Raw genomic sequence first — 110,587 nt, forward strand, 5'->3', positions numbered from 1 at the left:
TGGCGCGTGAGGTGGGCACCGAGGGCAACCTGGGTGGTCAGGCGACCGTCCGGGGGGTGTCGGGCACGTGGAAGGACCTCACCGACAACGTCAACTCGATGGCCGACAACCTGACCAACCAGGTACGCAGCATCGCCCAGGTCACCACCGCGGTGGCCAGGGGCGACCTGACCAGGAAGATCGACGTCGACGCCCGCGGCGAGATCCTGGAGCTGAAGACCACCATCAACACGATGGTCGACCAGTTGTCCTCGTTCGCCGCCGAGGTCACCCGCGTGGCCCGCGAGGTGGGCCGGGAGGGCAGGCTCGGCGGGCAGGCCGAGGTCGAGGGCGTGTCGGGCACCTGGAAGCGGCTGACGGAGAACGTCAACGAGCTGGCCGCCAACCTGACCCGCCAGGTCCGCGCGATCGCCGAGGTCACCAGCGCGGTCACCTCCGGCGACCTGACCCGGTCGATCACGGTCGACGCCGAGGGCGAGCTGGCCGACCTGAAGGACAACATCAACTCGATGGTCAAGTCGCTGCGCGAGACGACCAGCGCCAACGAGGAGAAGGACTGGCTCAAGTCCAACCTGGCGCGCATGTCGGGGCTGATGCAGGGACACCGCGACCTGGCGGCCGTGGCCGAGCTGGTGATGAACGAGCTGGCCCCGCTGGTCGGCGCCCAGTACGGCGCGTTCTTCTCGGCCGAGGAGAACGAGCTCCAGCTCATCAGCGCCTACGGCTACCCGGCCGACCCCGGCAGGCCCACGAGGTTCCGGCTCGGCGAGGCGCTGGTCGGCCAGGCCGCCCGCAGCCGCAGGACGATCACCATGGCCGACGTCCCGCCCGGATACATCACGATCTCCTCCGGACTCGGCCGGACCGACCCCAGTTCGGTGATCGTGCTGCCGATCGTGGTCGAGGAGCAGGTGCTCGGCGTGATCGAGCTGGCCTCGGTGCAGGCGTTCACGCCGGTCCACCGGGTCTTCCTCGACCAGCTCATGGAGACGATCGGCGTCAACCTCAACACGATCGTGGCCAACGCCCGCACCGACGAGCTGCTCAAGGAGTCGCAGCGGCTGGCCGTCGAGCTGCAGGCCCGGTCGGAGGAGCTCCAGCAGCAGCAGGAGGAGCTCCAGCGCTCCAACGCCGAGCTGGAGGAGAAGGCCACGCTGCTGGCCCGCCAGAACCAGGACATCGAGACCAAGAACCTGGAGATCGAGCAGGCCCGGCAGGAGCTGGAGGACCGCGCCCACCAGCTCACGCTGGCCTCGACGTACAAGAGCGAGTTCCTGGCGAACATGAGCCACGAGCTGCGCACCCCGCTCAACTCGCTGCTCATCCTGGCCCAGCTGCTGGCCCAGAACCACACGCGCAACCTGACCCCCAAGCAGGTCGAGTACGCCGGGATCATCCACTCCGCGGGCTCGGACCTGCTCCAGCTGATCAACGACATCCTCGACCTGTCCAAGGTCGAGGCGGGCAAGATGGACGTCAATCCCGAATGGGTGCCGCTGCGGCAGCTGCTCGACTACGTCGAGGCCACGTTCCGGCCGATGACCTCGCAGAAGAACCTCGGCTTCCGGATCACCACGGCGCCGGGCGTGCCCGCCGACCTGCTCACCGACGACTCGCGGCTGCGCCAGGTGCTGCGCAACCTGCTGTCGAACGCGGTCAAGTTCACCGAGACCGGAGGCGTCGACCTGCGCATCGAACCGGCCGCGCACGGCGAGCTGCCCGCCACGGTACGCCCCCATGCCCCCGCCATCGCGCTGCGCGTCATGGACACCGGCGTCGGCATCCCCGAACAGCAGCTCGAAGCCATCTTCGGCGCGTTCCAGCAGGCCGACGGCACCACCAGCCGCAAGTACGGCGGCACCGGCCTCGGCCTGTCCATCAGCCGGGAGATCGCCTACCTGCTCGGCGGCGCGATCACCGTCCAGAGCACGCCCGGCCGGGGCAGCGTCTTCACCCTCTACCTGCCGGTCGCCCAGCCCGGCGCCGAGGGGCACGCGACGGGCGGCGCGCCCGCCGGGACCGTCGCCCCGCCGGTGGCCGGTCAGCCGCGGCGGCTGCTGGTGATCGAGGGACGCCCGCACGGGCTGTTGTCGCTGGTGGCCGAGAGCGTGGTGAACGGCCTGGCCGGGTCGCCCGACCCGCTCGGCGGGACCGTCCAGGTGGTCGAGGCGGCGGGCGCGGAGGAGGCGGCTAGCCTGCTGGCCGCCGAGCCGTGCCACTGCGTCGTGCTCGACCTCGACCTGCCCGACCTGGCCGCCTACAGCCTGCTGGAGGCCATGGACGGCGATCCTGGGCTGCACGGCGTGCCGGTGCTGGCGTACAACAACTGGCGCTCCAGCCCGTTGCAGGAGGCGCGGATCGGCGACCGGCCGCTGGAGCTGCTGTCCAGCCTCGACGAGCTGCGCGAGCGCATCGCCCTGCACCTGACCGCCGACCAGCCCGGCGACGTGCTGCCGCTGGCCAGGTCCAGGTCGGTGGGGGCGGCGTCGGGCCGGGAGATCGACGACACGCTGTCCGGGCGCACGGTCCTGGTGGTGGACGACGACGCGCGCAACCTGTTCGCCCTGACCAGCATGCTGGAGATCCACGGCATCGACGTGCTGCACGCCGACAACGGCCGTAAGGGCATCGACACGCTCGTCGCCCACCCGGAGACGGACCTGATCCTGATGGACGTGATGATGCCCGAGATGGATGGCTACACGGCGATCGAGACGATCCGCGGGATGCCCGGCTACGCCGACCTGCCGATCATCGCGGTCACGGCCAAGGCCATGCCGGGCGATCAGGAGAAGTCGCTGGCGGCGGGGGCCAGCGACTACGTGACCAAACCGGTCGACCCCGACCAACTGATCGAACGCATCCAGCACTGGATGGATCCGGCCTGACCCGGTGAGGAGTCGCGCCATGGGGAGTTCAGCCGAGGAGACGGGCCTGGCCAGGCTGGCCGCGACCGTCGAACGCCTGCGCGCCGAGCTGCACGAGGTCCGCCGCGCGGCCGACGACCGCGCGCTGGTCGAGCTGGCGAAGGGCATCCTGGTCGAGCGCCTGCGCTGCGCCCCGGCGCAGGCCGCCGACCAGCTCGCCACGCTCGCGGCCCGGACCGGGCGGTCGCCGGCCGAGCTGGCGGCCGACGTCGTCAACCGGGCCGCCGGCGACCCCATCGCCGACGTCTCGCTGACCGGCGCCGACGAGCTCGACGGCGCTCCGGAGCCGCCCGCCGGGCAGGCGGGGGCGGCCGTGCGGCTGCGGACGGCCGAGAGCGCCGCGCTGGGCGCCACGGACGCGCAGGCGGCGGCCCACGCCGTGCTGGAGACGGCCCTGCTGCCGATCGGCGCGACGGCGGTCGCGGTGTGGGCGGCCGGGCCGGACAGCTCGCTCACGCTGGCCGGGCAGGCCGGTTTCAGCGCCGAGGAGGCCGGGCTCTGGCGGCAGGTCCCGCCGGGGCTGATCACGCCCGCCACCAGCACGCTGGTCGAGCGCCGCACGCTGTGGCACACCACGCCGGGGCCGGCGTCGATCGGCCGCCACCAGCTCACCGGCGGCCGCGTCACCGCCGTGGCCCGGCTGGGCGGGCGGGTGCTCGGCGTCCTGGAGATCTGCTGGCCGGACGATCCTCCGCAGGCCACGCCCAGGATGGAACGCCAGATCGAGGCGCTGGCCGACCTGTGCGCCCTCACCCTCAACTCCCCCGGCCCGACGGTGCGCGCCGGGGCCGAGCTGGCCGAGCTGGCCGCCCTGGCCGACTCCCTGTCCGACCCGGCGCTCGTCCTCCTGCCGCAGCTCGACCCGCAGGGCCACGTCGCCGACTTCCGCGTCCATCACGCCAACGAGCCGTCGGCGGTGCGGGCGGGCGGGTTGCTGCTGGAGGCGTACCCGTTCGCGGCCGGGGAGCTGCTGGCCAGGATCGAGCACGTGCACGCCACCGGCGAGCCGTTCCGCGCCGCCGACGTGCCCTTCACCGCGACCTCCACGGCCGAGGTGAGCATCACCCGCCACGGCGCGAGCGTGCTGCTCGTCCGGCGCGACCACGACCAGGCGCGCCTGCTGGAGCACGCCCAGCGCCTGGGCCGCATCGGCGGCTTCGAGGAGAACGCCCTCACCGGCGAGATCATGTGGAACGCCCAGATGTTCTCCCTGTACGGCCTGCCGCCGGACGCCCGGCCGGTCCCGCTGGAACGCCTGCGCGATCACGTGCACCGCGACGACGAGGTGGCCGTGGGCCTCTTCCTGCGCACGGTGCTGCATCACCGGCGCCCGGCCGCGACGGCGTTCCGGCTCGAACGCCCCGACGGGGTGGCCCGGCATCTGCGCGTGGTGGCCGAGCCGGTGTTCGCCCCGGACGGCCGGCTGACGGCGCTGCGGGGGGCCTACCAGGACGTCTCGCCGCAACACTGGACGGAGGTCGCGCTGGCCGTGACCCGCGACAGGCTGGCCCGCACCGAACGCCAGTCCGCCGCCCGCAACCGGCTGGCCCTGCAGCTCCAGCACGCCATCATGCCGCCCTCGCACGGCCGCATGGACTCCTTCGGGCTGCGCATCGCGGTGCGCTACCGTCCGGCGCAGAAGGAGGACCTGGTCGGCGGCGACTGGTACGACGCGGTCGTCCTGCCGTCCGGGTGCATCCTGCTGTCGGTGGGCGACGTGGCAGGGCACGGCGTCGAGGCCGCCACGGGGATGGTGGTGCTGCGCAACGCCCTGCGCGGCCTGGCCACCACCGGCGCGGGCCCGGCCCGGCTGCTGAGCTGGCTCAACCTGGTCGCCCGCCACCTCGCCGATCGCATGACCGCGACCGCGATCTGCGGCCTGTACGACCCCGCCACCCGCGTCCTGCGCTGGGGCCGGGCCGGGCACCTGCCGCCGATCCTGCTGCGCGGTTCGCGGGGCACCGAGCTGCCGATGGTCAAGGGCCCGCTGCTGGGCGCGTTCGCCGACGCCGCCTACGAGGAGGGGCGGCTCCAGCTGGAGGCCGACGACACGCTGCTGCTCTACACCGACGGCCTGATCGAGCGCCGCGACCACAACCTGCGCCACGCCCAGGACCGGCTGCTGGCCGTCGCCTCGCGTACGGCCTCGACCCTCGACCACCGGCTCGACGACCTGCTCACCCACTGCAACTCCGACACCGACGACGACACCTGCCTGATCGGCGTGCACGTGCACTGAGCGGGGCTCTGAACGGGGCCTGGCGCCAGGGTCGGGGGCCGGGTCAGGGGTGCGGGCTCAGGCGGCAGGTCAGGCGGTGGGTGGGAGGAGGCCGAGGCGGTCGAAGGCCGCGGCCACGCTCGGGGTCAGCGCCGCCGGGTCGTCGCCGGCGACCGCGCGGCCGGCGGTGTAGCAGGCCAGCGCGAGCTGCGGGGCCAGGGCCGCCGTCTCGGCGGAGGCGCCGTGCTCGCGCAGGATCTCGGCCATCGTCTCGGCGAAGCGGCGCTGCTTGCGCGCCGTACGGTCGCCGAGCTCGGGGTGGTCGGCGATCAGCCGTTCGCGCAGGACGTGGCGGCCGGGATCGAGGGTGGCCCTGGCGCACAGGGCGAGGGTCAGCTCGCGCACCTGGGCGAGCGCCTCGGGCAGGCCGGGCGGGCCGTCGCCGCGCAGGTCGCGGTGGTGGGCGGCCAGGTCGTCGAGCCAGTCCTGCTCCCCCGCGAAGACGACCTCCTGCTTGTCGCCGAAGTAGCGGAAGAACGTGGTGCGGCCCACCTCGGCGCGCTCGGCGATGTCGGCGACCGTCACCTCGTCGTAGCCGCGCTCGGCGAAGAGCCGGTAGGCGGCCTCGATGATCTCGTCACGGGCTCGCTGTCGCTTGCGGGCGCGCAGGGAGGGCTGGGTCACGCGCCCAGTCTAGCGCTTCTGGACTCCGTCCCTTATGGTACCGAGTACCAATTGGAACCAGATGCTGTAGGAGTTGTCATGCGAGCCGTGCAGATCACCGAGTTCGGCGGTCCCGAGGTCGTGCGCGTCCGTGAGGTGGAGGAGCCGCGGCCCGGCCCGGGCCAGGTCGTCGTGGACGTCTCGCGCTGCGGCGTGAACTTCGCCGACACGCTGATGCGCGAGAACGCCTACCTGGCCGCGACCACGCTGCCGGTGATCCCGGGCGGCGAGGTCGTCGGCAGGACCGCCGACGGCCGCCGCCTGGCCGCCCTGGTGCAGCGGGGCGGGTACGCCGAGAGGGCGGCGATCCCGGAGGCGAGCGCCTTCACGGTGCCCGAGGACCTCGACGACGTCGCGGCGGTGGCCCTGCTGGCCCAGGGGCTGACCGCGTGGTGGCTGGTCCGTCACACCGGTCGCGTCCAGGCCGGGGAGAGCGTGGTCGTGCACGCGGCGGCGGGCGGCGTCGGCTCGCTGGCGGTGCAGCTCGCCAAGGCGGCGGGGGCCGGCCGGGTGATCGCCACGGCGAGCACGCCCGCCAAGCGGGAGCTGGCCCTGTCGCTGGGCGCGGACGCCGCCGTCGATCCGGCCGCCGACGACCTCACCGCGGAGCTGCGCGCGGCCAACGGCGGCGAGCCCGTGGACGTGGTCCTGGAGATGACCGGCGGCCGGGTCACCGACCAGAGCCTGGCGGCGCTGGCGCCGTTCGGCCGGCTCGCCTTCTACGGGATGGCGGGCGGCGTCGAGCCTCAGCCGGTCTCGCCGCGCGCCCTCCAGCCCCGCTCGGCGACCGTCAGCGGCTTCTGGCTGCTCAACGCCTTCGACCGGTTCGACGTCCTGGCCGGGGCGTACGCGGAGCTGGCGGCGCGGGTGACCGCGGGCGAGCTGCGGGTGGTCTCCGGCGGGGACCGTCCGATGTCGGAGGTGCGGCAGGTGCACGCGGAGCTGCGGGAGCGGCGTACGACCGGCAAGCTCGTCCTGGACCCGCGCCGGTAGGGCCTATTAGGCGGTCAGGCGGCGGCCGAGCCGCTGCATCGGGCGTTCGAGGAAGCGGTAGGTCAGCCGGCTGCCCGGCAGCACGACGGCCAGGAAGAGCACGCTGACGCCGATCTGGAGGGGGAGCGGCGACCAGCGCATCTCCCCCGCCACCTCCATCAGCACGATGAGCACCGGCAGGTGCACCAGGTAGAGGGAGTAGCTCATCAGCCCGAGCCAGGTGAGCACGGCGGGCACCCGGCGGCCCCGCCAGGCCAGACCGGCCGCGAACGTGGGCCCCGCCAGGGCGACGGTCGTGCCCCACACGTCCGGCTGCACCCACCACCATCCGGCGCTGAGCGCCCAGAAGGGGGCGACCGTCACCAGCGACCCGGCCAGGGCCACCGGCCACAGGGAGCCCTGGCCGCCCTCCCAGCGGCGGATCGCCGTGCCGGTGAACATGACCGCGAGGATCGCCGCCCCGAACCAGGGGACGCGGCTGCTCAGCAGGAGCAGGACCAGGGCCATGACGCCGAGCGCGCACGCCGCCGTGTTGCGCAGCCGTCCGGAGAGGAGACAGGCCAGCCCGGCGGCGAACACCGCGAACGACACCCACGCCAGCCAGCCGCCGGTCAGCGGCGCCGCGCTCAGTGCCAGGCCGGCCACGACCGCGGTCACGCCGAAGGCGACGGCGACCAGGCCGCGCCGGTCGCGTACGCCGGTCACGAACAGGGCGGTGACCATCAGGTAGAAGACCATCTCGTAGGAGAGCGTCCACATCGTGTTCATGACCCCGGCGACGCCGACGACGTCCAGCAGCATCGTGGCGTGCGCCGCGGCCGAGGAGGCGTCCCTGGGCACTTCCGCGCGTACCGGGATCCACCAGGACAGGGCCAGGACCACGGCGATGACGGCGAGGTAGAGCGGGTAGAGGCGGAAGGCGCGGCCGATCCAGAAGGCGCGCACGTCGCCGTGCCGTTCCAGTGACGACGGGATGATGTAGCCGCTGACCAGGAAGAACACCAGGACGCCGTACACGCCCAGGTTGAAGAAGGTCGGGCGCAGCCAGGGCATCGCCCAGGTCGTCAGGTGTTCGCCGACGACGGCGAGCGCGCCGATGCCGCGCAGGGCGTCCAGCCAGGCGAGCCTGGACGCCCCCGAACGAACGACCTGGGGGGTGCCAAACGGAACAGTCGTCACGCACCCCAACGTATCGGCCTGACGGGCAGGACCTGGGCACCTCACCCTCATTCGGGCGGGGCGGCGGCTCAGAAGGGCGGCCGCCGGATCAGGGCCCGCGGGCCAGGTGGGCGGTGGGTCAGGGGCGGCGGGCGGCCCAGGCGGTCCGGGTGCCGCGTACGACGAGGTCGCGGCGCCCGAGGGACTCCGGGGAGTCGGCGGAGAGCAGCCGGTCGAGGGCCGCGAGGTCGGCGGCGGCCAGCTCCCCGTCGAGCCGCGACCGGTAACCGCCCAGCACGGCCTGCGCGTAGCGGACGGCGTTCGGCGGCGCCGGACTCACCTCGATCGGGAAGTCACGCCGCGCGGCCACCTCGAACCCGGCCTCCTCCAGGAACGGCCCCCAGTCGGGGTACGGGTCCGGGCCCGTGGCCGCCACCGCCGCCCGGCAGCGCGCCTCCAGCGCCGCCCCGGCCTCGTCGGGCAGGAAGCGCGGCATGCCGTCCATCTCGACGACCGCCAGCGTCCCGCCGGGGTCCAGCGCGGCGTGGATCTCGCCGAGCAGCCGCGCCGGGTCCTTGACGTGGTGCAGCGACGCGGCCGCCCACACCAGGTCGGCCCCGCCGATCGGGGGCAGGGCCTCGTCCAGGTCGGCCCGGACGAGGCGCACCCGCTCCCCCAGCCCCTGGCCGAGCGCCGCCGAGCGCAGCCGGTCGAGCATCACCGGCGACTGGTCGACCGCGACGATCTCGGCGTCGGGGAACCGGCGGGCGAGGGCCAGCGTGCCGGTGCCGGTTCCGGCGCCCAGGTCGGCGACCGTCCGCGGGGTCCGTACGGCCTGTTCGGCGATCCAGGCGGTCAGCTCGTCCAGGTACGTCCCGAGCACGTCGGCGTCCAGGTCGAGCAGGTCCGCCAGCCGGGACTCGTCACCGTGGTGAGGAGAGCCGTGGTGAGGAGAGCCGTGGTGAGGAGAGCCGTGGTGAGGAGAGCCGTGGTGATGGTGTCCGTGGTGGGAGTGTCCTTGCATGCCTTCACCGTAAGGCTCTCCTGCGCGTGAGACATACACTCTTGCTCATGACGCAAGAAGTCGACCTGGACGCCGTGGTCCGCCGGCGCATCCGCGGCCTGCGGCTGGCCCGCGGCTGGTCCCTCGACGCCCTGGCCGCGCGGTGCCGGCTGAGCCCGTCCAACCTGAGCCGCATCGAGACCGGCCACCGCCGGATCGCCCTCGACCAGCTCGTCCCCATCGCGCGGGCCCTCGGCACGACGCTCGACCAGCTCGTCGAGTCCACCGAGGACGAGGACGTGGTGATCCGGCCGCTCCCCTGCGACCATCCGGGGATGACCGTGTGGCTGCTGTCCCGGGAGCGTTCGCTGCACGGTGTCACGGTCGCCAAGATGCGCATCACCCCCGACCGTCCGCTCGACCTCCAGGTGCATCCTGGGCGCGAGTGGTTCACCGTCCTGTCCGGGACGGCCCGCCTGCTGCTGGGCGAGCGGACCGTCCTGGTGCCGGCGGGCGACGCGGCCGAGTTCTCGACCATGACCCCGCACGCCATCGGCGCCCACGAGGGGCCGGTGGAGCTCCTCACCATCTTCGACCATGACGGCGAGCGCTCCCACCTGCACGCGGGCCAGGCGTAGCCGCAGCTCAGGCGCAGGTGTACCCGGACGGGAGCGCGGTGTCGCCGTCCGGGCGGGTCGCCTGGAAGCCGAAGCCGGTGGTGGCGGCTCCGGGGGCCGTGCGTAAGGGGTACGTCGGCAAGCGCCCCCGCACGTGGCTCTTCCCTGACGCAGGAGGGGCGGCGTGCGCTGGCCGGGCACCTGGACGCGCTTTAGGCAATCGCCGAGACCGCCCGCCGCACCGCGGCCGCCCCCGGGGGGCCGGGATGACCCGGGCCGCCGGGTCAGCCGCCGCCGGTGCCGGCCGGGCCCATGCGGCCGCCGGGCCATGAGGTCTCCGGATGGGCCTGGCGCCAGGTCAGGAGTTGCCGGTCCAGCCGCTCCCGGTCGGTGAGGCGCGACCTGGCGGGGCGCACGCCCGTACGTTCGAGCAGCCCGTGCGCGGCCTCCGCCAGCCGCAGCCGGGCCGGCGCGAACCGGCGTCGCAGCAGGTCGGCGGTCACCGCCGCGGTCAGCACCGAGGCCGGCCACAGCGCGGCCCTGCCCAGGCCGCCCCCGCTTCCCGTGATCTGCCCGTTCCCCTTGCGAAGGTCGATGCCCGTGCTCTGGTCGCCGTCGCCATGCCGCATTCGTCAGCCTCCGGGTTCGTCTCGGGACCGTGGGCGTGCCGGAAGATTCTGCACTTATGGCGCTACCCGGTCCTGCGTCCGTCATGCCGCCGACTTGCGAACCGCGACGGTACACGTTTGAGTGACCGCCGACGGGAAAGCTGGAGGAAGGCCCGCCACCCCACCCGACCCCGTACACGAGACGATCATGACCCTTCAGTTCGAGTTGCAGTGCCCCATCAGCACTGACCTTGCCCTCATCAGGGATCTGATCCGCGCGCACGGCCGCCACTGCGGACTGTCCGGCGACCGGCTCGAGGACCTGGTGGTGGCGGTCAACGAGGCCGTCACCAACGTGCTGGACCACGGCGGCAGCACGGGCATGGTGACCTCCCGCGCCGGCGCCGACGGCGTGATCGTCGAGGTCCTCGACCTCGCCGGCCGGCTCACCCACGAGCACCTGGCCGCGGCCCGCCTCGACCCGACCGCCTCCCACGGGTACGGCCTGTGGGTCATCCAGCAGCTCTGCGACGAGGTCGTCCTGGAGCAGACCGCGCTCGGCTCGCTGCTGACCCTGGACCTGCGCAGCCACCCCCGTCCCGCTCTCCTGGACGCGCGCCGCGTCATGTCCGCCTGACGCTTCTCCCGCCGCCCGGAAAGAATTCCCCGGGACGTTGTCCGGTTCCGTCGGTCCCGTTCGTCACCATGGTGAAACACCGTCCGACCGAGGAGCGCGAGATGAAGTACATGATGTTCGTCTGCACCGACACCGAGCCCGACACCGACCAGGAGAGCCTGCCCGACGTCGAGGCGTGGGTGGCCGAGAACGACGCCCGCGGGCGGCGGGTGCGCGGCGCGGTGCTGGCGCCGGAGTCGGCCGCGACCACCGTGCGCGTGCGGCGCGGCGAGCTGGTCCTGTCCGACGGGCCGTTCGCCGAGACCAAAGAGGTGATCGTGGGCTTCGACCTGCTCGAATGCGCCGACCTGGACGAGGCCGTCGAGGTCGCCCGCACCCACCCGATGGCCAGGCACGGACGGCTGGAGCTGCGGCCGTTCGCCGATTTCGAGCAGTGAGGCGACACCTGGAGGAGGCGGCGGCGGAGGCGTACCCGCGGATCGTCGCCGCCCTGATCCGGGTCACCGGCGACTGGACGCTGGCCGAGGACTGCGCGCAGGAGGCGCTGGCGCTGGCCGTGCGGCGGTGGCCGCAGGAAGGGGTGCCGTCCAACCCGGGCGGCTGGCTCATGACGGTGGCGCGCAACCGCGCCGTCGACGCGCTGCGCCGCGTCTCGGTGGAGCGCCGCAAGCTGGCCGAGCTGGCGGCGCTCGCCCTGACCGTCCAGGACGGGCCCGGCGACGGGCGGGAGGAGGAGGTCGTGGACGACCGGCTGCGGCTCGTCTTCACGTGCTGCCATCCGGCGCTGGCGCTGGAGTCGCGGGTGGCGCTGACCCTGCGGACGATCTGCGGGGTGCCGGCCGCCGACCTCGCCCGCGCCTTCCTGGTCACCGAGTCGGCGATGACCCGGCGGCTGACCAGGGCCAAGCGGAAGATCGCCGAGGCGGGCATCCCGTACCGGGTGCCGCGGGGGCCGGCGCTGGCCGAGCGGCTGCCGGGGGTGCTGGCCGTGCTCTACGTGCTGTTCACACAGGGGTACGACGCCGGCGGCGAGCCCGCGTTCGCCGAGGAGGCGATCCGGCTGGCGCGGCTGCTCCGGCGGCTCATGCCGGAGCAGGAGGAGGTGACGGCGCTGCTGGCGCTGTTCCTCCTGCAGCACTCCCGCCGGGACGCCCGCCGCGACGCCACCGGCGACCTGGTCCCCCTCGACCGGCAGGACCGCTCCCGCTGGGACCGGGCCGCGATCGGCGAAGGGCTCGCCCTGCTGGCCGCGATCGAGGGCGACGGCCCGTACGGGCTCCAGGCCCGCATCGCCGCCTGCCACGCCACGGCGTCCTCGCTGCCCGGCACGGACTGGTCGCGGATCGCCCGCTGCTACGACGAGCTGGCCCGGCTCCACCCCACACCGGTGGTGGAGCTGAACCGAGCGGTCGCGCACGGGTACGCCCACGGGCCGCGGGCCGGGCTCGCGCTGCTGGAGCGCTCCCGCGCCGAGCTCGACGGCCATCCGCTGGCCCTGGCCGCCGAGGCCGACCTCGTCGCCCGTGACGGCGACCGGGCCCGCGCGGCGGCCCTGTTCCGCCAGGCCGCCGCCGTCGCCCACAGCGCCCCGGAACGCCGCGCCCTCCTCACCCGCGCCACCGAAACCGCCGCCGACGACGCCTAGGCCGCCACTCGGGCACCCCGCTGGAGACCGTGAACCGGACTGGGGCGCGGCGCGGGGGCCCGCGCGAAATCAGCCGGCAGGGTGGCGGGGGCCGGGTTCGGCGCCGCGGGACGTGAGCCAGGATGCCAACTCGTCGGCTCCGGCGCGGCGGGCGGCGTCCAGCGGGGTGAGATCGTCGTAGCCCACCCAGGTGAGGTCGCCGCCGCGCTCCAGGAGGAACGCGGCGGCCTCCGGCTGCCCGCCGTGGCAGGCCGCCCACAACCCCTGCGTCACCTCCGCGCGTGACGGCGTCCCGGCCGCGAACGCCGCCGCGACCCGGTCCATGAGCCCGAGGGCGGCGGCCTCCCACAGTTCGGCGGACGCGCCGCGCTCGACGAGGCGGCGGGCGGCGTGCCATTGGGCGAACGCGCACGCGTCCGACAGCGCCGTGCCGCCGCCGATCACCGCGCCGGTGGCCTCGACGTCGGCTCCGGCGTCCAGCAGGGCGTCGAGCACGGGGACGTCGTCGCAGCTCGCGGCCCACATCAGCGGCGTCTCGGCGTGCGGGCCGGCGAAGCGGGCGTCCACCTCGGCCCCGGCCGCCACCATCTCGTGTACGAGCGCCGGACCGCTCGGCACATGACCGGGCCAGTCGGTGAGGACGTGCAGCAGGGTGCGGGACACCCCGCCCGCCTCGCCCAGCCGTACGCGAGCCAGCTCGGGATGCCCGGCCAGCAGACGCCGTACGCCGTCGAGGTCGCCGAGCCGCACGGCCTGCGCCGCGCGCACCGCCAGCGGGTCCGCCGCGTCGAGGTAGTCCATCGGCTCATTGTCGCGGGACCCGGTCGGTGCCGCCAGGAACTCCCGGCGGGTCGCCGGAGTGGTTCGGCCGCCGCCGCCGATAAATCCGCCGGAAATAAAGGGACAGAACGCGGCGGGGCCCGTCCCATTCGCACTTGCACTTCTGCGGCCCGCCCGGAGTTGACGCCATAGGGCCCGGCCGGACCACCGCTGCCGCGGCGCCGGAAAACCGTGTGCCGCCGCCGGGAAGCGACGGCGACGCGCACCCGGGACCCGCGCGCACACATTGAAGCACACCTTTGAATTCATCTTCGATAAGATGTGCGCCGCCGCGGCGTCCGCCTTCCCGCCCCTCCCCCGTCCGCGTGCGCACGCCCGGTGGCCCGCCGCGTACCCTGCCCGTCCGCCCGTGCCGCGACCAGGAACGTGACATGGTCATTCCCAGGTGAGAAACGCAAGGCGGCCTCCGTGACAACCCGGGCACACGCGGTGCGGGCCGCGTTTGAAATGCCTTTGACAGTCGGTGCGCCCGGCGAGTTCTCCTCGTTCACCGGCGCCGGGCCGAGGTAAGTTGCCCGCACGCTACTGAAGAGCGCTACAGTACGCAACAACCGTATCGAACATGGAGTGCCACCATGGCTAAGCAGATTCAAGAGATTCTCATCGACGATGTAGACGGTGGGGAGGCTCATGAGACCGTCGTCTTTGCACTCGATGGCAGCAGCTACGAGATTGACCTTCATGAGGAGAAGGCGGACTCGCTGCGGAAAGCACTGGCGCCCTTCATCGTGAAGGCGCGTCCTGTTCGCGTGGATCGCGGTGGGCGCGGGCGCCGGGCGGCCGTCGGCGGCAGCCGCGCGTTGAGCCGGGAGAAGTCTTCGGAGATCCGGCAGTGGGCCAAGTCCAATGGTCTGCCGGTCAGCGAGCGCGGCCGGATCGCGGCCTCCGTGGTCGAGAAGTACGAGGCGGCCCACTAGGAGTGTCGTGAGGCGCGCGCGGGCCGGCGGAGCAGTCCGGCGAGCCTGAGCGCCGCCATGACGGCCACCGCGAGGTGCGCCGAGACCAGGGCGATCTGGTAGATCCGCTGCCCGGCCGTGAGCTCGGCGGCGTACCCGCCGTCGTAGAACCCCGACACGAAGGCCAGCACCCCCGCGACCGCCAGCAGCACGGCGGACGGGACCGCGACGCCACGGCGGCTCCGGGTCGCCCCCACAGCCAGCACGACCTGCGCGACCATCATCGGGATCGGCGCGGACAACCGCGCCTGGGGGCCGAGGGCGTCCAGGAACGTCGGGTTCAGCCCGGCGGCGACCGCCATGAGGGCGCCGATCACGTCCATGGCGAGCAGTACGCCGACCCCGCCGAGCAGCGCCGAGTTGAGCGCCCGGCCGGCGGGGACCGCGGTGGTGGATGACGACATGTCCGTCTCCTGTCAGAGTCGTCCGAGATCGGGTGATGTCTTCGATACTCGGCGAACGCCCTTGGCGACGACATGGGAACGACTTGGCGCCGACCTGGACCACCGCGGCCGTCCCGCGGCAAGTCCCCCTGTGGCCGCGGATGACCCACGCCACCCGCGGCCACCGGCGGATCACTGGACGGTGATCTTGTCCACTTCGACGGTGATGCCCTTCACCTGCGGGGTCGAGGTGGCGGTCGTGATCCTGCCGACCCCCGCGCTGACCCCCTTGACCTTCATCGAGTACGTCAGGCTGCCGCCGGGCGCCCCCGGCGTGCTGCTGACGACCAGGTCCTGGGTGGGCGGCCCGGAGATCTGGGCGCCCGCGGTGCCCTCGGCGTTCTCGGCGCCGACCGTCAGGCCGTAGACGGCGGGCGGCGCGCCGGGCAGGTTGCCCGGGTCATAGGCGTAGCTGATGTCCTCCACGCCGTTGAGGCCGATCCACTGCTGGAACACCTTCAGGTCGGTGGTGCCGTAGAGGTTCAGCCGCCACTCCACCACCAGCCAGTCGTTGACCCCGTCGGTGAGGATCGTGGCCAGGACGCCCGGCGCGGCGGTGCCGTCGAGGTCGGTCCAGTAGGGGGCGAGCACGCCGTTGGGCCGAGCCGGGTCGGGCAGCGTCTGCGGCGTCGGTGAGACGTCGCCCCCGGTGGCCCCGCCCGCGACGCTGTAGCCGTCGGAGGTCACGCCGAGCCTGGTGTAGGCGCGTCCGGCGAACTGGAAGGCGGGCACGGTGAAGTTGAGCGCCTGCTCGTCGCCGATCGGGGTGGGCGTGACGCCGAAGGCGTCCAGCGGGATGTAGCCGGCCGGTCCGGCGCCGGGCGCGATCGCCGGGCGGGCGGGCTGGGTGGCGGCCAGCGTCGCCTTGGTGGTGGCGATCTGGGTGCCGACATTGGTCGCGCCCGTGACGCTGTTCAGGCGCAGGCGGGCGTCGAGGGTGCTGAGCGCGGTGACCTCGGCGTCCTCGAAGGTGGTGTTGCGCACGGTGACCGTGCAGGTGGACTCGCCGGTGTTCCTGGCGATCGTGTCCGGGGCGCAGGTCTGGTCGACCGGCACCGAGCCCTGCTTGCGGTAGAAGGCCACCGGCAGGTGCAGCGCGCGGGAGCCGCCGGCCTGCTTCAGGTCGACCTGGCCGAAGTACTGGCCCTCGGGCAGTTCCGGCGCGGTGATGACGATGCTCAGCTTGACGCTCTTGCCGGCCGCGACGGTGAACGCCGGCGGCAGCACGGTGACACTGGCCCCGTTCACGGTCGTGCCGGAGGCGGTGAAGGTGAGCGACGAGCCGGTGGTGTTGGTGACGGTGCGCCTGGCGGTGATGACGCCGGGCATGGTGGGCGCGTTCACCGAGGGCAGGTTGAGGTCGATCCGGTTGAGCGGGTCGGTGGCCGAGGCGACGAAGCCGGCGGCGTCCTGGTCCAGGGTCAGTCCGGGGTCACCGGCCTTGGTCAGGTCGATGCGCCCGCCGCCCATGTCGAACGGGTCGGCCTGGGTGGTCCTGTCCTGCTTGGTGACCGCGGTCTTGGCCGTGGTCTCCAGGGCCGACTTGACCTGGCCGGGCGTCCAGGTGGGGTGCAGGGCGAAGACCAGCGCGGCCGAGCCCGTCACGTGCGGCGCCGACATCGAGGTGCCGGAGATGACCTGGTAGAGGTTGCCGGGCGGGCCTTCCAGCGGCGACTCGGGGGTCGGCGTCATGCCCGCCAGGATGTGCTGGCCGGGTGCGGTGACGTCCGGCTTGAGGAAGTCGCCGCCGGGGCCGCGCGAGGAGAAGTGCGCCATCGCGTCGCCCTGCCAGGTGGACTTGGCGCCCTGCGTGAAGGAGGCGGTGGCGCCGGGGTGGGCGGCGAGGAAGGCCAGCAGGGTGTCGGCCTCGGGCTTGTCGACGTGCACGGACGGCAGCCAGTGGGCGTCGGTGAAGACGTCGAACGGGACGGTGTTGTAGAGGATCATCCCGGCCGCGCCGCCCTGCCGGACGTTGAAGCTCTTCAGCACGCGGTTGGGGGTGCGCTCACAGGCGACGATCTTCCCGGTGAAGATCCCGGGAGGCGCCGGGACGTCGCACGCGGCGCGCGAGTACGGCGGCGCCGAGGCCAGGACGACGGGCAGCGGCGAGGCCAGGCCCGCGGTGATGGAGGCGCCCTTGATCGTCGCCGTGGCGCCGCCGCCGGACAGCGTGACCGTGGACTGGTAGGTCCGGGACTGCGAGGAGGCGGCCACGGTGGTCACCCAGGGGCCGCGGTGGTCGGTGGTGCCGGCGCCGGGCCCGGAGTTGCCGGCCGAGGCCGAGACCAGCACGCCGGCGGCGTAGGCGTCGAGGAAGGCCAGCTCGACCGGGTCGCTGTAGGGGTCGCTGCCGCCGGAGACGGAGAAGTTGATCACGCGTACGCCGTCCAGGACGGCCCGCGCCACGGCCTGCGCCGAGTCGGACGGGAAGCAGCCCTGCGCGCCGCACACCTTGTAGACCGAGACCTCGGCGGCCGGGGCGATCCCGTGGATGGGGCCGCGGCTGATGCCCAGCGGATTGGCGTCGGCGACCGGGCCGCCGGCGGAGGTGCTGGCGGTGTGGGTGCCGTGGCCGTTGGAGTCGCGGGCGCTGTCGCCGTAGACCTCGCCGCCGTAGACGGCGTTGTAGGTCTCCATGAACGGCTGCCCGCCGATCAGCTTGTTGTTGCAGGCGAACGGGTCGCTGGCCGGGGTCAGCGGGTTGTCGCCGAAGTTGCACACGCGGGGCGTGCCGTCCTTGGTGGGCCCGGGGGCGGGCAGGCCGGGAGCGGCGGCGAAGGAGGGGTGCTCGGGCCAGGCGCCGGTGTCGAGCACGCCGACGATCACGCCCTTGCCCGAGGAGGAGCTGCCGCCGAGCTTGCCGTAGATCGTGTCGGCGCCGATGAACGCGGGGCTGGAGTCGGTCAGCAGCTGCTGCGGCTTGTCCTCCTGGACGGCGACCGCGCCGGGCAGCCGCAGCACGTCGGCCACCTTGTCACCCGGGACGCGCAGCGCGATGCCGCCGTAGACGGTCCGGACGCGCTGGCCGACGACGGCTCCGGGGACCTTCTTGGCCAGCTCGCCCAGGAAGGCGTTCTCGACGTCCTGGATGTGGGTGCCGTACTTCTTGGCCTCGGCGCTTCTGGTGTCGAGGGACTTGCCGGTGACGGCGGGGCTGGTGGCCGGGAGCCCGGTCAGCCCGCCCTGGTAGGCGGCCAGGGAGTCGTAGTCCAGTTTGACCATGATGTTGACGGGTGCCGGCGAGGTGACCTTCAGCAGCGCCGCGTCGCTCTTGGCGAGCTTGCCTGTGGGGGACTTGGCGCCCTCGACCACCTCGGCGCCGGTGAGCGGCACGGACCGCCATTTCGCGGGCGGGGTCGGCGTGGCCTTCGCCACGGCCGGGCTCAGGGCCATCACGACACCGAGCCCGACGGCTACCGATGTCAACCGGCGTAAACGGGATGAGAACGAACGGGACAACACAAGACCTCCTGGCCGCTGAGCTGCACGAACCCGCCAGACTGGCCGACGACGTCATGTCACCCCCACGCGCGCATGCCGGAGAGATCAATGACCCTCCCCGGTGGGTGACGAGCTGGACGCCTCCCCTCCCCGACGGCGGGGCGGCTTGGCATCCGAACCGGAGTGTAGACAGCGATCAACGGACCGAGAACCCCGCCGCTTTGTCACAATCCGGCCATCTGCCTCAGCGGCACCGCCGCCCGCATCCGGCCGTCGCAAAGCTCATATTCCTCCCACCACTTCGCCAGAATCCAGCAACGGTGACCTTCACCCCCAATACGGATATCTACAGTTGTCCTATGGGCGATCAACGGGACACGGCGCCGACGTCAGCGCGGGGCGGAGCGAGGTAGTCCGTGGGGGGCCACGCCGACGAGGGGACCCTGCCGTACATCTCGGCGCTGGACGAGGAGCTCGCCCAGGCCGCCCGTGACACCGGCGCGCACATCGGCGCGCTGTACCTGCTGACGGGCTCCCCGCAGGTCCTGGTGATGGAGGCGGAGATCGGGCTGCCCACGCAGCTCGTCAAGCCGTGGACCACCGTCAGGCTGGACGCCGGGGCGCCCGTGGCCGCGGCCGTGCGGCAGGGGCGGCTGGTCTGGGTGCCGACCGCGCAGGAGCTGGCCGGCCGCTTCCCGGGCACGGCCCTGGCCTTCCCGTACGTCTTCGCCTCGGCCTCCGCGCCTTTGCACAGCGACTCGCGCATGTGGGGCTCGTGGATCCTGCTCTGGCCGGAGGGGCGGCCGTCCGAGCTGAGCGGGCCGGAGCTGGAGGTGATCGAGGCCACGAGCGAACGCATGACCGCCGTCCTGGAGCAGGCCGCCGACAGCGGGTACCCGGTGTGTCCGGGAGGCGAGCCGCGCGTGCTGACCCCGGTGCCGCCGCCGATGCCCGACCCGTACGAGGCCGTGGCCGCGGCCGGCTACCTGGAGCGGCTGCGTGACGGCTCCGTCGCGCTCGACCTGGACGGCGTCGTCACCTTCGCCAGCCCCGCCGCCGCCGACCTGCTCGGCACCACCGTCTCCGAGCTGCTGGGCACGCCGCTGTGGGAGACGGCGACGTGGCTGAAGGACCCGGCGTTCCAGGACCGCTGCCGCGCGGCGGTGGTGGGCCAGCAGGTCGCCTCCTGCACGGCGCGCCGGCCGGACGGGCACGAGCTGGAGTTCGTCCTGCACCCGGACCCGACCGGCCTGAGCCTGCGCATCACGCCCTCGGAGGCCGACCTGCCCGCGCGGCGGCCCTCGCGCGCCAGGGCGCCGGGCGAGTCCGGGCTGCCGAGGACCGACGTCTTCTACAACTTCCTGCACATGGCCTCGGCGATGACCCGGGCCCTGAACGTCCGGGAGGTCGTCGATCTCATCGCCGACCACGTCATGCCGGTGTTCAAGGCGCGGGCGATGACGATCATGAGGGCGGAGAGCGGCCGGATGAGGATCGTCGGCTCGCACGGCTACGTCCCGGAGATCCTGGACCGGTTCGACGGTCAGACGCTGGCCGCGCCCAGCCCTGCCGAGCAGGTCGTCCGCACGGGCGAGCCGGCCTTCTTCGCCGACCGGGCCGAGCTGCGCCGGGCCTTTCCCGACACCGCCCAGGACGACGGCATGTCCGCCTGGGCCTTCCTGCCGCTGACCGTCGCCGACGACACCTTCGGCGTCTGCCTGCTGGCCTTCGACCATCCGCGGCCGTTCACCGACGAGCAGCGCGCGACGCTGACCACGCTGGCCGGGCTGATGGGCCAGGCCCTGGACCGCGCGCTCCTCTACGACACCAAGGACCGGCTGGCCCACAGCCTGCAGACCTCGCTGCTGCCCGGCAGCCTGCCCGACATGCCGGGCCTGGAGGTGGCCGCCCGGTACGTGCCCGCCACCCGCGGCGTCGGCATCGGGGGCGACTTCTACGACCTGATCCGCCTCAACGAGACCACCGCCGCCGCCGTCATCGGGGACGTCCAGGGACACAACATGACGGCCGCCGCGCTCATGGGCCAGGTGCGCACCGCCATCCACGCCCACGCCGCCGTCGGCGCCAGCCCCGGCGACGTCCTCCAGCACACCAACCGGCTGCTCATGGACCTGGACACCGACCTGTTCACGAGCTGCCTGCTCATCTACTTCGACCTGCGTCTGCGCACGCTGCGCGCGGCCAACGCCGGGCATCCCCTGCCGCTGCTGCGCCCACCCAACATGCCGGCCGAGATCATCGACATCCCCGCGGGCCTGCTGCTCGGCATCGACGCCGACGCCGACTACGCCACGGTGGAGGTGCCGTTCCCGCCGGGCGCCGTCCTGGCCCTCTACACCGACGGGCTGGTCGAGGCGCCGGGCGTGGACCTGGACGAGGCCATCGGGGGGCTGGCGGCGTACCTGACCAGCGCCCCGCGCGAGCAGCTCCAGCAGGTCGCCGGGACCCTGCTCGACCACGCCCCGCACACCGACGACATCGCGCTGCTCCTCCTGCGGCACCGCGAGAACGCGGGCTGACGGCCCGTCAGTGCGAGACGAACGTCCGGTGGTCGGCCAGAGCGAGCATCCGGACGAAGTCGAGCACCTTCAGCAGCCCGCGCCCCGCGAGCCGGACCGGGACGGGACGGCGCGAGCCATAGGCGGCCGACCACAGGGCGGGTACGTGTCGTTCCATGCCGACCAGGATGTCCCCGCGCGCACCGATCCATCCAACACATCGTCTCGCTGGCTGCCATCGCTAATGTAGATGGATGGAACTGCGCCAGCTCCGTCACTTCGTCGCCGTCACCACGCACGGCAGCTTCACCGCCGCCGCCAGGGCCGAGCTGATCGTCCAGTCGGCGCTCAGCACGTCCGTCCGCAAGCTCGAACGCGAGCTCGGCGCCGACCTGTTCGAGCGCACCGGGCGGCGGCCGGTCCTCACCCCGGCCGGTCACGCCTTCCTGCCGGCCGCGCGGGCGCTGCTGGCCGACGCCGCGGCGGCCACCGACGCCGTGTCCGCCGTGTCCGGGCTGACCACCGGCCGGGTGGCGATCGGCACCATCCAGACGCTCACCAGCGTCGACCTGCCCGCCGAGCTGGCCGCCTTCCACCGCCTGTGGCCCGGCATCCAGATCTCGGTCCGCGACGCCCCGGTGGCCGGGCTGCTCGACGCCCTGCTCGCCCGCGAGCTCGACCTCGCCTATCTGGCGCTCGACGGCGCCGACCTGCCTGCGGGCCTGGCCGTGTTCTCCTCCTGGGAGGAGGAGCTGGTGCTGATGACCTCGCCCGGCCACCGGCTGGCCGGGGCCGAGCGGGCGCTGCTGTCGGAGCTGACGGAGGAGCCGTTCGTCGACTTCAAGGCCGGCACCGGGCTGGAGACCGCGGTGCGCCGGCTGGCCGCCGGGTGCGGGCTGCACCGGCAGATCACCTGCGAGGTCACCCAGATCCGGATGCTGGTCGACCTGGTGCGCGCCGGGATCGGCGTGGCGATCGTCCCGCGGCGGGTGGCCGAAGGGGAGGGGCTGCCCACCGTGCGGATCCGCCAGCCCGATCCGGCCAGGACGGTCGTGCTGGCCGGCCGCGCCCCCGTCCCCGCCAACCCGGCCGCCGGAGCCCTGCTGTCGCACCTCACCAGGTGACGAAATAACCGGTTGAACGGGTGGAGCCTTCGTGATGGCATGACCCGCTGTGTCAGCGATCCAGGACCTCGTACGTCCCGACGTCTATCCGCTCTCCTCGAAGTACGACCCGGAATGGGTGCTCGGGCTGGACATGGGCCCCCATCCGCTGTGGCTGCTGGAGGACCTCGCCCGCGACCTCGACCTGAGACCCGGCATGCGGGTGCTCGACCTGGGCTCGGGCCTGGGCGCCACCTCGGTCTTCCTGGCCCGCGAGTTCGGGGTGGAGGTCGTGGCCGCCGACCTGTGGGTCGCGCCCGAGCGGGCGGCGGCCGTCTTCGCCGAGGCGGGCGTGGCCGGCCGCGTCCGGGCCGTACGGGCGGAGGCGCACGCGCTGCCGTTCGAGAAGGAGTCCTTCGACGCGATCGTCAGCGTGGACGCCTTCGAGTACTTCGGCACCGCCGACTCCTACCTGCCCTACCTCGTCCGGTTCGTGAAGCCCGGCGGGCAGCTCGGCGTCGCCACGCCCGGCATGACCCGCGAGGTCCGCGACCTCGGGCACATCCCCGCCCACGTCAAGGCCCTGGTCGGCTGGGAGGCGATCGCCTGGCACACCGCCGAGTGGTGGCGCTTCCAGTGGGAGATCACCGAGCTGGTCACGGTGATGTCCGCGCGCCTGCAGGACGGCGGCTGGCACGACTGGCTGCTGTGGGCGCGCGCCCGGCGGGAGACGGCGACGATCGCCATGCTGGAGGCCGATCAGGGCGAGTATCTGTCCTTCGCTATGATCACCGCGCGCCGGAATGCGTCCGCGTCGTGACCGCGCGCCCGCGCCCGGGACGGCCTGGATCCTGGCGTATGGGCGGGAGAGTCTCGGCCATGGCCGCGCTCCCCCGCTCTGGCGTTGACTTGTCCTCGCGCGTCCGGGAGGTCGGGCGCGGGACGAGTAGGGGGAAACACTGATGTCGGTTCTGCGCACCGTCGTGCTCATCGTGGCGACCATGGCGATGGGGCTCGCGGCGGGCGTCTTCGGGCTCTACACGCACACCATCATGCGTGGCCTCGGCGCGACGGACGACCGCACGTTCGTCGGGGCGTTCCAGGCCATCGACCGGGCGATCCTCAATCCCTGGTTCATGCTCAGCTTCATCGGCGCGCTGTTCTTCACGGGCCTGGCGGCGGCGCTGCACCTCGGCCAGGGCGTGCGCGCGGTGCTGCCGTGGATCATCGTCGCGCTGGTGCTCTACCTGATCGCCTTCGTGCTCACGGTGGCCGTGAACGTGCCGCTCAACGACGCCATCAAGGCGGCCGGCGACCCGGACCGGATCGCCGACCTGGCCGCCGTGCGCCGCGCGTTCGACGAGGCCAAGTGGTCGGCCTACAACCTGGTCCGCACGATCACCAGCACCGGGGCGTTCGCCTCGCTGTGCTGGGCGCTGGTCAAGAGCGGCCGGGTGGGCTGACCCCCGCGTCGCGCTCGACCAGCGCGACCCGGTCGGCCAGCGGCGCGGCGGGGATCTCGACGAGGTCGAACCCGAGGTCGCGGTAGGTCCGCTCGTGCAGGCGCTCGAAGTCGAGCGAGTCCGCGTAGCTGATCCGCCTGGCGGAGGTGGCGCGGACGAACCCCTGGTTGCGGACGAAGAACACCTTCCCGTCGTACGTGCCCCGCGCCACCACCCGCTCGACCTCGCGGGCGAGCAGCGGCGACGTGGGGAACCCCAGGTAGCGGCTCAGCGCCAGCGTGCAGACCGGCGAGCGGTCGAAGAAGACGGCCGCCTCGCCCGCGGGCACGGATTCCTGGCGTCGCCGCTGGAGCGTGACGACCTCGTCGACGAAGGCGGGCTCGCGCCAGGGCTCCTCGCGGCCGAGCGCTTCGCCGAGGGCGATGACGTCCGTCGCCGCCTCCTCGACGACGGTGTGCCCGTTGACCTCCAGCAGGCGCAGGACGGCCGTCTTCCCGGCGCCCGGGGCGCCGGTGAGAACGTGTCGTGGCACGACTTCTCTCCGATCTCGTGGGGGTTGATGTCAACCTAGGGGCGTTGATACGCGGCCGATACACGGCCGAGCGCCCGGTGATACCCGGCCAAGGCCGGGCGGACGGATAAGGGCTCCAAAGTGGCCGAGGCGTCGCGAAGGGCGGCGCGTCCCCACCTCGAAGGAGCCCTTGATGCGTGTGCTGGTGTGCGGTCTGCTCGGTCTGGCGGTGCTGACCGGCTGCGGAGGGGCTCCGGCGGGAGAGGCGGCCCCGGCGCCCGGCGGGGGCGGCGGCGGGGCGGACAAGGTCCGTGAGCGGGAGACCGTCCTCGCCACCTGCATGAAGCAGAAGGGGTTCGCGTACACGCCCTCGGTCAGCCGGCCGAAGGCGCCCGACGCCGAACCCGCCGATTACGACGCGATCAAGGCCGAGCGTAGCAGGAACGGTTTCGGCGTCTTCTCCGCCATCGTCTATCCCAAGCCCCGCGAGACGCGGGCGCCGGACCCCAACCAGGCGACGATCGACGGGCTCTCCGGCGCCCGCCGGGACGCCTACCTCAAGACCATGAACGAGTGCCGCGTCGACGCCCTGCGGCAGGTGAACGGCCTGAAGGTCACCTCGCTCGCCGACTACCAGGACCAGATGAGCACCGAGATCGAGAACATCGACAAGATGCTCGACGGCGATCAGAAGCTGGTGGAGCTGGCCGGGCCGTTCGCCGAGTGCCTGAAGTCGAAGGGCGAGCGGGTGGCCTCCGCCCGGCCGCTGGCGCTGAGCGCGCGCGGGATGATGCTGTGGGCCGAGCAGGCCGACCGGCTCGGAAAGGCGGGCAAGGTCACGGCCGCAGTGGCCCGGCCTTACCTGGCCAAGGAGATCAGGTCGGCGCTGGTCGACCTGGAGTGCGGCAAGGACTTCTACGCGGCCTTCGTCCCCCTGCAACGGCGGCTCACCAACGAGGCCCGGGTGAAGTACGGGTTCCAAGAGCGGTGATGCGCACTCCTCGCGGCAAGCTGCTGCTCGTGCTGAGCGGAGTCCTGGTGGTCGCCGGGACCGGCTGGGGGGTGGGCACCCTGCTGCGCTCCCCGGCCGATGAGGCGGCGGCGCGCAGACCGCCCGTGCCGTCGCTGGTCACCGTCGAGGTCGAGCGGCGGGAACTGGTCGCCACCGTCGTCGTCAGCGGCACGCTGGAGTACGGCTCTCCCCGTCCGGTGACGCTGGCCGGGGTGGTGGGCGGGAGCGAGACCGTCCAGCGCGCCACCCGAGCCCCGCGGCGGGGGACGCTCGTGGAGGGCACGGTGCTGATGGAGGTGAACGGCCGGCCGGTGTTCGTCTTCGCCGGGCGGGTGCCGATGCACCGCGGCCTCGTCCCCGGCGCCGAGGGGGACGACGTCCGGCAGTTGCAGAAGGCGCTGCGCCGGCTCGGTCACCGCGTGCCCGTGACCGGCGTGTTCGACGCGGCGACCGTCGCCGCCGTGTCGCGCCTCTACGCCGGGCGCGGCTACGAGGCCCAGCAGCCCACCCTGGAACTGCGGCAGCGGCGCGACGAGCTGACGCGGGCCGTACGGACCGCGCGGGAAGTGCTCGTGACCGAGACCAAGGCCCTCGACCAGGGCAGGGACGTGCTCCCGCTGAAGCTGCGGGTGACCGGCGCCCGCCGCGACCTGCGGGAGGCGGAACAGGCGCTGAAGAGCGCGCGGGCGCAGGAGCACACCGCCGAGGACGAGGCCAGGGTGGAGGCCGCCGAGAGCGCCGTGCGGGCGGCCGAGGAGAAGCTGCTGGCGGCGCAGCAGGAGCTGGCCCAGGCCAGGGAGACGCCCACGGCGGCGCCCACGGCGACGCCGACGACAACCGCCATCGGAACACCCCCGGCCCCGGCCGACACCCGTCTGCTCGAACTCCGGGTCGCCAACGCCCGCGCGGACCTGGCCGCCGCCCGGTCGGCGCTGGACCGCGTACAGGAGGAGGCCGGCGCGGCGCGCGCGAAGCGGCTGACCGACCTGGAGAAGGCCGTACGGTCGGCGCGAGAGGCCCTGGCCACCGCCGAGCAGGCGCTCAGGCAGGCCAGGCAGCTCTCCCCCGCCGAGCTGAAGGTCGCCAACGCGCGCAGCGACCTGGCGGCGGCCCAAGCGCTGCTGGCCGAGTTCTCCCGGACCTACGGCACCACCGTGCCGCCGGGAGAGGTCGTCTTCCTGCCCAGGCTGCCCGCCCGCCTGCACAAGCCGTCCGTCAAGGCGGGCGAGCCGGTGGACCAGGCGGTCGCCACGGTCACCGACTCCGCCTTCGTGGTGTCCGGCTCGGTGGACGCGGCCGAGGCCGAGCGGGTGAAGGCGGGTCTGGAGGCGAGCATCGAGACCGAGTCCGGGGCGACCGTCCCGGGCACGGTGACGACCGTCGCGGGGCGCGATACGAAGGGGGCCGTGCCGGTGACGGTCACGCCCGACTCGATGAAGGGGCTGCGCAAGCTGGCCGGCGGGCCCGTCACGGTCCGCGTCACCATCGGCGCCACCGGCCGGAAGGTGCTCGTGGTCCCCGTCGCGGCGGTCGTCACGGCGGCGGACGGCAGGGCCAGGGTGCAGGTGGAGACCGCGCCCGGCCGGACCAAGGAGGTCGAGGTGCGCACCGGCCTGTCCGCCGACGGCGCGGTGGAGGTGACCGGCGACCTCGGGCCGGGCGAGCGGGTGGTGGTCAACAGTGGCTGAGCCGGTCATCCTGCTCCAGGAGCTGACCAAGGAGTTCCCCGCCGATCCGCCCGTCCGGGCGCTGGCCGCCGTCGACCTGCGGGTCGAGCGGTCGGACTACGTGGCCGTCGTCGGCCCGTCCGGGTCGGGGAAGTCGACCCTGCTCAACACCCTGGGCCTGCTCGACCGGCCGACCCGCGGCAGCTACCGGCTCGACGGCATCGAGACCACCACGCTCAAGGACGGCGCGCGCACCGCCGTCCGGGGCAGCCGGATCGGTTTCGTCTTCCAGTCCTTCCACCTGCTGCCGCACCGCAGCGTCCTGGAGAACGTCATGCTGGCCGAGGTCTACGGCAGGACCCCCCGCACCGGACGGCGGGAGCGCGCGACGCGGGCCCTGGAGCGGGTGGGCCTGTCGCACCGGGTGGGCTTCCTGCCCGGCCGGCTGTCCGGCGGCGAACGGCAGCGCGCCGCCATCGCCCGCGCCCTGCTGGGCGAACCGTCGCTGCTGCTGTGCGACGAGCCCACCGGCAACCTCGACAGCAGGAACACCGGCGCCGTGCTCGACCTGTTCGACGACCTGCGCGCCCAAGGGATGACCATCGTCGTCATCACCCACGAGACCGAGGTGAGCGACCGGGCCGGACGCCGGGTGCGCATCACCGACGGCGTCCTCACGGAGGAGTAGACGTGCACCCGCGCGACCTGCTGAACGAGGCACTGGCGGGCCTGCTGGCCCGCCCGGTGCGCTCGGCCCTGACCACGCTGGGCACCGTGCTCGGCATCACCACGCTCGTGGTCACCCTGGGCGTCGCCGCGACGGCCGGCAACCAGATCGTCGGCCGCTTCGACGAGCTGACCGCCACCTCCGTCACCGTCGAGGTCCCGGCGCACACGTTCCCGCTGGTCGAGTGGGCCGACGTGAGCCGGGTGACCCGGCTGCGCGGGGTGGTCGCCGCCGCCGCGCTGGCCGAGTCGGACCTGGGCGCCAACCTCGTCGTCCGCTCCAACGACGTCGTGGACCCGGCCCGCGTCACCGACCAGACGCTGACCGTGCTCTCCAGCAGTCCCGGCCTGCCCGCGGCGGTCAGGGGACGGATGGTCGAGGGCCGCTACTTCGACGCCGGGCACGTCGCCCGCGGCGACCGGGTCGTCGTGCTGGGCCAGCAGGCGGCCCGGCTGCTGGGCATCACCGGGCTGGCCCGGGCCCCGGCGGTCTTCATCGGCACCCGGGCGTACACGGTGATCGGGGTGCTCGGGGATCTGCGGCGGGAGAAGAGCCTGGCGAGCGCGGTCATCCTGCCGCCGACGGCCGGCCGGCCCTACGGCCTGGGCACCGTGACCCGCGTCCTGGTCGACACCGCCCTCGGGGCCGCCGACCTGATCGCGCGGCAGGCGCCGGCCGCGCTCAGCCCCGGCAACGAGGCGCTCCTCCAGGTCCTCTCGCCGCCCAGCCCCACCAGGGCCCGCGACGCGGTGCAGAGCGACGTCAACGCGCTCTTCCTGATCCTCGGGCTGGTCTCCCTGGTCGTCGGCGCGGTCGGCATCGCCAACGTCACGCTGGTGACCGTGATGGAACGCGTCGCCGAGATCGGGCTGCGCCGGGCGCTGGGCGCGGCGCGCCGCCACATCGCCGGTCAGTTCCTGGTGGAGTCCACCCTGACGGGGCTGATCGGCGGGGTGCTGGGCGCTTCCGTGGGGATTTTGGTGATCGTCGGGGTCTGCGCCGTCAAGCAGTGGACGCCCGTCCTCGACGTACGGCTGGCCTTCATGGCCCCCGCGGCCGGGGCCGTCGTCGGGCTGCTCGCGGGCCTCTATCCGGCGCTGCGCGCCGCCCGCATGGAACCAGTCAATGCACTTCGCTAGGTATGGTGCGATTTCATGACATCCCTGCTGCTCGTCGAGGACGACACCGTGATCCGCACGTCGCTGGGCATGGCCCTGGAACGTTACGGCTATCAGGTGACCACGGCCGCCGACGGGCTCGACGGGCTGGAGGCCGCCCGCACCGGCGACCACGACCTGCTGCTGCTGGACGTGATGCTGCCCGGCCTGGACGGCATCAGCGTATGCCGCAGCATCAGGGAGACCAGCCAGGTGCCGATCCTGATGATGTCGGCCCGCGGCGACGGGCTGGACATCGTCGCCGGGCTGGAGGGCGGCGCCGACGACTACGTGGTCAAACCGGTCGACCTGCCGGTGCTGGTGGCCCGGATCCGGTCGCTGCTGCGCCGGGCCACCTTCGCCCGTACGCCGGCCGCCGAGGCGGGGGCGGGCCAGGCCGTGCTGGAGTTCGGCGAGCTGAGCGTCGACACCGGCGCGCTGGAGGTGCGGCGGTCCGGCCGGCGCGTCGAGCTGTCGCCGACCGAGCTGCGGCTGCTGCTGGAGTTCGCCGCCCATCCCGGCATCGTCCTGGAACGGGCGACGCTGCTGCGCAACGTGTGGGACTACGGATGGGACGGCGACAGCCGCGTGGTCGACCTGTGCGTGCAGCGGCTGCGCAGGAAGATCGGCACCGAGCGCATCGAGACCGTGCGCGGGTTCGGCTACAAGCTGGCCGTCACGTGAACCCGGCCTCGCTGCGCTGGAAGATCGCCGCTCTCGTCACGCTCGCCGCGACCGTCGTCGCCGCCGTGGTCGGGCTGCTGGTGCACCGGGCGACCTGGCAGCAGGCGCTCGACATGGGCCAGGCGCGGGCCGAGGTGGCCCTGGACGAGACGCTGGCCTCCGGGAGCGCCGAGGACGTGGTGCCCGTCGACGAGCTCCCCGACGAGCTGGCCGGCCTGCTGCGGCCCGGCCGCCGGGTGGTCTGGTACGGGCTCGACCACCGGGACGAGCCGTGGGTGTGGGCGGTCCAGCCGTACGGCGGCGACGGCGCCGAGGTGGTGAGCGTGCAGATCTCGATGGGCTCCGACGAGCGCGGCCTCCAGGCGCTCGACCGGAACATGGCCAAGGCCGGGCTGCTCGCCCTGGCCGGGGTGGTGCCGGTGTCGATGCTGGCGGCCGAGCTCCCCAACCGGCGGCTGCGGCGGGTCGCGCGCACCGCCCGCCGGATCGCCGGGGGCGACCTCGCGGCCCGTACGGGCGCGCGCGGCCGGGACGAGATCGCCCGCATCTCCGCCGCCGTGGACTCCATGGCGGCGAGCCTCCAGCACCGGCTGCTGGCCGAGCAGCGCTTCACCGCCGACGTCGCGCACGACCTGCGCACCCCGCTGATGGGCCTGGTCGCCGTGGTCGAGCTGCTGGACGAGGGCGAGGTCACCGACCTGGTACGCGACCGGGTGCGGGTGCTGCGGACGCTGGTGGAGGACCTGCTGGAGGTGTCCCGGCTGGACGCGGGCGCCGAGGTCGCCGAGCGGGTCCGGGTTCCCCTCGCCGCGCTGGCCGGGGAGTCGGCGGCCCGGGTGGGGGTCGAGGCGCGGGTGCTGGCCGACGGTGAGCCGGTGGCCGGGACCGACCCGCGGCGCCTGGACCGGATCCTCGCCAACCTCGTGCTCAACGCCCACCGGCACGGCGCGGCGCCGGTGGAGATCACGGTCGGCGACCGCGTGATCGAGGTGCGCGACCGGGGGCCCGGGTTCCCACCGGAGCTGCTGGCCGACGGGCCGCGCCGGTTCCGTACGGGGGCCGCCGAGCGGGGCCGCGGTCACGGCCTGGGGCTGACGATCGCGCTGGGCCAGGCGCGGGTCATCGGCGCCGAGCTGACCCTGGCCAACGCCCCGGACGGCGGCGCGGTCGCCGTCGTCCGCCTTCCGGCGGATTGACGCCGGACACGGCTCATCGACGCCGGGCCGATGCGCGGACCATCGACGCCAGGCCGAGACGCGGATCACTGACGCCGGGCCGATGCGCGGATCTTTGATGCCGGGCTGATACACGGCCGAGCGCGGGTGGATGCGCGGCCACGGCCGGACGGACACGCGCGCCGCGCACGCTGTCCGGTATGCGACGTTCCTTGATGTTTCTGCTGCTGGCGGGCGTGCTGTCGGGCTGTTCCGGCACCCCCTCGGTCACCGGGGACGCGTCCCTGCCGTGGCCGTCCGAGGGGCAGGCGGCGGTCGAGGTGGAGGACGTGGGCAGCCTCGGCGTCACCGGCGACCCGCGGCCGGTGCCGATCGCCAGCGTGACGAAGGTGATGACCGCGTACGTGATCCTGCGCCGCCACCCGCTCCGGCCCGGCGACGACGGCCCCCTGATCACCGTGGACCGCACGGCGGCCGAGGAGTCGTTCTCCCGGCTGGAGTCCACCGTGCCGCTCACGCAGGGCCGGACCGTGCCGCTGCGGCGGCTGCTGGAGCTGATGATGGTGCCCTCGGGCAACAACGTGGCCCGGCTGCTGGCCCGCTGGGACTCCGGCTCCCAGGAGCGCTTCGTGGCCCGGATGAACGCCGCGGCACGGCGTCTGGGCATGACGGGCAGCACGTACACGGGGGCCAGCGGCAACGAGGACACCACCGTCAGCACCGCCGCCGACCAGCTCAGGCTGGCCAGGGAGGCGATGCGCGACCCGGTGCTGCGGGCGGTGGTGGCGCAGACCGACACCTCCGTCCCGGGTGACGCCAGGCGGCTGCACAACACCAACACGCTGCTGAACAGGCACGGCGTCATCGGCATCAAGACCGGCTCGGGCACGGCCGCGGGCGGCAACCTGATGTGGGCCTCCCGCGTACGGGGTCACCTGGTGCTGGGCGTGATCCTCGGCCAGGCCGCGCACACCGACCCGGCCTCCGCCAAGGCCGCGGCGCTGGAGGCGGGCGGCCGGATGAGCGCGGCGGTCGAGCGGTGGCTGCTCGACCGGCCCGCGACCGGCGGGCAGGCTCAGGTCACGGACGGTCCAGGCTCGACAGGCCGTTGACGGCGACCTCGATCCCGCGCCGCCCGGCGGCCAGGACGTCGTCGTCGGAGCCGCCCTGCTGCTGGGCGACCAGCCCGGCCACGGCCAGCGCCCCCATGAAGCCGCCGACCGCCGCCCCCGCCTCCACCGGGTCCAGCTCCGGGCAGACCTCGCACAACGCCCAGGCCAGCCGGGGCTGGGTCTCCATCATGAGCGTCAGCCCGCGGGCGCGCAGCGCGGGCTCGGTCACCATCAGCCGCGCCCGCAGCGGCGACAGCGCGAAGTCGAGCTCGTCGTCGGCGGCCAGGCTGCGCACCAGGGCCTCGAACATCCGGCTCAGCAGCTCCCCCAGCGGCTCCCCCGGCCGCCGGCCGGCGATCACCTCCAGCATGGCCCGCTCGCGATCCTCGGCCTGGAGGAAGAGCACGTCCTCCTTGCTCGCGAAGTACGCGAAGAAGGTGCGGGGCGCCACGTCGGCGGCGGCGGCGATGTCGGCGACGGTGGTCTGCTCGTACCCCCGCTCGGCGAACAGCCGGACGGCGGCCTCCAGCAGCGCGCGGCGGGTGCGGGCCTTCTTGCGTTCGCGATGACCTTCCACGGCGCCACCCTACTGCATGCCCTGCTTTTATGCATAGGTTGCAATTTCGCAGCCTCTGCGCTTTTCTGGGGACATGGACATCCTTCAGAGCCTGCCGCTCGAACGCGAGGACCCGTTCGAGCCGCCCGCCGAACTGCCCCGGCTGCACGGCCCGCTGCACCCGATGATCTACGCCGACGGCCGCCCCGGCTGGCTGGTCACCGGCCACGCCGAGGCCCGCGCGGTGCTCGACGACCCGCGCTTCAGCAACACCTCCCAGGGCGCCGCGCCGCCGATCAAGGAGCTGGCGCCGCCCGAGGGCCTGGCCGACCTGGTGATCCCGCCGGGCTTCTTCATCGCCATGGACGACCCCGAGCACGCCCGCTACCGCAAGCTGCTCACGGGCCGGTTCAGCATGCGCAGGATGCGGCTGCTGGAGCCCAGGATCCAGGAGATCATCGACGGCCGGCTCGACGAGATGGACCGCGCGGGAGCGCCGGCGGACCTGGTGAGCGCGTTCGCGCTGCCGATCCCGTCGCTGGTGATCTGCGAGCTGCTCGGCGTCCCGTACGGGGAGCGCTCGCGCTTCCAGGACACCACCGCGCGGGCGGTGAACCTGGACAACACCGCCGAGGAGCGTGGCGCGGCGGGCGCCGAGCTGATGGGCTACCTGTCGGAACTGGTCTCCCGCAAGCGGGCCGAGCCCGGCCAGGATCTGCTCAGCGAGCTGGTCTCCGGCGGCGAGCTGAACCACGAGGAGCTGACCGGGGTGGCCACCCTGCTGCTGACCGCCGGTCACGAGACCACCGCGAACATGCTGGGCCTGGGCACGTTCCTGCTCCTGTGCCGTCCCGAACAGGCCGAGCTGGTGCGCACCGACCCCGGCGTCGCGGCGACCGCCGTCGAGGAGCTGATGCGCTACCTCGGCATCGTGCACATCGGCCCGATCCGGGTCGCCAGGGCCGACGTGCCGCTCGCCGGGCGGACGATCAGGGCCGGGGAGACCGTGACCCTCTCCCTCCCGGCCGTCAACCGCGACCCGGCCCGCTTCCCCGACCCCCACCGCTTCGACGTCACCCGCGAGGCCGGGCAGCAGCTCGGCTTCGGCCACGGCATCCATCAGTGCCTGGGCCAGCAGCTCGCCCGGCTGGAGATGCGGCTGGCCTACCCGGCGCTGCTGCGCCGCTTCCCCGGTCTGCGGCTGGCCGTGCCCGCCGGGGAGGTGCCGATGCGGCCGCGCGCCACCATCTACGGTGTGGCCGCCCTGCCGGTCACCTGGTGAACCCGCCGCCGCGTTTGAGCCGCCGCCGTCCCGCGCAGAGAGCATGACGACGAGACGATCACGGGAGGCGCGCGCATGGCCGGTCAGGACGGCGGGATCAGGTTGTGTCAGGTGGTGCTCGACTGCACCGACGCCAGGGCGCTGGCGGAGTTCTACCGGTCCCTGCTGGACCTGGTCTACCGGCCCGGCGACGAGCCGCCCGAGGCGGGGGCCGACGACGAGCGCGGCCGCGACTGGCTCGTGCTGAGAACCGCGGACGGCGCCCCACGACTCGCCTTCCAGCAGGTCGAGACGTTCCCGGAGGCGACCTGGCCGGACCCGCGGGTGCCCCAGCAGCTCCACCTGGACCTGACCGTGTCGTCCGTCGAGAACCTGCTGGAGCAGCACGAACGCGTCCTGCGCCTGGGCGGCCGACTGCTGCTGGACCGGATCGACGACGACGAGGAGCCCCTGCGGGTCTACGCCGACCCCGCCGGCCATCCGTTCTGCGTGTTCGTCTCCGCGCGGGGATGACCGTCCGGCGGGAGCGGTCAGGGCACGGGTGAGAAGACCAGCGTGGCGTTGTGGCCGCCGAAGCCGAACGAGTTCGACATCACCGGCCCCCTCGCGATCGGGCGGGGCACGGGTGAGGCGTCGATGTCGCAGCGCGGGTCGAGCCGCTCCAGGTTGGCGGTCGGCGGCGCGGTGCACTCGGCGATCGCCAGCACGCACGCCACCGCCTCGATCGCCCCGGACGCGCCGAGGGCGTGGCCGGTCACCCCCTTGGTCGCGCTCACCGGCACGGCGGCGGGCCCGAAGACGCGGCCGATCGCCTGCGCCTCGGCCAGGTCGTTCAGCTCGGTCCCGGTGCCGTGGGCGTTGACGTGCACGATGTCCTCGGGCGCGAGACCGGCGTCGGCGAGCGCGGCGTCCATGCACCTGCGGGCGCCCTCGCCGCCGGGCGCGGGGGCCGTCAGGTCGTGGGCGTCGCTGGTGCGGCCGTAGCCGGACACCTCGGCATGGACGCGGGCCCCGCGGCGCACGGCCTCGTCGAGGCGTTCCAGCACGACGAAGGCGGCCCCCTCGGCCAGCACGAACCCGTCGCGGTCGGCCTCGAACGGGCGGCAGGCGGCCTCGGGGTCGTCGTTGCGGCCGGACAGGGCGCGGCACCGGCTGAAGCCGTGCAGCATGCCCGGGGTGACGTTGGCGTCCCCCGCGCCGGCCACGACCAGGTCGGCCGAGCCGTCGCGGATCAGCCGGACGCCCTCGCCGATCGCGTGCGCCCCGGAGGCACAGGCGGTGACCACGGACATGCTCGGCCCGCGGATCTCGTACCGCATGCCGATGGCGGCGGCGCCGGCGTTGGGCATGATCTTCGGGATGAAGATCGGCGACAGGCGCAACGCCCCGGCGCCCGGCGTGTCGAGCAGCGCCGACTCGTACGTCTCGGTGCCGCAGAAGGAGCTGCCCGCCACCACCGCCCGCCGCTCGGGCGGGACCCTCGGATGGCCGGCGTCGGCCAGCGCGTCGCCCGCCGCGCACACCGCCAGCAGCGACGCCCGGTCCAGCCGCCGCGCCTGCCGGTCCGTCAGGTACGCCGACACGTCCAGGTCCGGGACCTGGCAGGCGAAGCGCACCGCCAGCGTGGACACGTCGAACGACGTGATGGTCCGTGCCGTCGAACGTCCGGCCAACAGCGCGTTCCACAGCTCCTTGGGGCCGGCTCCGGCGGGCGTGCGCAGGCCGAGCCCGGTCACCGCGACCCGGGGTCGCATCAGCCGCCCACCGCCGTCAGGTGGCGGCGGATGACGGCGGCCATGTCGGCGACGGTCCTTACCCGCTGGAGGGTCTCGTCGGCGAAGGTGCCCCATTCGTCCTCGACGGCGGCGTACAGCTCGGCGAAGTCCAGGCTGTCGGCGTCCAGCTCCTCGCGCAGGTCGGTGTGCGGGTTGATCTGGGCCGTGCTGACGCCCAGGACCCGGGCGCAGTGGCCGCGGAGCACGTCTGTTATCTGGTCGTCGGTCATGGTGCCGTCCGTTCTCTCGGCGGATGGGTGGCGTGTCCGAGTGTGCTGCAGGAGGGCGGGCGGGTCCGGGTATGACACCTCAAATGTCGATCAAGCCGGGCCGAGGGCGTCCCTGACCCGCGACTCGGTCAGCGCGGCGAGGGCAGCCCGGTCCTCGCGCGGGCGTCCGGTGAGCTCGGGGCGTACGGGGGGCAGGAACGTCACCTCGGCCACCAGGTGCCGGGTCGCGACCACCCGCAGCAGCGAGGCCGGCAGGGAGTCCTCCCCGATCCAGGCGGCGCGGGTGGAGGGCGCGCCGCCTTCGCGGTAGCGCAGCGCCACCGGCCGCACGGTCGCGCCCGCCTCGACGGCGGCCTGGAACAGGGCCGGGTGGAAGGCCCCCATGGCCCGTCCGCACCAGGTGGTGCCCTCGGGGTAGGCGAGCACGGCGTCCCCGTCGCGCAGGGCGCCGGCGACGGCCGTGATCGCGGCGGGCAGCGCGGCCGGCCGGTCCTTGTCGATGAACAGGGTGCGATGGGCCGCGGCCAGCGACCGGACGAGCGGCCAGCGCCCGATCTCCCGCTTGGCGAGCTGGCGGGCCGGGGTGACGGCCGCCATGATCAGCGGGTCGGCCCACGAGATGTGGTTGCTCACCAGCAGGGTGCCGTGCCCGGCCAGGACGGGGACGCCGTCCGGCACCCGCACCGTGATGCCGAGGGCGCGCACGATCAGCCTCATGGCCCCCCGCGCCAGGCGCCCGCGCAGGGGTCCGGGGCGACGGCGGAGCATCGGCGACAGCGTCAGGGCCGCCGCCAGGGCCAGCGCGCAGCCCAGCAGACGGGCGGCCCGGCGGACCGGCCCGGCGGCGGTGACCGGCGGCCGGACGCAGGTCTCCGGCGTGCACGGCGACACCCCCGGCCGGGACGGCGGCCGTCCGTGGCGGTGGTCCTGGGCGCGGACGGTCATCACGGTGTGCCCGCCGGCGGTCCCACGGGCTCGGCCCCCTCCGGGCCGCCCGCGGCAGTGCCCGAACCCATGCCCGAACCCATGCCCGAACCCATGCCCGAACCCATGCCCGAACCCATGCCCGAACCCATGCCCGTGCCCGCGCCGACGGGGACGCGCGGCGGGTCCCCCGCCGTGCCGTCGCCGGTCCTCCGCCTGCCGAGCAGGAGCCGGGGAGCCCACCAGTTGGCGGGCCCGGCCAGGCGCATCACGGCGGGCACGAGCAGCGTGCGGATCAGCGTGCAGTCGACCAGGACGGCCACCGCGATCCCCACCCCGATCATCTTCAGCACGGCCAGCCCGGACGTCGCCACGGCGGCCATGACGACGGCGAAGATGACGGCGGCCGAGGTGAACAGCCGCCCGGTGTGCTGGAGCCCGGTGGCGACCGCGGTGACGGTGTCGCCGCGGTCGCGGTACTCCTCGGTGATGCGGGACAGCAGGAAGATCTCGTAGTCCATGGACAGGCCGAACGCGACGCAGAAGATCAGCGTGGGCATGAGGGCGTCGATGCTGCCGGTGGCGGTGAAGTCGCCGACCAGCCCGCGCAGGTGGCCGTTCTGGAAGACGTGGACCAGGGCGCCGAAGGTGGCGGTGAGGCTGAGCACGTTCATCACCAGGGCCTTGACGGCCAGCACGACGCTGCGGGTCAGCAGCGTCACCATCGCCAGGGTGGTCAGCGCGATCAGCGTCAGGGCCAGGGGCAGCGTGCCGGCGATGCTCTGCCTGACGTCGTCCAGCTCGGCGCCCGGCCCGGCGAAGAGCGCCTGGCCGGGGGCCGGGATCGCGCGCAGGCGCCGGACGAGCTCGCTGTTGGCCACCGAATACGGCTCGTGCGCGGTGGTGACGAGCAGCCAGCTGCCCGCCTCGCCGGTGAACCGGCGGTTCGTCCCGGGGACGACGGCGGCCCCGCTGTAGGAGCCGCCGGCCGTGTCCACGCGCAGCACGCCGTCGGTGGCGGCCAGGCGCCTGGCGTAGCCGTCCATCGGGCCGGTGGCGCCCTGGCCGGTCGGGCGCAGGTCAGGCAGCAGGATCATGGTGCCGCCGACGACCTGCTGGCCGCCGAAGTCCGCGCGCAGCGCCTGGGCCGCCAGCGCGGCGGGCGCCTGCGGCGGCAGGATGCGGTCGTCCAGGGTGCCGAAGCTGGCGCCCAGGAACGGCGCGCCCATGGCCAGCAGCAGCGCGGTGGTGGGCACGGCCACCGCCAGCGGGCGGCGCATGACGGCGACCGCCAGGCGGTACCAGGGCCCTTGCTCCACCGGCGGCGCGGACCGCCGGGCGGCGTTCCACGGGCCGGGCACGGGAAGCCGGTTGACCCGGTCGCCAAGCAGGGTCAGCACGGCCGGGAGCACCACGAGGCTGGCCACCGCCGCCATCAGGCTGATCGTCATCCCGCCCACGGCCAGCGAGCGCAGGATGGTGAACGGGAACAGCAGCAGCGCGGACATGGACAGCGCCACGGTCGCCGCCGAGCAGGCCATGGCCCGGCCGGTGGTGCGCATGGTGACGGCGATGGCCTGCGGGGCCTCCTGGCCCTGGGCGAGCTGCTCGCGGAAGCGGGTGACGATGAACAGGCTGAAGTCGACGGCCAGGGCGAAGCCCAGCGCGCTGGAGATGCTCAGCGCGAACACCGAGATCTCCATGACCTCGCTCATCAGCCGCAGCACGGCCATCGTGGCGACCACCGCCAGCGCGCCGATCAGCACCGGCAGCAGGGCGGCGACCAGGCTGCCGAACACCAGGCACAGGATGGCCAGGGTCAGCGGCGCGGCGATCAGCTCGGCGGTGCGCAGGTCGGCCTCGCTGCGGTCCTGGGCCTCGACGCGTACCTGGGCCTCGCCCGTGGCGGTCAGCGACAGGGGGCCGTAGCGGCCGTTCAGCGATTCCATGATCCGGCGGGCGGCGGCGTTGCGGGCGGCGTTGTCGCCGCTCAGGTTCGCCAGGACGACCGCCGCGCGCCCGTCGCCGCTGCGCAGCCTGGACGCGTGGCCGCGCCAGTACGAGGTGACCCGCCACACCCCCGGGTCGGCCGAGATCCGTTCGGTCAGGCGCGTCCCGGCGGCGTCGATCTCGGGGTCGTCGACCGGCCGCGCGGCGCGGGCGATCACCACCAGGTCGGCGTTGCCCACGCGGAAGGCGTCCTGCAGGATGTCGTCCGCCCGCACGGACTGTGACCCGAGCGGCACGATGTCGCCCAGCACGAGCCGATCGTGCACGTCCAGGCCGGCCAAGAGCGACACGGCGAACGTCACGGCCGCGCCCCAGAGCACGACCCGTCGCGGCCACCTCCGCCCATGGCCGGACGGCGGCGAATTGCCCCACATCGGTAGTTCCTTACGTCGAGTATCGGTCGGTCGGGGCCGGTGCGCACGCGCTCCTCCGCGGCGCGGGCCCTGGATGGTCAGTCGAGGCCGGTGCGCACGCGTTCCTCGGCGGCGCGGGCCAGGGCGGCCCGTCCGCGCTGCCCGCGGTCGGGCGCAGCGGGCCGCAGGGGCGCGGTGAGCCGGACCTCGGCCCGCAGCCGCCGCGTCCCGGCCACCCGGACGACGGACCCGATCACCGAGTCCTCGCCCACCCAGCTCCCGCGGCTCGACGGGCTCTCGTCCTCGTAGTAGCGCAGGACGGCCGGGCACACCGCCGCCCCGGCGTCGATCGCCGCCTGGAAGACCGCGGGCCGGAACGTGCCGACCTCGCGCCCGCAGGACGTGGTGCCCTCGGGGAAGGCGGTCACCGCCTCCCCGGCCAGCAGGGCGTCGCGGATCAGGCCCACCGCGGCGGGCAGCGTGGACAGGCGTTCCCGGTCGATGAACAGCGCCCCGCAGGCCGCGCCGAGCGTCCCGATGAGCGGCCACCGGCGCACCTCGCGCTTGGCCAGCAGGCGGCAGGGCAGCGCGGCCAGCATGACCACCGGGTCGAGCAGCGAGACGTGGTTGGCCACGACGAGCACCCCGGCCGCCGCCCGCACGGATTCCACCGGACCGGCGACCTCGACCCGGACGCCGAGCGCGCGCAACAGCAGCCTGGCCAGCGCCTGGACCGTCCTGGCCCGCCACGGCCGCGGCGCGGCGCCCATGACGAGGAAGGCCGGCACGGCGGTCAGCAGGACCAGCAGCGCGGCGCACAGCCGGGCCGCGCGGCGGGCCCGCCCGGCGGCGACGGCCTCCTCGGGCAAGCACGCGCGCACCGAGCACGGCGCCCGCACCAGCCACGGGTTGATCTCCACACGCCGGCCCACGCCGGCGAAGTGCCGCCACGTCGCGGACGCCCGCACAGACGTGACGGACGTCCCGGCGGACGGCCCGGTGGTAGGCAGGGCAGATGGTGTGACGAGTGGTACGGCGGGCGGCGTGGCGGGCGGAGTCGGACAGGACACGCGGGACTCCCAGACGGTGATCGGCGGGCGGCCCGAGCGGCGCTAACGGCAGCGCAGGACGACGGCGGGCGGCAGGTTGCGCCGGATCGGCCCCGGAATATGGACCGTTCCCAACATCTCGCGCACCTGGCGCGGAAGGGCCCGGCACGGCGGCGTGGGCCAGGCGGCGAGCATGGTGAGCTTGGTGAGCGCGTCGAGCCGGGCGTCGAGCGCCGGGCGGGGCCGCGCGGCGGGCCGCGGATCGAGCTGCGCGGCGGGCAGCGGCGTTCGGAGGTCCCGGTGCCGGGACGGGCGTGTATGCGGCGGATGTGAGCTTTCCGGGATTTCCTGCGACTGCACGATCATGAGCGTCCCGACTTCGGAGCGGGCTCGGCACCGGTGGGCCTGACGGCGGGGTGACAAGCGGATGATGATCCTGTTAGTGCAGGTTAAGCGCTATGCGGCCGAGAGCGGCGAATTTGCGGCACGTGTCGCCCGACCTTGCCCGACCTTGGCCGAATGCTCGACAACCCGTCCGAGCCCATAGCCTGGCGAGGTGATCTACGCGAAGACGCCCCTCACCCCCGAGATCCGCGCGGCCGCCTCCCGGGCCTGGGGCGCCGAGGGAGAGGGCGAGCGGCTGTACGGCGGGGAGGAGTCGGCCGCCTACCGCCTCGGCGGCCACGTCCTGCGGGTCGGCCCGGCCGGGCGCGGGGTGGCCGAGTCGGAGTGGTGCCACGCCGTCGCCCGGCACGCCGCCGTCACGCTGCCCGAGGCGGTGGCCCCGCTGGCGACCGACGGCGGGGCGACCGTGGTCGTCGTCGACGGGCGGCCGATCTCCTGCTGGCCCTATGTCGAGGGCTCCTGGCCGGACTCCGACGTCCCGGCGCAGCGCGAGGCCGGCGCGCGGCTGCTGGCCCGGCTCCACCGCGCCCTGGCCGGTCTGCGTCCCGGCCCGCGTCCCGTGCCCGCCTTCCAGGAGTCCGGCCTGTACGGCGACCCGCACCCGGACGCCGCCGACCTGGCCGACCCCGTCCTGGACCGCTGGCTGGCCGGCTTCCACGCCGGTCATCCCGTGCGCCACCCGCTGCACGGCGACTACTACACCGGCAACACGCTGGCCACCGACGACGGCCGGATCGTCGCGGTCCTCGACTGGGACGAGACCTTCGTCGGCGCCCCCGAACTGGAACTGGCCGCCGCCGCGCTGGAGTGGGGCGACGACCTGATCGGGCCGAGCAAGGAGTTCGTGGCCGCCTACCACGAGGAGGGCGGCACGGCGGCCCCGCTCGACGAGGAGTCGCTCGCCCAGCTCGTCCGGCACAAGCTGCGCAGGGAGTACGCCTACTTCCGCAAGGCCGCCGCGTCGGGTGTGCGGCACGACGAGGAGGACCTCGAATACCACCGGGCCCGGGTCGAGCTGTTCCACCGGCTGCGGCCCTGACGCCGGCGTCCCGGGAGCAGGACCGGCCCGCCCCCGGAGCGTCGGGTCAGAAGTAGCGCAGCCACACGTACACCCAGGCCAGGGCCGTGCTGCCCAGGGTGACGACGATGCCGTACCGGGTGAACTGCCAGAACGAGATCGGGTTGCCCGTGCGGGCGGCGATCCCGAGGGCCACCACGTTGGCGCTGGCGGCGACCGCGGTGCCGTTGCCGCCGAAGTCGGCGCCGAAGGCGAAGGCCCACCACAGCGCCTGCCCGGTGGACGCGTCCGGTGCGGCGGCGGCCAGTTCCTCTACCACCGGCGCCATCGTCGCCACGTACGGGATGTTGTCGAAGAACGCCCCCAGCACGCTGGAGCCGAACAGCAGCGAGGTGGCCGCGGCGAAGTAGTTGTCGCCGAACAGGTCGATGGTGGCCCGTCCGATGGTCTCCATGGTCCCGGTGTGCACCAGGCCCGCGACCATGACGAACAGCCCGGCGAAGAACACCAGCGTGGGCCATTCGACCTCGCGCAGCACGTCCCCGAGCTCGACCCGGCACACCAGCAGCATGACCCCCGCGCCGACCAGGGCGATGATCGAGGGCGCCAGGTGCAGGACGGAGTGCAGCGCGAACGCCGTCACCACCCCGGCCAGCACCGTCAGCGACCGCGCCAGCAGCGCGGGGTCGGTGATGGCCCGCCGCTCCTGCAACGCCATCACCTTGGCCACGTGGTCGGCGTTGTAGTGGAACGAGCGGCGGAACAGCGGGTAGGTGAGCAGCACGAACACCCCGAAGATCACCACGACCGCCGGGGCCATGTGCACGAGGAAGTCGTTGAACGTCAGCCCCGCCCGGCTGCCGATGATGATGTTCGGCGGGTCGCCGATCAGCGTCGCGGCCCCGCCGATGTTGGAGGCCAGCACCTCGGCGATCAGGTACGGCGCCGCCGGGATGCGCAGCCGCCCGCACACCATCACCGTCACCGGCGCGACCAGCATGATCGTCGTGACGTTGTCCAGGAAGGGCGAGGCCACGGCGGTGATGGCCATCAGCATGACCATCAGCCGGTACGGCCGTCCCCGTGAACGTTTGGCCGCCCAGATCGCCAGGTAGTCGAACAGCCCGGTCTGTTTGATCACGCCCACGATGATCATCATGCCGAGCAGCAGGAAGATGACGTTCCAGTCGATGCCCGCGTGCCCTGAGGAGAACACCTCCTCCCCCGGTGTCAGCCCGAGCACGGTCATCAGCCCGGCCGCCACGAGGACGACCTTGACCTTGTCGGCCTTCTCGGTGGCGATGAAGAAGAACGCCACCACGAAAATGGCCATGGCCAGGATCGCGCTCATCCGGATCAGTCCGGAAGGCTCGTGATGGCCAGGCTGGTCAGCAGGCGTTCCAGTGTGATCGCCCCGCTGAGGGTGCCGTCGGCGCCGAGCATGGCGACGAGCGGACTGCGGGTGCGGGCCATCAGCGCCGCCACCTCCAGCAGCGTCGCCTCCGGCGGCACGGTGACGGGCCGCGCGGGCGGCTTGGGCAGGCAGTCACCGACCGTCAGGTGGGCGAGCTCCTGCCAGAACACCTCGGCGTCGCTCTCGTCGAGGGTGCGGACCAGGGCCGGGTCCTCCTGGTAGGTGCCGGGGATGGCCAGCCGCAGCACCTGCGTGCCCGGCAGCACGGTCGCGGGCCTGCCGTGCTCGTCCACCACGATGAGCCCGGGGAGCCGGTTGACGACCATCAGGCGCACCGCGCGGACCACGGAGTCGCGGGCGGTCACGGTCGGCAGGGTGACGGCGATATCGTGTGCTCGCATGGCACCGTCCACGGTGGTCGGAGTGGTCTGGGAACGGCGTGCCGCGCCGGTTCCGGGCGCGGCCGCATGGCGGATCTTGATGGGGTACCTCCAGCGGGGGCGAACGTCAGAAGGGCGGCCAGGGGGCTCAGACGCCCTGCCCCGGCCACGGGACGGCGGCCGGCCCCCGGCGCGGCCCGCCCGTCAGATGGCCCCGGGGGACGGACCGCGACCCGCGGGCGGGCAGGAGGAGAAGCGGTCCTGCCGCCGCGGCCCAGAGAAGGTCCGTGCCACGCATCGCCCACCTCCTTACGGTCCGTCCCTGTTTTCCGGGGAGACCCATGTCATCACCGGGCGGGGGGCCGCGCCCATCGGGTCCGGCCCCCATATCGGGTGGGGGCGGAGCCGTATCCGGGCGAGGTAAGTGGACAGGGCGGGCGGAATACGCCCAGGCTGGAGGCATGAGAGACGCCGTCGCCACCGCGCCGGAGCCGCCAGGCCGCACCCCGGCCCAGGCGTTGTTCCGCCGCCTGTTCGTCATCAACGCGCTGGTCTTCGCCGCGGGCACGTTCGTGCTGGCGCTGTCTCCGGCGACGGTCTCCTCACCGGTGCTCCTGACCGAGGTCCCGGTGCTGCTGATCGGCCTGGCGCTGATCCTGGCGGCGAACGCGTTCCTGGTGCGGGCCAGCCTCGCCCCGCTGACCTCGCTGACCGCCCTGATGCGGCGCGTGGACCTGCTGCACACCCACGACCGGCTGCCCGCCGGCAACCGGGACCTCAGGAGCGTCACCGACACCTTCAACCAGATGCTCGACCGCCTGGAGGAGGAGCGCAGCGTGGCCAGCGCCCAGGCCCTGGCCGCCCAGGAGGCCGAACGCGGCCGCATCGCCCGCGAGCTGCACGACGAGATCGGCCAGAGCCTGACCGTCGCGCTGCTGGCCCTCAAGCGGGTGCGCGACCGGGCGCCCGCGGAGCTGGCCGAGGAGCTGGGACACGCCCAGGAGGCGATCAGGACCAGCCTGGACGAGGTGCGCCAGGTCGCCCATCGGCTGCGTCCCGGCGTCCTGGAGGACCTGGGGCTGATCAGCGCCCTCACCGCGCTGGCCACCGACCTGTCGCAGACCGGCACGGTCGAGGTCGGCCGCCGGCTGGCCCCGGGGCTGCCGCCGCTGACCTCCGAGGTCGAGCTCGTCCTCTACCGCATCGCCCAGGAGAGCCTGACCAACGTCGCCCGCCACGCCGAGGCCACCCGGGCGACGCTCACGCTGACGCCCGACGGCGGCGACCTGGTCCTGCGCGTCGCCGACAACGGCCGGGGCGGCATCGGCGAGCCGGGCGCCGGCATCCGCGGCATGCACGAGCGCGCCCTGCTCATCGGGGCCCGCCTGAGCGTGCACTCGCCGCCCGGTGGCGGCACCGAGATCGTCCTCACCGTCCCCGGCGCGGCCAAGGAGAACGCCCGATGACCCGCATCCTGCTCGCCGACGACCACGCGCTCGTCCGCCAGGGCGTCCGTCTCATCCTCGACGCGGAGCCCGACCTGACCGTGGTCGCCGAGGCCGCCGACGGGGCCGAGGCGGTCGAGGCCGTCCGCACCCACGACATCGACCTGGTCATCCTGGACATCGCCATGCCGCGCATGACCGGGTTGCAGGCCGCGCGCGAGATCGCCCGCCGCCGGCCGGGCGTGCGCATGCTGATGTTGTCCATGTACGACAACGAGCAGTACTTCTTCGCCGCGCTGAAGGCCGGGGCCTGCGGCTACGTGCTGAAGTCGGTGGCCGACCGCGATCTCATCGAGGCGTGCCGGGCGGCGATGCGCGGCGAGCCGTTCCTCTACCCCGGGGCGGTCACCGCGCTGATCCGCGACTACCTCCACCGCCACCGGCACGGCGACCCGCTGCCCGACAGCCTGCTGACGGCCCGCGAGGAGGAGATCGTCAAGCTCATCGCCGAGGGCCACTCCACCAAGGCCATCGCCGACACCCTGGTCATCAGCCCCAAGACCGTCGACCGCCACCGCAGCAACATCCTGGCCAAGCTCGGCCTCAACGACCGCCTCGACCTGACCCGCTACGCCATCCGCGCCGGCCTGATCGAACCCTGACCTCGGCGGACGGCCTCGCCGCCGGGTCCCGTGGGCCCCGCGGCCCGTCCGGATGGAGCCCGCGGGCGCAGTTCCATGAGACGATCGAGATCATGATGGGTCCGTTGGGCGCGAGCAGTCACGTCCTCCACGCCTCGCTTTCGTCCTGCCATGCCCCGGCACGGGCCGCCGCCGGTCCCGTCGCCGTGCCGGTCGCGTGCTGAGCATGGCCGACGACACCGTCGCGTCCTGGGACGCGCTCACCGGTCAGGAGGCCCGCGGCCTCGTCGCCCGCATCGAGGGGCTGCGCCCGCGGCGCGGTCCCGGCGACGGGGGCGAGGTGCCGTCGGCCGACGTCGACGTCGTCGAAGGGCTCGTTCCGGCGGCGGCCGGCGTGGCGGCGGCCTGGCTGCGCGAGCGGCCGTCCCCGGCCCTGCGGCGTACCCGGCTGCGGGTCCTGGCCTCCTACCTGCGGTGGCTGCGGGCGCAGGATCTCGCCGGCGACGTGCTGGGCAGCGGGTCGCAGGTCGACGCCTACTGCCTGGCCGCCCTCACCACCGGGCTGGCGCCGTCCGGCCGGCCGCTGGCCAAGGCGACGGTGGTCCGCAGGCGGGCCGTCCTGGCCTCGTTCTACGCCTTCGCCGGGCGCCACGGGCGGGCTCTGCCCGCGCCGGCCGCCCATCCGCCCACCCCGGCCGAGCGGCGGCTGCTGCGCGGCGGGATCGCCACGCTGGCCGAGGAAGGGCGCTTAGCCGAGGCCGTGGCGGTCGGGCTGCTGGAGTCCACCGGCGCGTCCGTCGACGCGCTGGCCCGGCTGACCGCGTGCGACGTGCACCTGGTGGGCGGCGGCGACCCCGTGTTGATCACCCTGCACGACGGCCGGGGCGACATCGTCGCCTTCCCGCTCGCGCCCTACCTGCGCCGCCCGCTGCGCCGCCTGTGCGGCGACCGGCCCGCCGACCATCCGCTGCTCAGCGGCGACGCGGGCCGGCGTGTCGACCTGGCGTGGACGCGGGCCGCGCTCATCGACGCCGCGCTCGCCGCCGGTCTGCCCCGGTGGCGGGCCGAGGGCCTGCACCCGCACCTGATGCGCGCCTTGACCGTGACCGAACTCGGCGGGTCCCCGGCGGACGTCCGGGCGCGCTGAGCCCCTGACTCTCGGCGGCCGGGGCGAGCCCCCTGCCGCCGCGGGGCGGGCCGGTTCAGACGGCGCCGGTGAGCCGGCGGCGGAACACCCAGTACGTCCACGCCTGGTAGCCCAGCACCAGCGGCGTGAAGATGGCCGCGACCCAGGTCATCACCGTCAGCGTGTACGGGCTGGAGGCCGCGTTGGTCACGGTGAGGCTGTTGGCCGGGTCCAGGGCGGGCATGACGTTCGGGAACAGGCCGCTGAAGATCGCGCAGACCAGCGCGACCACGGCGACCGCGCTGGCGGTGAAGGCCCACCCGTCACGGCCGCGCACGGTCGCGGCCACCGCGCCGATCAGGCCGAGCGCGACCAGCGCCACGGCGGCCCACCGGACCGGCCCGGCGCCGTCGTTCGAGAGCAGCAGGAACGCCATCACCGCCAGGAACGCCGCCGGGGAGATGCTCTTGGCCATCCGGGCGGCGGCCAGGCGCAGGTCGCCGGTGGTGCGCAGGGCCAGGAAGACCGCGCCGTGCAGGGTGAACAGCAGCAGCGTGGCCAGCCCGCCGAGCAGCGCGAACGGGTTGAGCAGGGTCAGCAGCGTGCCGGTGTACTCGTGCTCGGCGTTCAGCGGGACACCGCGCACGATGTTGGCGAACGCGACCCCCCAAAGGAAGGCGGGGACGAGGGACCCCCAGAACAGCGCCCGGTCCCAGCCGCGCGTGCTGTCGCTCTTGCTGCGGTACTCCAGGGCCACGCCGCGGGCGATGAGCGCCAGCAGGATGAGGAACAGCGGCAGGTAGAAGCCGCTGAACAGGGTGGCGTACCACTCGGGGAAGGCGGCGAACGTCGCGCCGCCGGCCACCAGCAGCCACACCTCGTTGCCGTCCCAGACCGGGCCGATCGTCTTGAGCACGGCTCGCCGGTCGGCCTCCTCGCGGCTCAGGACGGGCATCAGGACGCCGACGCCGAAGTCGAAGCCCTCCAGCAGGAAGTAGCCGGTCCACAGCACGGCGATCAGTACGAACCAGACGTTTTCCATGATTTCCTCAGTAGCTCAGCGCGGGGACGGCGGTCTCGGGCTCGTCCTGCTCGTTCGGCCCGATCCGGATGAACTTGACCAGCAGCCGGATCTCGATGATCGCGAGCACGGCGTAGGCCAGGGTGAAGCCGACCAGCGTGATGGCCACCGAGGGCACGTCCGCCGTGGGCGAGACGGCGTAGGCGGTGCGCATCAGCCCGAAGACGGTCCACGGCTGGCGGCCCATCTCGGTGAAGATCCAGCCCATGCTGTTGGCCAGGAACGGCAGGCCGATGCCGGCGACGGCCAGCCGGTAGGCCCAGCGGCCCGCGGGCAGCCGGCCGCGCCTGGTCAGCCAGAGCCCGGCCAGGGCGAGCAGCGCCGACAGCATGCCGAATCCGATCATGAGCCGGAAGGACCAGTAGGCCAGGCCGACGACCGGCCGGTAGTCGCCGGGGCCGTACAGGGCCTCGTAGCGGGCCTGGATGTCGTTGATGCCCTCGACCTCGCCGTCCAGGGTGTTGGTGGACAGCAGGCTCAGGCCGTACGGGATCTGGAGGTTGACGTGGTTGCGGCCGTTCTCGACGTCGCCGATGGCGAACAGGGAGAAGCCGGCGGAGGTCTCGTCCTCCCACAGGGCCTCGGCGGCGGCCATCTTCATCGGCTGCTGCTCGGTCATGATCTGGGCCTGCCAGTGGCCGGAGAACGACACCCCGACCGCCGAGACCAGGCTGACGGCCAGCGCCAGCCGGGCCGAGGTGCGGAAGAGGGAGACGTCCCGCTTGCGCAGCAGGAACCAGGCGCTGACGCCCAGCACGAACGCGGCCGCCGTCAGGAACGCCCCGAACAGGACGTGCGGGAAGGTGACCAGCGTGGTCGAGTTGGTCAGGACGGCCCAGATGTCGGTCAGCTCGGCGCGGCCGTTGTTGATCCGGTAGCCGACGGGGTGCTGCATCCAGGAGTTGGCCGCCAGGATGAAGTAGGCCGAGATGTTGGTGCCGATGGCGGCCAGCCAGATCGTGGCCAGGTGCAGCCGGGGCGACAGCCGGTCCCATCCGAAGATCCACAGGCCGAGGAACGTGGACTCCAGGAAGAAGGCCATCAGCCCCTCCATGGCCAGGGGCGCCCCGAACACGTCGCCGACGAACCGGGAATAGTCACTCCAGTTCATCCCGAACTGGAACTCCTGCACGATGCCCGTCACGACGCCCATGGCGAAGTTGATCAGGAACAGCCGGCCCCAGAACCGGGTCAGCCGCAGGTACTCCGGCTTCTTCGTCCGGTGCCACGCCGTCTGCAACCCGGCCACGATGATCGACAGGCCGATCGTGAGCGGCACGAAGAGGAAGTGGTAGACGGTCGTGATGCCGAACTGCCACCGGGAGAGATCCAGGACATCCATGCAGGCCAGGCTCCTCTTCCCGGCCGTCGCGCCGTAGGGCCGTGCGTCCCTGGGACGAGGGACGTTGGTCCCATGGAGGGGCGAAGGACCCTGTCCGGGGTACGGGGTGCCTGGACGGCTTCACCACGCATGGGGACGCAGAGGCAGGAGGAGACAGTGACACGGACCGGCGACTTCGGCCACCGCATCCAGTACCACCGGCAACGGCTCGGGCTCACCGTCGAGCAGGTGGCGGAACGGGCGGACATGTCCGCCGGCTACCTCCGGTACATGGAGGAGCACGTGGACATCCCGGACAGGGGCACCCTGAACCGCCTGGCCGACGCGCTGGGGACCACCGGCGAGGACCTGCTGGGCGGCGGGCGCGACCGGCCGCCGGGCGTGGGGCCGGCGATGGCCGAACCCGTCCTGGAGGTGCTCGAACGCGACGAATGCCTGAGCCTGATCGCGCCCGGCGGCATCGGCCGGATCGCGTTCAACGGCTCGCACGGGCCGACGGTGCTGCCCGTCAACTACCGCGTGCACGACGGCGCCATCGTCTTCCGCACCGCCTCGGGCGGCCCCATGGACCAGGACCTGCGGACCGGGCTGGAGGGCGTCGAGGTCATGGTGGGCTTCGAGGTGGACCGCATCGACGAGGCCCGGCGGCAGGGCTGGAGCGTGCTCGTCCAGGGGCCCGCGCACCACGTGACGCCGGACGAGCAGGCCGGCGACGACATCACCCCGTGGGCGGGCGGCGACCGGTCGCTGCACATCCGGATCGTCCCCCACCACGTCACCGGCCGCCGCATCCACGCGATGTAGGGTCAGCGCGACCGGACGGGCACCCGTCGCCGGTAGACGACGTAGGGCCGCCACAGGTACGCCACCGGCGCCGACCACACGTGCACCAGCCGGGTGAACGGCCAGATCGCGGCCAGCAGCCAGGCCGACAGCGCGTGCAGCTGGAACAGCAGCGGCACGTCGGCCATCAGGCGGGGGTCGGGACGGAAGGTCAGGACGCCCCGGAACCAGACCGCGATCGTGGCTCGGTAGTCGTAGCCGCCGCCGAGCAGGTTGCTGCCGGCGGTCGCGGCCATGCCTAGCACGATCACCGCGGTCAGCACGGTGAACAGCACCTTGTCGGCGCGGGTGGTGGTACGCCGCACCCGCGGGCTGGAGAGACGGCGGGCCAGCAGCAGCCCCAGGCCCGCGACGACCATGACCCCGGCCACGGTCCCGGCGCTCACCGACACCAGGTGGTAGAGGTGCTCGTCCACGCCCGCCGCCTCGGTCCAGCTCTTGGGGACGAGCAGGCCGAGCACGTGACCGCCGATGGCCGCGAAGGCGCCGAGGTGGAACAGCGGCGAGCCGAGCCGCAGCAGCCTGCTCTCCAGCACCTGCGTGGTATGCGTGGTCCAGCCGAACTGGTCCATCCGCCAGCGCCAGACGTGCCCGGCGACGAAGATCGTCAAAGCGACATAGGGGACGATCGCCCACAGCACGACGCTCACGGCCGTACCTCGCTCTCGTTCAGCGGCGGGCCGTACGGGGCCAGGCCGACCTCCTCGGCGGGCGGGCCGGCCAGGGCGAGGTCGGCCACCGCGGCCCGTTCGGCCGCCGACATGCCGGGCAGCACCGCGCACAGGGCGTCCAGCACGAGCGCGTACGGCGAGCCGGACTCGTGCAGGGCGGTGCGGATGAGCTCCAGCCCCTTGCGGTGCTGGCGCAGCGGCGCCTCCCCCGCGTCCGGCCCGGCCAGGGCGGCGAACTCGCACACCACCGGCAGGAAGTCGGGCAGCTCGCCCTCGGGCGGGGTGAGCCCGGCCACCCGGTAGCGCCGCTTGAGCGTCAGCAGCGCCATGCCGCGGCGGCGGGTGTCGCCGTGCAGGTAGTAGGTGAGGTAGAGGCTGGACCTGCGGCGCAGGTCGAACGTCTCGACGTAGTGGCGGGCCAGCGGCATCGGCTGCCGGTCGCCGAACCACCACAGGAACTGCTCCAGCGCCTGGCGCGGATGCCCGTCGGGCAGCGCGGCGACGGCCCGGTGCAGCTCGGCGCGGGCGGCCAGCAGCCCGGCGTCGGGGTACTGCAGCAGCAGCGAGACCAGCCGGAGCAGCGCGGCGCGCTCCTGCGGCCGCTCGACGACGGTGTCGGGGGCGGGGAGCAGTCTCATGACGCCGGTTCCTTCCCGGTGAACAGTTTCAGGCCCAGGCGTCCGTCGCCGCGGCGGCCGGTCACGCCGGTCGGGTGGAACTCGCTCATCCCCGGGCCGCCGTCGCCGTCCAGGCTGCATCCGGCGGCCTGGGACGACAGCGCGGCGGCGTCCTCGCGGTGGGCGGCGGGCACGACGTAGCGCTCGTCGTACTTGGCGACGGCCAGCAGGCGGTACATCTCCTCCATGTCCCGCGCCGTCATCCCGGCCGACTCCAGCAGGTCCCCGGCCACGGTGCCGTCGACCGTGCGGGCCCGCATGTAGCCGCGCATCGCCGACAACTTCATCAGCACCCCGGCCACCACCTCGGTGTCCCCTGCGCCGAACAGCCCGGCCAGGTACTCCAGCGGGATGCGCAGGTCGGTGATGGCGTGGAAGACGTTGTCGGGGTCGTTGGCGTCCGCGCCGGCGCCGGTCACGGCGTCGAGCACCGGCGACAGCGGCGGGATGTACCAGACCATCGGCAGCGTGCGGTACTCCGGATGCAGCGGCAGCGCCACCCGGTAGCGCATGGCCAGCCGGTAGACCGGCGAGCGCCGCGCGGCCTCGATCCAGTCCTCGGCGATCCCGGAGGCCCGCGCGGCGGCGGCCACCTCGGGGTCGTCGGGGTCGAGGAAGACCTTGCGCTGGGCCTCCAGCAGGTCACGCGGGTCGGGTACGCGGGCCGCGGCGAGCACGGCGTCGGCGTCGTACAGGACCAGGCCGATGTAGCGCAGCCGGCCCACGCAGGTCTCGGCGCACACGGTCGGCTGCCCCGCCTCGATCCGGGGGAAGCAGAACGTGCACTTCTCGGCCTTGCCGGTCTTGTGGTTGACGTACACCTTCTTGTACGGGCACGACGAGACGCACATGCGCCAGCCGCGGCAGCGGTCCTGGTCCACCAGGACGATGCCGTCCTCCTCCCGCTTGTACATCGCGCCGGAGGGGCAGGCGGCCACGCACGCCGGGTTGAGGCAGTGCTCGCAGATGCGCGGCAGGTGGAACATGAAGGTCTGGTCGAACTCCATGCGCACCTTCTCGGCCATGGCCGCGAGGTTGGGGTCGCCGTGGGCGTGCTCGGGGGCGCCGCCGAGGTCGTCCTCCCAGTTCGCGCCCCAGGTGATGTTCAGGTCCTTGCCGGTGATGGCCGACTTGGGGCGGATGACCGGCACGTGCGGCCCGGCGGGGGCGTTCAGCAGGGTGTCGTAGTCGTAGGTGGCCGGCTCGTAGTAGTCGTCCAGGTCCGGCAGGTCGGGGTTGGAGAACAGGTTGAGCAGCCGCTTGACCCGGCCGCCGGCGCGGAGCTTGAGCCGGCCGCGCCCGTCGAGCTGCCAGCCGCCGTGCCAGCGATCCTGGTCCTCGTAGCGCTTGGGGTAGCCGACGCCGGGCTTGGTCTCGACGTTGTTGAACCAGACGTACTCGACACCGTCCCGGTTGGTCCAGGTCTGCTTGCAGGTGACCGAGCAGGTGTGGCAGCCGATGCACTTGTCCAGGTTCATCACCATGGCGACCTGTGCCATGACGCGCATCAGTAGGTCACCTCCTGGCCGCGGCGGCGGATCACCGTGATCTCGTCACGCTGGTTGCCGGTCGGCCCGTAGTAGTTGAAGGCGTAGGTGAACTGCGCGTACCCGCCGATGAGGTGGCTGGGCTTGAGCAGCAGCCGGGTGAGGGAGTTGTGCACGCCGCCGCGCCGGCCCGACCGCTCGGTGAGCGGGACGTTCACGTTGCGGTCCTTGGCGTGGTACATGTACACGGTCCCGGCCGGCATGCGGTGGGAGACGACCGCCCTGGCCACGACCACGCCGTTGCGGTTGTACGCCTCGATCCAGTCGTTGTCGGCGGCCCCGATCGAGGCGGCGTCCTCGACGCTCATCCAGATCGTGGGCCCGCCCCGCGACAGGGCCAGCATGTACGCGTTGTCCTGGTACTCCGAGTGGATCGACCACTTCGAGTGCGGCGTCAGGTACCGCACGGTGACCTCGGCGCCCTGCCCGTCGCCCTGCCTGTCGCGCTGGTCGCCGTGGTGGCGGCGCAGGTCCAGCGGCGGCCGGTAGGCGGGCAGCTGCTCGCCCAGCTCGATGATCCAGTCGTGGTCGAGGAAGAACTGCTGCCGCCCGGTCAGGGTGTGCCAGGGTTTGTCGCGTTCGACGTTGATGACGAAGGCGGAGTAGCGCCGACCGCCGGTCTCCGAGCCGGACCACTCGGGCGAGGTGATCACCGGCTGCGGCCTCGACCGCGTGTCGGCGAACGTGATGCGCTTGCCCTCGTGCTCGGCGGCCAGGTCGGCGAGCCTGGTCCCGGTGCGCTTCTCCATGGTCTCGAAGCCCTGGGTGGCCAGGCGGCCGTTGGTGGTGCCGGACAGCGTGAGGATGGCCTCGCACATCCGGTCGGCGGTGCCGAGGGAGATGTGGCCCTCGGGGGTCTCGCCGTTCTGCTCGCGCAGGTGGTCCAGCTCGGGGCCCACCTGGTAGGTGATGCCCTTGGTGGTCAGGCCCAGGCCGGCGAACAGCGGCCCGATCCCGCGCACCCGCTCGGCGACGGCGCCGTAGTCGCGCTCGATCGTGACGATCTTGGGCATCGTCTTCCCCGGCACGGGCTCGCACTCGCCGTGCTTCCAGTCGCGCACCCGGCCGCCCGGCTGGGCCAGCTCGTCCGGGGTGTCGTGGGTGAGCGGGACGGCCAGCACGTCGGTGCGCCGGCCCAGGTGGCGGGCGGCCAGCTCGGAGAAGGCGTCGGCCAGCCCGAGGAAGGCGTCGTGGTCGGAGCGGGTCTGCCACGGCGGGGCGATGGCCGGGTTGAAGGCGTGCACGAACGGGTGCATGTCGGTGCTGGACAGGTCGTGCTTCTCGTACCAGGTGGCGGCGGGCAGGACCACGTCGGAGAACAGCGCCGTGGACGTCATCCTGAAGTCGATCGTCGTCAGCAGGTCGAGCTTGCCCTCGGCGGCGTTCTCCCGCCAGGTCACCTCGGCCGGGCGCAGGCCCTCGGGCGTCTCCTCGTTGCGGGCCTCGGCGTCGGCGCCGAGCAGGTGGCGCAGGAAGTACTCGTTGCCCTTGCCGGAGGAGCCGAGCAGGTTGGCCCGCCACACGGTCAGCACCCGCGGGAAGTTGGCCGGGTCGCCCGGGTCCTCGGCGGCGAAGCGCAGCCGTCCCGCCTTCAGCTCCGCCACCACGTGCTCGGCCACCGGGACGCCGCGCTCGGCGGCCTCGTCGGCGAGTTCGAGCGGGTTGCGGTCGAACGTCGGGTGCGAGGGCAGCCAGCCCAGCCGGGCCGCCTGGGCGTTGCAGTCGGCGAACGAGCGGCCCGCGAACCTGCCCTCGCCCAGCGGGCTGGCCAGCTCGCCGGCCCCGATGCGTTCGTAACGCCACTGGTCGGTGGCCAGGTACCAGAACGCGGTGCCGGCCATGTGCCGGGTCGGGCGCTGCCAGTCGAAGCCGAAGGCCAGGTGCTGGAAGCCGGTGACCGGGCGGACCTTCTCCTGGCCCACGTAGTGCGCCCAGCCGCCGCCGTTGACGCCCTGGCAGCCGGTCAGCAGCACCAGCGTCAGGAACGAGCGGTAGATCTGGTCGGAGTGGAACCAGTGGTTGGTGCCCGCGCCCATCGCGATCATCGACCGGCCCTTGGTGCGCTCGGCGTTGCGGGCGAACTCGCGGGCGATCCTGGCGATCGTGGCGGCCGGGACCGAGGTGATCTCCTCCGCCCAGGCCGGGGTGTAGGGCCGGCCGGCGTCCTCGTAGCTCTCCGGCCAGTCGCCGGGCAGGTCGCGCTTGACGCCGTACTGGGCCATGAGCAGGTCGAACACCGTCGTCACGAGCTTGCCGGCCATCTCGGTCACCGGGACGCCGCGGCGCATGACCGTGCCGCCCTCGGTGGGCCCCTCGTCGAAGCGCGGCAGGTCCACCTCGACCGCCCGCCCGGACCGTCCGAGCAGGGTCAGCGCGGGGACGGCGCCGTCCAGGTCGAGGTTCCAGCGGCCCTCGCCCTCCTGGCCCCAGCGGTGGCCGAGCGTGCCGTTCGGCACCTGCGCCGCGCCGGTCGTCTCGTCCAGGAAGACGGTCTTGAACTCGGCGTTCTCGCTCTCCTGGCCCAGGTCGGCGGCGGTCAGGAAGCGGCGCGGCACGTACGCGTCGCCGCGCGGCTCCAGTGTCACCAGGAACGGCAGGTCGGTGTACTTGCGCACGTAGTCGGTGAAGTACGGGACCTGGCGGTCGCGGAAGAACTCGGTCAGCGTGACGTGGCCCATCGCCATGGCCAGGGCGCCGTCGGTGCCCGGGTGCGGCGCGAGCCAGTCGTCGGCGAACTTGACGTTGTCGGCGTAGTCGGGGCTGACCGCGACGACCTTGGTGCCCTGGTAGCGGGCCTCGGTCATGAAGTGGGCGTCCGGGGTGCGGGTGACCGGGATGTTGGAGCCCCACATGATCAGGTAGCGGGAGTTCCACCAGTCGGCCGCCTCGGGCACGTCGGTCTGGTCGCCCCACACCTGCGGCGAGGCGATCGGCAGGTCGGCGTACCAGTCGTAGAACGACAGCAGCGTGCCGCCGATCATCGACAGGAAGCGGGTGCCGGCCGCGAACGAGGCCATCGACATCGCCGGGATCGGCGAGAAGCCCACCACCCGGTCGGGGCCGTGGTCCTTGATGGTGTGCACGTGGGCGGCGGCCATCAGTTCGAGGACCTCCTCCCAGCTCGACCGGACGAACCCGCCCTTGCCGCGCGCCCGCTTGTAGGCCCGCGCGCGCTCCGGGTCGCCGGTCAGCTCGGCCCACGCCAGCACGGGGTCGCCCAGCCTGGCCTTGGCCTCGCGCCACATCTCCAGCAGCACGCCGCGCACGTACGGGTAGCGCACCCGCGAGGGAGAGTAGGTGTACCAGGAGAAGGAGGCGCCACGGGGACAGCCGCGCGGCTCGTACTCGGGCGACTCCGGGCCGACCGACGGGTAGTCGGTGGCCTGGTGCTCCCAGGTGATCAGGCCGTCCTTGACGAACACCTGCCAGGAGCACGAGCCCGTGCAGTTCACGCCGTGAGTCGAGCGCACCACCTTGTCGTGCGCCCACCGGTCCCGGTAGAAGCGATCCCAGGCGCCGGGGTCGATCTGGTGCAGGGTGCGGCCGTCCGCCGACACCTCCGCCCTGGTGAAGAACTTCCTGGCGGCCAGCAACGGCCCCATGCCCGGGACCGCGTCCATGTCGCTCATGTCGCTCACAACTCTTCCCCTGCCACAACGGTCATGGCCCCAGGCTGGCGGGTGGGCGCCCGGTCCCGGCAGGGACCAAAGTCCCTTCGTACGGGCCCGATGGGCCCGCCGCCGGCGCCCGGGACCTTGGTCCCTACTGCCGGGTGACGGGAGGCGGTAGCGTCGAGGACATGATTCGTGTGTTCCTTCTCGACGATCACGAGGTCGTGCGGCGCGGCGTCGCCGCCCTGCTCGACTCCGAGGACGACATCGAGGTGATCGGCGAGGCCGGGACCGCCGAGTCGGCGATCGCCCGCATCCAGGCCCTGAAGCCGGACGTCGCCGTGCTCGACGTGCGCCTGCCCGACGGCAACGGCGTCGACGTGTGCCGCGAGGTGCGCTCCAAGCTGCCGGGGCTGGCCTGCCTCATGCTGACGTCGTTCGCCGACGACGACGCCCTGTTCGACGCGGTGATGGCCGGCGCCTCGGGCTACGTGCTCAAGCAGATCCACGGCTCCGACCTGGTCGGCGCGGTGCGCACGGTGGCCTCCGGGCAGTCGCTGCTCGACCCGCAGACCACCGCCGCCATGTTGCAGCGGCTGCGCGACCAGGCGGTCCGGCAGGACCCGCTGGCGGCACTGTCGGAGCAGGAGCGGCACATCCTCGACCTGATCGGCGAGGGGCTGACCAACCGGCAGATCGGCGAGCGCATGTTCCTGGCCGAGAAGACGGTCAAGAACTACGTGTCCAACCTGCTGGCCAAACTCAACATGCAGCGCCGTACGCAGGCGGCGGCGCTGTCGGCGCGGTTGCGGGCCGACCGGCGCGACTGAACGTCCCCCGGGATGGGACTTTCGCCTCTGACATCGGGAACGGTCCTGGTGGGAGGCTGAGAAGCATGCAACTCGATTCGTCCGGGCTCCAGGTGCTCTCCCGTGAGGAGTGCCTGCGCCTGTTGTCGTCCACGCCGATCGGGCGGATCGTCTTCACCGATCGCGCCCTGCCGGCGGTGCAGCCGGTCAACTTCTGCCTCGACGGCGAGAGCGTCGTCATCCGCACCTCGATCGGGTCGAAGCTGGCCGCGGCCACCCGGCACGCCGTGGTGGCGTTCGAGGCCGACGAGTTCGACCCGTCGATGCGCACCGGCTGGTCGGTGACGGCGGTCGGGCACGCGCGGGCGGTGACCGATCCTGCCGAGATGGCCCGGTTGTCCGCGCTGCCCCTGTCCCCGTGGGCTCCGGGGAGCCGCGACCACTACATCGTGGTGGACGCCGAGGAGGTGTCCGGCCGCCGGATCGCTGAGTGACGTACCGTTCAGACGCTTTCGTGCGGGGCCCGGCCGACGGCCGGGCCCCGCTCTTTCGTGGGGTGCGGTCAGCGTGAGGCGACCGGCCCGGCCACGCGGCGGGCGGCCAGCGCGCGGACCGCGGTCACCGTCAGGGCCAGGGTGAGCACGGCGGTGGCCGCCAGCAGGCCCAGGCCGACGCCGTACGAGCCGAGCCGGCCGTACAGGAAGCCCATCACCAGCGGCGGGACGAACCCGCCGAGCCCGCCGGCGGCGCCGACCAGGCCGGTGACGGTGCCGACCTTGTCGGCCGGGGCGACCTGCGCGACCAGGGCGAAGGTGGCGCCGCTGCCCGCGCCGAGCGCGGCGGCCATGGTCAGGAACGCGATCGTGCCGACCGGCATGAGGCCGGGGCCGAGCGCCTGCACGCCCGCCGTGACGGCGGTGACGACGAACACGCCGGTCAGGACGGGCACCGGGCCGACACGGTCCGACAGCCAGCCGCCGATCGGCCGCGCCAGCACGGCCAGGACGACGAACCCGGCCATCCGGTTGGCCGCGTCGGCCTGCTCCAGCCCGTAGCCGGTCTGCAGGTAGGCGGGCAGGTAGACCGAGAAGGCGACGTAACCGCCGAAGGCGACCGCGTACAGCACGCACGCCTGCCAGGTGATCGGCAGCCTGAGCGCGGCGGCCATGCGCGCGCCGAGCGGCTGGGTGACGACGGCGCGGCCGGGCGCGTCCCGCAACGTCAGCCACGCCAGGACCGCGTACGCGGCCAGCACGACGGCGGTGATGAGGAACGGCACGGCGGGCCCGCCGGCGCGGACCAGCGGGACGGTCGTCAGCGCGCTGATCGCGGTGCCGCCCATCCCGGCGCCGAAGATCCCGACGGCCAGGCCGCGCCGGTTCGGCGGGAACCAGGCGTTGACGAACGGCACCCCGACGGCGAACACGGTGCCGCCGATGCCGAGGAAGAACCCGCCGATCAGCAGCGAGACCATCGACGTCTGCCCGAACAGGCCGATGAACAGGACGGGGACGATGGTCGCCGCCGAGACCAGCGGGAACATCACCCGCCCGCCGAACCTGTCGGTGAGCGCGCCGACCGGGATGCGGCCCAGCGACCCCACGATCACCGGGACGGCCACCAGCAGCGCCTGCTGCCCGGCCGACAGCCCGAGCAGCTCCTTGAAACGCGGACCGAGCGGGCTGAGCAGGGCCCAGGCCCAGAAGTTCACCGCGAAGCCCAGGGTCGCCAGGGTGAGCATCAACGCCGGGCTGCGGCCGGGGGTTGTGGCCGGTGCGTTCGTCATGTCTTCCTCACGTGGTTCATGCGGAGGTGGGGCGGCCGGACCTGGCCGCGGCCACCTGGCTGTGCTGTCCCATCACAGCTCAGCGGGCATGACGTGGGGTATGGACGAAGGTCCCGACCTCCCGGGACTTAGGACGCGCGACGGGCTCCGGGGGTCGTCACAGCGGGACGTGCCAGCGCAGGCGGGTGCCGCCCTCCTCCGGCGCCTCCAGCTCGGCGGCCCCGCCCAGGTCGGCTGCCCGTTCCTCGATGTTGCGCAGGCCGCTGCGACGCCCGCCGTCCCCCACGCCGACACCGTTGTCGCCGACGACGAGGGTGAGCCCGCCCTTGGCGACCTCGATGGAGACCTCGGCCCGGGTGGAGTGGGAGTGGCGCACCACGTTGGACAGCGCCTCGCGCAGGACGGCCAGCAGGTGCTCGGCCACCGGGTCGGGCACCAGCGTGTCGATCTGGCCCTCCATGCGCAGACCCGGCATGAACCCCAGGTGCGCGCCCGCCCCTTCCACCAGGTCGACGATCCGCGTGCGCAGGCTCGGCGCGGTGTCCTCGCGCGGGGCCTGGAGGGCGAAGATGGACGAGCGGATCTGCCGGATCGTCTCGTCCAGCTCGTCGATGGCGTGCTGGAGCCGTTTGCCCGCCTCCGGCCGCTCGACCAGCCGTACGGTGCTCATCAGCGTCATCGCCGTCGCGAACAGCCGCTGGATGACGACGTCGTGCAGGTCCTTGGCGATGCGGTCGCGGTCCTCCAGCAGGCCGAGCCGTTCGGCGTCGCGGCGGGTCTCGGCCAGTTCCAGCGCGATCGCGGCCTGCCCCGCGAACGACTCCAGCATCTGCTGGTCGGCCCCGCTGAACGGCAGCCGTCCGCCGCACTTGGCCAGCATGAGCACCCCGCGTACGCGCGGCGCGGCGCCGAGCGGGACCATGAGGCCCGGCCCGTAGCCCAGCCGCCGCAGCGGCGAGTCGGGGTAGGCCGCGCCCGGCAGGTCCCGCTCGGACCGGGGCTCGGCCTGCGTGAACGCCTGCCCCTCCAGCGTGGCCGAGACGTCGAACTCCATCCCCAGCAGCTCGTCGGCGCCGTCGCCCTCGGCCACGTCGACGGTCAGGGTCCGGCCCGACGGGTCGGGCAGCAGCACCTGGACCAGGTCGGCGTCGCACATCTCGCGGGCCCGCGCCGCCATGGTGGTGAGCACCTCGCGGGAGCCGGCTCCGGACAGCAGGCTGGTGGTGATCTCCGAGGACGCCTTCAGCCAGGTCTCGCGCCTGCGCGACTCCTCGTACAGCCGGGCGTTCTCCACGGCGACGCCGGCGGCGGTGGCCAGCGCGACGACGATGGCCTCGTCCTCCTCGTCGAAGTCGCCGCCGCCGCGCTTCTCGGTCAGGTAGAGGTTGCCGAAGACCTCGTCGCGGACGCGTACCGGGACGCCGAGGAAGGTGCCCATGGGCGGGTGGCCGGGCGGGAAGCCGTACGACTCGGGGTGGTCGGAGATGCGGCCCAGCCGGAGCGGGCGGGCGTCCTTGATCAGCAGGCCGAGCAGGCCGAGCCCGTGGGGCCAGTGCTCGATCCCGGCGATCTCCTCCTCGCTCAGCCCCACCGGGATGAACTGGACGAGCGTCTGCTCCTCACCGACCACGCCGAGCGCGCCGTAACTGGCGTCCACCAGCTTGGTGGCCGTCTCCACGATCCGCCGCAGCACGGTCTCCAGATCGAGGTCGCTGCCCACGGACACGACGGCCTCCAGCAGCGCGTGCACGCGGTCGCGGGTGGCGAGGACGGCGTTGAGCCTCGTCTGCAGCTCGGCCAGCAGCTCGTCGAGCCGCATCTGGGGCATCAGGCTACGCTGCTCACTTTCCGACATACCGTTCAGTGTCCCAGCACGTGCCCTCGCCGCCGGAATCAGCCCGCCGGGCCCCTCCGCCTCTACAGCAGCGGCGGGACGGTGAACAGGTCGTCCTGGTCGCAGTCGAGCTCGGCGACGACGTCGACGACGCCCTCCACCGCCCGCACCGACTCCGCCAGCGCGGCCGCCCGCGACCTGGTCGCCACCCGGCCGGCGATCGTGACCACGCCGGCGTCGATCCCGACCGAGTACGTCCCGTCCTGCGGGAGCACCGCCCTGACGTCCGCCTCCAGCTCGGCGGCCGGGCGGGTGAAGACACGCAGCACGTCGCGCTGGTGCAGGGTGCCGACGACGCGGCCGGTCACCGGGTCGATCACCGGGAGCTGCCTGACCCGGCGGGCGTGCATGATCCTGGCCGCCTCGCGCACCGGCATGCCCGGGGTGACCGTGACCGCCGGCGACGTCATCAGCTCCGCGGCGGTGACGGCCGCGGCCTTGCGGTGCTCCTGCCGCCGCGCGCGCGACTCGAAGACGGAGACGGGGTGCCGGGCGTGGCCGGTCTCCTTGAGCAGCAGATCGTCCTCCGACACCACGCCCACCGGCCGCCGGTCGGCGTCGATGACGGTGACCGCGCCCACCGCGTACCGCTTCATCGCCGCCACGATGTCGGCGAACGACGCATGCTCCAGCACCGCGATCGCCACGCGTCCCATGACGTCCTTGACCTCGATCGACATGATCGCCACCTCGCTTTCCACCTCCACGGTCCCTCCTGCGGGGGCGCGGCGGCAGCGGCGAACGTCCCGGAGGCGCAGGGGCTAAGGTCCTGGCCCGGCGGGACGGCGGCGGTCAGTACAGGAGTCAGTGCAGCGGGCCGGCGAAGACCACGATCTCGTCGATGTCGCCGGCGGCGGTGAGATGGACCATGTCGGTGCCCGACAGGACGGTGGCGCCGTCGGGCCCCTCGAAGCGCCAGCCGAACCGGGCCCACTCGTGCGGCGCGTCGACGGACGTCGTACGGACCATGCGGCAGCCACCGGCCCGGTAGCCCTGCACCACCTCGGTGATGAAGTCGGCCACCGAGCCCCGGCCGGACCCGCGGCCGAGCGGCCCCCAGAACACCACGTCGGCGGCGAGGGCCCGGCTGAGCAGCGCCGAACGGTGGTCGGGATCGTCGGAGTTGGCCGCGGCGATGAAGGCGTCGACCGCGTCGGCCGCGCCGGCGTGTGCCTGGTGGCGCTGCGGGGATGCCCCCGGTTCGCGCAGCGTCATGTCGTCCTCCAACCATCGCCGATCGCCATGAGCCAGTACATCACGATCGGACGGCCCGCGAACGGCTCACCGCATGACCGGCGCCACGCCGCCCCGGCCTACTGCTCTTCCGGCTGGTTCCCCACGAGCAGGTTGAACGCGCCGGTCAGCAGGTTGAGCGAGACCAGGCCGACGACCTCGGCGATCACCCGGTCGCTCCAGCCGAGCTCCCGCAGCCCCGCCACCTCCTCGTCGGTGATGGACGACGGCTCCACCAGCACGCGCACCGCCACCGAGATCAGCGCGGCCTCACGCGCGTCGGCCGAGGTGCCCTGGCGGGCCAGCGCGACGTCGGCCTCGCTGAGCCCCGCGGCCAGCGCGCCCTCGGTGTGCGCGGCCAGGCAGGTGCCGCAGCCGATCCACTCCTGCACGGCCAGGGAGATCTTCTCGCTGAGCGAGCGCGAGATCTTCACCCGCTTCATCGCGCGAGAGAAGTTCAGATAGCCCTGGAGCAACGCGGGCGAGTGGGCCATCGTGGACACCATGTCCCCCACCCCGCCGTGCCTGGCGACGATGTCCTCCAGGATCTGACGGGACTTCTCAGGGGCCTTCTCCGGAACAAGCGGTGCAAGACGTCTCATGACTCGGCACTATATACCCACAGGGGGTATATGAAGAATCGTTCTGGATGACGTTGAACCGTTTCCGGCGGCCCCGCGTACCTCCGAGCATGCAGAGGCTCTTGCGCGGTGAGATGTTCATGCTCGGCGGCTTCGTCGCGGCGGCCGCGGCGACGATCCTGCTGATCCTGCCCCCCTCGATCGACCCCGCGGACGCGCAACGGACCCGCACCCCCTCGGGCCCCCTCTCGGCCGCCGACATCGACCTGCTGATCAAGGTGCGGCAGGCGGGCCTGTGGGAGATGCCCGCGGGCGACTACGCCTCCACCCGCGCCCAGTCCCCGCGCGTCAGGCAGGTCGGCAAGCAGATCATGGGCGAGCACCAGAAGCTGGACCAGCTGACCCGCGACACCGCCGCCAGACTCGGCGTCGCCCTGCCCGACGAACCCAACCCCGACCAGCAGCGCTGGCTGGCCCAGCTCGCCGCCGAGAGCGGCCCCGCCTTCGACCAGGACTACGCGAACCTGCTGCGCGCCGCCCACGGCAAGGTCTTCGGCACCCTGGCCCTCGTACGCGCCGGGACCCGGAACGAGGAGATCCGCAAGTTCGCCCAGGAAGGCATCAACTTCGTCATGCGCCACATGACGTACCTGGAATCGACCGGCCTGGTCGACCATGACCAACTCCCCGAACCTCCACCCCCTTCCCCCGCCCCCACCCCCTGACCGCGCATCAGGAAGCGTCGTGCAGGTCCTTGGCGGCTGGGGCCGCACGGTCCGCAGGGCCGCCAGACGTCAGGGGCGGTTTCGTGAACCCAGCCACTCTCGGAGCGAACACATGAACCAGCGGTGGCGACGCCAGAATCGCCGTACCCCTTACCCCGGAGCGCCGGCCGGATCGACGCTCCGGCGGCACACCGACCTCAGGTCCACGGTCCACGCCTCGCGGCTGACGGTCGTCGTGGCGCTGGGCGTCGCGCTGCTGGCCGGGTGCGCGACCGGCCCCGCCCCCTTGCGGCAGGCGGAACACCATCACGGCGCCGCTCCCCCCGTCCCCGCCGTCGCGGCGAAGTTGCCGGCCGCGAGCATGGAACAGCTCACCACCCTGCTCGGCTGCCCCGCCGGCAAGCTGCAGACCGACGCCGCCGAACTGCGGCAGGCGGCCTGCGACACCCCCCAGGGCCGCCTGACGATCGTGACGTTCACCACCGACAAGGGCAAACGAGACTGGCTCGACCTCGCCCAGGCGTACGGCGGCGCCTACCTGGTGGGCGACCGCTGGGTGGTGGTGGCCGCGTCCGACCTGCTGCAACGGCTACGAGGCCGGGTGGGCGGCGAACTCGAGACGCCGCAACACCACTGACCCGGCGCCCCCGTACGGTGCGCAAGGACGCGGATGACGGCCCTGCCCGGCTCTGGCACGATGGCCGGGTGCAGGTCGCCCGTCCCGTGTTCCGCGCGCTTCGCGCCGCGGTGTTCACGGCCGTCTGCGTCCTGGCCTCGGCGGCCCTGCACACGTTGGTCGGTGGCACGGCCGTCGCGCCCGGCCCGCTCGCCCTGGCCGTCGCGGCGACCTTCGCGGCCGCCTACGCCGCCGGTTCCCGTCCCCGGGGATGGCCGCTGCTGCTGGCCATGTGCGTGGCCGCCCAGTACGGCCTCCACGAGCTCTTCGACGCCTCCGAGTCCGCCCGGTACGGCCTGCGCCACCTGCTCGACGCCTCCCTGCCGGTGTCCGCCGGACCGTCCGCCGCGTTGCCCGCCGGGATGCCCGTCGCGATGCCCGCCGGGGCCCACGGGCACGGCTCCTCGGGGATGGTGGTGATCCACCTGGCGGTGGCGGTCTCGTCGAGCTGGTGGCTGGCCCGCGGGGACGCGGCGCTGGCGGCGTTGCTGCGGTTGAGCACGGTCCGGCTGGCCCGGCTCTGGACCGTCCTGTGCGCCTGGCTGTCCGTCCTGGCTCCGCCGCCCGCCGGACCCGCCCGCGCGTGCCCGCTCTGGCCCCGCGTGGCGGGCCACCGGGCGTTGCTGCTGGCTCCGGTGCTCTCCCGGCGCGGCCCGCCCCGCGATACCCGGCACGCCCGGCCCCTCAGCCGCTGACGTTCCCGTCATGCGGCGGGTACCGCGTGCCTCCCGGCAGGTAGACGACCCAGCCGGCGCCGTCGCGGCACGTACTCCGTCCCGTCGCGCGCCGGACCGCATGCCCATCCGGCGGTCGAGCCGGATGCCGGATCTCCGGAGTTCGCAGTGACTCGTTCCCTTCGTTCCGTACGCCGTCCGTTCCGGGCGGCCTGTCGTGCCGGTGTCGCCGTCGGCGGCGCCGTGCTGCTGCTGTTGGCCGCCGCGCCCGCCGCGCTGGCCCATGACCGGCTGAAGAGCAGCTCCCCCGCCGACGGCGCCAAGGTCGCGCAGGTGGAGAGCATCGAGCTGGAGTTCACCTCGCGCATGACCCTGCCCACCCTCGTGCTCGACGGCCCGGCGGGTGAGAACCTGCCTCTCGGCAAGCCGCGCGCCCAGGGGCTCACGGTGAAGGCCGAGCCGGCCGCGCCGCTGGAGCCCGGCAAGTACCGGCTGGCCTGGCGGGTGGTCTCCTCCGACGGCCACCCGATCTCGGGCGAGCTCCGCTTCACCGTCACCGCCCCGGCCACCCCCACCGCGGAGCCGGCGGAAGCCACCCCGACCCCGTCCGAAAGCCCGTCCGAGACCGCGTCCGCGAGCCCGGCCGCGAGCTCGTCCGACGCCACCTCGCAGGCGGCCTCGTCCTCACCGGTCGCCCAGGCGGACGCCGGGACGGGCTCGGGCGGCGTGCCCGGCTGGTTGTGGGTGGCCGCGGCAGCGCTGGTGGCGGGCGGCGCCGCGACCGTCGTCGCCGGCCGCCGCAGGCGCGGCTCCGGTGACACCGGCCCCACGCCCTGACCAGCGCGGCTCCCGTGACACCGGCCCCCACGCCCTGACCGGGCTGGAGGCGCTCTAGGCGGCCAGCGCCGCCGGCAGGCGCGGCCGGAGGGCCTGGCGGCGTTCCAGACGGGCCACCGCCAGGGCCGAGGCCAGCCCCGCGAAGGTCAGCGACAACCAGGGCAGACCGGCCCAGCCCGCGTCGGCGGCGACGTCCAGCAGGGCGCCCGACAGCAGGTTCCCGGCGAGGATCCCGGCGCCTGAGGCCAGGTTGTACAGGCCGTAGTAGGTGCCGACCAGTTCCTCGCCCGCCATGTCGGCGATGGTGGCCATCTCGAACGGGAAGGCCACCAGCGTCCCCGCGCCGAGCAGCAGCGCGCACACCAGCGCGGCCGCGATCGTCGCCGCCGGGGGCAGGTGCAGTTGCGTCGCCACGACCATGGGCACGAAGGCCGCACCCATGAGGGCCAGCCCGCGGGTGATCGCCTGGCCGCGGCTCCACCGTTCGCCGCACCAGGTGGTCAGGCGTACCTGCCCGGCGATGCCGAGCAGCGCCGACACCGCGTACAGGGCGGTCACCGCCCATTGGCCGCCGCCGGCCCGCTGCACCGCCAGCGGCAGGGCGAGGTACATCTGGTACGACAACGCGTACGAGGCGATCATCGACGCCGCGAACGAGACGAACGCCCGGTCACCGAACGCCCGCCGCCAGGCCCGCAACACCGGCTGCCGCACCTGCCCGGGTTCCCGGGGCCGCGACGGCAGGTAGAACCCCTGCAGGACGGTCAGAACGGCGAAGATCCCCGCCGCCCCCAGGCACACCGCGGTGAACCCGCCCGCCAGCAGCAGCACCCCGAGCAGCGGCCCGAGCAGGATGCCGCCCTGGTAGAACACGTTGAACACGGCGAAGGCGGCCACCTTGCGCGGCCCGGCCGCGGCGGCCAGGTACGCGCGGGCGGCCGGGTTGAACAGCGCCCCCGCCAGCCCGGTGATCACCGCGGCCGCCACCAGCAGCGGCACGGACGTGGTGAGCCCGAACAGCGCGAACCCCACGGTACGCAGCGCGCACCCCGCCATGATCATGGGTTTGTGCCCGAGCCGGTCGGCCAGCGTGCCGCCGATCAGGAACATGCCCTGCTGGCTGGCGTTGCGGAGGCCGAGGATGAGCCCGATCGTCCAGGCCGCGAGCCCCGCGCCGGCCGACAGGTGCTGGGCGAGGTAGGGCATCAGCACGTAGAAGCCGATGTTGATGCCCGCCTGGTTGATCTGCAGCAGCCGGATCGGCCGGTCGAAGGAGCGGAACTGCGCCAGCGTGGCCTTCATCGTGCGCCTGCCAGCGGGTCGCTGACGGTGGTGCAGCGGGTCCAGCGGCGCACCTCGCGCTCGGAGGGGTTGGCCAGCACGTCCGGCTCGTCGGCCGGGGTCACGCCGAGCAGGTCGTGGGCGCGGCAGTAGCCGTCGTCGAAGACGGTGTTCCAGTAGCGCCAGGGCCCGTCGGGGAAGACCGCGACGACGCAGCCGCCCGGCCCGCCGCGCCCGGCCAACCAGCGGGCCACCAGGCTGACGGCTCCCGTGCTCCAGCCGCCGGAGACGTAGTGCTGGGCGGCGAGGGCGCGGCAGGCCCACACCGCCTCTGCGGCGCTCACCCAGTGGACCTCGTCGAAGGCGTCGTAGGCGACGTTGCCGGGGTGGATGCTGGAGCCCAGGCCGCGCATCAGGCGGCGGCGGTCGGGCTGCCCGAAGATGGTCGAGCCGACGGTGTCGACGCCGACCAGCCGCAGCCGGGGCAGGTGACGCCGGAGCTCGCGGGTGATGCCCGCGCTGTGCCCGCCGGTGCCGACGGAGCAGACCAGCGTGTCGATGTGCGGGAGCTGGGCCAGCAGCTCGCGGGCCAGCCCGGCGTACGCGCCCACGTTGTCGGGGTTGTTGTACTGGTCGGGGCAGTAGGAGCCGGGCAGCTCGGCCAGCACGTCCGCGACCCGGTCGCGGCGGGCCCGCTGCCAGCCGCCGACGGGATGCGGCTCGGGCACGATCTCCAGCCGTACGCCGTAGGAGAGCAGCAGCCGCTGCATGAGCGGTTCCATGCCGGGATCGGCGACCAGGACGACCGGGTGGCCGAAGGTGATCCCGGCCAGGGCCAGCCCGAGGCCGAGGGTGCCGCTGGTGGACTCGACGATCGTTGCGCCGGGGGCCAGATCGCCCCGGGCGCGGGCCTGCCGGATCATGTGCAGGGCGGGCCGGTCCTTGATGCCGCCCGGGTTGAAGCCTTCCAGCTTGGCCCAGAAGCCGCCGCCGCCGGCGACGAACGGCGCGGCGACGAACGCCAGTGGCGTGTTTCCGACGGTGACACAAATACCCGGATTTCCGATGGCGGGCAGAATGTCAGGGCGCGACAAAGTGTCGTACGACATTGGTTGATATCCCCGAGATGAACGGCGCACGCGCGGCACGGAAGACGCCGCGTCAATGGCGCGATGGAAATGGACGGCGACGAAAAGCGCGCGTCCTATATGCGCATCACGCGGAGACGTTCGGGACCCGGCGCGGGCTCCCGCGGGGCGGCCCGCGGCGCGGGTCGTACGGGCACCGCCGCGACGGCGACGGGCAGGGCGGCGAGCGAGGGGACGGCCGCCACGGCCGGCGCCGAGGCCGCGGTCGCCGAGCACTGCTGCTCGGTGCCGTGCAGATGCCCCGGGGGCAGCTCGCCGTGGAGGCACCCGGCGTCCAGCACCGGCATCCGCCCGGACAGCCGCCTGACGTGCCGGTGCGCGTCGAGGTGCGCACTCTGGAGGGTCGGCGCGGAGCCACTCTGGACCCGCTCGGACAGCTCGACGGCCGCGCACGCGCCGCCGTGCGCGAACACGACGGTGATCAGCATGGCCAGGGCCAGCACCGCGCGCGGCAGCCACCGGCCGGCCCCCGGGGCGGGCGGGCGGCGTGTGCGGGCCGACCTGGTGGTGAGCATCACCCCAGAGCATGCCCGCCGCGCGGCGCGGCTCGCCGGGAAAAGGCCAAGGTCGACGTAAAGAAATCATCGGGGCACGGAAATGGGCGCCGCGAATTGCCTTTCGCCCCCCGATCCTCCTTATCGGCATTTTCTTCGGATGACGGGCACAACGGCGAGCCGTCCCCGCCGGGCGCGACATCTCCGCGACACTGGCATTCGCCGGCGCGGCCCCGATTCCGCGCCGCCCGACCTTGGGGGTGTGTCATGGCCCTGTCCAGACGTGCGGTCATCGCCGGGGTCGGCGCGCTGGCCGCGCTCCCGCCGGCCGCCGCCGACGCCTCGGGCCCGGCCCGGGACGAACGCTTCTGGGCGGACGTGGCCGGGCAGTTCCGGGTCAGCGGCGACTTCGTCAACCTGGAGAACGGCTACTACGGGATCATGCCCGAGCCGGTCCGGCGCGCCTACCACCGCAACGTCGACGACCTCAACGCCCGCAACTCCCACCTGCTGCGCACGGCGTACAAGGCCAGGGCGGACGAGGTGCGCGACCGTATCGCCGGGCTGCTCGGCGTCGCCCGCGACGAGATCGCGCTCACCCGGGGCGGCACCGAGGCGCTGCAGAACCTCATCTCCGGCTACCGGCGGCTGCGGCCGGGCGACGCCGTGCTCTACGCCGACCTGGACTATCCCGCCGCCCAGCACACCATGAACTGGCTGGCCGGGCGGCGCGCGGCCACGGTCGCCCGGTTCGTCCTCCCCGAGCCCGCCACCCGGCAGGCGGCGCTGGACGCCTACGAGCGGGCGCTGCGCGCCAATCCCCGGGCCCGGCTGCTCCTGCTGTCGCACGTGAACAACCGCACGGGCCTGGTCCTGCCGGTGCGCGAGATCGTCGCCATGGCTCGCGAGCGCGGCGTGGACGTCGTCGTGGACGCCGCCCACTCCTGGGGGCAGCTCGACTTCACCCTGCCCGACCTTCGCGCCGACTTCGCCGCGTTCTCGCTGCACAAGTGGATGGGCGCGCCGCTCGGCACCGGGTTCCTCTACATCCGCCGGGAACGGCTGGCCGACGTCGAGCCCGTCTTCGCCGACGAGAGCTTCCCGGCCGGCGACATCCGTTCGCGGGTCCATTCGGGCACCATGGACGTCGCGGCGCCGCTCACCGTCCCCGACGCCCTCGACTTCCATCAGCGGCTCGGCGCCGCCGTCAAGCAGGCCCGGCTGCGGCACCTGCGCGACCGCTGGGTGAGCCAGGTCCGCGACCTGCCCGGCCTGGAGATCCTCACCCCGGACGAACCCGGCATGTACGGCGCGATCACCGCCTTCCGCATCACCGGCCGCACCTCCACCGCCGACAACGAGGCCATCGCCGCCACCCTGCTGGACACCTACGGCCTCTACACGGTCGCCCGGACGGGCATGGCCGGCGGCGACGCCGTCCGGGTCACCCCGGCCCTGTACACCTCGACGGCGCAGGTGGACCGGCTGGCGGCGGCGTTGAAGCGGCTGACCCCGCGACTGCGGGCCTGAGCCGCGCTTGACAGCTCACCGATATGCCCGACTAGGTTAGATATATGAACAGTTCTTCAGACGACCACGTGTTGTCCGTGGACGGGTGCGCGGTCAAGGTGGTCGACGCCGACCGCGTCGCGGCCGTGCACGAGCGCATGCCCGCCGCCGAGGACCTGACCGACACCGCCGACGTCTTCGGCCTGCTGTCCGACCCCAACCGCCTGAAGCTGCTGGTCGCCCTGCTGGACGGCGAGCTGTGCGTGTGCGACCTGGCGGCGGTGACCGGGCAGAGCGAGTCGGCGGTCTCCCACGCGTTGCGCCTGCTGCGCGCCCACCGCATCGTGGCCGCCCGCCGCTCGGGCCGGATGGCCTACTACCGCCTTGAGGACCCCCACGTACGGATGCTGCTGGACCTGGCGCTGGCCCACACCGAGCACACCGAGGCCATCCACCCCGAACGGGAGGGCGGGCACTGATGGGCACGGGTCACGGGCACGGGCACGCCGGAGCCCGCCACCGTTGGCGGCTGGCGGTCTCCTTCGTCCTGATCGGCGGATTCTTCCTGGTCGAGCTGGCCTACGGCCTGATCTCCGGGTCGCTGGCCCTGATGTCGGACGCCGGGCACATGGCCGCCGACGTCGTCACCCTCGGCGCGGCCCTGGTCGCCACCAGGATCGCCGGCCGCCCCGACACCACCGGACGGCGCAGCTACGGCTCCTACCGGGCCGAGGTGTTCGCCTCGCTGCTGGCCGTCGTGCTGATGCTCGGCGTCGCCCTGTACGTCGTGATCGAGGCCGTCGGCCGCATCGGCGCGGGCGCCGAGGTCTCCTCCGGGCCGATGCTCGTCGTCGGCGCCGTCGGCCTCGTGGTGAACCTCGTGGCCCTGCTCCTGCTGCGCTCGGGGGCCGGCGAGAGCCTCAACGTCAAGGGCGCCTACCTGGAGGTGGTGGCCGACACCGCCGGCTCGGTCGGCGTCATCGCGGCCGGCTGGCTGGTGGCCGCCACCGGGCAGGCGTTCTGGGACACCGTCGTCGCGCTGGCCATCGGCGTGTTCGTGGCCGTCCGCGCCGTCTCGCTGGGGCGCCAGGTCTTCGCCGTCCTGGGGCAGCACGTGCCGGAGGGCGTCGACGCCGCCGCCGTGGCGGCCGACCTGGCCGCCGTCGAGGGCGTACGCGACGTGCACGACCTGCACCTGTGGACGCTCACCTCCGGCATGAACGTGGCCACCGCCCACCTGGTCACCGCCGAGCCCGGCGACAACCACGCCGTCCTGGACCGGGCCCGCGACGTGCTGCGACGGCGCCACCACATCGCGCACGCCACGCTGCAGGTGGAGCCGGTCGACCATCAGGGCTGCGACGAGCTGGGCTGGTAGCGGACGGCGCGAGGCCCCTCCCGTTACAGGAAACCCCTGTCCGACATCGGACGACTCAGATTCTTCCCACAGGTTGATTTGTCGGCTTATGTATTCTCCTGGGCCGCTGAATCGGGAAAGACACCTGTTTATCTGAGTTCGAGGAGCTTGTATGCGCATCACCCTGCGCAGAGGCACCTTCCGCGTCCTCGCGACGGCCGCGGCACTGTCCCTGCCCCTGGCTCTCCTCCCGGCCGCCGCCCAGGCGGAACCCACGCCTGGGCCGGCCGAGAAGAAGCTGATCGAGTCGGTCACCGCCCCCGCGGTGAAGAAACACCTGCAGGCATTGCAGAACATCGCCAATGCCAACAACGGCAACCGCGCCGCCGGCACCAGCGGTCACCTGGCCTCGCGCGACTACGTCGTCGGCAGGCTCAAGAAGGCCGGCTACAACGTCACCCTCCAGCCCTTCGACATCGCCTACTTCGAGGAGAAGTCGACGGCGCTCATGGAGCGCGTCTCCCCCGGCCCGCGCGTCTTCACGCCGACCCCGCCCGACGGGTCCTCCGTCGGCGAGTTCGCCACCATGACGTACTCCGGGAGCGGCGAGGTCACCGCGTCCCTGCAGAACGTCGACCTCGTCCTGCCGCCCGGCCCGACGCCCAGCACCTCCAACTCCGGGTGCGAGGCCGCCGACTTCGCCGGGTTCACGCCGGGCAACATCGCGCTGCTGCAGCGCGGCACCTGCGACTTCGTGGTCAAGGCGACCAACGCCCAGGCCGCCGGGGCCGTGGCGGTGATCGTCTTCAACGAGGGCCAGCCGGGCCGTACCGCGACCCTGCGGGGGAACCTCGGCACGCCCGTCACCATCCCCGTGGTGGGCACCAGCTTCGCCGTCGGGCAGGAGCTGGCCTCGGCCGCCACCGTGGTGCACCTCAAGACCGACACGGTCAGCGAGCTGCGCACCACCTACAACGTCATCGCCGACTCCAAGTGGGGCGACCCGAACAAGGTCGTCATGTCCGGCGCCCACCTCGACTCCGTCCCGGCCGGGCCCGGCATCAACGACGACGGCTCAGGCACCGCCGCCACGCTCGCCGTCGCCGAGGCCCTGGGCAAGATCCCGACCCGCAACCGGCTGCGCTTCGCCTGGTGGACCGCGGAGGAGCTGGGCCTGCTCGGCTCGATCCACTACGTGGAGACCCTGCCCGCGGCAGAGCTGTCCAAGATCAAGCTCTTCATGGACTACGACATGCTCGGCTCCACCAACTACGCCTTCAAGATCTACGACGGCGACGACTCCGACGGCGTCGGCGCCCCCGCGGGCCCGCCCGGATCGGACGAGATCGAGAAGCTCTACGAGAAGTACTTCGACCTCCTGCACCAGGGGCACAACGGCACCGACTTCGACGGCCGCTCGGACTACGGCCCGTTCATCGAGGCCGGCATCCCCTCCGGCGGGGTCTTCACCGGCGCCGAGGGCATCAAGACGCCCGAGGAGGCCGCGATCTTCGGCGGCACCGCGGGACAGCCCTACGACCCCTGCTACCACCAGGCCTGCGACACCACCGCCAACATCAACGACAAGGCGCTCGCGCTGAACACCGGCGCGATCGCCACGGCGGCCGTCGTCTACGCCTACAGCCGCGACCTGCCCGGCCCCGACACCGCCCGCCCGGCGGCCAAGGCCCGCGCCGCGACGACCACGCTCAAGGCGACCATCGAAGGCAGGGAAACCCGCTGAACCCGTCCTTTCCGTGCGCCCGTGCCGGGCGCACGGAAAGAACCTTCACCATATAGATAGATTTGTCCAGTACGTTGATCGACGAGCATTTTGCGGAGAAACTAGAGAAACGCCATATTTTCTTTCTCGCGTCCACCCGCTGGAATGGCAGCAAGACCAGCGACACACTGCTTCATCGGACGCCAGAAAGGCGGCGCAATGGAAGTACTCGCTCAAGTCTCCGGCAACATCACCGCCATCGGCTACGGCCTCGCCGCGATCGGCCCCGGCATCGGGGTCGGCATCATCTTCGGACAGGGTGTGCAGGCCATCGCCCGCCAGCCAGAGGCGTATCCACTGATCCGCCAGAACATCCTTCTCGGTTTCGTCCTCACCGAGGCGCTGGCCCTGATCGGGCTGGTCGCGCCATTCATCTTCCAGTTCCTCAAGTAATCGCCGCCTTCGGAACGTGAATGGCGAACTCACGCTGAAGACGGGTGGCGGTGACCGTTCAGGAGTCACGCCACCCCTACGACGGAGTGACTGGCAGCAGCGTTTCCCGGTTGCCCGCGTCCTCAGGCGCCGGTGTCAGCCGGAGACGAAGGCGGCGCTGTGATCGGCCGCCCAGGTGAGGAACGTACGGGGACCACGTCCCAGCACCAGCTCGACGTCACGAGTGAGCCGGGCGTTGCCGTCCCGCGCCACCAGCCGGGAGCCGTCGACCGCGACGTCGGCGAACTCGGGATCCACCCCGGCGGCGATCAGCTGCGTGCGGTAGACCTCCAGTGGCAGGTCCACCGTCTCGACGGCCCGCCCTAGCGTCTCCCCCAGCGCCTTGGCCATGTCCCGGACGCCGAGCAGTTCGGGCCCGGTCAGCGTGAGGACGGTCCGTACGTGCGCGTCGGACGTCAGCGCCGTCACCGCCACCTCGGCCACGTCCCGCGGATCGACGACCCCCTGCCTGCCCTTGCCCGTCGTGTTCGGCACCGGCTGCCCCTGCCGGACCTGGGGAGCCCACCTCAAGGCGTTGGAGGCGAAGCTGGACGGCCGCAGTATCGTCCATTCCAGCTCACCCGCGCGCAACGCCCGCTCTCCGGCCAGATGCCAGTCCCCGACTCTGGCACCCCCATGCTCCTCTCCCGTGCCGATGGCCGAGACCTTCACCACCTTCCGCACCCCCGCAGCCTGCGCCGCCATGACCATCGCCTCGTCATGCCGAGCGAGCCACGGGCCCGGGGCACTGAGGAGGAACATGGCGTCGGCACCGCGCGCCGCTGCGGCCAACGACCCAGGATCGTCGAAATCCCCCTGGACGACTTCCACCCCCGGCAACGCCTCGACCTTCGACGGCGTCCGCGTCATCGCCCGGACACGCTCACCCTGGCCCGCCAGCAGCCGGACCACCTCACCGCCGACCGTGCCCGTGGCACCTGTGACAACAATCATGCGCCCCACCCTGTCACCCTGCCCACCAGCCCTTATAGGAATTTTCGGCACGCACGCGCATCTCGTGGCCCGGCTACCGTGTGGTCATGAGCATCGAGGTCTCGAAGACCGTGCCGGACGGTCTGCGGTCGCTCGTCAAGGCGGTGAGCGTGCTGAGGGCGGACGATCCCGCAGCGGGTGAGCGGCCGCCGCTCGTGCACCTCCCCGACCCCGACACATCCCTGATCTTCCGTACGACCTCCGCCGGGCGGAGCGACCTGCTCGTGATCGGCCCGCGCACGCGCGCCTCGTACCACGTCGGCAAGGACCTCCCGTTCTGCCTGCGGTTGCGGCTGCGTCCCGGCGCCACCCGGCCGTTGCTCGGCGTCCCGGTGAGCGAGGTCGTGGACCGGGTGGTCCCCCTCAGGGAACTGTGGGGCGCCTCCGCCGACCCGCTGGACGCCGCCCTGGCGTACGCGGGCGGTGACGACGGCCTGGCACTCAAGCACCTGGAGGCCGCACTGTCGGCCAGGACCTCGGCGGACGGGGTGAGGGTCGAACTGGTCCAGGCCGCCGTCCAAGCGCTGCGCGGTCGTGCGCGCGAGCGACGCGAACCGCTGCCCGCCATCGCCCGCCACCTCGCCGTCAGCGAACGCCACCTGCGCGCCCTTTTCGCCGACGCCGTCGGCCTGTCGCCCAAACGCTACGAACGCATCGAACGCGTCCGTCAAGCCCTCGCCCTCGCTCGTGCCGACGGCCCCCGTTGGGCCGACCTGGCCACGGCCACCGGCTACTACGACCAGTCCCACATGACGGCCGAGTTCCGCACGCTGATGGGCGTCACCCCGGCCGCCTACTTCGAAGGCCACCTGCCCGCCCTCCAACCCTGCTGACAGGCTCGCGGCGCAGACTTCGGATCGCGCCGACGCCACCACTCCATCCCGCGGTACCGGCACATCGTCGCTCCCAGCGCAAGCCGGACCACGATCCCACCATCTTCCTCGGTGACAGAAGCCGGCCCGGACACCCGGTCCAACAGTCAGATCTGCCGCTTCGAGGTCACCGACATCGGCTGCACGATCAAGGGCGGCAGCAATGGCCTCGGCAACAACCCCGTACAGTCCACCTGCGTCAATTACTTCACCGACATCCATGGCGTGATGAAGACCGTCGGCAAGGACATCCACAAGAAATGAACCTTTTGGGCCCGTCCTTTCTGTGGCGCACATGCTGCGTCCTGGTGTTGGCCGTCGCCATCTCCATGGTGGCTGGAATACGGCAGTCGCGGCCGGCCGAGCCGCCCTTTCCCGGGCAGATCGACACGGTCGAGGTGGAAGGACGCGTCCTCATCCTTCAGGCGGTCAGCCTGGCGATCCCCACGAAATGCCTCAAGACCGACGAAGCCCAAGCTGTCGAGTCCGAGACAGTCGTCCGGGTCCGGGTGATGATTCGCAATGTCTGCCCGGCATCCGAGCGCACGCTGCTGGAGAAGTGGCGGGAGGAGTTGTGGCCGCGCGCCCGCCTCGACACGGGCGTCGGGGCCGTCGACGTGGCCGTCACACTCGACCGCCCCTTGGGGCGCAGGAAGGTCCTCGACGAGGAGGGCCGCGAGATCCGGGTCTGCCCGATCACGGGCTCGCGACTGAAGACCATGCAACAGTGCCTGACGAACGTGCGGGCACCGCATCAGCGATCTGCCCGCCCGGGGTGACCGTGTGTATGCGCTCGCTGGTCGGGGTGACGTGCTCGCGTCCGTCGCCCCGGCTGAGGCGGCGGACAACTCGTGCGCGGTGGTGTGCCGCGGTGATGGACCTGCGGCACACCACCCCCATCTGACGTGCGAAGTTCTCAGCGAACCGGGAGGCCGGTGACGGCGCGGCCGATGATGAGCCGCTGGATCTCGCTCGTCCCTTCGAAAATGGTGTAGATCTTGGCGTCGCGGTGGAATCGCTCGACAGGGTGTTCCCGGGTGTAGCCGGCGCCGCCCAGGATCTGGATCGCCTGCTCGGTCACCCACACCGCCGTCTCCCCCGCCACCAGCTTCGACATCGACCCCTCGGCCTGCTCGAACGGCCTGCCGTTGCGGGCCATCCAGGCCGCCCGCCAGGTCAGCAGGCGGGCCACGTCGACGCGGGTCGCCATGTCGGCGAGCAGGAACGCGATCGCCTGGTTGTCGCCGATCCGGCGGCCGAACTGCTCGCGTTCGCGGGCGTAGTCCCTGGCGTACTCGAAGCCCGCGCGGGCGATGCCGACGGCCATCGCGGCCACCGACGGGCGGGTGGTCTCGAACGTGCGCATCGCGGTCTGGCCGCCGGCGCGCTCGCCGTTGCGGACCTTGGCCAGGCGGGCGTCCAGCTTCTCCTTGCCGCCCAGCAGGCACGATCCGGGCAGGCGCACGTCCTCCAGGATCACCTCGGCGGTGTGCGAGGCGCGGATGCCGTGCTTGCGGAACTTCTGCCCCATCGCCAGGCCGGGCGTGCCGGGCGGGACGACGAAGCTCGCCTGCCCGCGGGTGCCCAGCGACGGGTCCACCGAGGCGACGACCACGTGGACGTCGGCGATGCCGCCGTTGGTGGCCCAGGTCTTGACGCCGTTCAGCACCCAGTCGCCGTTGTCGTGGACGGCGCGGGTGCGGATGGCGCCGATGTCGGAGCCGGCGTCGGGCTCGGAGGCGCAGAAGGCCCCGAGTTTCACGTCGTTCTCCGTGCCGAACATCTGGGGCAGCCACTCCCCCATCTGCTCCGGAGTGCCGTTCGCGGACAGCGCGGCGGCGGCCAGACCGGTGCCGACGATGGACAGGCCGATACCGGCGTCCCCCCAGAAGATCTCCTCGAACGCCACCGGCAGCGCCAGGCCGCTCTGCTCGAACCATTGGGTGGCGAAGAAGTCCAGCGAGTACAGGCCGATCTTGGCGGCCTCCTGGATCACGGGCCAGGGGGTCTCCTCGCGTTCGTCCCATTCGGCGCCCGCGGGGCGGATCACGTCGCGGGCGAACGCGTGAACCCAGTCGCGCACCTCGATCACGTCGTCACTGAGCTCCGGACAGAACCCGGTCATCGCGTCCACTCCCTGGCCGTTCCATTGTTACCGTTGGTAACAACCTACCGGCGAGTAGGGCTCGGCCGGAAGGTGCGAGGGTTCGGCGACTCACGGTAATGTTCTGGTCACCGTACGCCCAAGTCGATCGAGGAAGGCCGATGGACCGCCGGCTCGCCGCACTTCTCGCCGTCCTCGCGCTGGCGGCGGGATATCTGCTGCTCAGGCCGGTCGCCGGCGTCCGGGTCATCGCCTGGTTCGACGCCGCCGTGGGGCTGTATCCGGGCTCCGACGTACGCGTCCTCGGGGTGCGGGTCGGCCGGGTCACCGCGGTCAGCCCGGCGGGCGCGAAGGTCCGGGTGGAGCTGGCCCTCGACGCCGGGCGCAGGGTCCCGGCCGACGCGCAGGCCGTCATCGTCGCGCGGTCGCTGATCGCCGACCGGTTCGTGCAGCTCACGCCGCCGTACCGGGGAGGGCCTGTGCTCCATGACGGCGGCACCCTGCGTGAGACCCGCTCCCCGGTCGAGATCGACGAGGCGTTACGCGGCTACGACCAGCTCGCCGCGGCCCTCGCCCCGCCGGGTTCTCCGCGGCCAGGCGGGGCGGGCGAGCGCGGCGCGCTGGCGCGGTTGCTGCGGGTCTCGGCGGGCACGTTCGGCGGCCAGGGCGAGACGGTGGGCGCCACCGTGCGCGGCCTGTCCGACGCGGCTTCCGTGCTGGCGGGAGACGGCGACGACCTGGCCCGTACGGTGCGCGATCTCGCCACGATCACCGGCGCGATGGCCCGCGACGACGCGCGCATCCGGGCGTTCATGAAGGACCTGGCGGGCGTGTCGGCGCAGCTCGACGGCGAGCGCGGGGAGCTGCGCGCGGTGCTGCGCGAGCTGTCCTCCACGCTCACGCAGGTCGCGGACTTCGTCGAGGACAACAGGGGTGAGATCGCCGCCAACTCCCGCGATCTCGCCCACCTCACCACCCTGCTGGTACGCCAGCGCGCCTCCATCGGCACGTTCCTCGACGCCGCGCCGCTCGCCCTGAACAACGCGAACAACGCCTACGACCCGGCGAGCGCGACGTTCCGGGCCCGGTTCAACCTCAACGGCCAGACCGACGACGTCGCGATGTGGCTCTGCTCGCTGGCCCACTCCATGGACAGCGGCTGCGAACCGCTGCTCGGCGCGCTCAACCCCTTGGCGCGGGCCCTCAACGACGCGGTGGCGATCGACACGTCGTGGCTGCTGCCCGATGTGCGTGTCGATCGCCCCGATCTGTCGCTCGGCGGGCTGGTCACGATCCCCTGACCGGCCCCGCCGGGTCAGTGTCCCGTGGGGGCCGGGCGGCGGGCGGAGGCGAGGACGGCCAGGGCCGCCACGCCCATGCCGATCGCCAGGCCGTACACGAGCGGGATGAACCCGCCGAAGGCGGCCGCGAGCTGGGGGCCGACGCTGCCGCCGACGGCGAGGGCGAAGGAGAACAGGGCGAGCGCCGTGCCGCGGGCCGGTCCGGCCTGGGCGGAGATGGCCTCGTTCATGCTGGGCAGGCCGCCGGTGATGCTGGCGACGTACACGGCCAGCAGGAGCACCAGGCCGAGCGCGCCGGCTCCGGTGAACGCGACGGCTACCAGGGCGAGCCCGCCCATGACCAGGAACGCGGTGGCCCTGGCCGTGGTGGGGATCCGGGCCAGCCACGGCATGAGCGCCGGCATCAGCACGATCGAGGGCAGTCCGGAGGCGCGCAGCGTGAGCAGGCCGGCGGGTGATGTGCCGCCGTAGATCTGCAACCCGGTGTAGACGGCGACGAACCCGGCCATCAGCATCACCGTGGCCACGTAGCGCAACGCCAGCACCCGGTCGAACAGCAGACCGGGCACCGCCCGGTAGGCCGACAGCAGCGACCCCGCCGACTCGCGCGGCAGGTCGGGCAGCATGACCGCGCGCAGGCCGAGCCCGGCGAGGGCGAATCCGGCGGCCGACAGCAGGAACAGCCCCCGCCAGCCGACCGTCTCGACCAGCACCTGCGCGGCCACCTGCAACAACACGGCCGAGGCGAGGAAGGCGCCGGTCACCGCGGCGATGGCGACCACGCGGCGCCGCGGCTCAAGCCGTTCGGCCAGGTACGCCATGCCGGCGGGCGGGAACATCGCCACCGCCACCCCCTGGACGGCCCGTAGCACGAGGGCCATCTCGGGGTTCGGGCTCAACGCCACCAGCGCGCTGGTCAAGGCCGCGAGCGGCAGGCCGGCCATCAGCAGGCGGCGGCGGCCGTACCGGTCGGACAGCGGGCCGAACACCAGGAACCCGACTCCGTAGCCGGCGCCGAACGCGGTGACCAGCCAGGTCAGGCCGCCGGGCGAGGTGTGCCAGCCGGTCGCCATGTCGTGCAGCAGGGGGATCACGATGTACAACTGCCCGCTGCACAGGACAGCGGTGAGGGTGAACGCCAACAGGGTGCGGCCGAAACGGGCGTAGTCGGTACGGACGGCCGGGGCGGCCTCCGTACGGGGAAGAGTCAGTGCCATGGCAGAGGACGGTAGCCAACCAACTAGTTGGACGTCAACTAGATAGTTGGTTTACAACCAACTAGTTGTTCGTGGCAGAATGAAGGCATGTCACCCAAGGTCTCGACCGCCGCCACCAGGGCCGCCCTGCTGGAGGCCGCCCGCGAGGAGTTCGCCGCGTACGGCGTGGCGGGGGCGCGCGTGGATCGCATCGCGGAACGCGCCGGCGTCAACAAGGAGCGCATCTACGGGCATTTCGGCAACAAGGAGAAGTTGTTCGACGCCGTCATCAACGAGGCGCTCGACGACCTGACGTCGCAGATCGCCCTGCCCGGCGCCGACCCCGTCGACTACGTGGCCCGGCTGACCGACTACTACCGGCGCCACCCCGACCTGGTGCGGCTGCTGATGTGGGAGGCGCTCAACTACCGCGGCCAGGAGCTGCTGCCCGGCCAGGAGGCCCGGGTCGAGCGGTGCGCGCGCAAGGCGGCGTCGCTGGCCGAGGGGCGCGGCGAGGAGCCGTCCAAGGCGACGGCGCGCACGCTGTTCACGCTGACCGGGCTGGCCCTGTTCCCGGCGATGATGCCACAGCTCGGGCGGATCATCCTGGGCGACGAGGCCGACGACCACGACGCCCTGCGCGACCAGCTCACCGCCTTCGTGACCGCAGCCCTCAAGTAGCCCCGACCGACCGAAGCTCCCGTGAACGAAGGGCCCCTCGCGCGCGAAGGGCCCGGCGCGGGTGAAGGACCGCCCTGGCCGGAGGGCCTCGCACAGCCCCAGGCGGCTCGTGGGTGTTTGTGGGGCGGTCAGGGGCCGGACGGGCGGGGCAGGGTGAGCATCGGAGGGCGTTCGCCGATGGCGACATGGCGGGTCAGTATGTCGTGGCCGCCCTCGCACCGGCGGAACTGCGCCAGCTCCACCCCCGGCACATGCCGCCCCTCGATCTTCCCCTGACGCCGCAGCCGCGACCACGCCGCCAGCATGATCTGGGCCGCCATCCCGCCGAGCGCCTCGGTCGACTGCGGGGCGTGCTCGCGCGAGCCCAGGTCCACCTGGGCCAGGCCGTCGAGCCCGGCCAGGTCCAGCAGGTCGATGAGCAGGCCGAGCTCCACCCCGTACCCGGTGAGGAACGGCACGCGTTCCAGGGCCGAGCGGCGGCCGGCGTACTCGCCGGCGAGCGGTTGCACGAACCCGGCCAGTTCCGGCCAGTGCAGGTTGATCAGAGGACGGGCGACCAGCTCGGTGACGCGGCCGCCGCCGGTGGGAGCACCGTTCAGCGGACGGTCGTAGCAGCCCTTGGCGTAGGCGACCGTGGGATCGGTGAGCAGCGGGCCGAGCAGCCCGGCGACGAGCGAGGCGTGGAAGTGCCTGATGTCGGCGTCGGCGAAGGCCACCACGTCGCCGGAGGTGACCGCCAGCGACTTCCACAGCGCCTCGCCCTTGCCCTCCAGCGGTGCGAGTTCGGGCAGGATGTCCCGTTGGGCGTGCACGGCGGCCCCGGCCCGGGCCGCGACGCGGGCGGTGTCGTCGGCCGAGCACGAGTCGATGACGACGATCTCGTCCACGAGGCCGTCCAGCTCGCGCCGGATGACCTCGACGATCTCCCCCACGGTCTCCCGTTCGTCACGGGCCGGGAGGACCACGCTCACCGTGGTGCTCCCCTTGGCCGCCACGAGGTCGGGCAGCGGCCAGTCCGCGGCGCACGACGTTCGGCGATGCCACCATTTCCGCACATCAGGCAGCATGTGCGACACCTCCCCCGTTACCCCCGCATGTCAGCTTATGCGAGGGTCGCGTGGCGCTCCAGGAAGGTATAGACGTCCGCCTCGTCCACGCCAGGGAACGACCCTGGCGGCAGGGCGGCCAGGATGTGCGAGTTGGCCCGCGCGGACGGCCAGGCGTACCCCTCCCAGCGTTCGGCCAGCTCGGTGGGCGGACGGCGGCAGCAGTCGCCGTTGGGGCAGCCGGACTTGGTGCGGTTGGTGGTCTCGCGGCCCCGGAACCACCGCGACTCCCGGTACGGCACCCCCAAAGTGATGGCGAAGTCCCGTTCCCGCGACGGATCGACGTGGGCGACGCAGAAATAGGTACCGGTGGGCGAGTCGGAATACTGGTAGAACACCGAGAACCGGTCGGGCGAGGCGAACACCTGCCGCCCCGACCACTGCAGGCACATCCGCTGCCCCTCGATGGCCCCCTGCTCGTCGGCGGGGAAGACGATGCCGTCGTTCTCGTACGCCTTGTAGATGGTGCCGCCGGCGTCGTTGCGCACGAAGTGGCAGACGAGACCGAGGTGATGGGTGGCCAGGTTGGTGAAACGGTGGGCGGCCATCTCGTACGAGACCGCGAACACGTCGCGCAGGTCCTCCACCGACAGCGCCCGCGCCGCCTTGGCCTCCTGGAGGTAGGGGGCGGCGGCCCGCTCGGGCACGAGCACGGCGGCGGCGAAGTAGTTGGCCTCGGTGCGCTGGCGCAGGAAGTCGGCGAAGTCCCGCGGCTTGCCGTGGCCCAGCGCGAGGTGGCCGAGCGTCTGGAGCAGGATCGTGCGCGGGGTGTGCATGCCGAGCTGCTCGTGCTTGACGTAGATGCGCCGGTTGCGCAGGTCGGTGATGGAACGCACCGAGCGCGGCAGGTCCTGGGCGGTGTGGACGGTGTAGCCGAAGTGCGTGACCAGGCCCTGGATCGTGCTCTGGGACAGGGCGCCGGTGCGGTAGCCGACGGCGTCGAGCGCCTCGGCGGCGGCCTTCTCGATGTCGGGGAAGTAGTTGCCCACCTCGCGCTGCCTGCGCCGCAGCTCGGCGTTGGCGGCCCTGGCCTCCTCGGGCGTGGCGGTGCCGCGGGCCTGCCGGGCGCGCAGCTCGCCGTAGAGGCCGAGCAGGTGTTCGAGCACGTCGTTGGGCACGCGCGCGGACACCTTGAGCCGGGGCAGGCCGAGCCCGGCGTAGATGGGGTCGCGCTGCGCCTCCTCCAGCGCTATTTCGAGCTGGGCGCGCCGGTTGGGCGGCTGGCGGCGCAGCAGCTCCTCGACGGGGACACCCAGCGCGGTCGCCAGGGACTTGAGCAGCGAGAGCTTGGGCTCGCGCTTGCCGTTCTCGAGCAGCGACAGCTGGCTGGGCGCCCTGCTGACGCGCGAGCCCAGGTCCGACAGGGTGAGGCCGCGCTGTTTGCGCAGGTGGCGCAGGCGCTGGCCGAACGCGAGCAGATCGAGCTCCTGCGTCAAAGACAGCGGTTCTTCGCCTAGCAGGGACGCCATGAAGGCATCTTAGACAGAAATTCGGCCCATTTTCTAGCCTTTGGGCACTCGGGGCATGCCGCAGCGGGACACGAGAGCCAGGTGCGGTTCCAGAGAGCGAGTGGTCTAGTCCAACAGGAAAACTTGCGTTTTCTTCTCAGTTGAATACCCACGAGTAATGCACACATCGGAAACTTTGGACGTTCTTCTTCCAGATGGAGCCTGTTGACACCGGCTCTCCGGGCAGATGATCGGGGTGAGCCCCAGGGGACGACAAAGGAGCGAACGATGAACGATCGCCTCAAGGGAGCTGCGGAGCAGCTGCAGGACAAGTGGCACAACGACCCTCGCTGGGCGGGGGTCGAGCGCACCTACAGCGCGCAGGACGTGGTGCGGTTGCGGGGCAGCGTCCAGGAGGAGCACACGCTGGCCCGGCTCGGCGCCGAGCGGCTCTGGGACCTGCTGCACACCGAGGACTACGTCAACTCCCTCGGCGCGCTGACCGGCAACCAGGCCGTCCAGCAGGTGAGGGCCGGCCTGAAGGCGATCTACCTGTCCGGCTGGCAGGTGGCCGCGGACGCCAACCTCGGCGGCCAGACGTACCCGGACCAGAGCCTCTACCCGGCCAACTCCGTGCCCGCGGTCGTGCGCCGGATCAACAACGCGCTGCTGCGCGCCGACCAGATCACCTGGTCGGAGGGCGCGCCGGACGCGCCGCACTGGCTGGCGCCGATCGTGGCCGACGCCGAGGCCGGGTTCGGCGGCGTGCTGAACGCGTTCGAGCTGATGAAGGGCATGATCGCGGCCGGTGCCGCGGGCGTGCACTGGGAGGACCAGCTCGCCTCCGAGAAGAAGTGCGGCCATCTGGGCGGCAAGGTGCTGATCCCGACCGGCCAGCACATCAAGACGCTCAACGCCGCGCGGCTGGCCGCCGACGTGTGCGGCGTCCCCTCACTGATCGTCGCGCGGACCGACGCACAGGCCGCGACGCTCCTGACCAGTGACGTGGACGCCCGCGACCAGGCCTTCACCACCGGCGAGCGCACCGCCGAGGGCTTCTACCGGGTGCGCAACGGCGTGGACGCCTGCATCGCCCGCGGCCTGGCCTACGCGCCGTACTCCGACCTGCTGTGGATGGAGACCGGCACGCCGGACCTGGACGTGGCCCGCGAGTTCGCCGAGGCGATCAAGGCCCGCTACCCGGACCAGCTGCTGGCCTACAACTGCTCGCCGTCGTTCAACTGGAAGAAGCATCTGGACGACTCCACGATCGCCAAGTTCCAACGCGAGCTGGGGCACATGGGGTACAAGTTCCAGTTCATCACGCTGGCCGGGTTCCACTCGCTGAACTACTCGATGTTCGACCTCGCCCAGGGGTACGCCGCCGACGGCATGACGGCGTACGTCGAGCTCCAGGAGGCCGAGTTCGCCGCCGAGGCCCGCGGCTACACCGCGACCAGGCACCAGCGCGAGGTCGGCACCGGCTACTTCGACCTGGTCAGCACGGCCGTCGCGCCCGACTCCTCGACGACCGCGCTCAAGGGCTCGACCGAAGAGGAGCAGTTCCACCACTGATCCCGCGATCTCGCCGGCCACCTCCAGGGCATGGGATGGTTCCCCCGGCGAAGGGCCGCGCCGGCTCCCCCAGCCCGGCGCGGCCCCTTTTCCTGCCTGCCGTGCGTTCAGCCGCCCTCCCGGGCCCAGGACGGCAGGTCCTGCCGCTCGGTGATGTCGCGGACGAGCTGGGCGTGCGCGTCCTCGGCCTGCTGCCTGGTGGACCAGTGCAGGCTCAGCACCTCCTCGCCGCCCGTCCCTGGATCGGCGCCGGGGGGCGACAGTCGTACGGTCGACTCGAACAGCAGCGGCACCGTGCCGCCGTCGGCCTGGTCGAGCACCAGGTGCAGGGTGCGGACGCGGAACGTTCCCGCGGCGGTGCCGACGCGGTCGTCGCCGATCGTCCGCCCGGCGCGGTCGGCCAGCAGCTCCTGCGCCCGTGCCGGGCTGATGGGGTTGCCCTCTATGTCGTAGTAGCTCATGTACGGCCTCGCTCTCGGGTGCGGTGGAGAGACCACACCTCCTCCGCTCACCTCGATCATGAGGCATGCGCGGTCAGGACGCTCCGGTGGCCGTCGGGGTGGCCGGGTCGGGCGACTCGCCAGGGCCGTCCTGGGGGATCGTGCTGATCGAGACCGACGGCCGCGGGCAGTGAGGGCCCCCGGCCCCGCGGCGGCGACCGGCCGCTCCGGCACAGGGACCGGCCTCCTCCCCACCCGGATCGCCCACGTGGACGGCCGGCCGGGCGCCGGTGGGCGTCATGGTGGACCGCTCGGTGGAACGGACGCTGACGTACGGCCGCACGACCACGGGATCGGGCGCCGGCGAGCCGCCGCCGAGGCTCAGGGCGTCCCCGCCCGAGGCGGCGATCACGGTGACGGCCGCGAGGGAGACCGTGGCCAGCGCCGCGAGGCCGGCGTGCGACAGGTGTGCTCCGGCCTTCGCCCTGCTCCTGCGCCTGGGCCCGGACGTCGTGACGGGGGACCCCGCCGGGTACGGCACCTCGGCCCAGCTTCCGTCCAGGACGTCGCCGACCGCCTGGCGCAGGTCCCACGGATCGCCCACGCCGCCGGACGCCAGCAGCGCCCGCAGCAGGTCGGCCGACCGGGGACGGGAGCCCGGGTCCTTGGCCAGCGCCGCTTCGACGGCCGGGCGCAGCAGGGCAGGCACGCCGTCCAGGCGCGGCGGGTCGAACAGGATGCGCCGGGCCGGCACGTCCGTCTCGCCGCCGCCGAACGGATGGTGGCCGCTCGCGGCGAAGGCCACCAGGCAGCCCCAGGCGAACACGTCCGAGGGCGGCAGCGCCGGGCCGCCGGTCAGCCGCTCGGGCGCCACCCAGCCGGGGCTGCCCATGATGTGGCCGGCCCGGGTGTGGGCGGCGTGGGTGTCCACGTCGCAGGCGATGCCGAAGTCGATGACCCGCGGCCCCCTGGACGACAGCAGCACGTTGCCGGGCTTGAGATCGCGGTGCACCAGACCGGCCTCGTGCACCGCGACGAGCGCGGCGGCCACCCCGAGCGCGACGCCGTAGGCGAGGTCGGGCGTGAGCGCTCCGGCGGCCCTGACCACCTCCGACAGCGCGGGCCCCGGGATGTACTCGGTGACCAGGTACGGGCGGTCGCCGTCGGTTCCGTCCTCGATGACGGCGGCGGTGCAGAAGGGCACCAATCTGCGGGAGAAAGCCACTTCCTTGGCGAAACGCGCCCGTAACGTGGCATCGTGGAGGTGCACCGGATGCGGCGTCTTGAGCGCGACCAGGCCCCCTCGCGGGTGTTCGGCCAGGTACACCACCCCCATCCCGCCCGCCCCCAGACGGCCGAGGAGAAGGTACCGGCCGATGACGACCGGGTCGCCCACCGTAAGCGGTCGCACGCCAGAAGGCATGTCGCTTGCACCACGCGCCATCCGGGCCTCGCCTCTCCTGTGTGGGACACGGCAAGGCACACTGTGGCGAGATCCGGGGGCCCTTTTCGCGCGTTTTGCGCAAGGGGTATCGGAGGTAAGACGTTCATGCCCGGAGGGTGAGTAAGGGCTGGGGTGGAACGTTCTGAAGTGGCTTTTTGTGGTTGGCGAGCTTTCGACCATAAGGGAGTCAGGAGGCCAGTGCGCGGGCCTCGTCGGCCTCGACCTCGCGGTTCCAGTCGTTCTTGACCGCCCGCCAGCCCTCGTCGTCCACGCCGAGGCGCCAGTAGCCGGAGATGGACAGCCGCGCCATCGGGACGCCTCGATCCAGCCGCAGGTGACGCCGGAGCTCCTTGACGAAACCGGCCTCGCCGTGCACGAACGCGTGCACGTCCTCCTCGGGGAACTCCAGCGCGCGCACCGCCTCCACCAGCGCCCGGCCGACCGGCCGCTCGCCCCGGTACAGCCAGGTGATCCGCGCGTCGGCCGCCGTGCCGAGCTTCAGCTCGTCCTCCGGGCCGTCCACCTCCAGCAGGACGTGGGCGAGAGCCCCTTCGGGCAGCGCCTCCAGGGAGGCCGCGATGGCCGGCAACGCGCTCTCGTCGCCCACCATGAGGTGCCAGCCGGCCTCGGGGTCGGGCACGTAGCCGCCGCCGGGGCCCAGCAAGAGCACGACGTCGCCGGGCACGGCCGTGGCGGCCCACGGACCGGCCAGGCCCTTGTCGCCGTGATGGACGAAGTCGAGGGTCAGCTCAAGGGCGTCGGGGTCCCACGCGCGCACGGTGTAGGTGCGCAGACGCGGCCAGAACTCGCGCGGCATCGTCTCGCGCACGTGCTTGACGCTGAAGGGCTCGGGGTACTCCACGCCCTCGTGCGGGAAGACGAGCTTCACGTAATGGTCGGTGAGCCCGCGGCAGGCGAAGTCGCGCAGGCCGTCGCCGCCGACCACGACGCGGATCATGTGCGGGGAGAGCCGCTCGGTCCGCAGGACGACGCCCCGATGGTGGTCCGTGGGCTTGTCAGCCATCACTTCAGCCCCCATGTGTTAGTTAGGTATACCTAACCTTACAGCGGGATTGACGGGCAAGGCCACCGCAAAGCCTGGACGCCTTCCTCAGCACACAACCCCAAGCTGCGACATATCAGGCCAAGCTACCCCGACACGCCCGGCCCAGTCAGGCCGCCGCCGAATCCCCCCGAGCCGCCGCCCGTGCCGCCGCGCGGGCCGCCCGGGCCGCCACGGCCTCCAGGAACGCCGACATGTGCCGGAAGGCCAGCCGCGCCTCCGGCAGGACGTCGGCCAGGATCGGGAACGCGTGCGGCATCCGCCGCCACTCCTCGTACCTGACCGGCACCCCCGCCATGCGCGCCCGCTCGGCCACCCGCCGCGCCTCGTCCCGCAGCACCTCCGTGGAGCCGGTGACGATCATCAGCGGCGGCAGCCCGGTGAAGTCGCCGTGCACCGGCGAGACGAGCGGGTCCCACGGGTCGAGCCCGCAGGTCCAGTGGCGGGCCAGCCAGCGCACCCGACCCGCCGGCAGCATGGGGTCCTGCCAGCGGTTGGCCCGGCGCGGGATGTCGGTCAGGTCCGCCCACGGCGACAGGCAGATCGCGGCGGCGGGCGTCGGCAGACCGCGGTCGCGCAGGGCCAGCAGGGTGGCCAGCGTCAGGTGACCGCCCGCAGAGTCCCCGGCGATGATGATGTCCTCGGCGGCGTGCCCGTTCCGCATCAGGCACTCGTAGGCGTCCAGCGCGTCGGCCAGGGAGTCGGCCAGCGGGTGCACCGGGCCCTGCCGGTAGTCCAGGGCGAGCACCGGCCGCCGGGCCACGGCCGACAGCCGCCAGGTGATGGGCCGGTGGGTGCGCGGCGAGCACGAGAAGTAGCCGCCGCCGTGGAAGTAGAGCAGCGCCTTGCGCTCGTCCACGCCCGGCCCCGCGCGGACCCACTCGCCGCCGCACTCCGGCCCGTCGGCCGGCGCGACGACGGCGTGCTCGGGCAGGTGCATGGGCATCAGCCGGGTCAGCTCGCCCAGGGCGGCCGCGCCGATCAGGGCCAGCGGATGACGCATCAGCACCGTGGAGGCCGGCTTCAGGGTGCCCCACATGACCGAGGTCAGGGCCCGGGCCTGCCAGCTCAAGGGGTAGTCGGGTGCTACGTCCTGGTTGATGCGCATCACGGTCCTCCACCCCTTATGTTCCCGAAACGCCCTCGGTCTACCGGCCAGTAGGGATCTCATCCCTTCTCCAGATATTCCGGATTTACGCGACGCCCCCCCGACGCACCCCGACGCCCCTCGACGCGCACGCCCGCCCGTGGCGGCGGCTCGTGCGACGTCGTCCCCGCTCCCCTGCCCTGCACCGCACGTCCCCACCGGCGCAGGCCGCCGGCGTTTATCTCGTTGCGGACCGCCGGGCCTCCGGCGGATAATTCCAGACTTCCGCCAGGCAGACCCGCGCACGGGCTCGGACACATTCGGTAAACATGTCCTCACTCTTCGGAGGTGTGCCACGATTCCCCTCTACGCCCGGCTCGTCCGGTACGGCTTCCGCAAACACGCCGTCTACGTCTGGGCCGCGCTCGCCGGCGCGTTCACCAACAGCGTGTTCGGCATCCTGCGCGCCTACGTCCTCATCGCCCTGTGGCAGGCCCGCCCCGGCCTGGCCGGCTACGACGTCACCGACGCCGTCACCTACTGCTTCGTCACCCAGGCCTTCATCGGCCCGATGATGCTGTTCGGCGGCGGCCTGCCCCTCCCCGAACGCATCCGCAGCGGCGACATCGCGCTCGACCTCGTCCGCCCCTCCTCGCTCCAGCTCTGGACGCTCGCCGAGGACCTGGGCCGGGCCGCGTACCTGTTCCTGGTGCGCGGCATCCCGCCGCTGCTGCTCGGCGCGGCCCTGTTCGGCGTCACCGCGCCCACCTCCCCCACCCGGTGGGCGGGGGTCCTGGCCGGCCTGCTCATCGGCGTGCTGATCAGCTTCGGCTGGCGCTACCTCGTCGCCCTGTCGGTCTGCTGGCTCGCCGACGACCGCGGCGTGGCCGTCCTGTCCCTGGTCCTGACCACGTTCTTCAGCGGCATGATGCTCCCCCTCCACCTGTTCCCTGGCCTGCTGGGCGAGCTGGTCAGAGCCCTGCCGTGGGCCTCCATGGTCCAGGCGCCCGCCGACCTCTACCTCGGCAAGGCTCCCGTGGGGCAGACGCTCGCCCTCCAGGCGTTCTGGGCCGCGATGCTGTTCGCGCTCGGCCTGCTGGCCACCCGTCTCGTCCGCCACAAGGTGGTGATCCAGGGTGGTTAGGACGTACTTCCTGCTGGCCTGGACCTGGACCCGCGCCGCGGCCGCCTACCGCGCCTCCTTCATCCTGATGCTCGTCTTCGGCCTGGCCACCGGCGCGATGGACGTCGCGGCCATCCTCGTCGTCTTCGCCAACACCGACGCCCTGGCCGGGTTCACCCGCGAGGAGGTCCTGTTCCTGTACGGCACGGCCAGCCTGGCCTTCACCGTCTGCGACACCTTCGTCAGCAACCTCGACCGCATCAGCCAGCACATCAAGGCCGGCACGCTCGACACGTTCCTCATCCGCCCGGTCCCGGCCTGGATCCAGATCGCCGCCGACCGTTTCGTCCCCACCAGGATCGGCCGCGTCGTCCAGGCGGTGGCCGTGCTCGCCTACGCCGTGGCCGCGCTCGGCCTCGACTGGCGGCGGGCCTGGATGATCCCCGTCATGATCGTCACCGGCATCGTCATCTTCGCCGCGCTCTGGACGCTGGCCGGCGCGCTCCAGTTCGCGCTGACCGACGCGCCGGAGGTGGCCAACTCCTTCACCTACGGCACCTACCAGCTCAACCAGTACCCCCTCAGCATCTACGCCCTCGACCTGGTCCGCGGCATCACGTACGCGCTGCCCCTGGCCTTCGTCAACTGGCAGCCCGGCCTCTACGTCCTGGGCCGGGACGACCCGTTCGGCACGCCCGGGTTCATGCGGTTCCTCGGACCGGCCGCCGCGCTGGTCCTCGCGCTGGCCGCCGCCGCGGCCTGGCGGCAGGGCATCAGGCACTACCGATCGACGGGGAGTTAGGGATGATCGAGCTGCTGCAGGCGGGACGTTCGTTCAAGGTCAAGCGCACCGTCGTGCACGCCGTGCGCGATCTGTCGTTCAGCGTGCCGGCCGGCGAGTTCGTCGGCTACCTCGGGCCCAACGGCGCGGGCAAGTCCACCACGATCAAGATGTTGTGCGGCATCCTCACCCCCACCTCGGGCTCGGTGCGGGTGGCGGGGCTCGACCCCTCGCGCCGGCGCACCACGCTCGCCCGCCGGATCGGCGTGGTGTTCGGGCAGCGGACGACCCTGTGGTGGGACCTGCCGCTCCGGGACAGCTTCGAACTGATCCGGCACCTTTACAAAGTAGATCGCGGAACGTTCCGGGCCCGGCTGACCGAGCTGACCGAGACCCTCGACCTCGGCGCCTTCCTGCGCACCCCGGTGCGCCAGCTCAGCCTGGGGCAGCGCATGCGCGGCGACCTGGCCGCGGCGCTGCTGCACGCCCCCGACATCCTGGTGCTGGACGAGCCCACCATCGGCCTCGACGTGGTCAGCAAGGCGAGCATCCGCGCCTTCCTCCAGCGGCAGAACGCCGAACGCGGCACGACCGTGCTGCTGACCACGCACGACCTCGGCGACATCGAGCGCCTGTGCCGCCGGATCATGCTGATCGACCACGGCCGGCTGACCTTCGACGGGACGCTGGCCGAACTCATGGCCACGGCCCCGGAGCAGACCACCATCGAGGACGTGGTGACCAGGCTCTACACCGGCGGTCAGTAGTAGCCGCCCTCCGGCGAGGTCTCGTAGTCGTCGTCGTCGAGGTCGTCGTGCCGGCGTGACCAGCGCGAGGGCATCAGCACGGGGATGAACAGGGCCACGCCGAGCAGGGCCAGCACGCCCGTGGTGAGCAGGATCTTGTCACCGGCGCCGGCGTCCCTGACGATCTGGTTCACCGACAGCTCGGCGGGGATGAGGGACAGCGCCCTGCCGGTGTCGAGGGCGTAGACGACCGTCCAGGCCAGCAGCACCATCGAGGGCACGAACGTGGCCAGCGGCGAGATCCGGCCGGCCACCACGAGACCCACGACCAGCCCGACGGCGGCCATGGCCCCCAGGGCGATCCACATCTTCTGGTTGTCGGGCGGCGGCGGTGTCGTCGCCGCACTGGCGAGGGCCTGCTGCACGGCCCATCCGCCACCGCCCAGGACGGCCACCGTGACCACGACGCCGATGAGCAAACCTGCTAAGTGCCGCAACGTTCTCACCCTCAAATGTCGACGCGCTCGGCACGACCCTAGCGACAAATGCCATTTTTGGACCAGGCATTGGCCGGCTCAGAACTAGGGGTCTCGCTCGACCGCGCCCCGTGAGACCATGTGGCACACATGCGTGCGCGACTTCCCCTCCGGCTCGCGCGGACGGCCGCCTTCGCCGCCGTCTGCGTGACCCTCGCTGCCCTCGCCCACGTGGTGGGCGGCGGCGGGCGTCCGGGGCCGTTGGCGGCGGCGCTGGGCCTGGCGGCGGTGTCCGGCCTGGGGCTGGCGCTGTCCGGCAGGGAACGGTCGGCGGCGACGATCAACATCGTGCTCGGGGTGGCGCAGTTCGGCCTGCACGAGCTGTTCGCGGGCGGCAGCCCGTCCTCCTACGTCTTCGAGCACGGTCATGGTCAGGGCCTGGCCGTCAACGCGGGCATGCTGCTCGCGCACCTCACGGCGACCCTGGTGACCGGCTGGTGGCTGTCGCGCGGCGAGATCGCGCTGTGGTCCCTGCTGCGCCGTCTCGGGCTGCGGCTCGTGCCGCCGCTGCTGCTCGCGGTCGTGCCCGCCGTGCGGCCGGGCGTGCCGGTCGTGCACACCAGGGTGGTCCCCCCGCAGCCGGGGTTCCGGCACCGGGTGGCCAGGCGTGGTCCTCCACTTCCCGCCTGACCTGCTGACACCCCTCAAACCCCTGTCTTCCGAAGTGGAGTTCCGTCATGTCCTTCGTCCGTCGTGCGGCGACCGTGCTCGCCGCCGCCACCGCCCTCACCGCCGCCCTGGCCGCGCCCGCGCTGGCCCACGTTTCCATCACCCCCGGCTCCGCCGAGCAGGGCGGGTTCACCAAGGTGGCCTTCCGGGTGCCCAACGAGCGCGACAACGCCTCGACGACCAAGGTCCAGATCAGCTTCCCCACCGACCATCCGCTGGCGTTCGTGTCGGTGAAGCCGGTGCCCGGCTGGGACGTCAAAGTCACCGAGGGCAAGCTGCCCAAGCCGGTCAAGACCGAGTACGGCGACCTGGAGGAGGCCGTCACCACGGTCGTGTGGTCCGGCGGCAAGATCAACCCGGGTGAGTTCCAGGAGTTCGAGGTGTCCATGGGCCAGTTGCCCAAGGACGTCGACTCGCTGACGTTCCCGACGAAGCAGACGTACTCGGGCGGCGAGGTGGTCGAGTGGGCCGACGCGCCCAAGTCCGACGGCACCGAGGCCGAGCACCCCGTCCCCACGCTGAAGCTCGTCCCGGCCTCCGGCGGTGACGAGCACTCCGCCGCGAGCACGCCGGCCTCGGCCGCGCCGGTCGCCGCCACGGGCCCGTCGGTGGCGCCGGTGGCGGCCGCGTCGGCCTCCGACGGCACGGCCCGCCTGCTGGGCGGCGCCGGGCTGGTCGTCGGGATCATCGGCGTCGTCGTGGGCGCCCTGGGCCTGCGCCGCCGGGCGGCCTGACCCCGGAACGCGGCGTCCCCGGCCGGGTGAGGAACCCGGCCGGGGACGCGCCTCCCGGTCAGGACGTGATGTCCTTGCCGGAGAAGCGCGCCCAGGCGATCGAGCAGAACAGCACGATGTAGGCGCCGAAGGCCAGCAGCCCGTCCCGCAGCGCCGACAGGTCCATCGGGCTGCGCAACACCGCGTCGAAGCTGGTGAACCTGGTCGGCAGCAGGTACGGCGTCACCGCGCTCAGCTCGGGGAAGGCCCGCAGCACCTGGCAGACGATCACCAGCACGAGCGTGGCGGCCACGGCCCCGATGGACACCTCGGTGAACGTCGACAACGCCAGCGCGACGGCCGCCAGCGCCGCCATGCCCGCCCCGACGTAGCCGACGGCGACGAGGATGCGCAGCAGCCCCTCGCCCATCGAGATGGTGGTGCCCGACAGCAGCGTCACCGGCCCGACCGGGAACAGGATCAGCCCGGTGACCAGCGCCGACAGCGCCACCACCACCGTGACGGCGTAGGCGAAGACGACCGCGTTGAGGTATTTGACGGCCAGCAGCCGGGTGCGTCCGGCGGGCGCGGCCAGCAGGTAGCGCAGGGTGCCGCCGCCCGCCTCCCCGGCCACCGAGTCGCCCGCGACCACGCTGACGGCGACCGGCATGAGCAGCAGCACGAGGAACGAGAAGGCGACGAACGTCAGCATGAGGCTGTTGCCCGCCACGTTCTGGATGAACCCGCCCATCCCATCGGAATCGTCGCCGCCGAACGCGCGCAGGGCGAGGCCGAGGACGGCCGGCACGGAGGCGAGCACGGCCAGCATCATCAGGTTGCGCGGGCGGCGGAAGGTCAGGCCCAGCTCCGAGCCGAGCAGCCGCCAGAACGCCCCCCTCGCCCGCCTCGGCCCGTCGGCGGCGTCCGGCGTGGAGCCCTGGCCCGTGCCCTCCACGGCCTCCGCAGCGGTCAGGGCCGGGTCCGCGTCCGGGATGCGCCGTTCGGCGGTGCGCAGCGTCTCGGTGACGGGCACCAATCCGGGCGTGCGTCCCCGGCGGGTCTCAGTGGCCCGCGTCTCAGTGGCCCGCGTCTCAGCCGTCGACATCGAAGCCCTCCCCGGTCAGTCCGACGAACACGTCCTCCAGGCTCGGCCGCAGCACGGCCAGCCCCCGTACGGCGACCCCCTCGCCGACCAGCGCGGCGTTGATCCGCTCCGGCGCGTCGCCGCCCAGCTCGGCCGTCACGTCGGCGACGCCGGGCCGCACGTCGGCCAGCCCCAGCCGGCCGAGCACCCGCGCGGCGTCGGCCACGTCGGGCGTCTCGATCCGGACGCGCGTGGCCAGGCCGCCGTTCAGCGAGGCGATCGTGCCCTGGGCGGCCAGCCTGCCGGCCCTCATGATCGCCGCGTGCGTGCACATCTGCTCGACCTCGGCCAGCAGGTGCGAGGAGACGAAGACGGTGGTGCCGCCGGCGGCGATGTCCTTGACCAGCGCGCGCACCTCGCGGGTGCCCTGCGGGTCGAGGCCGTTGGTCGGCTCGTCCAGGATCAGCAGCTCGCGCGGGCCGAGCAGGGCGGCGGCGATGGCCAGCCGCTGGCGCATGCCGAGCGAGTAGTTGCGGTAGCGCTTGCCGGCCGCGGCCGACAGGCCCACCCGGTCGAGCGCGACGGCGACGCGCGCCCTGGCGGTACGGCGCACGGCGGTGGGGTCGGCGGCGTCGAAGCGCATCAGGTTGGCCTCGCCCGACAGGTACGGGTAGAACGCCGGCCCTTCCACCACCGCCCCCACCCGGGGCAGCGCCCGCGGCAGCGGCAGGCCGAGCAGGGAGTGCTCCCCCTCGGTGGGCGCGATCAGGCCCAGCAGCATGCGGATGGTCGTGGTCTTGCCCGAGCCGTTGGGGCCCAGGAAGCCGTAGACCGAGCCGCGCGGCACGGCCAGGTCGAGCGCGTCCACGGCCACCTGGCCGCCGCGGAAGCGCTTGGTCAGGCCGCGCGTGACGATGGCGTGCTCCCCGGAGGGCGGGGCCGCCCCGAAGGGCGCCCCCGCTTCCTGCGTGACGGCGGTCGTCACCTGACGCCCGCCGCCTGGGTGATCTCCTCCGGGGTGACCGCGCCGACCAGCAGGCGGCCGTCGTCGGTCAGCAGGACGGTGACGAGCTTGGTCCTGATCAGCCGGCCCGAGCCCCACGTGCCGCTCACCGGGGTGGCCGACTTCAGGACGGTGTCGGCCAGCGCGGCCGGATCGGCCTTCGAGCCGTCGCCGGCCCCGGCGCCGCCCGTGAGGTCCTCCGGCTTGAACGGCAGGACGGCCACGGTCGTCCAGCCGTCGCCGACGACCTTGAGCTCGCCCGCGACCTTCTCGGCCCGCTCGGCGTGCTCCTCGGCCCGCTTGACGTCGCCCAGCTCGCTGAGGTCCTGCTCCTTCACCTTGGCGCCCGCGGGCGGGGTGAAGGCGAAGTTCTCCGGCGCCGGTGGCGTGAACGTCACCTGGGTGAAGCCGACCTGGAAGGCCGGTTCCGCCGAGCCCTTGGCGTAGACCTGGACCTGGAGCGGGACGTAGGTCTCGCCGTCGAGCGCCAGACGCACCTCCTGCACCAGCGAGCCCTCGTCCTTGGGCGCCAGGACGAGCTGGTAGACCGGACGGCCGGCCACCTCGGCGGTGTTGATCACGCGGACCGCGGTGTGCTCGTCGGCCTTGGCCAGCAGCTGCTCGGCCACCTGCGCCGGCGTGAGCTGGGTCGGCGGCGGGGTGGGCCGCTGGTGCTCCCGGCCCGCGCCGGGCTTGATGGTCAACTTGGTGGCGGTGTTGGTGGCGCTCTCCCAGTACCAGCCCTGGTCGCCGTTGACGATCAGGTTGGTCTCGTTCAGCTGGGTCGGCATCGCCACCCGGAACCGGTCGGCGCCGCCGTACCAGACCTTGATCTCGTGCGAGCCGGACAGCAGGCTGAGCGGCGACTCGGAACCGGTCTGGGGCAGCGACGGCAGGCCGAGCGAGGCCGTCTGCTGCACGGTGCCGGACATGGGCGGCACCCCACCCCCCTTGCTCGTCGCCGCCACGGCGTCGGCCAGCAGTTGCTGGGCCGAACGCTCGGGCAGGACGGGCTCGCCGCTGACGGCCGCGATCACCGGGCCCGCTCCGATCGCGCCACCGATCAACGCCGCCGCGGCGATCGGGACTCCCCACCTCACGAACGTGCCTCTGCGCATCTCACTCCTTAACGGTATGTCGATGACCAGAGCCTGCGGCATGCATCCTGTGGCCGGCCTGAGACTGTCTGAGACGCCTCTCAGCCTTCTCAGCGGCGTCTCAGGTCAGGGACGGGAGAATCAGCACATGAGAGTACTGGTCGTCGAGGACGAGCGGCGGATGGCCGCGGCCCTCCAGCGCGGGCTGCAGGCCGAGGGGTTCGCCGTGGACCTCGCCCACGACGGCGAGGAGGGCCTGCACGCGGCCCGGCAGGGCGACTACGACGTCGTGGTGCTGGACATCATGCTGCCGAGGTTGTCGGGCTACAACGTGTGCAAGCAGTTGCGCGCCGAGGAGAACTGGGTGCCGATCCTCATGTTGTCGGCCAAGGACGGCGAGTACGACATGGCCGACGGCCTCGACCTCGGCGCCGACGACTACCTGACCAAGCCCTTCTCGTACGTGGTGCTGGTGGCCAGGCTCCGGGCCCTGCTGCGGCGCGACGCCGGGCGGCGGCCGTCGGTGCTGGCGGCCGGCGACCTGTCCCTCGACCCGGCCCGCCGGAAGGTGCAGCGGGGCGAGACGCCGGTGGAGCTGACGCCGAGGGAGTTCGCGCTGCTGGAGTTCCTGATGCGCCGCCGGGACGAGGTGGTGTCGAAGTCGGAGATCCTGGAACACGTGTGGGACACCTTCGACACCGACCCCAACGTGGTCGAGGTCTACGTCGGCTACCTGCGGCGCAAGGTCGACGCCCCGTTCGGCAGGAACGCGCTGCAGACCGTGCGCGGTGCGGGCTACCGGCTGGCGGGCGACGGTGGCTGACTCCCCCGTGGCCTGGTGGCGGCGTCAGGGGCTGCGGTTCAGGCTGACGGTCGCGGCGGCCGCCGTGCTGGGGCTGGCGCTGGCGTTGTCGGCCTCGGTGCTGCTGTCGGTGCTCGACCGGGCGCTGATCGACACCGTCGACGAGTCCACCAGGCAGCAGGCCCAGAGCGTGCGCGTGGCGGCCGACGGCGGCACGCTGACCAGCCCGATCACCACGCACGACGGGACGATCGTCCAGGTGCTCGACCGGAGCGGGCGCATCACGCACGTCACGTACGGCACCGACCGGCTGGTGCCGCTGCTGGACGCGGCGGCCAGGGCCAGGGTGCTGCGGGAGGGGCGGGCGACGTTCCTGGACGGGCGGCCGTACGCGATCCCGGGGCCGCTGCGGGTGGTGGTCCTCAGCGCCGACCACGGGCAGACGGTGCTGGCGGCCCGTCCCATCGGCGAGATCCAGACGAGCCTGGGCGTCGCCGGGCGGGTGCTGCTGGTCGGCACACCCGCGCTGGTCGTGCTGCTGGCGGTGGCGAGCTGGCTGATGATCGGCAGGACGCTGCGCCCGATCTCGTCGCTGCGCCGGGTCGCGGCCGAGATCACGCACACGGCCCGGTCCCGGCGGCTGCCGGTGCCGCAGTCGCGCGACGAGGTGTACGCCCTGGCCACCACGCTCAACGGCATGCTGTCCCGGCTGGAGGAGGCCGAGCAGCGCCAGCGCGCGCTGGTCTCCGACGCCGCCCACGAGCTGCGCAGCCCGTTGGCCAGCATCCGGCTGCAGCTTGAGGTGGCGCTCGGCCATCCGGAGGGCCAGGACTGGCGGGAGACCGCCGAGGGCGTGCTGGAGGACGCCCTGAGGCTGTCCAGGCTGGCGGAGGACCTGCTCGCGCTGGCCCGCCTGGACGAGCGCGGCGGCGTCCCGGCCCGCGACGAGCCGGTCAACCTCGACGAGGTGGTGCGCCAGGTCGCCGAGCGGTACGGCGAGGCCCGGCTGACCACGTGCGACCCCGTGGTGGTGCGCGGGGACGCGCTGGACCTGAGCCGGGTGCTGACGAACCTGATGGACAATGCCGTCCGGCACACCTCGTCGAAGGTCGAGGTCGCGCTGACCGCCGACGGCGTGCTGACGGTGACCGACGACGGGCCCGGCATCCCGGAGCGCGACCGGGAGCGGGTGTTCAACCGGTTCACCCGGCTGGACTCCGGCCGCAGCAGGGACGAGGGCGGGGCCGGGCTGGGGCTGGCGATCGTCCGGGAGACCGTGCGCGCCCACGGGGGGACGGTGGTGCTGGAGGACGCGGCGCCGGGCCTGCGCGCCGTGGTCCGCCTTCCGGTGTCCCGCTAGGCGGGACCGGGCGGGCCGCCGGGGTGCTCGGCCCGCGCGACGCGTTGGGGGCGCCGGCGGGCTGCGGTCAGTGGCGGGGGTAGTGGGGGATCATGGAACGTTCCTGGTCAGGCGGCCGTGCCCTTCTCCGCGGTGGACAGGAAGTCCTGGGCGATGAGCGGCAGGCGGCGGCGTGCGTGCACCACGGCGATGACGCGTCGCACGGCCGGTTCGAGTGAGCGCACCACCAGGCCCGCCCGGGCGGCCTGGTCGGCCATGCCGCGGTACCACAGCAGCGAGGCCCGGCCGGCGCGGACCGCGTTGAGCCAGCCGTTGCGCTCGTCGGTCTCCAGGACGACCACGGGGGTGACGGCGTACTTGCCGAACATGGCGTCGAGCTCCCTGCGCCGCGAGCTGCCGCGGGCGGGCAGCGCCAGGCGCATCCCGTGGAGCTTGCCCATGGGGACCGGGTTGGGCAGGTCGAGCCCGGGCGGGGAGATCAGCACGATCTCCTGGCGTTCGAGCGGGTGGGTGATGAGGTCGGTGGGCACGGGCAGATCGGTGAGCCCGAGGTCGGCCCGCTGATCCCGGATGGCGCTGACGACGCCGTCACGGCCGTCGCAGCGCACGATGTGCACGCGCACCCCTGGGTGCTCGGCCGCGTAGGCAGGGAGCAACCGCCCCGCGAGCCCGGGTTCGAGACTCGGTGTGGCGGCTATGCGCAATTCGGCATCCGTCATGCCGGCGTGGTTGGCCAGGCCCTCGATCTCGTGGACGGCGTCGAGCGCCTCCCTCGCCAGCTTGACCACGCGACGGCCCTGTGCGGTGACCACCACGCCGCGGCCGGAGCGGGCGAAGAGCGTCATGCCCAGCTCCCGCTCAAGATCGCGGATCGCGCGGGACAGCGCAGGCTGCGCGATGTAGAGCGACCTGGCCGCGTCGGTCATGGTGCGGTGCTCCGCAGTCGCGACCACATAGCGGAGCTGCTGGAGGTTCATGCCAAAGAAGCTAGGACACCGCCCCGCTCCGGGACCGGGAGATAGCGGAGATCACCTCGATTGATTTCGGAGCGTGACCGAGTACCGCTACATCCGTGACGGGTGATAAATCAGTATGCTTTTGCCCCAAATTTGGCAAAGATCCTTTGGGGTCTGCCGCAAAGCCGTGCATTGCAGACAAGCGGGTTAACGGGGAGACACGGTGACAGCAAACGGGCAGTATCCACCTCCGCCACAGGGGCCAGGGCAGCCCCAGCGGCCTCCTTCGCGGCCCTGGCCGCCGCCGGGCTACGGGCAGCCGCAGCCGCGGGGCGGTCAGCCCTACCCGCAGGCTCCCCCGCCGCCCATGCCCCCGCCTCCGCAGGGCCCGCCGCCCGGTTCCCATCCCTATCCGCAGCAGCAGCCCCCGCCGAACCGCCCGCAGCAGCAGCCGTCGCCTCCACAGGGCTATCCGCCGCAGCCGCCGCAGCCGCAGGGCTATCCGCAGCAGCAGCCGCAGGCTTATCCGCCGCGCGGACCGCAGTTCCCGCCGCCGCAGTACGGGCAGCAGTTCCAGCCTCCGCCGCCGCCCCCGCCGCCGCCGCCCATGCCCACGCGACAGTGGCCGCAGCAGCCGCGCAAGAAGTCCGGCATGGGGGTCGCCGGCGTGCTCGGGGCCGTGTTCGGGTCGCTGGCCGCGCTGTTCGTGCTGATCGTCATCGGGGCGGCGATGCTGAAGTCGTCCAAGCACACGGAGACGACCACGCCCGTCGCGATCCCGTCGTACGAGCCGTCGCACAGCGACGAACCCTTCCCCACGCGGGAGCCCACCCGCGAGGCCGAGCCGACGCGCGAGCCGTCCGAGGAGCCCACCCAGCGGCCTACAGAGCGCCCGACGGAGCAGCCGACCGAGCAGCCGACCGAGCAGCCGACCCAGGAGACGGTCACGCCGCCCAAGCAGGTCACGCTCAACACCAGCCTGAAGAACAACACCCTCTACAAGGCGGGCACCCTGCCGCGGGTGAACTGCCGGGCCGGCAACGCGAACGTCTTCAACCACAGCCAGCTCAAGGCGCTGATCCTGAAGACCGGCCGGTGCATGGACAAGGCGTGGGGGCCGATCCTGCAGCGTCAGGGCATCGCGTTCCGCCCGCCGGGCTACGCCATCGCGGCCGGACGCGGGCGGGGCGCCTGCGGCGACTATCCGTCGGCCGGGAGCATGGTGCCGTACTACTGCCCGCGCAACAACACGATCTACGCCTCCACCTCGGCGATGTCCAGGGGCAACGGCAACTCCCGCGGCTACGGCCAGATCATCTCCTGGCACGGCGGCATCATCAGCATGATGGCCCACGAGTACGGCCACCACGTCCAGAACATCAGCGGCGTGATGGACTCCTGGTGGCAGGGCACCCTGGCCTCCTCCAGCCAGAGCGGCAAGATGGCGCTGAGCAGGAGGCTGGAGCTGCAGGCCACCTGTCTGGGCGGCATGTGGATGCGCTCGGTCGCCGCCTCCTACCCGGTCCCGTCCTCGCTGCGCTCACGGCTTTTCTGGTTCTACGCGCAGGTGGGCGACTATCCCGGCTATCCGCGCGACCACGGCACGCCCGCCAACAACAACCGCTGGTTCCGGCAGGGGTGGGAGCGGGACAAGACGTACCAGTGCAACACGTGGATGGCGCCGTCCTCGACGACCTCCTGACAGACACGTGGCGTTCATCTCATGTTGAAGAGTTGTCTCTGATGTCCAGGTATGGGGGCTAGAATCCTGGCAATCTTGTGCCCGACATGGGGCGAACGTCATTTTTGCCTGGTAGGCGTGTGAAGGAGCCGGTGTGAGCAAGCGCGATGGGGTGGACCCCGTGCCCGGAGGCACCAAACGGCGCGCTCCACGCCCGCGCAAGGGCTCCTCCCCCGCGCCACGCTTCGCCAAACCCCTGACGATCGCCTCGATCATCGGCTGGACGGCTCTGTCCGCCCTCGTGCCCGGCGCCGCGCATCTGCGGGCCGGGCGCCGTCGTACCGGGCTGATCATGATCGGCGTGTACGCGGTGGTGCTGCTCTCGGCCCTGGCCTTCGGCCTGACGCGGGACCTGAGCAACGTGACGGGCCTCGCCGAGGACGGCGCCATGGTGACGGTGATCGTCATCGCCGCGGCGTGCGCGCTGGCCTGGTTCGCCGTGATCGCCGTCTCGTACGTGGCGCTGGGCCCGAACAGGCTGAACCAGCAGGGCCAGGTGGTGACCGGGATCGTCGTGGGCGTGCTGTGCGTGGCCGTCATGTCGCCGTTCGCGCTGACGGCCAACTACGTGCTGGCCGGGCGGGAGGCGGTCAACGCGATCTTCCCGTCCCACCCGGACCCGGAGAACCCCATCCAGATCAAGAACCCCGCGGACCCCTGGGACGGCAAGGCCCGGGTGAACTTCCTGCTCGTCGGCGGCGACGCCGCGGGCAACCGCGTCGGCGTGCGCACCGACAGCATGACGGTGGCCAGCGTGGACACCAGGACCGGCAACACCGTCCTGTTCAGCCTGCCGCGCAACCTGCAACACGTGCGCTTCCCGCCGTCCTCGCCACTGGCCAAGCACTTCCCCAACGGCTACATGGCCGAGCTGCCCAACGGCGGCCTGCTCAACGAGGTCTGGCAGTACGCCAACGACAACCCCCAGCTCATGGGCGGCAAGAACCGCGGCCCCCGAGCCCTGATGGACGCCATCGGCTACACCCTGAACCTCAAGATCGACTACTACGCCCTGATCAACATGTACGGCTTCGCCGCCCTCGTGGACGCCATCGGCGGCCTGAAGATCCGGGTCGAGCGGGACGTCAAGTGGGGCGGCCACTTCGGCACCGCGGGCACGATCAAGGCGGGCTACCGCAAGCTGTCCGGCGAGCAGGCCCTGTGGTACGGCCGCTCCCGCGTCGAAAGCGACGACTTCTCCCGCATGGGCCGCCAGCGCTGCGTCATCGGCGCCTTCGCCCAGCAGGCCACCCCCGGCGTGATCCTGACGAACTTCACCAAGATCGCCGGGGCGGCCAAGCGGCTGGCCCAGACGAACATCCCGCGTCCGCTCGTCGCGCCGCTGGCGGACCTGGCGCTCAAGGTCAAGGACGCCAAGATCACCAGCCTCCAGTTCGTGCCGCCGGACTTCTACTCGGGCCGGCCCGACTGGGTCAAGATCCGGGCGGCCACGAGGAAGGCGATCGCCGACTCCGACCGTTCCGCCCGCCAGGCCCAGACCGCCAACGTGACCGCCTCCCCTGGCCCCTCGGGCTCCCCGACCACCTCGCCGTCGCGGACGCAGGCCCAGACGGGCACGCAGGCCGGGACGCCGACGGAGACCCCGACCCGCAACACCCAGAAGAGCGGCGCGAAGTCCCTGGCGGAGCTCTGCGGCCTGTAACCGCCCCGCCCTGCCGATCCACCCCGCCCTGCCGGATCCGCTCCGGCAGGGCGATCCCGCGTGAGGACCCCCATGGGGGCGGCGCCGACGGCAGATCGCGGAAGCCCGCCGGTCCCCTTGGTCACACGAGCGCGGTCTTGCGCGGCATCACCGCGAGAGCGCCCAGGTAGAGCAGGGCGGCCACAATGAGCAGCCCCTTGTAGCCGATCACCAGCGCCAGGTACTCCAGGCAGCCGCCGACCATCGCGCCGAGCAGGTTCGCGCCGAAGGACGTGGTCGCGTCGGCGGTGTCGGAGAAACGTTTGGCGAAGACCACGTTCGCGGCGAAGATCGGCAGGAACGCCACCGTCACGGCCGCCACGGCGCGCAGCGGCACCGGCAGCGACAGCAGCCACGCGTTCGGCACGAGCCAGGCCAGCAACAGGCCGGCCAGCAGCACGGCGTACATGACGGGCAGCGGCGGGGTGCGGAAGCGGCGGGTCACCTCGACGGCGGCGAGCACGGCGACCAGCACCCCGGCGAAGACGATCGCGTTGACCACCCAGGTGGTGCCGAACAGCAGCGCGAAGCCGGTCACGCTCTTGGTCTCCAGCAGCATGAACGCCACCCCGAGCAGGAACAGGTCGGAGTAGGGCTTCATGCGCCCGTACGGGCCCGCCACGACGCGGACGGCCAGCAGGCTGACGATGAGGATCAGGCCGAGGGTGATGATGTAGATCGGCGGGATCGTGCGGTCCTTGAGGTAGAGGAAGGGACGGTCGTCGTCGGCGGGCGCCGGGGTGCCGGCGGCGGCGCCGGGCCACTCGCTCGCGCAGCGCTGGTCGGAGGCGGTCAGGCCGGCGGTGATGACGGCCTGCTGGCCGGCGGTGCTGACCACGTCGACGCAGGGCTTGTGGCCGAAGGCGGCCTGCATGGTGGAGGCCAGGCGGTCGACCAGCCAGCTCTCGCGGTAGTAGTTGTACATCGAGAAGGTGCCGCCGGGCCGCAGGTGGGCGCGGGCGGCCTTCATGGACTCCTCGGTGAACAGGTAGCTCTCCAGCCGCAGCGAGCTGGCCCCCGACACGAGTGTGAGCGAGTCGGGCAGGGCGAACAGGATCAGGTCGTAGCGGTCGCCGCTGCGTTCCAGGAAGGCGCGGCCGTCGGTGATGTGCGTGGTGACGCGCGGGTCGGCGTAGGGCTTGTCGGGGTGGACGGCGCCGCCCAGCTCGCGCAGCTTGGGGTCGATCTCGACGGCGTCGACGTGCTGGGCACCCTTGGACAGGGCGATGGCCACGTCGGTGCCGCTGCCCGCGCCGACGATCAGCACGTCCTTGGGCGGCCTGGTGGTGCGCTCGTAGGGCAGCCCGTACTGGCGCTCCCACTGCAGGCGGGCGTAGGCGGGCACGGCCTGCTGGTGGGGGATGCCGTTGACGGCGATGTCGGTGACCGGCACGCCGAGCATCTGCATCGCCTTGTAGGTCACCTTGTAGTACGGCGACCACAGCGCCCCGGCCGTCAGCGTCTCCGACAGCAGCAGGCCGACGACCACGAGCGCGGGCAGGACCACCAGGCCCAGGTAGAGCGAGCGGGGCCGGGGCACCAGCAGCAGGCCGTAGCACAGGGCCGCGACCGCGCCCCAGAACACCGGCGGCGCCGACAGGAACGACAGCGCCGTGAACGCGGCGATCCCGCTGAGGCTGCCGATCAGGTCGTAGCGGTAGGCCTCCAGGCGCGGCAGCTCGGGGAAGCAGCGCCCGACCAGCTCGGCCGGCCCCATGAGCACCGCCGCGGCGGCGACGAAGATCACCGGCAGGATCAGCCAGGCGGGCGGCCCGACGGTGCCCAGGCTCGTCCAGTACAGGACGCCCTCGGTGTTGCGGTCGACGGTCACCGGGAAGGCCAGCACGAGGGCCACCAGGACGAGCAGGACGACCGGCGAGTAATAGGGCTGGCGCCGCGAGCGCCCCACGCGCAGGAATCCGAGTCCGATTCCAAGAAAAGAACCGAGCAGGACAAAATTGGTGAAATAACTCAGATGAACAATGTTCGATCCGGTCCACCGGATGAGCGCCAGTTCGAGGAAAAGCATGAAGGCACTGGCGAGAACGAGCCTCGGCCGGACCGGCAGCCAGTGATGTCTTTCTCCGTCGGAAACCGGCGTCTGCGCCTGGAGCGTCATGATGCATCACCGTAGTGAACAGACCGAAAACAAGGAAGTCTGACGCCCCGGAAACAATATCCGTCCGCTTCGCCAGTTATGCCATGTTTTCGCAGGTCACAACCGCTGCAAGGGGCTGGACGTGCCTTGGCGGATGCAGGAATGTTGGGTCGTTCGTTTTCCCCCTATGTTCGGTGGTGACTCATGCGGGTCCTGATCCAGCTCCGCCCCTCCCCCGATCTGGTCGCGGCCGTCGCCGACCCCGGCCAGACCGCCACCACGGCCGATGTCGCCGACGGTCTGCCCGGCGTCGAACTCGACACGGCCTTCACACCGGTCGCCGTGCCGAGGCCGGTCCCGGTGGCCGGCGGCGATCCCCTCTCCCTTCACCAGCCACTCACCTTCTCGCTGGCCGCCGAGGACGCCTCCGTGCTCGTCCGCGGCACGATCTCCGACGACGAGCTGACCTCGCGGGTCACGCTGCTGCCCACGCTGCGGCCCGACGTCGTCGGCGTGTTCGCCGATCCGGTGATCGAGTCCAGCCTGACCTGCGGCGGCAATCCGCCGGTGGGCGACTGGCACGACGTCGAGCGCCTGCTCAACGTCGCCGGCCTGCACGCCGAAGGGCTCGACGGCGCCGGGGTGGCGCTGGCCGTGCTCGACACCGGCATCAACGCCGCCCATGTCGCCAGACAGCTCGGCCGCGGCGTCACGCTCGACGCCGAACGCAGCTGGAGCCCCTCCGGCGTCACCGGGCGGGCCGGCCAGTTCGAGGTCGACCACGGCACGATGTGCGCCTTCGACGCGCTCATCGCCGCGCCGCAGGCGTCCCTGATCGACGTCCCGCTGCTGCGGTCGGCCCGGCCGGGCGGTTCGGCGCTCGACGGGCTGCTGTCCGACGCGGTGGCCGCCTTCACGCACCTGCGCACGGTGCTGGAGGCCCAGCCGGCGGCGTCCAGATCGCTGGTGGTGAGCAATTCGTGGGGGTCGTTCTCCCCCGAATGGGACTTCCCCGTCGGGCATCCGGGCAACTACTCCGACAACGCGGCCCACCCGTTCAACCTGGTGGTTGCCAGCCTCGACCGGGCGGGCGCGGACGTGCTGTTCGCGGCGGGCAACTGCGGCAAGGAGTGCCCCGACGGCCGGTGCGCCTTCCCCAACCGGCCCATCGGGGGCGCCAACTCCCATCCCAAGGCGCTGTCGATCGGCGCGGTCGACGTCAACGGCGAGCGGGTGGGCTACTCCTCGCAGGGCCCCGGGCGGCTGACCGCGCGCAAGCCCGACGTGTGCGCGTACACGCACTTCTCGGGGTCGCGGGCGTTCGGCGACGGCGAGCCCGACACGGGCACCTCGGCGGCGACGCCGGTGGCCGCCGGGCTGGTGGCCGCGGTGCGCACCCGATGGCCGGCCGCCAAGCTGTCACCTGCGCAGCTGCGGGCGCTGCTGCGGCGCACCGCCGAGGACCGCAGCGAGGTGGGCTTCGACTACGACTACGGCTACGGGACGGTCGATCCGGCGGGCATCCTGGCCGCGCTGCACCGGCGGGCCAGGGCGGCGGCCTGATCGCGGGCGGGCGGGCCGTCCCGGAGCGGCCCGCTCACGCGGTCTCCCGGTTGAACACACGGGCCCCGACGGCCAGGCCGACCACCGCCAGGACGGCGGTGACGGCGACGCCGAGCCCGACCGTGCCGGTGGCGTAGTGGCCGGCGAACAGGTCGCGCAGCGCCTCCAGCACGTACCTGAAGGGGCTGAGGCGGGACAGGACGTCCAGCCAGCCGGGCGCCATCGACATCGGCAGGAACGCGCCCGACAGCAGCACCAGCGGGATGACCGCCGTCGACATCACGGGTGCGAAGAGCTGCTCGCCGATGGTCAGCGCGACGGCGTACGACATCGCGGCCAGGCTCGCTCCCAGCACCACGACCAGCACGAACCCGGCCACGAGCCCGGCGATCGGCACCCGCATCCCGAAGGCGAACCCGACGGCCAGCAGCATCACCGTCTGGACGACCATCGTCACGGCGTTGTTGAGCACCCGTCCCAGCAGCAGGGCCAGCCGGCTGGCGGGGGTGACGCGCAGGCGCTCCAGCACGCCGAAGCGCCTGTCGAAGACCACCCCGAACCCGGCCAGCCCCATGCTCATCAGGCCGAGCTGGACGATCAGCCCCGGCACCAGCACCTCCCAGGTGCCGAACGTGGCGAAGATCGGCCCGAACAGCACCAGGAACAGCAGCGGCTGGACGGCGCCGAAGACGATGCCGAGCTTCTGCTTCAGGGTGGCGCGCAGGGAGTGGCGGAACAGCACCCAGGTGTCGCGCAGCATCAGACCCCCGCCTCCTCGCGCAGCGACCTGCCGGTGATGTCGAGGAACGCCTCGTCGAGCGTGCGGCCCGCCTTGAGCTCGGCCGGGGTGCCCTCGGCGGCGATGCGGCCGCCGTCGATGATCAGCAGGCGGTCGCAGAGCGCGTCGGCCTCGTCGAGGTAGTGGGTGGTCAGGAAGATCGTCACGCCGTGCTCCTCGCGCAGGGAGCGGACGTGCTCCCACAGGTTGGCGCGGCTCTGCGGGTCGAGGCCGGTGGTCGGCTCGTCCAGGAAGAGCAGCCGGGGGTCGTGCAGCAGGGCGAAGGCGATGTCGAAGCGGCGGCGCTGGCCGCCCGACAGCGCGCCGCCCACGCGCTCCTCCAGGCCGGCCAGGTCGAGCCGGGCCAGGACCTCGCGGTACCTGGACCTGGCCGCGGCCCTGGTCAGGCCGTACAGCATGCCTTGCAGTTCCAGCTCGTCGGCGAGCGGGGCCATGACGTTGACGCCGCCGCCCTGCGAGACGTAGCCGATGCGGCGGCGCACCTCGCGCGGGTCGCCCAGCAGGTCGTGGCCCGCCACGGTGGCGGTCCCCGAGGTGGGGCGGAGCAGGGTCGTCAGCATGCGCATGGTCGTGGTCTTGCCGGCGCCGTTGGGGCCGAGGAAGCCGACGATCTCGCCGGCCTCCACCGAGATGTCGACGCCTTTGACGGCCTCCACGCCGCCTTCGAAGGTCTTGGTCAGACCTGTGGTTCTCAACATGTGTGATCGCCTCCAAAATTAGGGTAACCACAATTTTGGGGTCACTGCAAACTTGGTATCATGGCGGCATGGAAGAGGGGCTGCGGGAGCGCAAGAAGCGGGAGACCAGGCAGCGCATCGCGGACATGGCGATGGGGCTGTTCATGACGCGCGGGTTCGACAGCGTGACCGTGGCCGAGATCGCGCGGGCCGCGGACGTGTCGGTCAACACGGTCTTCAACTACTTCCCGACCAAGGAAGACCTGTTCGCCGACCGGCAGGAGCTGGTGACCGACCTGCCGCAGCAGGTGGTGCGCGGGCGGCGGCCGGGCGAGAGCGTGGCGCGGGCCTTCCGCCGCGACTTCCTGGACGCCCTCGACTCACGCGACTGGCGCTACGGCCTCAACGCGGGCGGCGACGTGTTCGCCCGGATCGTCAACGACAGCCCGTCACTGGTGGCCAAGCTGCACGAGCTGCACGTCGCGCGGGTGCAGGCGCTGGCCGCGGCCCTGGCCGACGAGCTCGACGCCGACCCCGACGACCTGACCCCGCGGATGGTGGCCACGCACGTCCTCGGCACGACCAAGATCCTCACCGATCACGCGATGACCCGGACGCTGGCGGGCGAGAGCTGGGAGACGATCGCGCCCGACCTGCGGGCGCAGGCCACGGCGGCCTTCGACCTGCTGGAGTCGGGCATCGGCGGCTACTGCGTGCGGCCTCTAGTTGTTGGAGAAGATGGCCGACAGGATGCCGGCCCCGAGCCCGAGGACCATGAACGCGGCCCCGATGATTAGCAGGATCGTGGCGATCATGCCGCAGACACGGCCGGCCTGCACCGCGCCCCGGTTGTCGTAGGGGTAGCCGCTGCCGTCGATCTCCTTGAGCGCCTTGTTGCCCATCGACCAGGCGAAGGGGCCGAGGATGCCGCAGACCACCAGGCTCAGGATGCCGAGGACGAGGATGGTGGTGCCGTTGGGGTGGCTCTGGGGCGGCGGCCCGTAGTAGGACGGTCCGTAGTTCGGATACGACATGCCCCTTGCGCCCCCTTGCCCCTGTGACTATCAGGTGCGATTTATACCACAGGCAACTCCTTGATCATGTTGCTGCATCATGGAACGGCACATGACCGATCTTTAGGAGCCTGCCCCCGTGCGTGAACGCGTCCAAGCCCTCCTCGCCGACCGGCGCTTCCAGCGTTTCATCGTCGGCGTCATCCTGGTCAACGCGGCCACCCTCGGCCTGGAGACCGTCCCCGCCGTCGCCGGGGAGTTCGGCCACGTGCTGGTCGCCATCGACCACGTCGCCCTGTACATCTTCGTGGCCGAGCTGCTGGCCAAGGTCTACGTCGAGCGGTCGGCGTTCGTGCGCGACCCGTGGAACCTGTTCGACACCGCGATCGTGGGCATCGCCCTGGTCCCGGCGTCCGGCGGGCTGTCGGTGCTGCGCTCGCTGCGCATCCTGCGGGCCCTGCGCCTGCTGTCGGTGGTGCCGAGCCTGCGCCGGGTGGTCTCGGCGCTGCTGCGCGCCCTGCCCGGGATGAGCTCGATCGTGGTGCTGCTCTCCCTGGTCCTGTACGTGGCCGCCGTGATGGCCACCAAGCTGTACGGCGACGACGCCCCCGAGCGCTTCGGCAGCCTGCCGACCTCGCTGTTCACCCTCTACCAGACGATGACCGGGGACGACTGGGGCAACATCGCCCGCGAGGTGATGGGCGCCCACCCCACGGCCTGGATCTTCTTCACCATCTTCATCCTCGTCTGCACGTTCGTCGTGCTGAACCTGTTCATGGCGGTCGTGGTGAGCGCCATGGACGAGGAGTCGGCCGAGGAGCGGGCGGCGCTGGAGCAGGACAACAGCGTGCACACCCAGCGCATCCTGGAGGAGCTGAGCGCCCTGCGCCGCGAGGTCGCCGAGCTGCGCCGGCAGGACGTCGCCGGCTGACCCGCCCGCCGGCCCCGGCCGCACGGCTAGCGCGAATAGAACTCCACCACGAGCTGCTCGTCCACCGGCACCGCGATCTGCTCGCGCTCGGGCCGGTGGGTGAGGGTGAAGCTCAGGCCGGCGTGGTCGACCGTCAGGTAGGGCGCGATGCGCTCGTCGGCGTGCACGCCCTCGGCGGCGGCCACGAAGGGCTGCATGCGCCGCGAGCGCTCCCGCACCGTGATGATCTGGCCCGGCTTGACCAGGTAGCTGGGGATGTCCACCTTGCGGCCGTCCACGGCGATGTGGCCGTGGGTGACGTACTGGCGGGCGGCGTAGATCGAGGGGGCCAGGCCGGCCCGCAGCACCAGGGAGGCCAGGCGGCTCTCCAGGATCGTGACCAGTTCGGCGCCCGAGGCGCCCGGCTTGCGTACCGCCAGGTCCCAGTAGCGGCGCAACTGCCGTTCGGACACGTCGTAGTACCAGCGCAGCTTCTGCTTCTCCAGCAGCCGCAGCCCGTAGTCGCCGGTGGTGCGGCGGTTGGTCTTGCGGCCGTGCTCGCCCGGCGGGTACGGCCGCTGCTCGAAGTAGCGGACGGCTTTCCTGGTCAGCGGGACGCCCGCGCGACGCGACAGTCGCACCTTCGGGCCGGTGTAGCGCACGTTCACCTCCATGTGGTTAGGTAATCCTTACTTAGGTAAGCCTAACCTACCCGTGGATGTGATCTCAATGTTGCCCCTCGCCGAGCGGATCCGTACTCTCGCCTCGACCTCGACGCCGGCCAAACTCACGGTGGACGGCGTCCACTGCCCCGCCCGCGGCGGCGTGGACGAGCGCGGCCGCCCGGTGCTGCTGGTCCGGCCCGGCGAGCCCCTGCACGGCCTGCGCGAGGACGCCGTGGTCGCGGTGAACCTGACGGCCATGCGGCAGCTCGGCGAGGTGACGCATCCGCGGGCGCTGATCGAG

The 110,587-nt window shown here is 72.6% G+C and carries 108 protein-coding genes (1 of these 108 cut by a window edge); 56 read left to right on the forward strand and 52 right to left on the reverse strand.

The annotated features are described in order from the left end of the window. On the forward strand, nt 1–2,888 hold a 2,888-nt coding region (locus tag ACIA8R_RS37645; RefSeq protein ID WP_397042391.1), incomplete at its 5' end, for a response regulator. 19 nt (nt 2,889–2,907) lie between these two features. Then, the gene (locus ACIA8R_RS37650) at nt 2,908–5,166 is read left to right on the forward strand and encodes a SpoIIE family protein phosphatase (RefSeq protein ID WP_364102156.1); all 2,259 of its coding nucleotides are present in this window, start codon (nt 2,908–2,910) and stop codon (nt 5,164–5,166) included. Nucleotides 5,167–5,235: 69 nt separating this feature from the next. Here the strand turns inward: ACIA8R_RS37650 and ACIA8R_RS37655 are convergent, their stop codons facing one another. Next, on the reverse strand, nt 5,236–5,829 hold the full coding sequence (locus ACIA8R_RS37655) for a TetR/AcrR family transcriptional regulator (RefSeq protein WP_397042392.1): 594 nt from the start codon (nt 5,827–5,829) through the stop codon (nt 5,236–5,238). Nucleotides 5,830–5,907: 78 nt separating this feature from the next. Here ACIA8R_RS37655 and ACIA8R_RS37660 point away from each other — a divergent pair, with 78 nt between their 5' ends. Continuing rightward, complete coding sequence (locus ACIA8R_RS37660; RefSeq protein ID WP_357708744.1) at nt 5,908–6,861, forward strand: zinc-binding dehydrogenase; 954 nt, start codon at nt 5,908–5,910, stop codon at nt 6,859–6,861. 6 nt (nt 6,862–6,867) lie between these two features. Here the strand turns inward: ACIA8R_RS37660 and ACIA8R_RS37665 are convergent, their stop codons facing one another. Beyond that, the gene (locus ACIA8R_RS37665) at nt 6,868–8,040 is read right to left on the reverse strand and encodes an acyltransferase family protein (protein WP_397042393.1); all 1,173 of its coding nucleotides are present in this window, start codon (nt 8,038–8,040) and stop codon (nt 6,868–6,870) included. A 118-nt stretch (nt 8,041–8,158) separates the two neighbouring features. After that, nucleotides 8,159–9,043 carry a class I SAM-dependent methyltransferase gene (locus tag ACIA8R_RS37670; RefSeq protein WP_397042394.1) on the reverse strand — a complete coding sequence of 295 codons (885 nt, stop codon included), beginning with the start codon at nt 9,041–9,043 and terminating at the stop codon, nt 8,159–8,161. A gap of 47 nt (nt 9,044–9,090) precedes the next feature. Between ACIA8R_RS37670 and ACIA8R_RS37675 the strand changes: the two genes are divergently transcribed. Then, nucleotides 9,091–9,660 (forward strand): helix-turn-helix transcriptional regulator, encoded by a 570-nt coding sequence (locus ACIA8R_RS37675; protein WP_357708737.1) that lies wholly within the window; start codon nt 9,091–9,093, stop codon nt 9,658–9,660. Nucleotides 9,661–9,667: 7 nt separating this feature from the next. Here ACIA8R_RS37675 and ACIA8R_RS37680 read toward each other — a convergent pair whose 3' ends face one another. After that, nucleotides 9,668–9,793: a hypothetical protein gene (locus ACIA8R_RS37680; RefSeq protein WP_364102169.1), complete on the reverse strand. Its 126-nt coding sequence runs from the start codon at nt 9,791–9,793 to the stop codon at nt 9,668–9,670. 130 nt (nt 9,794–9,923) lie between these two features. Next, on the reverse strand, nt 9,924–10,268 hold the full coding sequence (locus tag ACIA8R_RS37685; RefSeq protein WP_397042395.1) for a hypothetical protein: 345 nt from the start codon (nt 10,266–10,268) through the stop codon (nt 9,924–9,926). 187 nt (nt 10,269–10,455) lie between these two features. Between ACIA8R_RS37685 and ACIA8R_RS37690 the strand changes: the two genes are divergently transcribed. The 3 genes from ACIA8R_RS37690 (at nt 10,456) to ACIA8R_RS37700 (ending at nt 12,529) form a co-directional block, all read left to right on the forward strand. After that, entirely contained in the window at nt 10,456–10,884 is a 429-nt protein-coding gene (locus ACIA8R_RS37690) for an ATP-binding protein (RefSeq protein ID WP_397042396.1), read from the forward strand. Nucleotides 10,885–10,985: 101 nt separating this feature from the next. Beyond that, complete coding sequence (locus ACIA8R_RS37695; RefSeq protein WP_397042397.1) at nt 10,986–11,321, forward strand: YciI family protein; 336 nt, start codon at nt 10,986–10,988, stop codon at nt 11,319–11,321. Further along, nucleotides 11,318–12,529 (forward strand): RNA polymerase sigma factor, encoded by a 1,212-nt coding sequence (locus tag ACIA8R_RS37700; RefSeq protein ID WP_397042398.1) that lies wholly within the window; start codon nt 11,318–11,320, stop codon nt 12,527–12,529. The genes ACIA8R_RS37695 and ACIA8R_RS37700 overlap by 4 nt, the downstream gene beginning before the upstream one ends. Before the next feature lie 69 nt (nt 12,530–12,598). Here the strand turns inward: ACIA8R_RS37700 and ACIA8R_RS37705 are convergent, their stop codons facing one another. After that, nucleotides 12,599–13,330: an ankyrin repeat domain-containing protein gene (locus ACIA8R_RS37705; RefSeq protein ID WP_397042399.1), complete on the reverse strand. Its 732-nt coding sequence runs from the start codon at nt 13,328–13,330 to the stop codon at nt 12,599–12,601. Nucleotides 13,331–13,944: 614 nt separating this feature from the next. Here ACIA8R_RS37705 and ACIA8R_RS37710 point away from each other — a divergent pair. Continuing rightward, complete coding sequence (locus ACIA8R_RS37710; RefSeq protein ID WP_357708723.1) at nt 13,945–14,286, forward strand: Lsr2 family protein; 342 nt, start codon at nt 13,945–13,947, stop codon at nt 14,284–14,286. Here the strand turns inward: ACIA8R_RS37710 and ACIA8R_RS37715 are convergent. Both ACIA8R_RS37715 and ACIA8R_RS37720 read right to left on the reverse strand, forming a co-directional pair. Beyond that, entirely contained in the window at nt 14,283–14,729 is a 447-nt protein-coding gene (locus ACIA8R_RS37715; RefSeq protein ID WP_357708721.1) for a hypothetical protein, read from the reverse strand. The genes ACIA8R_RS37710 and ACIA8R_RS37715 overlap by 4 nt on opposite strands. A 171-nt stretch (nt 14,730–14,900) precedes the next feature. Further along, nucleotides 14,901–18,161: a S8 family serine peptidase gene (locus ACIA8R_RS37720; RefSeq protein ID WP_397042400.1), complete on the reverse strand. Its 3,261-nt coding sequence runs from the start codon at nt 18,159–18,161 to the stop codon at nt 14,901–14,903. Nucleotides 18,162–18,625: 464 nt separating this feature from the next. Here ACIA8R_RS37720 and ACIA8R_RS37725 point away from each other — a divergent pair, with 464 nt between their 5' ends. After that, nucleotides 18,626–20,749 carry a SpoIIE family protein phosphatase gene (locus ACIA8R_RS37725; RefSeq protein ID WP_397042401.1) on the forward strand — a complete coding sequence of 708 codons (2,124 nt, stop codon included), beginning with the start codon at nt 18,626–18,628 and terminating at the stop codon, nt 20,747–20,749. A gap of 7 nt (nt 20,750–20,756) precedes the next feature. Here the strand turns inward: ACIA8R_RS37725 and ACIA8R_RS37730 are convergent, their stop codons facing one another. Next, nucleotides 20,757–20,906 (reverse strand): hypothetical protein, encoded by a 150-nt coding sequence (locus tag ACIA8R_RS37730; RefSeq protein WP_364102193.1) that lies wholly within the window; start codon nt 20,904–20,906, stop codon nt 20,757–20,759. 76 nt (nt 20,907–20,982) lie between these two features. On the opposite strand from ACIA8R_RS37730, the gene ACIA8R_RS37735 reads away from it, so the two are divergent. The 3 genes from ACIA8R_RS37735 (at nt 20,983) to ACIA8R_RS37745 (ending at nt 23,294) form a co-directional block, all read left to right on the forward strand. Further along, the gene (locus ACIA8R_RS37735; protein ID WP_357708714.1) at nt 20,983–21,852 is read left to right on the forward strand and encodes a LysR family transcriptional regulator; all 870 of its coding nucleotides are present in this window, start codon (nt 20,983–20,985) and stop codon (nt 21,850–21,852) included. Nucleotides 21,853–21,901: 49 nt separating this feature from the next. Then, nucleotides 21,902–22,651 (forward strand): methyltransferase domain-containing protein, encoded by a 750-nt coding sequence (locus ACIA8R_RS37740; protein WP_397042402.1) that lies wholly within the window; start codon nt 21,902–21,904, stop codon nt 22,649–22,651. 142 nt (nt 22,652–22,793) lie between these two features. Beyond that, complete coding sequence (locus ACIA8R_RS37745) at nt 22,794–23,294, forward strand: anthrone oxygenase family protein (RefSeq protein WP_357708709.1); 501 nt, start codon at nt 22,794–22,796, stop codon at nt 23,292–23,294. Here the strand turns inward: ACIA8R_RS37745 and ACIA8R_RS37750 are convergent. Further along, entirely contained in the window at nt 23,272–23,826 is a 555-nt protein-coding gene (locus tag ACIA8R_RS37750) for an AAA family ATPase (protein ID WP_364102200.1), read from the reverse strand. The genes ACIA8R_RS37745 and ACIA8R_RS37750 overlap by 23 nt on opposite strands. Before the next feature lie 172 nt (nt 23,827–23,998). Between ACIA8R_RS37750 and ACIA8R_RS37755 the strand changes: the two genes are divergently transcribed. The 7 genes from ACIA8R_RS37755 (at nt 23,999) to ACIA8R_RS37785 (ending at nt 31,339) form a co-directional block, all read left to right on the forward strand. Next, a complete protein-coding gene (locus tag ACIA8R_RS37755; RefSeq protein ID WP_364102203.1) occupies nt 23,999–24,796 on the forward strand; it encodes a hypothetical protein in 798 nt (265 codons plus the stop codon). Continuing rightward, nucleotides 24,796–26,505 (forward strand): peptidoglycan-binding protein, encoded by a 1,710-nt coding sequence (locus ACIA8R_RS37760; protein ID WP_397042403.1) that lies wholly within the window; start codon nt 24,796–24,798, stop codon nt 26,503–26,505. Before ACIA8R_RS37755 ends, ACIA8R_RS37760 begins: the two co-directional genes overlap by 1 nt. Continuing rightward, the gene (locus tag ACIA8R_RS37765; RefSeq protein ID WP_397042404.1) at nt 26,498–27,172 is read left to right on the forward strand and encodes an ABC transporter ATP-binding protein; all 675 of its coding nucleotides are present in this window, start codon (nt 26,498–26,500) and stop codon (nt 27,170–27,172) included. Before ACIA8R_RS37760 ends, ACIA8R_RS37765 begins: the two co-directional genes overlap by 8 nt. Nucleotides 27,173–27,174: 2 nt before the next feature. Beyond that, a complete protein-coding gene (locus ACIA8R_RS37770; protein WP_397042405.1) occupies nt 27,175–28,350 on the forward strand; it encodes an ABC transporter permease in 1,176 nt (391 codons plus the stop codon). A 15-nt stretch (nt 28,351–28,365) separates the two neighbouring features. Then, the gene (gene cseB, locus ACIA8R_RS37775) at nt 28,366–29,052 is read left to right on the forward strand and encodes a two-component system response regulator CseB (protein WP_364102212.1); all 687 of its coding nucleotides are present in this window, start codon (nt 28,366–28,368) and stop codon (nt 29,050–29,052) included. Further along, nucleotides 29,049–30,248, forward strand: a complete 1,200-nt coding sequence (locus tag ACIA8R_RS37780; protein WP_397042406.1) for a sensor histidine kinase — start codon at nt 29,049–29,051, stop codon at nt 30,246–30,248. The genes cseB and ACIA8R_RS37780 overlap by 4 nt, the downstream gene beginning before the upstream one ends. Nucleotides 30,249–30,427: 179 nt before the next feature. After that, nucleotides 30,428–31,339 (forward strand): D-alanyl-D-alanine carboxypeptidase family protein, encoded by a 912-nt coding sequence (locus ACIA8R_RS37785; RefSeq protein ID WP_397042407.1) that lies wholly within the window; start codon nt 30,428–30,430, stop codon nt 31,337–31,339. On the opposite strand, the gene ACIA8R_RS37790 is transcribed toward ACIA8R_RS37785, so the two are convergent. After that, complete coding sequence (locus ACIA8R_RS37790; RefSeq protein ID WP_357708690.1) at nt 31,308–31,916, reverse strand: TetR/AcrR family transcriptional regulator; 609 nt, start codon at nt 31,914–31,916, stop codon at nt 31,308–31,310. The genes ACIA8R_RS37785 and ACIA8R_RS37790 overlap by 32 nt on opposite strands. A gap of 73 nt (nt 31,917–31,989) precedes the next feature. On the opposite strand from ACIA8R_RS37790, the gene ACIA8R_RS37795 reads away from it, so the two are divergent. Continuing rightward, a complete protein-coding gene (locus ACIA8R_RS37795) occupies nt 31,990–33,177 on the forward strand; it encodes a cytochrome P450 (protein ID WP_397042408.1) in 1,188 nt (395 codons plus the stop codon). Between the two features lie 75 nt (nt 33,178–33,252). Continuing rightward, nucleotides 33,253–33,690 (forward strand): VOC family protein, encoded by a 438-nt coding sequence (locus ACIA8R_RS37800; protein ID WP_397042409.1) that lies wholly within the window; start codon nt 33,253–33,255, stop codon nt 33,688–33,690. A 17-nt stretch (nt 33,691–33,707) separates the two neighbouring features. Here ACIA8R_RS37800 and ACIA8R_RS37805 read toward each other — a convergent pair whose 3' ends face one another. The 6 genes from ACIA8R_RS37805 to ACIA8R_RS37830 all read right to left on the reverse strand — a co-directional run bounded on the left by ACIA8R_RS37805 (nt 33,708) and on the right by ACIA8R_RS37830 (nt 39,878). Continuing rightward, nucleotides 33,708–34,931 carry a beta-ketoacyl-[acyl-carrier-protein] synthase family protein gene (locus tag ACIA8R_RS37805; protein WP_397042410.1) on the reverse strand — a complete coding sequence of 408 codons (1,224 nt, stop codon included), beginning with the start codon at nt 34,929–34,931 and terminating at the stop codon, nt 33,708–33,710. Further along, complete coding sequence (locus ACIA8R_RS37810) at nt 34,931–35,182, reverse strand: acyl carrier protein (protein WP_357708679.1); 252 nt, start codon at nt 35,180–35,182, stop codon at nt 34,931–34,933. Before ACIA8R_RS37810 ends, ACIA8R_RS37805 begins: the two co-directional genes overlap by 1 nt. A 90-nt stretch (nt 35,183–35,272) precedes the next feature. Further along, nucleotides 35,273–36,127 carry a lysophospholipid acyltransferase family protein gene (locus tag ACIA8R_RS37815; RefSeq protein WP_397042411.1) on the reverse strand — a complete coding sequence of 285 codons (855 nt, stop codon included), beginning with the start codon at nt 36,125–36,127 and terminating at the stop codon, nt 35,273–35,275. Then, nucleotides 36,127–38,490, reverse strand: a complete 2,364-nt coding sequence (locus ACIA8R_RS37820; RefSeq protein ID WP_397042412.1) for an MMPL family transporter — start codon at nt 38,488–38,490, stop codon at nt 36,127–36,129. Before ACIA8R_RS37820 ends, ACIA8R_RS37815 begins: the two co-directional genes overlap by 1 nt. 77 nt (nt 38,491–38,567) lie before the next feature. Next, nucleotides 38,568–39,437 (reverse strand): lysophospholipid acyltransferase family protein, encoded by an 870-nt coding sequence (locus ACIA8R_RS37825; protein WP_397042413.1) that lies wholly within the window; start codon nt 39,435–39,437, stop codon nt 38,568–38,570. A gap of 144 nt (nt 39,438–39,581) precedes the next feature. After that, nucleotides 39,582–39,878 (reverse strand): hypothetical protein, encoded by a 297-nt coding sequence (locus ACIA8R_RS37830; protein ID WP_397042414.1) that lies wholly within the window; start codon nt 39,876–39,878, stop codon nt 39,582–39,584. Nucleotides 39,879–40,074: 196 nt separating this feature from the next. Here ACIA8R_RS37830 and ACIA8R_RS37835 point away from each other — a divergent pair, with 196 nt between their 5' ends. Continuing rightward, the gene (locus tag ACIA8R_RS37835; protein ID WP_397042415.1) at nt 40,075–40,962 is read left to right on the forward strand and encodes a phosphotransferase enzyme family protein; all 888 of its coding nucleotides are present in this window, start codon (nt 40,075–40,077) and stop codon (nt 40,960–40,962) included. Nucleotides 40,963–41,008: 46 nt separating this feature from the next. Here ACIA8R_RS37835 and ACIA8R_RS37840 read toward each other — a convergent pair whose 3' ends face one another. Both ACIA8R_RS37840 and ACIA8R_RS37845 read right to left on the reverse strand, forming a co-directional pair. After that, nucleotides 41,009–42,292, reverse strand: coding sequence for an ArsB/NhaD family transporter (locus ACIA8R_RS37840; RefSeq protein ID WP_357708665.1), 1,284 nt, complete (start codon nt 42,290–42,292; stop codon nt 41,009–41,011). A gap of 5 nt (nt 42,293–42,297) precedes the next feature. Further along, entirely contained in the window at nt 42,298–42,756 is a 459-nt protein-coding gene (locus ACIA8R_RS37845) for a CBS domain-containing protein (RefSeq protein WP_357708663.1), read from the reverse strand. A gap of 440 nt (nt 42,757–43,196) precedes the next feature. Between ACIA8R_RS37845 and ACIA8R_RS37850 the strand changes: the two genes are divergently transcribed. From ACIA8R_RS37850 to ACIA8R_RS37860, 3 genes are all read left to right on the forward strand, one after another. Then, the gene (locus tag ACIA8R_RS37850; protein WP_357708660.1) at nt 43,197–44,201 is read left to right on the forward strand and encodes a histidine kinase; all 1,005 of its coding nucleotides are present in this window, start codon (nt 43,197–43,199) and stop codon (nt 44,199–44,201) included. Continuing rightward, a complete protein-coding gene (locus ACIA8R_RS37855; protein ID WP_364102240.1) occupies nt 44,198–44,842 on the forward strand; it encodes a response regulator transcription factor in 645 nt (214 codons plus the stop codon). Before ACIA8R_RS37850 ends, ACIA8R_RS37855 begins: the two co-directional genes overlap by 4 nt. A gap of 205 nt (nt 44,843–45,047) precedes the next feature. After that, nucleotides 45,048–45,968, forward strand: coding sequence for a hypothetical protein (locus tag ACIA8R_RS37860; protein ID WP_397042416.1), 921 nt, complete (start codon nt 45,048–45,050; stop codon nt 45,966–45,968). A 55-nt stretch (nt 45,969–46,023) separates the two neighbouring features. Here ACIA8R_RS37860 and cydB read toward each other — a convergent pair whose 3' ends face one another. After that, nucleotides 46,024–46,989 carry a cytochrome d ubiquinol oxidase subunit II gene (gene cydB, locus ACIA8R_RS37865; protein WP_397042417.1) on the reverse strand — a complete coding sequence of 322 codons (966 nt, stop codon included), beginning with the start codon at nt 46,987–46,989 and terminating at the stop codon, nt 46,024–46,026. 7 nt (nt 46,990–46,996) lie between these two features. Further along, a complete protein-coding gene (locus ACIA8R_RS37870; protein WP_364102249.1) occupies nt 46,997–48,370 on the reverse strand; it encodes a cytochrome ubiquinol oxidase subunit I in 1,374 nt (457 codons plus the stop codon). A 156-nt stretch (nt 48,371–48,526) separates the two neighbouring features. Between ACIA8R_RS37870 and ACIA8R_RS37875 the strand changes: the two genes are divergently transcribed. After that, nucleotides 48,527–49,174, forward strand: coding sequence for a pyridoxamine 5'-phosphate oxidase family protein (locus tag ACIA8R_RS37875; RefSeq protein WP_364102252.1), 648 nt, complete (start codon nt 48,527–48,529; stop codon nt 49,172–49,174). A gap of 2 nt (nt 49,175–49,176) precedes the next feature. Here the strand turns inward: ACIA8R_RS37875 and narI are convergent, their stop codons facing one another. Genes narI through ACIA8R_RS37895 form a run of 4 tightly spaced genes read right to left on the reverse strand, consistent with a single transcriptional unit; the run spans nt 49,177 to nt 55,737 of the window. Continuing rightward, on the reverse strand, nt 49,177–49,863 hold the full coding sequence (narI, locus tag ACIA8R_RS37880; protein ID WP_397042418.1) for a respiratory nitrate reductase subunit gamma: 687 nt from the start codon (nt 49,861–49,863) through the stop codon (nt 49,177–49,179). Then, nucleotides 49,860–50,522 carry a nitrate reductase molybdenum cofactor assembly chaperone gene (gene narJ / locus ACIA8R_RS37885; RefSeq protein ID WP_397042419.1) on the reverse strand — a complete coding sequence of 221 codons (663 nt, stop codon included), beginning with the start codon at nt 50,520–50,522 and terminating at the stop codon, nt 49,860–49,862. The genes narI and narJ overlap by 4 nt, the downstream gene beginning before the upstream one ends. Next, nucleotides 50,519–52,069, reverse strand: a complete 1,551-nt coding sequence (gene narH, locus ACIA8R_RS37890) for a nitrate reductase subunit beta (RefSeq protein ID WP_397042420.1) — start codon at nt 52,067–52,069, stop codon at nt 50,519–50,521. Before narH ends, narJ begins: the two co-directional genes overlap by 4 nt. Next, nucleotides 52,069–55,737 (reverse strand): nitrate reductase subunit alpha, encoded by a 3,669-nt coding sequence (locus ACIA8R_RS37895; RefSeq protein WP_397042421.1) that lies wholly within the window; start codon nt 55,735–55,737, stop codon nt 52,069–52,071. The genes narH and ACIA8R_RS37895 overlap by 1 nt, the downstream gene beginning before the upstream one ends. A 170-nt stretch (nt 55,738–55,907) precedes the next feature. Between ACIA8R_RS37895 and ACIA8R_RS37900 the strand changes: the two genes are divergently transcribed. Both ACIA8R_RS37900 and ACIA8R_RS37905 read left to right on the forward strand, forming a co-directional pair. After that, a complete protein-coding gene (locus ACIA8R_RS37900; protein ID WP_357708648.1) occupies nt 55,908–56,549 on the forward strand; it encodes a response regulator transcription factor in 642 nt (213 codons plus the stop codon). Nucleotides 56,550–56,614: 65 nt separating this feature from the next. Beyond that, entirely contained in the window at nt 56,615–57,022 is a 408-nt protein-coding gene (locus ACIA8R_RS37905; protein WP_364102264.1) for a pyridoxamine 5'-phosphate oxidase family protein, read from the forward strand. Between the two features lie 68 nt (nt 57,023–57,090). Here ACIA8R_RS37905 and ACIA8R_RS37910 read toward each other — a convergent pair whose 3' ends face one another. From ACIA8R_RS37910 to ACIA8R_RS37930, 5 genes are all read right to left on the reverse strand, one after another. Beyond that, complete coding sequence (locus ACIA8R_RS37910) at nt 57,091–58,314, reverse strand: MFS transporter (protein ID WP_397042422.1); 1,224 nt, start codon at nt 58,312–58,314, stop codon at nt 57,091–57,093. A 157-nt stretch (nt 58,315–58,471) separates the two neighbouring features. Further along, nucleotides 58,472–60,142: a GAF domain-containing protein gene (locus ACIA8R_RS37915; RefSeq protein ID WP_397042423.1), complete on the reverse strand. Its 1,671-nt coding sequence runs from the start codon at nt 60,140–60,142 to the stop codon at nt 58,472–58,474. 89 nt (nt 60,143–60,231) lie between these two features. After that, nucleotides 60,232–60,915, reverse strand: a complete 684-nt coding sequence (locus ACIA8R_RS37920) for a CBS domain-containing protein (protein ID WP_357708638.1) — start codon at nt 60,913–60,915, stop codon at nt 60,232–60,234. A 97-nt stretch (nt 60,916–61,012) separates the two neighbouring features. Next, the gene (locus ACIA8R_RS37925; RefSeq protein ID WP_357708636.1) at nt 61,013–61,423 is read right to left on the reverse strand and encodes a nuclear transport factor 2 family protein; all 411 of its coding nucleotides are present in this window, start codon (nt 61,421–61,423) and stop codon (nt 61,013–61,015) included. 98 nt (nt 61,424–61,521) lie between these two features. Further along, nucleotides 61,522–62,043: a carboxymuconolactone decarboxylase family protein gene (locus ACIA8R_RS37930; protein WP_397042424.1), complete on the reverse strand. Its 522-nt coding sequence runs from the start codon at nt 62,041–62,043 to the stop codon at nt 61,522–61,524. 89 nt (nt 62,044–62,132) lie between these two features. Between ACIA8R_RS37930 and ACIA8R_RS37935 the strand changes: the two genes are divergently transcribed. The 4 genes from ACIA8R_RS37935 (at nt 62,133) to ACIA8R_RS37950 (ending at nt 64,934) form a co-directional block, all read left to right on the forward strand. After that, a complete protein-coding gene (locus ACIA8R_RS37935; RefSeq protein ID WP_364104550.1) occupies nt 62,133–62,747 on the forward strand; it encodes a DUF4142 domain-containing protein in 615 nt (204 codons plus the stop codon). A 112-nt stretch (nt 62,748–62,859) separates the two neighbouring features. Then, nucleotides 62,860–63,384 (forward strand): hypothetical protein, encoded by a 525-nt coding sequence (locus ACIA8R_RS37940; RefSeq protein WP_397042425.1) that lies wholly within the window; start codon nt 62,860–62,862, stop codon nt 63,382–63,384. A gap of 68 nt (nt 63,385–63,452) precedes the next feature. Beyond that, nucleotides 63,453–64,118, forward strand: a complete 666-nt coding sequence (locus ACIA8R_RS37945) for a hypothetical protein (RefSeq protein ID WP_397042426.1) — start codon at nt 63,453–63,455, stop codon at nt 64,116–64,118. 147 nt (nt 64,119–64,265) lie between these two features. After that, nucleotides 64,266–64,934 (forward strand): copper resistance protein CopC, encoded by a 669-nt coding sequence (locus tag ACIA8R_RS37950; protein ID WP_397042427.1) that lies wholly within the window; start codon nt 64,266–64,268, stop codon nt 64,932–64,934. A 54-nt stretch (nt 64,935–64,988) separates the two neighbouring features. Here ACIA8R_RS37950 and ACIA8R_RS37955 read toward each other — a convergent pair whose 3' ends face one another. The 3 genes from ACIA8R_RS37955 to ACIA8R_RS37965 form a co-directional block, all read right to left on the reverse strand. After that, nucleotides 64,989–66,236, reverse strand: coding sequence for an MFS transporter (locus tag ACIA8R_RS37955; protein WP_397042428.1), 1,248 nt, complete (start codon nt 66,234–66,236; stop codon nt 64,989–64,991). Beyond that, nucleotides 66,233–67,324: a PLP-dependent cysteine synthase family protein gene (locus ACIA8R_RS37960; RefSeq protein WP_397042429.1), complete on the reverse strand. Its 1,092-nt coding sequence runs from the start codon at nt 67,322–67,324 to the stop codon at nt 66,233–66,235. The genes ACIA8R_RS37955 and ACIA8R_RS37960 overlap by 4 nt, the downstream gene beginning before the upstream one ends. A 95-nt stretch (nt 67,325–67,419) precedes the next feature. Beyond that, nucleotides 67,420–67,878: a hypothetical protein gene (locus tag ACIA8R_RS37965; RefSeq protein WP_397042430.1), complete on the reverse strand. Its 459-nt coding sequence runs from the start codon at nt 67,876–67,878 to the stop codon at nt 67,420–67,422. Between the two features lie 246 nt (nt 67,879–68,124). Here ACIA8R_RS37965 and ACIA8R_RS37970 point away from each other — a divergent pair, with 246 nt between their 5' ends. The 5 genes from ACIA8R_RS37970 (at nt 68,125) to atpE (ending at nt 72,899) form a co-directional block, all read left to right on the forward strand. Continuing rightward, nucleotides 68,125–69,387, forward strand: a complete 1,263-nt coding sequence (locus ACIA8R_RS37970; RefSeq protein WP_397042431.1) for an aminotransferase class V-fold PLP-dependent enzyme — start codon at nt 68,125–68,127, stop codon at nt 69,385–69,387. 44 nt (nt 69,388–69,431) lie between these two features. Continuing rightward, on the forward strand, nt 69,432–69,845 hold the full coding sequence (locus ACIA8R_RS37975) for an ArsR/SmtB family transcription factor (protein WP_397042432.1): 414 nt from the start codon (nt 69,432–69,434) through the stop codon (nt 69,843–69,845). Next, on the forward strand, nt 69,845–70,744 hold the full coding sequence (locus tag ACIA8R_RS37980; RefSeq protein ID WP_397042433.1) for a cation diffusion facilitator family transporter: 900 nt from the start codon (nt 69,845–69,847) through the stop codon (nt 70,742–70,744). The genes ACIA8R_RS37975 and ACIA8R_RS37980 overlap by 1 nt, the downstream gene beginning before the upstream one ends. Nucleotides 70,745–70,895: 151 nt before the next feature. After that, nucleotides 70,896–72,467: a M28 family metallopeptidase gene (locus ACIA8R_RS37985; protein ID WP_364104094.1), complete on the forward strand. Its 1,572-nt coding sequence runs from the start codon at nt 70,896–70,898 to the stop codon at nt 72,465–72,467. Nucleotides 72,468–72,665: 198 nt separating this feature from the next. Beyond that, the gene (atpE, locus tag ACIA8R_RS37990) at nt 72,666–72,899 is read left to right on the forward strand and encodes an ATP synthase F0 subunit C (protein ID WP_357696054.1); all 234 of its coding nucleotides are present in this window, start codon (nt 72,666–72,668) and stop codon (nt 72,897–72,899) included. Between the two features lie 135 nt (nt 72,900–73,034). On the opposite strand, the gene ACIA8R_RS37995 is transcribed toward atpE, so the two are convergent. Continuing rightward, nucleotides 73,035–73,892, reverse strand: coding sequence for an NAD(P)H-binding protein (locus ACIA8R_RS37995; protein WP_397042434.1), 858 nt, complete (start codon nt 73,890–73,892; stop codon nt 73,035–73,037). Nucleotides 73,893–73,978: 86 nt separating this feature from the next. On the opposite strand from ACIA8R_RS37995, the gene ACIA8R_RS38000 reads away from it, so the two are divergent. From ACIA8R_RS38000 to ACIA8R_RS38010, 3 genes are all read left to right on the forward strand, one after another. Continuing rightward, nucleotides 73,979–74,764: a helix-turn-helix domain-containing protein gene (locus tag ACIA8R_RS38000; protein WP_397042435.1), complete on the forward strand. Its 786-nt coding sequence runs from the start codon at nt 73,979–73,981 to the stop codon at nt 74,762–74,764. A gap of 111 nt (nt 74,765–74,875) precedes the next feature. Further along, the gene (locus tag ACIA8R_RS38005) at nt 74,876–75,067 is read left to right on the forward strand and encodes a hypothetical protein (protein ID WP_397042436.1); all 192 of its coding nucleotides are present in this window, start codon (nt 74,876–74,878) and stop codon (nt 75,065–75,067) included. Between the two features lie 44 nt (nt 75,068–75,111). After that, the gene (locus tag ACIA8R_RS38010) at nt 75,112–75,582 is read left to right on the forward strand and encodes a hypothetical protein (RefSeq protein ID WP_397042437.1); all 471 of its coding nucleotides are present in this window, start codon (nt 75,112–75,114) and stop codon (nt 75,580–75,582) included. A 137-nt stretch (nt 75,583–75,719) separates the two neighbouring features. Here ACIA8R_RS38010 and ACIA8R_RS38015 read toward each other — a convergent pair whose 3' ends face one another. Continuing rightward, the gene (locus tag ACIA8R_RS38015) at nt 75,720–76,928 is read right to left on the reverse strand and encodes an acyl-CoA dehydrogenase family protein (RefSeq protein WP_397042438.1); all 1,209 of its coding nucleotides are present in this window, start codon (nt 76,926–76,928) and stop codon (nt 75,720–75,722) included. Between the two features lie 140 nt (nt 76,929–77,068). On the opposite strand from ACIA8R_RS38015, the gene ACIA8R_RS38020 reads away from it, so the two are divergent. Continuing rightward, nucleotides 77,069–78,208 carry an MCE family protein gene (locus tag ACIA8R_RS38020; RefSeq protein WP_397042439.1) on the forward strand — a complete coding sequence of 380 codons (1,140 nt, stop codon included), beginning with the start codon at nt 77,069–77,071 and terminating at the stop codon, nt 78,206–78,208. Nucleotides 78,209–78,222: 14 nt separating this feature from the next. On the opposite strand, the gene ACIA8R_RS38025 is transcribed toward ACIA8R_RS38020, so the two are convergent. Beyond that, nucleotides 78,223–79,425 carry an MFS transporter gene (locus ACIA8R_RS38025; RefSeq protein ID WP_397042440.1) on the reverse strand — a complete coding sequence of 401 codons (1,203 nt, stop codon included), beginning with the start codon at nt 79,423–79,425 and terminating at the stop codon, nt 78,223–78,225. A gap of 87 nt (nt 79,426–79,512) precedes the next feature. Here ACIA8R_RS38025 and ACIA8R_RS38030 point away from each other — a divergent pair, with 87 nt between their 5' ends. After that, a complete protein-coding gene (locus tag ACIA8R_RS38030) occupies nt 79,513–80,085 on the forward strand; it encodes a TetR family transcriptional regulator (RefSeq protein ID WP_364104117.1) in 573 nt (190 codons plus the stop codon). A 128-nt stretch (nt 80,086–80,213) separates the two neighbouring features. On the opposite strand, the gene ACIA8R_RS38035 is transcribed toward ACIA8R_RS38030, so the two are convergent. Next, on the reverse strand, nt 80,214–81,152 hold the full coding sequence (locus ACIA8R_RS38035; protein ID WP_357696038.1) for a glucosyl-3-phosphoglycerate synthase: 939 nt from the start codon (nt 81,150–81,152) through the stop codon (nt 80,214–80,216). Between the two features lie 35 nt (nt 81,153–81,187). Continuing rightward, on the reverse strand, nt 81,188–82,660 hold the full coding sequence (locus ACIA8R_RS38040) for a helix-turn-helix domain-containing protein (protein WP_364104120.1): 1,473 nt from the start codon (nt 82,658–82,660) through the stop codon (nt 81,188–81,190). Nucleotides 82,661–82,927: 267 nt separating this feature from the next. Here ACIA8R_RS38040 and aceA point away from each other — a divergent pair, with 267 nt between their 5' ends. Then, nucleotides 82,928–84,214, forward strand: coding sequence for an isocitrate lyase (aceA, locus tag ACIA8R_RS38045; protein WP_357696034.1), 1,287 nt, complete (start codon nt 82,928–82,930; stop codon nt 84,212–84,214). 107 nt (nt 84,215–84,321) lie between these two features. Here aceA and ACIA8R_RS38050 read toward each other — a convergent pair whose 3' ends face one another. The 4 genes from ACIA8R_RS38050 to ACIA8R_RS38065 all read right to left on the reverse strand — a co-directional run bounded on the left by ACIA8R_RS38050 (nt 84,322) and on the right by ACIA8R_RS38065 (nt 88,269). Next, the gene (locus tag ACIA8R_RS38050; protein ID WP_357696032.1) at nt 84,322–84,675 is read right to left on the reverse strand and encodes a hypothetical protein; all 354 of its coding nucleotides are present in this window, start codon (nt 84,673–84,675) and stop codon (nt 84,322–84,324) included. A gap of 73 nt (nt 84,676–84,748) precedes the next feature. Then, nucleotides 84,749–86,065, reverse strand: coding sequence for a serine/threonine-protein kinase (locus ACIA8R_RS38055; RefSeq protein ID WP_397042441.1), 1,317 nt, complete (start codon nt 86,063–86,065; stop codon nt 84,749–84,751). Nucleotides 86,066–86,285: 220 nt separating this feature from the next. Continuing rightward, on the reverse strand, nt 86,286–87,122 hold the full coding sequence (locus ACIA8R_RS38060) for a siderophore-interacting protein (protein ID WP_357696029.1): 837 nt from the start codon (nt 87,120–87,122) through the stop codon (nt 86,286–86,288). Nucleotides 87,123–87,270: 148 nt separating this feature from the next. Then, nucleotides 87,271–88,269 carry an alpha/beta hydrolase gene (locus ACIA8R_RS38065; RefSeq protein WP_357696027.1) on the reverse strand — a complete coding sequence of 333 codons (999 nt, stop codon included), beginning with the start codon at nt 88,267–88,269 and terminating at the stop codon, nt 87,271–87,273. Nucleotides 88,270–88,696: 427 nt separating this feature from the next. Between ACIA8R_RS38065 and ACIA8R_RS38070 the strand changes: the two genes are divergently transcribed. The 3 genes from ACIA8R_RS38070 to ACIA8R_RS38080 are packed head-to-tail and all read left to right on the forward strand — an operon-like array spanning nt 88,697 to nt 90,919. Beyond that, nucleotides 88,697–89,392 (forward strand): ABC transporter permease, encoded by a 696-nt coding sequence (locus ACIA8R_RS38070; RefSeq protein ID WP_397042442.1) that lies wholly within the window; start codon nt 88,697–88,699, stop codon nt 89,390–89,392. After that, nucleotides 89,385–90,173: an ABC transporter permease gene (locus tag ACIA8R_RS38075; protein ID WP_397042443.1), complete on the forward strand. Its 789-nt coding sequence runs from the start codon at nt 89,385–89,387 to the stop codon at nt 90,171–90,173. The genes ACIA8R_RS38070 and ACIA8R_RS38075 overlap by 8 nt, the downstream gene beginning before the upstream one ends. A 2-nt stretch (nt 90,174–90,175) precedes the next feature. Then, nucleotides 90,176–90,919, forward strand: a complete 744-nt coding sequence (locus ACIA8R_RS38080; protein ID WP_397042444.1) for an ATP-binding cassette domain-containing protein — start codon at nt 90,176–90,178, stop codon at nt 90,917–90,919. Here ACIA8R_RS38080 and ACIA8R_RS38085 read toward each other — a convergent pair. Next, entirely contained in the window at nt 90,913–91,395 is a 483-nt protein-coding gene (locus tag ACIA8R_RS38085; protein WP_364104140.1) for a hypothetical protein, read from the reverse strand. The two genes, ACIA8R_RS38080 and ACIA8R_RS38085, sit on opposite strands and share 7 nt — an antisense overlap. A 129-nt stretch (nt 91,396–91,524) precedes the next feature. Between ACIA8R_RS38085 and ACIA8R_RS38090 the strand changes: the two genes are divergently transcribed. Beyond that, nucleotides 91,525–92,064 (forward strand): MFS transporter, encoded by a 540-nt coding sequence (locus ACIA8R_RS38090; protein ID WP_357696017.1) that lies wholly within the window; start codon nt 91,525–91,527, stop codon nt 92,062–92,064. Nucleotides 92,065–92,111: 47 nt separating this feature from the next. Next, on the forward strand, nt 92,112–92,837 hold the full coding sequence (locus ACIA8R_RS38095) for a YcnI family protein (protein WP_357696015.1): 726 nt from the start codon (nt 92,112–92,114) through the stop codon (nt 92,835–92,837). Between the two features lie 58 nt (nt 92,838–92,895). On the opposite strand, the gene ACIA8R_RS38100 is transcribed toward ACIA8R_RS38095, so the two are convergent. The 3 genes from ACIA8R_RS38100 to ACIA8R_RS38110 are packed head-to-tail and all read right to left on the reverse strand — an operon-like array spanning nt 92,896 to nt 96,021. Further along, the gene (locus tag ACIA8R_RS38100; protein WP_397042445.1) at nt 92,896–93,849 is read right to left on the reverse strand and encodes an ABC transporter permease; all 954 of its coding nucleotides are present in this window, start codon (nt 93,847–93,849) and stop codon (nt 92,896–92,898) included. 58 nt (nt 93,850–93,907) lie between these two features. Then, nucleotides 93,908–94,885, reverse strand: a complete 978-nt coding sequence (locus tag ACIA8R_RS38105; RefSeq protein ID WP_364094310.1) for an ABC transporter ATP-binding protein — start codon at nt 94,883–94,885, stop codon at nt 93,908–93,910. Then, nucleotides 94,882–96,021, reverse strand: coding sequence for a DUF2092 domain-containing protein (locus tag ACIA8R_RS38110; protein ID WP_364094312.1), 1,140 nt, complete (start codon nt 96,019–96,021; stop codon nt 94,882–94,884). The genes ACIA8R_RS38105 and ACIA8R_RS38110 overlap by 4 nt, the downstream gene beginning before the upstream one ends. Nucleotides 96,022–96,148: 127 nt before the next feature. Between ACIA8R_RS38110 and ACIA8R_RS38115 the strand changes: the two genes are divergently transcribed. Further along, the gene (locus tag ACIA8R_RS38115; RefSeq protein ID WP_364094315.1) at nt 96,149–96,823 is read left to right on the forward strand and encodes a response regulator transcription factor; all 675 of its coding nucleotides are present in this window, start codon (nt 96,149–96,151) and stop codon (nt 96,821–96,823) included. Then, nucleotides 96,816–98,162 carry an ATP-binding protein gene (locus ACIA8R_RS38120; protein ID WP_357696005.1) on the forward strand — a complete coding sequence of 449 codons (1,347 nt, stop codon included), beginning with the start codon at nt 96,816–96,818 and terminating at the stop codon, nt 98,160–98,162. The genes ACIA8R_RS38115 and ACIA8R_RS38120 overlap by 8 nt, the downstream gene beginning before the upstream one ends. Before the next feature lie 107 nt (nt 98,163–98,269). On the opposite strand, the gene ACIA8R_RS38125 is transcribed toward ACIA8R_RS38120, so the two are convergent. Continuing rightward, nucleotides 98,270–99,139 carry a LysR family transcriptional regulator gene (locus tag ACIA8R_RS38125; protein WP_357696003.1) on the reverse strand — a complete coding sequence of 290 codons (870 nt, stop codon included), beginning with the start codon at nt 99,137–99,139 and terminating at the stop codon, nt 98,270–98,272. A 346-nt stretch (nt 99,140–99,485) separates the two neighbouring features. On the opposite strand from ACIA8R_RS38125, the gene ACIA8R_RS38130 reads away from it, so the two are divergent. Both ACIA8R_RS38130 and ACIA8R_RS38135 read left to right on the forward strand, forming a co-directional pair. Continuing rightward, nucleotides 99,486–100,820, forward strand: a complete 1,335-nt coding sequence (locus ACIA8R_RS38130; RefSeq protein ID WP_397042446.1) for a neutral zinc metallopeptidase — start codon at nt 99,486–99,488, stop codon at nt 100,818–100,820. Between the two features lie 133 nt (nt 100,821–100,953). Beyond that, on the forward strand, nt 100,954–102,522 hold the full coding sequence (locus ACIA8R_RS38135; RefSeq protein ID WP_357695999.1) for an LCP family protein: 1,569 nt from the start codon (nt 100,954–100,956) through the stop codon (nt 102,520–102,522). 121 nt (nt 102,523–102,643) lie between these two features. Here the strand turns inward: ACIA8R_RS38135 and ACIA8R_RS38140 are convergent, their stop codons facing one another. Further along, on the reverse strand, nt 102,644–104,470 hold the full coding sequence (locus ACIA8R_RS38140; RefSeq protein ID WP_364094326.1) for a spermidine synthase: 1,827 nt from the start codon (nt 104,468–104,470) through the stop codon (nt 102,644–102,646). A gap of 393 nt (nt 104,471–104,863) precedes the next feature. Here ACIA8R_RS38140 and ACIA8R_RS38145 point away from each other — a divergent pair, with 393 nt between their 5' ends. Beyond that, nucleotides 104,864–106,222 (forward strand): S8 family serine peptidase, encoded by a 1,359-nt coding sequence (locus ACIA8R_RS38145; protein WP_357695995.1) that lies wholly within the window; start codon nt 104,864–104,866, stop codon nt 106,220–106,222. A gap of 34 nt (nt 106,223–106,256) precedes the next feature. On the opposite strand, the gene ACIA8R_RS38150 is transcribed toward ACIA8R_RS38145, so the two are convergent. Both ACIA8R_RS38150 and ACIA8R_RS38155 read right to left on the reverse strand, forming a co-directional pair. Next, the gene (locus tag ACIA8R_RS38150; RefSeq protein WP_357695993.1) at nt 106,257–106,982 is read right to left on the reverse strand and encodes an ABC transporter permease; all 726 of its coding nucleotides are present in this window, start codon (nt 106,980–106,982) and stop codon (nt 106,257–106,259) included. Beyond that, nucleotides 106,982–107,719 carry an ATP-binding cassette domain-containing protein gene (locus ACIA8R_RS38155; RefSeq protein ID WP_357695991.1) on the reverse strand — a complete coding sequence of 246 codons (738 nt, stop codon included), beginning with the start codon at nt 107,717–107,719 and terminating at the stop codon, nt 106,982–106,984. Before ACIA8R_RS38155 ends, ACIA8R_RS38150 begins: the two co-directional genes overlap by 1 nt. A gap of 68 nt (nt 107,720–107,787) precedes the next feature. Here ACIA8R_RS38155 and ACIA8R_RS38160 point away from each other — a divergent pair, with 68 nt between their 5' ends. Then, nucleotides 107,788–108,495, forward strand: coding sequence for a TetR/AcrR family transcriptional regulator (locus tag ACIA8R_RS38160; RefSeq protein WP_364094332.1), 708 nt, complete (start codon nt 107,788–107,790; stop codon nt 108,493–108,495). On the opposite strand, the gene ACIA8R_RS38165 is transcribed toward ACIA8R_RS38160, so the two are convergent. Beyond that, nucleotides 108,421–108,732, reverse strand: coding sequence for a DUF4190 domain-containing protein (locus tag ACIA8R_RS38165; RefSeq protein WP_357695987.1), 312 nt, complete (start codon nt 108,730–108,732; stop codon nt 108,421–108,423). The genes ACIA8R_RS38160 and ACIA8R_RS38165 overlap by 75 nt on opposite strands. Before the next feature lie 118 nt (nt 108,733–108,850). Between ACIA8R_RS38165 and ACIA8R_RS38170 the strand changes: the two genes are divergently transcribed. After that, the gene (locus ACIA8R_RS38170; protein ID WP_397042447.1) at nt 108,851–109,642 is read left to right on the forward strand and encodes an ion transporter; all 792 of its coding nucleotides are present in this window, start codon (nt 108,851–108,853) and stop codon (nt 109,640–109,642) included. A gap of 26 nt (nt 109,643–109,668) precedes the next feature. Here the strand turns inward: ACIA8R_RS38170 and rpsD are convergent, their stop codons facing one another. After that, on the reverse strand, nt 109,669–110,283 hold the full coding sequence (rpsD, locus tag ACIA8R_RS38175) for a 30S ribosomal protein S4 (protein ID WP_397042550.1): 615 nt from the start codon (nt 110,281–110,283) through the stop codon (nt 109,669–109,671). Between the two features lie 67 nt (nt 110,284–110,350). Here rpsD and ACIA8R_RS38180 point away from each other — a divergent pair, with 67 nt between their 5' ends. Next, nucleotides 110,351–110,587: the start of a DUF2470 domain-containing protein gene (locus ACIA8R_RS38180; protein ID WP_364094769.1), read on the forward strand. The gene runs 465 nt beyond the window's last position; the window shows 237 of its 702 coding nt (coding positions 1–237); the start codon lies at nt 110,351–110,353; the stop codon falls past the right edge of the window.

Origin of the sequence: Nonomuraea sp. NPDC051191 (assembly GCF_044455665.1) — a bacterium.
Taxonomy (GTDB): Bacteria; Actinomycetota; Actinomycetes; order Streptosporangiales; family Streptosporangiaceae; genus Nonomuraea.

Bases quoted from the DNA above. Each gene is read 5' to 3' on its own strand.
- ACIA8R_RS37955 (WP_397042428.1), bottom strand. From the start codon at position 66,236: ATGAAGGCCACGCTGGCGCAGTTCCGCTCCTTCGACCGGCCGATCCGG.
- ACIA8R_RS38145 (WP_357695995.1), top strand. From the start codon at position 104,864: ATGCGGGTCCTGATCCAGCTCCGCCCCTCCCCCGATCTGGTCGCGGCC.
- ACIA8R_RS37710 (WP_357708723.1), top strand. From the start codon at position 13,945: ATGGCTAAGCAGATTCAAGAGATTCTCATCGACGATGTAGACGGTGGG.
- cydB (WP_397042417.1), bottom strand. From the start codon at position 46,989: ATGGAAAACGTCTGGTTCGTACTGATCGCCGTGCTGTGGACCGGCTAC.
- ACIA8R_RS38095 (WP_357696015.1), top strand. From the start codon at position 92,112: ATGTCCTTCGTCCGTCGTGCGGCGACCGTGCTCGCCGCCGCCACCGCC.
- ACIA8R_RS37960 (WP_397042429.1), bottom strand. From the start codon at position 67,324: ATGTCGTACGACACTTTGTCGCGCCCTGACATTCTGCCCGCCATCGGA.
- ACIA8R_RS38115 (WP_364094315.1), top strand. From the start codon at position 96,149: ATGAGAGTACTGGTCGTCGAGGACGAGCGGCGGATGGCCGCGGCCCTC.
- ACIA8R_RS37965 (WP_397042430.1), bottom strand. From the start codon at position 67,878: ATGCTCACCACCAGGTCGGCCCGCACACGCCGCCCGCCCGCCCCGGGG.
- ACIA8R_RS37735 (WP_357708714.1), top strand. From the start codon at position 20,983: ATGGAACTGCGCCAGCTCCGTCACTTCGTCGCCGTCACCACGCACGGC.
- ACIA8R_RS37800 (WP_397042409.1), top strand. From the start codon at position 33,253: ATGGCCGGTCAGGACGGCGGGATCAGGTTGTGTCAGGTGGTGCTCGAC.
- ACIA8R_RS37975 (WP_397042432.1), top strand. From the start codon at position 69,432: ATGAACAGTTCTTCAGACGACCACGTGTTGTCCGTGGACGGGTGCGCG.
- ACIA8R_RS38050 (WP_357696032.1), bottom strand. From the start codon at position 84,675: ATGAGCTACTACGACATAGAGGGCAACCCCATCAGCCCGGCACGGGCG.
- ACIA8R_RS37820 (WP_397042412.1), bottom strand. From the start codon at position 38,490: ATGTGGGGCAATTCGCCGCCGTCCGGCCATGGGCGGAGGTGGCCGCGA.
- ACIA8R_RS38065 (WP_357696027.1), bottom strand. From the start codon at position 88,269: ATGCGCATCAACCAGGACGTAGCACCCGACTACCCCTTGAGCTGGCAG.
- atpE (WP_357696054.1), top strand. From the start codon at position 72,666: ATGGAAGTACTCGCTCAAGTCTCCGGCAACATCACCGCCATCGGCTAC.
- ACIA8R_RS37660 (WP_357708744.1), top strand. From the start codon at position 5,908: ATGCGAGCCGTGCAGATCACCGAGTTCGGCGGTCCCGAGGTCGTGCGC.
- ACIA8R_RS37705 (WP_397042399.1), bottom strand. From the start codon at position 13,330: ATGGACTACCTCGACGCGGCGGACCCGCTGGCGGTGCGCGCGGCGCAG.
- ACIA8R_RS37745 (WP_357708709.1), top strand. From the start codon at position 22,794: ATGTCGGTTCTGCGCACCGTCGTGCTCATCGTGGCGACCATGGCGATG.
- ACIA8R_RS37970 (WP_397042431.1), top strand. From the start codon at position 68,125: ATGGCCCTGTCCAGACGTGCGGTCATCGCCGGGGTCGGCGCGCTGGCC.
- ACIA8R_RS38160 (WP_364094332.1), top strand. From the start codon at position 107,788: ATGGAAGAGGGGCTGCGGGAGCGCAAGAAGCGGGAGACCAGGCAGCGC.
- ACIA8R_RS37930 (WP_397042424.1), bottom strand. From the start codon at position 62,043: ATGAGACGTCTTGCACCGCTTGTTCCGGAGAAGGCCCCTGAGAAGTCC.
- ACIA8R_RS37810 (WP_357708679.1), bottom strand. From the start codon at position 35,182: ATGACCGACGACCAGATAACAGACGTGCTCCGCGGCCACTGCGCCCGG.
- ACIA8R_RS37695 (WP_397042397.1), top strand. From the start codon at position 10,986: ATGAAGTACATGATGTTCGTCTGCACCGACACCGAGCCCGACACCGAC.
- cseB (WP_364102212.1), top strand. From the start codon at position 28,366: ATGACATCCCTGCTGCTCGTCGAGGACGACACCGTGATCCGCACGTCG.
- ACIA8R_RS38090 (WP_357696017.1), top strand. From the start codon at position 91,525: ATGCGTGCGCGACTTCCCCTCCGGCTCGCGCGGACGGCCGCCTTCGCC.
- ACIA8R_RS37690 (WP_397042396.1), top strand. From the start codon at position 10,456: ATGACCCTTCAGTTCGAGTTGCAGTGCCCCATCAGCACTGACCTTGCC.
- ACIA8R_RS37940 (WP_397042425.1), top strand. From the start codon at position 62,860: ATGAACCAGCGGTGGCGACGCCAGAATCGCCGTACCCCTTACCCCGGA.
- ACIA8R_RS37925 (WP_357708636.1), bottom strand. From the start codon at position 61,423: ATGACGCTGCGCGAACCGGGGGCATCCCCGCAGCGCCACCAGGCACAC.
- ACIA8R_RS37815 (WP_397042411.1), bottom strand. From the start codon at position 36,127: ATGACCGTCCGCGCCCAGGACCACCGCCACGGACGGCCGCCGTCCCGG.
- ACIA8R_RS37900 (WP_357708648.1), top strand. From the start codon at position 55,908: ATGATTCGTGTGTTCCTTCTCGACGATCACGAGGTCGTGCGGCGCGGC.
- ACIA8R_RS37905 (WP_364102264.1), top strand. From the start codon at position 56,615: ATGCAACTCGATTCGTCCGGGCTCCAGGTGCTCTCCCGTGAGGAGTGC.
- ACIA8R_RS38150 (WP_357695993.1), bottom strand. From the start codon at position 106,982: ATGCTGCGCGACACCTGGGTGCTGTTCCGCCACTCCCTGCGCGCCACC.
- ACIA8R_RS38040 (WP_364104120.1), bottom strand. From the start codon at position 82,660: ATGGCGTCCCTGCTAGGCGAAGAACCGCTGTCTTTGACGCAGGAGCTC.
- ACIA8R_RS38020 (WP_397042439.1), top strand. From the start codon at position 77,069: ATGGACCGCCGGCTCGCCGCACTTCTCGCCGTCCTCGCGCTGGCGGCG.
- ACIA8R_RS37715 (WP_357708721.1), bottom strand. From the start codon at position 14,729: ATGTCGTCATCCACCACCGCGGTCCCCGCCGGCCGGGCGCTCAACTCG.
- ACIA8R_RS38035 (WP_357696038.1), bottom strand. From the start codon at position 81,152: ATGCTGCCTGATGTGCGGAAATGGTGGCATCGCCGAACGTCGTGCGCC.
- ACIA8R_RS38110 (WP_364094312.1), bottom strand. From the start codon at position 96,021: ATGCGCAGAGGCACGTTCGTGAGGTGGGGAGTCCCGATCGCCGCGGCG.
- ACIA8R_RS38080 (WP_397042444.1), top strand. From the start codon at position 90,176: ATGATCGAGCTGCTGCAGGCGGGACGTTCGTTCAAGGTCAAGCGCACC.
- ACIA8R_RS37985 (WP_364104094.1), top strand. From the start codon at position 70,896: ATGCGCATCACCCTGCGCAGAGGCACCTTCCGCGTCCTCGCGACGGCC.
- ACIA8R_RS37650 (WP_364102156.1), top strand. From the start codon at position 2,908: ATGGGGAGTTCAGCCGAGGAGACGGGCCTGGCCAGGCTGGCCGCGACC.
- ACIA8R_RS37670 (WP_397042394.1), bottom strand. From the start codon at position 9,043: ATGCAAGGACACTCCCACCACGGACACCATCACCACGGCTCTCCTCAC.
- ACIA8R_RS37870 (WP_364102249.1), bottom strand. From the start codon at position 48,370: ATGGATGTCCTGGATCTCTCCCGGTGGCAGTTCGGCATCACGACCGTC.
- ACIA8R_RS37760 (WP_397042403.1), top strand. From the start codon at position 24,796: ATGCGCACTCCTCGCGGCAAGCTGCTGCTCGTGCTGAGCGGAGTCCTG.
- ACIA8R_RS37895 (WP_397042421.1), bottom strand. From the start codon at position 55,737: ATGAGCGACATGGACGCGGTCCCGGGCATGGGGCCGTTGCTGGCCGCC.
- narJ (WP_397042419.1), bottom strand. From the start codon at position 50,522: ATGAGACTGCTCCCCGCCCCCGACACCGTCGTCGAGCGGCCGCAGGAG.
- ACIA8R_RS37980 (WP_397042433.1), top strand. From the start codon at position 69,845: ATGGGCACGGGTCACGGGCACGGGCACGCCGGAGCCCGCCACCGTTGG.
- ACIA8R_RS38165 (WP_357695987.1), bottom strand. From the start codon at position 108,732: ATGTCGTATCCGAACTACGGACCGTCCTACTACGGGCCGCCGCCCCAG.
- ACIA8R_RS37730 (WP_364102193.1), bottom strand. From the start codon at position 20,906: ATGGAACGACACGTACCCGCCCTGTGGTCGGCCGCCTATGGCTCGCGC.
- ACIA8R_RS37795 (WP_397042408.1), top strand. From the start codon at position 31,990: ATGGACATCCTTCAGAGCCTGCCGCTCGAACGCGAGGACCCGTTCGAG.
- aceA (WP_357696034.1), top strand. From the start codon at position 82,928: ATGAACGATCGCCTCAAGGGAGCTGCGGAGCAGCTGCAGGACAAGTGG.
- ACIA8R_RS38060 (WP_357696029.1), bottom strand. From the start codon at position 87,122: ATGGCTGACAAGCCCACGGACCACCATCGGGGCGTCGTCCTGCGGACC.
- ACIA8R_RS37840 (WP_357708665.1), bottom strand. From the start codon at position 42,292: ATGAGCGCGATCCTGGCCATGGCCATTTTCGTGGTGGCGTTCTTCTTC.
- ACIA8R_RS37755 (WP_364102203.1), top strand. From the start codon at position 23,999: ATGCGTGTGCTGGTGTGCGGTCTGCTCGGTCTGGCGGTGCTGACCGGC.
- ACIA8R_RS37860 (WP_397042416.1), top strand. From the start codon at position 45,048: ATGGCCGACGACACCGTCGCGTCCTGGGACGCGCTCACCGGTCAGGAG.
- ACIA8R_RS38125 (WP_357696003.1), bottom strand. From the start codon at position 99,139: ATGAACCTCCAGCAGCTCCGCTATGTGGTCGCGACTGCGGAGCACCGC.
- ACIA8R_RS37910 (WP_397042422.1), bottom strand. From the start codon at position 58,314: ATGACGAACGCACCGGCCACAACCCCCGGCCGCAGCCCGGCGTTGATG.
- ACIA8R_RS37995 (WP_397042434.1), bottom strand. From the start codon at position 73,892: ATGATTGTTGTCACAGGTGCCACGGGCACGGTCGGCGGTGAGGTGGTC.
- ACIA8R_RS37785 (WP_397042407.1), top strand. From the start codon at position 30,428: ATGCGACGTTCCTTGATGTTTCTGCTGCTGGCGGGCGTGCTGTCGGGC.
- ACIA8R_RS37675 (WP_357708737.1), top strand. From the start codon at position 9,091: ATGACGCAAGAAGTCGACCTGGACGCCGTGGTCCGCCGGCGCATCCGC.
- ACIA8R_RS38025 (WP_397042440.1), bottom strand. From the start codon at position 79,425: ATGGCACTGACTCTTCCCCGTACGGAGGCCGCCCCGGCCGTCCGTACC.
- ACIA8R_RS38155 (WP_357695991.1), bottom strand. From the start codon at position 107,719: ATGTTGAGAACCACAGGTCTGACCAAGACCTTCGAAGGCGGCGTGGAG.
- ACIA8R_RS37935 (WP_364104550.1), top strand. From the start codon at position 62,133: ATGCAGAGGCTCTTGCGCGGTGAGATGTTCATGCTCGGCGGCTTCGTC.
- ACIA8R_RS37720 (WP_397042400.1), bottom strand. From the start codon at position 18,161: ATGGCCCTGAGCCCGGCCGTGGCGAAGGCCACGCCGACCCCGCCCGCG.
- ACIA8R_RS37805 (WP_397042410.1), bottom strand. From the start codon at position 34,931: ATGCGACCCCGGGTCGCGGTGACCGGGCTCGGCCTGCGCACGCCCGCC.
- ACIA8R_RS38000 (WP_397042435.1), top strand. From the start codon at position 73,979: ATGAGCATCGAGGTCTCGAAGACCGTGCCGGACGGTCTGCGGTCGCTC.
- ACIA8R_RS38015 (WP_397042438.1), bottom strand. From the start codon at position 76,928: ATGACCGGGTTCTGTCCGGAGCTCAGTGACGACGTGATCGAGGTGCGC.
- ACIA8R_RS37915 (WP_397042423.1), bottom strand. From the start codon at position 60,142: ATGCCCCAGATGCGGCTCGACGAGCTGCTGGCCGAGCTGCAGACGAGG.
- ACIA8R_RS37845 (WP_357708663.1), bottom strand. From the start codon at position 42,756: ATGCGAGCACACGATATCGCCGTCACCCTGCCGACCGTGACCGCCCGC.
- ACIA8R_RS37685 (WP_397042395.1), bottom strand. From the start codon at position 10,268: ATGCGGCATGGCGACGGCGACCAGAGCACGGGCATCGACCTTCGCAAG.
- ACIA8R_RS37855 (WP_364102240.1), top strand. From the start codon at position 44,198: ATGACCCGCATCCTGCTCGCCGACGACCACGCGCTCGTCCGCCAGGGC.
- narH (WP_397042420.1), bottom strand. From the start codon at position 52,069: ATGCGCGTCATGGCACAGGTCGCCATGGTGATGAACCTGGACAAGTGC.
- ACIA8R_RS38030 (WP_364104117.1), top strand. From the start codon at position 79,513: ATGTCACCCAAGGTCTCGACCGCCGCCACCAGGGCCGCCCTGCTGGAG.
- ACIA8R_RS38130 (WP_397042446.1), top strand. From the start codon at position 99,486: ATGCCCCCGCCTCCGCAGGGCCCGCCGCCCGGTTCCCATCCCTATCCG.
- ACIA8R_RS37850 (WP_357708660.1), top strand. From the start codon at position 43,197: ATGAGAGACGCCGTCGCCACCGCGCCGGAGCCGCCAGGCCGCACCCCG.